Source organism: Microbacterium sp. JB110, assembly GCF_003335195.1.
In the GTDB taxonomy this organism is placed as follows: domain Bacteria; phylum Actinomycetota; class Actinomycetes; order Actinomycetales; family Microbacteriaceae; genus Microbacterium.
This window is the reverse complement of sequence record NZ_QPGM01000001.1, coordinates 1-115,343: the sequence shown is the minus strand read 5'-3', so window position 1 is coordinate 115,343 and position 115,343 is coordinate 1. Positions and strand designations below refer to the sequence as shown.

At 68.3% G+C, this 115,343-nt stretch carries 102 protein-coding genes and 2 tRNA genes (1 of these 104 running past the window's edge); 26 read left to right on the top strand and 78 right to left on the bottom strand.

Translation table 11 applies throughout. The features are described 5' to 3' along the window. The 4 genes from dnaE to CIK77_RS00500 form a co-directional block, all read right to left on the bottom strand. On the bottom strand, positions 1 to 3,308 hold the 5' portion of the coding sequence (dnaE, locus tag CIK77_RS00515; protein WP_087055619.1) for a DNA polymerase III subunit alpha. It extends 205 nt beyond the left edge of the window; the window shows 3,308 of its 3,513 coding nt (coding positions 1–3,308); its start codon is at positions 3,306 to 3,308; its stop codon lies off the left edge, out of view. Positions 3,309 to 3,516: 208 nt separating this feature from the next. Continuing rightward, a complete protein-coding gene (locus CIK77_RS17545) occupies positions 3,517 to 4,176 on the bottom strand; it encodes a hypothetical protein (RefSeq protein ID WP_087055620.1) in 660 nt (219 codons plus the stop codon). A gap of 308 nt (positions 4,177 to 4,484) precedes the next feature. Continuing rightward, positions 4,485 to 4,652 carry a hypothetical protein gene (locus tag CIK77_RS17540; protein ID WP_170934187.1) on the bottom strand — a complete coding sequence of 56 codons (168 nt, stop codon included), beginning with the start codon at positions 4,650 to 4,652 and terminating at the stop codon, positions 4,485 to 4,487. 375 nt (positions 4,653 to 5,027) lie between these two features. Next, positions 5,028 to 5,609 (bottom strand): GNAT family N-acetyltransferase, encoded by a 582-nt coding sequence (locus CIK77_RS00500; RefSeq protein WP_087055622.1) that lies wholly within the window; start codon positions 5,607 to 5,609, stop codon positions 5,028 to 5,030. Positions 5,610 to 5,978: 369 nt separating this feature from the next. Between CIK77_RS00500 and CIK77_RS00495 the strand changes: the two genes are divergently transcribed. Then, positions 5,979 to 6,809 carry an endonuclease domain-containing protein gene (locus CIK77_RS00495; protein WP_087055623.1) on the top strand — a complete coding sequence of 277 codons (831 nt, stop codon included), beginning with the start codon at positions 5,979 to 5,981 and terminating at the stop codon, positions 6,807 to 6,809. A 97-nt stretch (positions 6,810 to 6,906) separates the two neighbouring features. Here CIK77_RS00495 and CIK77_RS00490 read toward each other — a convergent pair whose 3' ends face one another. The 19 genes from CIK77_RS00490 to CIK77_RS00400 form a co-directional block, all read right to left on the bottom strand. Next, on the bottom strand, positions 6,907 to 7,824 hold the full coding sequence (locus CIK77_RS00490) for an RluA family pseudouridine synthase (RefSeq protein WP_087055624.1): 918 nt from the start codon (positions 7,822 to 7,824) through the stop codon (positions 6,907 to 6,909). Beyond that, a complete protein-coding gene (gene lspA, locus CIK77_RS00485; protein ID WP_087055625.1) occupies positions 7,824 to 8,627 on the bottom strand; it encodes a signal peptidase II in 804 nt (267 codons plus the stop codon). The genes CIK77_RS00490 and lspA overlap by 1 nt, the downstream gene beginning before the upstream one ends. 10 nt (positions 8,628 to 8,637) lie before the next feature. Then, entirely contained in the window at positions 8,638 to 9,231 is a 594-nt protein-coding gene (locus CIK77_RS00480; protein WP_087055626.1) for a DivIVA domain-containing protein, read from the bottom strand. A gap of 124 nt (positions 9,232 to 9,355) precedes the next feature. After that, positions 9,356 to 9,652 (bottom strand): YggT family protein, encoded by a 297-nt coding sequence (locus CIK77_RS00475; RefSeq protein ID WP_332841599.1) that lies wholly within the window; start codon positions 9,650 to 9,652, stop codon positions 9,356 to 9,358. Between the two features lie 58 nt (positions 9,653 to 9,710). Next, a complete protein-coding gene (locus CIK77_RS00470; protein WP_087055761.1) occupies positions 9,711 to 10,190 on the bottom strand; it encodes a cell division protein SepF in 480 nt (159 codons plus the stop codon). Positions 10,191 to 10,222: 32 nt separating this feature from the next. Then, positions 10,223 to 10,906 carry a YggS family pyridoxal phosphate-dependent enzyme gene (locus tag CIK77_RS00465; RefSeq protein WP_087055762.1) on the bottom strand — a complete coding sequence of 228 codons (684 nt, stop codon included), beginning with the start codon at positions 10,904 to 10,906 and terminating at the stop codon, positions 10,223 to 10,225. A 127-nt stretch (positions 10,907 to 11,033) separates the two neighbouring features. Next, positions 11,034 to 12,221 (bottom strand): cell division protein FtsZ, encoded by a 1,188-nt coding sequence (ftsZ, locus tag CIK77_RS00460; protein WP_087055627.1) that lies wholly within the window; start codon positions 12,219 to 12,221, stop codon positions 11,034 to 11,036. Between the two features lie 198 nt (positions 12,222 to 12,419). After that, the gene (locus CIK77_RS00455; protein ID WP_249268650.1) at positions 12,420 to 13,481 is read right to left on the bottom strand and encodes an FtsQ-type POTRA domain-containing protein; all 1,062 of its coding nucleotides are present in this window, start codon (positions 13,479 to 13,481) and stop codon (positions 12,420 to 12,422) included. Then, positions 13,482 to 14,885, bottom strand: a complete 1,404-nt coding sequence (gene murC, locus CIK77_RS00450; protein WP_087055628.1) for a UDP-N-acetylmuramate--L-alanine ligase — start codon at positions 14,883 to 14,885, stop codon at positions 13,482 to 13,484. It lies immediately after the preceding gene. 130 nt (positions 14,886 to 15,015) lie between these two features. After that, the gene (locus CIK77_RS00445) at positions 15,016 to 16,113 is read right to left on the bottom strand and encodes a UDP-N-acetylglucosamine--N-acetylmuramyl-(pentapeptide) pyrophosphoryl-undecaprenol N-acetylglucosamine transferase (protein WP_087055629.1); all 1,098 of its coding nucleotides are present in this window, start codon (positions 16,111 to 16,113) and stop codon (positions 15,016 to 15,018) included. A gap of 32 nt (positions 16,114 to 16,145) precedes the next feature. Further along, positions 16,146 to 17,378: a putative lipid II flippase FtsW gene (gene ftsW, locus CIK77_RS00440; protein WP_087055630.1), complete on the bottom strand. Its 1,233-nt coding sequence runs from the start codon at positions 17,376 to 17,378 to the stop codon at positions 16,146 to 16,148. Positions 17,379 to 17,395: 17 nt separating this feature from the next. After that, positions 17,396 to 18,913, bottom strand: a complete 1,518-nt coding sequence (murD, locus tag CIK77_RS00435) for a UDP-N-acetylmuramoyl-L-alanine--D-glutamate ligase (RefSeq protein ID WP_170934189.1) — start codon at positions 18,911 to 18,913, stop codon at positions 17,396 to 17,398. Further along, positions 18,895 to 20,004, bottom strand: coding sequence for a phospho-N-acetylmuramoyl-pentapeptide-transferase (gene mraY, locus CIK77_RS00430; RefSeq protein WP_087055632.1), 1,110 nt, complete (start codon positions 20,002 to 20,004; stop codon positions 18,895 to 18,897). The genes murD and mraY overlap by 19 nt, the downstream gene beginning before the upstream one ends. Continuing rightward, positions 20,001 to 21,413: a UDP-N-acetylmuramoyl-tripeptide--D-alanyl-D-alanine ligase gene (locus CIK77_RS00425; protein WP_087055633.1), complete on the bottom strand. Its 1,413-nt coding sequence runs from the start codon at positions 21,411 to 21,413 to the stop codon at positions 20,001 to 20,003. The genes mraY and CIK77_RS00425 overlap by 4 nt, the downstream gene beginning before the upstream one ends. 22 nt (positions 21,414 to 21,435) lie before the next feature. Further along, positions 21,436 to 23,223: a peptidoglycan D,D-transpeptidase FtsI family protein gene (locus CIK77_RS00420; RefSeq protein ID WP_087055634.1), complete on the bottom strand. Its 1,788-nt coding sequence runs from the start codon at positions 23,221 to 23,223 to the stop codon at positions 21,436 to 21,438. A 9-nt stretch (positions 23,224 to 23,232) separates the two neighbouring features. Beyond that, entirely contained in the window at positions 23,233 to 23,868 is a 636-nt protein-coding gene (locus CIK77_RS00415; protein WP_249268651.1) for a hypothetical protein, read from the bottom strand. Further along, the gene (gene rsmH, locus CIK77_RS00410; protein WP_087055635.1) at positions 23,865 to 24,818 is read right to left on the bottom strand and encodes a 16S rRNA (cytosine(1402)-N(4))-methyltransferase RsmH; all 954 of its coding nucleotides are present in this window, start codon (positions 24,816 to 24,818) and stop codon (positions 23,865 to 23,867) included. Before rsmH ends, CIK77_RS00415 begins: the two co-directional genes overlap by 4 nt. 104 nt (positions 24,819 to 24,922) lie before the next feature. Next, positions 24,923 to 25,354, bottom strand: coding sequence for a division/cell wall cluster transcriptional repressor MraZ (gene mraZ, locus CIK77_RS00405; RefSeq protein ID WP_087055636.1), 432 nt, complete (start codon positions 25,352 to 25,354; stop codon positions 24,923 to 24,925). Positions 25,355 to 25,587: 233 nt separating this feature from the next. Further along, positions 25,588 to 25,971, bottom strand: coding sequence for a DUF3040 domain-containing protein (locus tag CIK77_RS00400; protein WP_087055637.1), 384 nt, complete (start codon positions 25,969 to 25,971; stop codon positions 25,588 to 25,590). Between the two features lie 65 nt (positions 25,972 to 26,036). Between CIK77_RS00400 and CIK77_RS00395 the strand changes: the two genes are divergently transcribed. Beyond that, positions 26,037 to 27,137 (top strand): polyprenyl synthetase family protein, encoded by a 1,101-nt coding sequence (locus CIK77_RS00395; RefSeq protein ID WP_087055638.1) that lies wholly within the window; start codon positions 26,037 to 26,039, stop codon positions 27,135 to 27,137. 79 nt (positions 27,138 to 27,216) lie between these two features. On the opposite strand, the gene CIK77_RS00390 is transcribed toward CIK77_RS00395, so the two are convergent. Continuing rightward, positions 27,217 to 27,564: an Rv2175c family DNA-binding protein gene (locus CIK77_RS00390; protein ID WP_087055639.1), complete on the bottom strand. Its 348-nt coding sequence runs from the start codon at positions 27,562 to 27,564 to the stop codon at positions 27,217 to 27,219. A 176-nt stretch (positions 27,565 to 27,740) separates the two neighbouring features. Here CIK77_RS00390 and CIK77_RS00385 point away from each other — a divergent pair, with 176 nt between their 5' ends. Together CIK77_RS00385 and pknB are read left to right on the top strand one after the other, a co-directional pair. Then, a complete protein-coding gene (locus CIK77_RS00385) occupies positions 27,741 to 29,045 on the top strand; it encodes a LysM peptidoglycan-binding domain-containing protein (RefSeq protein WP_087055640.1) in 1,305 nt (434 codons plus the stop codon). 220 nt (positions 29,046 to 29,265) lie between these two features. Continuing rightward, entirely contained in the window at positions 29,266 to 31,254 is a 1,989-nt protein-coding gene (gene pknB, locus CIK77_RS00380; RefSeq protein WP_087055641.1) for a Stk1 family PASTA domain-containing Ser/Thr kinase, read from the top strand. A 121-nt stretch (positions 31,255 to 31,375) separates the two neighbouring features. Here the strand turns inward: pknB and CIK77_RS00375 are convergent, their stop codons facing one another. Both CIK77_RS00375 and CIK77_RS00370 read right to left on the bottom strand, forming a co-directional pair. Next, on the bottom strand, positions 31,376 to 32,713 hold the full coding sequence (locus CIK77_RS00375) for a class II 3-deoxy-7-phosphoheptulonate synthase (RefSeq protein WP_087055642.1): 1,338 nt from the start codon (positions 32,711 to 32,713) through the stop codon (positions 31,376 to 31,378). Between the two features lie 96 nt (positions 32,714 to 32,809). After that, positions 32,810 to 33,517, bottom strand: a complete 708-nt coding sequence (locus CIK77_RS00370; RefSeq protein ID WP_087055765.1) for a lysophospholipid acyltransferase family protein — start codon at positions 33,515 to 33,517, stop codon at positions 32,810 to 32,812. 114 nt (positions 33,518 to 33,631) lie between these two features. On the opposite strand from CIK77_RS00370, the gene CIK77_RS00365 reads away from it, so the two are divergent. Then, positions 33,632 to 35,461 (top strand): AMP-dependent synthetase/ligase, encoded by a 1,830-nt coding sequence (locus tag CIK77_RS00365; protein ID WP_087055643.1) that lies wholly within the window; start codon positions 33,632 to 33,634, stop codon positions 35,459 to 35,461. Between the two features lie 63 nt (positions 35,462 to 35,524). On the opposite strand, the gene def is transcribed toward CIK77_RS00365, so the two are convergent. The 3 genes from def to CIK77_RS00350 are packed head-to-tail and all read right to left on the bottom strand — an operon-like array spanning position 35,525 to position 41,837. Then, positions 35,525 to 36,016: a peptide deformylase gene (gene def, locus CIK77_RS00360; RefSeq protein WP_087055644.1), complete on the bottom strand. Its 492-nt coding sequence runs from the start codon at positions 36,014 to 36,016 to the stop codon at positions 35,525 to 35,527. After that, the gene (locus tag CIK77_RS17975) at positions 36,013 to 38,418 is read right to left on the bottom strand and encodes a nucleotide-binding protein (protein WP_249268652.1); all 2,406 of its coding nucleotides are present in this window, start codon (positions 38,416 to 38,418) and stop codon (positions 36,013 to 36,015) included. The genes def and CIK77_RS17975 overlap by 4 nt, the downstream gene beginning before the upstream one ends. Positions 38,419 to 38,429: 11 nt before the next feature. Continuing rightward, entirely contained in the window at positions 38,430 to 41,837 is a 3,408-nt protein-coding gene (locus CIK77_RS00350) for a pyruvate carboxylase (protein WP_087055645.1), read from the bottom strand. Positions 41,838 to 41,998: 161 nt separating this feature from the next. On the opposite strand from CIK77_RS00350, the gene CIK77_RS00345 reads away from it, so the two are divergent. Continuing rightward, a complete protein-coding gene (locus tag CIK77_RS00345) occupies positions 41,999 to 42,805 on the top strand; it encodes a ParA family protein (protein WP_087055646.1) in 807 nt (268 codons plus the stop codon). Between the two features lie 376 nt (positions 42,806 to 43,181). Here the strand turns inward: CIK77_RS00345 and CIK77_RS00340 are convergent, their stop codons facing one another. The 3 genes from CIK77_RS00340 to CIK77_RS00330 form a co-directional block, all read right to left on the bottom strand. Beyond that, positions 43,182 to 43,724 carry a MerR family transcriptional regulator gene (locus CIK77_RS00340; RefSeq protein ID WP_087055647.1) on the bottom strand — a complete coding sequence of 181 codons (543 nt, stop codon included), beginning with the start codon at positions 43,722 to 43,724 and terminating at the stop codon, positions 43,182 to 43,184. A gap of 123 nt (positions 43,725 to 43,847) precedes the next feature. Further along, complete coding sequence (gene ftsR / locus CIK77_RS00335; RefSeq protein WP_249268653.1) at positions 43,848 to 44,534, bottom strand: transcriptional regulator FtsR; 687 nt, start codon at positions 44,532 to 44,534, stop codon at positions 43,848 to 43,850. A 2-nt stretch (positions 44,535 to 44,536) separates the two neighbouring features. Then, a complete protein-coding gene (locus CIK77_RS00330) occupies positions 44,537 to 44,941 on the bottom strand; it encodes an FHA domain-containing protein (RefSeq protein WP_087055648.1) in 405 nt (134 codons plus the stop codon). Between the two features lie 237 nt (positions 44,942 to 45,178). Between CIK77_RS00330 and CIK77_RS00325 the strand changes: the two genes are divergently transcribed. Continuing rightward, positions 45,179 to 45,889 (top strand): copper resistance CopC family protein, encoded by a 711-nt coding sequence (locus tag CIK77_RS00325; protein WP_087055649.1) that lies wholly within the window; start codon positions 45,179 to 45,181, stop codon positions 45,887 to 45,889. Positions 45,890 to 45,909: 20 nt separating this feature from the next. Then, on the top strand, positions 45,910 to 47,307 hold the full coding sequence (lpdA, locus tag CIK77_RS00320) for a dihydrolipoyl dehydrogenase (protein ID WP_087055650.1): 1,398 nt from the start codon (positions 45,910 to 45,912) through the stop codon (positions 47,305 to 47,307). A gap of 52 nt (positions 47,308 to 47,359) precedes the next feature. On the opposite strand, the gene CIK77_RS00315 is transcribed toward lpdA, so the two are convergent. The 8 genes from CIK77_RS00315 to CIK77_RS00280 form a co-directional block, all read right to left on the bottom strand. Further along, complete coding sequence (locus CIK77_RS00315; protein ID WP_087055651.1) at positions 47,360 to 47,983, bottom strand: CYTH domain-containing protein; 624 nt, start codon at positions 47,981 to 47,983, stop codon at positions 47,360 to 47,362. A 123-nt stretch (positions 47,984 to 48,106) separates the two neighbouring features. After that, positions 48,107 to 49,150 (bottom strand): YihY/virulence factor BrkB family protein, encoded by a 1,044-nt coding sequence (locus CIK77_RS00310; protein ID WP_140403552.1) that lies wholly within the window; start codon positions 49,148 to 49,150, stop codon positions 48,107 to 48,109. A gap of 117 nt (positions 49,151 to 49,267) precedes the next feature. Further along, positions 49,268 to 49,729 carry a prepilin peptidase gene (locus CIK77_RS00305; protein WP_087055653.1) on the bottom strand — a complete coding sequence of 154 codons (462 nt, stop codon included), beginning with the start codon at positions 49,727 to 49,729 and terminating at the stop codon, positions 49,268 to 49,270. Positions 49,730 to 49,799: 70 nt separating this feature from the next. Next, positions 49,800 to 50,297, bottom strand: coding sequence for an SsrA-binding protein SmpB (gene smpB / locus CIK77_RS00300; protein WP_087055654.1), 498 nt, complete (start codon positions 50,295 to 50,297; stop codon positions 49,800 to 49,802). Positions 50,298 to 50,487: 190 nt separating this feature from the next. Further along, positions 50,488 to 51,111: a hypothetical protein gene (locus CIK77_RS00295; protein WP_087055655.1), complete on the bottom strand. Its 624-nt coding sequence runs from the start codon at positions 51,109 to 51,111 to the stop codon at positions 50,488 to 50,490. Positions 51,112 to 51,340: 229 nt separating this feature from the next. Beyond that, a complete protein-coding gene (gene ftsX / locus CIK77_RS00290) occupies positions 51,341 to 52,258 on the bottom strand; it encodes a permease-like cell division protein FtsX (RefSeq protein ID WP_087055656.1) in 918 nt (305 codons plus the stop codon). Further along, positions 52,255 to 53,274 carry a cell division ATP-binding protein FtsE gene (gene ftsE / locus CIK77_RS00285; RefSeq protein ID WP_087055657.1) on the bottom strand — a complete coding sequence of 340 codons (1,020 nt, stop codon included), beginning with the start codon at positions 53,272 to 53,274 and terminating at the stop codon, positions 52,255 to 52,257. The genes ftsX and ftsE overlap by 4 nt, the downstream gene beginning before the upstream one ends. Before the next feature lie 179 nt (positions 53,275 to 53,453). Further along, on the bottom strand, positions 53,454 to 54,866 hold the full coding sequence (locus tag CIK77_RS00280; RefSeq protein ID WP_087055658.1) for a sugar porter family MFS transporter: 1,413 nt from the start codon (positions 54,864 to 54,866) through the stop codon (positions 53,454 to 53,456). 167 nt (positions 54,867 to 55,033) lie between these two features. Here CIK77_RS00280 and CIK77_RS00275 point away from each other — a divergent pair, with 167 nt between their 5' ends. Both CIK77_RS00275 and CIK77_RS00270 read left to right on the top strand, forming a co-directional pair. Beyond that, positions 55,034 to 56,128, top strand: coding sequence for an LOG family protein (locus tag CIK77_RS00275; protein WP_087055659.1), 1,095 nt, complete (start codon positions 55,034 to 55,036; stop codon positions 56,126 to 56,128). Positions 56,129 to 56,237: 109 nt separating this feature from the next. Beyond that, positions 56,238 to 56,843, top strand: a complete 606-nt coding sequence (locus CIK77_RS00270; RefSeq protein WP_087055660.1) for a GNAT family N-acetyltransferase — start codon at positions 56,238 to 56,240, stop codon at positions 56,841 to 56,843. A 46-nt stretch (positions 56,844 to 56,889) separates the two neighbouring features. Here the strand turns inward: CIK77_RS00270 and CIK77_RS00265 are convergent, their stop codons facing one another. Together CIK77_RS00265 and CIK77_RS00260 are read right to left on the bottom strand one after the other, a co-directional pair. Then, positions 56,890 to 57,543: a response regulator gene (locus CIK77_RS00265; RefSeq protein WP_087055661.1), complete on the bottom strand. Its 654-nt coding sequence runs from the start codon at positions 57,541 to 57,543 to the stop codon at positions 56,890 to 56,892. Beyond that, positions 57,536 to 58,885 carry a sensor histidine kinase gene (locus CIK77_RS00260; protein ID WP_170934190.1) on the bottom strand — a complete coding sequence of 450 codons (1,350 nt, stop codon included), beginning with the start codon at positions 58,883 to 58,885 and terminating at the stop codon, positions 57,536 to 57,538. The genes CIK77_RS00265 and CIK77_RS00260 overlap by 8 nt, the downstream gene beginning before the upstream one ends. Positions 58,886 to 59,014: 129 nt before the next feature. On the opposite strand from CIK77_RS00260, the gene CIK77_RS00255 reads away from it, so the two are divergent. Both CIK77_RS00255 and CIK77_RS00250 read left to right on the top strand, forming a co-directional pair. Then, positions 59,015 to 59,734 (top strand): ABC transporter ATP-binding protein, encoded by a 720-nt coding sequence (locus CIK77_RS00255; RefSeq protein ID WP_087055663.1) that lies wholly within the window; start codon positions 59,015 to 59,017, stop codon positions 59,732 to 59,734. Further along, positions 59,731 to 60,489 (top strand): ABC transporter permease, encoded by a 759-nt coding sequence (locus tag CIK77_RS00250; RefSeq protein ID WP_140403553.1) that lies wholly within the window; start codon positions 59,731 to 59,733, stop codon positions 60,487 to 60,489. The genes CIK77_RS00255 and CIK77_RS00250 overlap by 4 nt, the downstream gene beginning before the upstream one ends. A 353-nt stretch (positions 60,490 to 60,842) precedes the next feature. Here CIK77_RS00250 and CIK77_RS00245 read toward each other — a convergent pair whose 3' ends face one another. The 6 genes from CIK77_RS00245 to CIK77_RS00225 form a co-directional block, all read right to left on the bottom strand. Further along, on the bottom strand, positions 60,843 to 62,447 hold the full coding sequence (locus CIK77_RS00245) for an HNH endonuclease signature motif containing protein (protein WP_087055665.1): 1,605 nt from the start codon (positions 62,445 to 62,447) through the stop codon (positions 60,843 to 60,845). 314 nt (positions 62,448 to 62,761) lie between these two features. Next, a complete protein-coding gene (gene pepN, locus CIK77_RS00240; RefSeq protein ID WP_087055666.1) occupies positions 62,762 to 65,278 on the bottom strand; it encodes an aminopeptidase N in 2,517 nt (838 codons plus the stop codon). A gap of 93 nt (positions 65,279 to 65,371) precedes the next feature. Next, positions 65,372 to 66,016 (bottom strand): NAD(P)-dependent oxidoreductase, encoded by a 645-nt coding sequence (locus CIK77_RS00235; RefSeq protein WP_087055667.1) that lies wholly within the window; start codon positions 66,014 to 66,016, stop codon positions 65,372 to 65,374. Between the two features lie 211 nt (positions 66,017 to 66,227). Further along, positions 66,228 to 66,299 (bottom strand) — tRNA-OTHER (locus CIK77_RS17535). 82 nt (positions 66,300 to 66,381) lie between these two features. After that, positions 66,382 to 66,888, bottom strand: coding sequence for a flavin reductase family protein (locus CIK77_RS00230; RefSeq protein WP_087055668.1), 507 nt, complete (start codon positions 66,886 to 66,888; stop codon positions 66,382 to 66,384). A gap of 69 nt (positions 66,889 to 66,957) precedes the next feature. Next, entirely contained in the window at positions 66,958 to 67,965 is a 1,008-nt protein-coding gene (locus tag CIK77_RS00225) for a CobW family GTP-binding protein (protein ID WP_249268654.1), read from the bottom strand. 137 nt (positions 67,966 to 68,102) lie between these two features. Between CIK77_RS00225 and pgi the strand changes: the two genes are divergently transcribed. Continuing rightward, positions 68,103 to 69,779, top strand: coding sequence for a glucose-6-phosphate isomerase (pgi, locus tag CIK77_RS00220; RefSeq protein ID WP_087055670.1), 1,677 nt, complete (start codon positions 68,103 to 68,105; stop codon positions 69,777 to 69,779). A gap of 87 nt (positions 69,780 to 69,866) precedes the next feature. Here the strand turns inward: pgi and CIK77_RS00215 are convergent, their stop codons facing one another. After that, positions 69,867 to 71,738, bottom strand: a complete 1,872-nt coding sequence (locus CIK77_RS00215) for a gamma-glutamylcyclotransferase (RefSeq protein ID WP_087055671.1) — start codon at positions 71,736 to 71,738, stop codon at positions 69,867 to 69,869. A 237-nt stretch (positions 71,739 to 71,975) separates the two neighbouring features. Here CIK77_RS00215 and CIK77_RS00210 point away from each other — a divergent pair, with 237 nt between their 5' ends. The 6 genes from CIK77_RS00210 to CIK77_RS00185 all read left to right on the top strand — a co-directional run bounded on the left by CIK77_RS00210 (position 71,976) and on the right by CIK77_RS00185 (position 77,615). After that, entirely contained in the window at positions 71,976 to 74,267 is a 2,292-nt protein-coding gene (locus tag CIK77_RS00210) for a vWA domain-containing protein (RefSeq protein ID WP_087055672.1), read from the top strand. Positions 74,268 to 74,338: 71 nt separating this feature from the next. After that, positions 74,339 to 74,959 (top strand): alternate-type signal peptide domain-containing protein, encoded by a 621-nt coding sequence (locus tag CIK77_RS00205; RefSeq protein ID WP_170934191.1) that lies wholly within the window; start codon positions 74,339 to 74,341, stop codon positions 74,957 to 74,959. A gap of 65 nt (positions 74,960 to 75,024) precedes the next feature. Continuing rightward, positions 75,025 to 75,636 (top strand): signal peptidase I, encoded by a 612-nt coding sequence (locus CIK77_RS00200; RefSeq protein WP_087055674.1) that lies wholly within the window; start codon positions 75,025 to 75,027, stop codon positions 75,634 to 75,636. A gap of 1 nt (position 75,637) precedes the next feature. Continuing rightward, a complete protein-coding gene (locus tag CIK77_RS00195; protein WP_087055675.1) occupies positions 75,638 to 76,234 on the top strand; it encodes a hypothetical protein in 597 nt (198 codons plus the stop codon). Beyond that, positions 76,231 to 76,947, top strand: coding sequence for a hypothetical protein (locus tag CIK77_RS00190; RefSeq protein ID WP_087055676.1), 717 nt, complete (start codon positions 76,231 to 76,233; stop codon positions 76,945 to 76,947). Before CIK77_RS00195 ends, CIK77_RS00190 begins: the two co-directional genes overlap by 4 nt. Next, the gene (locus CIK77_RS00185) at positions 76,944 to 77,615 is read left to right on the top strand and encodes a hypothetical protein (protein WP_087055677.1); all 672 of its coding nucleotides are present in this window, start codon (positions 76,944 to 76,946) and stop codon (positions 77,613 to 77,615) included. Before CIK77_RS00190 ends, CIK77_RS00185 begins: the two co-directional genes overlap by 4 nt. A gap of 52 nt (positions 77,616 to 77,667) precedes the next feature. Here CIK77_RS00185 and CIK77_RS18235 read toward each other — a convergent pair whose 3' ends face one another. Both CIK77_RS18235 and CIK77_RS00175 read right to left on the bottom strand, forming a co-directional pair. Beyond that, a complete protein-coding gene (locus tag CIK77_RS18235) occupies positions 77,668 to 80,439 on the bottom strand; it encodes a helix-turn-helix transcriptional regulator (RefSeq protein ID WP_087055678.1) in 2,772 nt (923 codons plus the stop codon). A 307-nt stretch (positions 80,440 to 80,746) separates the two neighbouring features. After that, positions 80,747 to 82,546, bottom strand: coding sequence for a BCCT family transporter (locus CIK77_RS00175; protein ID WP_087055768.1), 1,800 nt, complete (start codon positions 82,544 to 82,546; stop codon positions 80,747 to 80,749). Positions 82,547 to 82,970: 424 nt separating this feature from the next. Between CIK77_RS00175 and ilvD the strand changes: the two genes are divergently transcribed. Further along, positions 82,971 to 84,710: a dihydroxy-acid dehydratase gene (gene ilvD, locus CIK77_RS00170; RefSeq protein WP_087055679.1), complete on the top strand. Its 1,740-nt coding sequence runs from the start codon at positions 82,971 to 82,973 to the stop codon at positions 84,708 to 84,710. 66 nt (positions 84,711 to 84,776) lie between these two features. Here the strand turns inward: ilvD and bla are convergent, their stop codons facing one another. From bla to CIK77_RS00155, 3 genes are all read right to left on the bottom strand, one after another. Further along, a complete protein-coding gene (gene bla / locus CIK77_RS00165) occupies positions 84,777 to 85,709 on the bottom strand; it encodes a class A beta-lactamase (RefSeq protein WP_087055680.1) in 933 nt (310 codons plus the stop codon). A gap of 102 nt (positions 85,710 to 85,811) precedes the next feature. After that, a complete protein-coding gene (locus tag CIK77_RS00160; protein ID WP_087055681.1) occupies positions 85,812 to 86,225 on the bottom strand; it encodes a nitroreductase/quinone reductase family protein in 414 nt (137 codons plus the stop codon). Positions 86,226 to 86,407: 182 nt separating this feature from the next. Beyond that, entirely contained in the window at positions 86,408 to 86,974 is a 567-nt protein-coding gene (locus CIK77_RS00155; RefSeq protein ID WP_170934192.1) for a TetR/AcrR family transcriptional regulator, read from the bottom strand. 93 nt (positions 86,975 to 87,067) lie between these two features. Here CIK77_RS00155 and CIK77_RS00150 point away from each other — a divergent pair, with 93 nt between their 5' ends. Next, the gene (locus CIK77_RS00150; protein WP_087055683.1) at positions 87,068 to 87,970 is read left to right on the top strand and encodes an NAD(P)-dependent alcohol dehydrogenase; all 903 of its coding nucleotides are present in this window, start codon (positions 87,068 to 87,070) and stop codon (positions 87,968 to 87,970) included. A gap of 452 nt (positions 87,971 to 88,422) precedes the next feature. Here CIK77_RS00150 and CIK77_RS00145 read toward each other — a convergent pair whose 3' ends face one another. The 3 genes from CIK77_RS00145 to CIK77_RS00135 all read right to left on the bottom strand — a co-directional run bounded on the left by CIK77_RS00145 (position 88,423) and on the right by CIK77_RS00135 (position 90,604). Further along, positions 88,423 to 89,178 carry a group I intron-associated PD-(D/E)XK endonuclease gene (locus CIK77_RS00145; RefSeq protein WP_087055684.1) on the bottom strand — a complete coding sequence of 252 codons (756 nt, stop codon included), beginning with the start codon at positions 89,176 to 89,178 and terminating at the stop codon, positions 88,423 to 88,425. Positions 89,179 to 89,263: 85 nt separating this feature from the next. Beyond that, positions 89,264 to 89,337, bottom strand: a tRNA-Pro gene (locus CIK77_RS00140). Positions 89,338 to 89,428: 91 nt separating this feature from the next. Continuing rightward, positions 89,429 to 90,604 carry an epoxide hydrolase family protein gene (locus CIK77_RS00135; RefSeq protein WP_087055685.1) on the bottom strand — a complete coding sequence of 392 codons (1,176 nt, stop codon included), beginning with the start codon at positions 90,602 to 90,604 and terminating at the stop codon, positions 89,429 to 89,431. A 101-nt stretch (positions 90,605 to 90,705) separates the two neighbouring features. Between CIK77_RS00135 and CIK77_RS00130 the strand changes: the two genes are divergently transcribed. The 3 genes from CIK77_RS00130 (at position 90,706) to CIK77_RS00120 (ending at position 93,365) form a co-directional block, all read left to right on the top strand. After that, the gene (locus CIK77_RS00130) at positions 90,706 to 91,281 is read left to right on the top strand and encodes a CGNR zinc finger domain-containing protein (protein WP_087055686.1); all 576 of its coding nucleotides are present in this window, start codon (positions 90,706 to 90,708) and stop codon (positions 91,279 to 91,281) included. Between the two features lie 127 nt (positions 91,282 to 91,408). Beyond that, complete coding sequence (locus CIK77_RS00125; RefSeq protein ID WP_087055687.1) at positions 91,409 to 91,777, top strand: RNA-binding S4 domain-containing protein; 369 nt, start codon at positions 91,409 to 91,411, stop codon at positions 91,775 to 91,777. Between the two features lie 130 nt (positions 91,778 to 91,907). After that, positions 91,908 to 93,365 (top strand): benzaldehyde dehydrogenase, encoded by a 1,458-nt coding sequence (locus CIK77_RS00120; RefSeq protein WP_087055688.1) that lies wholly within the window; start codon positions 91,908 to 91,910, stop codon positions 93,363 to 93,365. Between the two features lie 99 nt (positions 93,366 to 93,464). Here the strand turns inward: CIK77_RS00120 and CIK77_RS18265 are convergent, their stop codons facing one another. The 8 genes from CIK77_RS18265 to CIK77_RS00080 form a co-directional block, all read right to left on the bottom strand. Next, positions 93,465 to 94,589, bottom strand: a complete 1,125-nt coding sequence (locus CIK77_RS18265) for an NUDIX domain-containing protein (protein ID WP_087055689.1) — start codon at positions 94,587 to 94,589, stop codon at positions 93,465 to 93,467. A gap of 87 nt (positions 94,590 to 94,676) precedes the next feature. Then, entirely contained in the window at positions 94,677 to 96,203 is a 1,527-nt protein-coding gene (der, locus tag CIK77_RS00110; protein WP_087055690.1) for a ribosome biogenesis GTPase Der, read from the bottom strand. Then, a complete protein-coding gene (gene cmk / locus CIK77_RS00105) occupies positions 96,193 to 96,888 on the bottom strand; it encodes a (d)CMP kinase (protein WP_087055691.1) in 696 nt (231 codons plus the stop codon). Before cmk ends, der begins: the two co-directional genes overlap by 11 nt. Beyond that, entirely contained in the window at positions 96,878 to 98,008 is a 1,131-nt protein-coding gene (locus CIK77_RS00100) for a prephenate dehydrogenase (RefSeq protein WP_249268655.1), read from the bottom strand. The genes cmk and CIK77_RS00100 overlap by 11 nt, the downstream gene beginning before the upstream one ends. Then, entirely contained in the window at positions 98,001 to 98,798 is a 798-nt protein-coding gene (locus CIK77_RS00095; protein ID WP_087055692.1) for a pseudouridine synthase, read from the bottom strand. Before CIK77_RS00095 ends, CIK77_RS00100 begins: the two co-directional genes overlap by 8 nt. A gap of 115 nt (positions 98,799 to 98,913) precedes the next feature. Further along, positions 98,914 to 99,489: an SMC-Scp complex subunit ScpB gene (gene scpB, locus CIK77_RS00090; protein ID WP_087055693.1), complete on the bottom strand. Its 576-nt coding sequence runs from the start codon at positions 99,487 to 99,489 to the stop codon at positions 98,914 to 98,916. Next, positions 99,479 to 100,321, bottom strand: coding sequence for a segregation and condensation protein A (locus CIK77_RS00085; RefSeq protein WP_442923109.1), 843 nt, complete (start codon positions 100,319 to 100,321; stop codon positions 99,479 to 99,481). The genes scpB and CIK77_RS00085 overlap by 11 nt, the downstream gene beginning before the upstream one ends. Continuing rightward, a complete protein-coding gene (locus tag CIK77_RS00080) occupies positions 100,305 to 101,174 on the bottom strand; it encodes a ParA family protein (RefSeq protein ID WP_087055695.1) in 870 nt (289 codons plus the stop codon). Before CIK77_RS00080 ends, CIK77_RS00085 begins: the two co-directional genes overlap by 17 nt. Before the next feature lie 238 nt (positions 101,175 to 101,412). On the opposite strand from CIK77_RS00080, the gene CIK77_RS17490 reads away from it, so the two are divergent. Beyond that, a complete protein-coding gene (locus tag CIK77_RS17490) occupies positions 101,413 to 102,108 on the top strand; it encodes a hypothetical protein (RefSeq protein WP_087055696.1) in 696 nt (231 codons plus the stop codon). 159 nt (positions 102,109 to 102,267) lie between these two features. Here the strand turns inward: CIK77_RS17490 and xerD are convergent, their stop codons facing one another. From xerD to CIK77_RS00010, 13 genes are all read right to left on the bottom strand, one after another. After that, entirely contained in the window at positions 102,268 to 103,170 is a 903-nt protein-coding gene (xerD, locus tag CIK77_RS00065; RefSeq protein ID WP_087055697.1) for a site-specific tyrosine recombinase XerD, read from the bottom strand. Between the two features lie 4 nt (positions 103,171 to 103,174). Beyond that, complete coding sequence (locus CIK77_RS00060) at positions 103,175 to 103,735, bottom strand: NUDIX domain-containing protein (RefSeq protein ID WP_249268656.1); 561 nt, start codon at positions 103,733 to 103,735, stop codon at positions 103,175 to 103,177. Positions 103,736 to 103,804: 69 nt separating this feature from the next. Then, the gene (locus tag CIK77_RS00055; protein WP_087055699.1) at positions 103,805 to 105,490 is read right to left on the bottom strand and encodes a CTP synthase; all 1,686 of its coding nucleotides are present in this window, start codon (positions 105,488 to 105,490) and stop codon (positions 103,805 to 103,807) included. A 168-nt stretch (positions 105,491 to 105,658) separates the two neighbouring features. Then, complete coding sequence (recN, locus tag CIK77_RS00050; RefSeq protein WP_087055700.1) at positions 105,659 to 107,344, bottom strand: DNA repair protein RecN; 1,686 nt, start codon at positions 107,342 to 107,344, stop codon at positions 105,659 to 105,661. After that, the gene (locus CIK77_RS00045; RefSeq protein ID WP_087055701.1) at positions 107,341 to 108,327 is read right to left on the bottom strand and encodes an NAD kinase; all 987 of its coding nucleotides are present in this window, start codon (positions 108,325 to 108,327) and stop codon (positions 107,341 to 107,343) included. Before CIK77_RS00045 ends, recN begins: the two co-directional genes overlap by 4 nt. A gap of 127 nt (positions 108,328 to 108,454) precedes the next feature. Further along, the gene (locus CIK77_RS00040) at positions 108,455 to 109,180 is read right to left on the bottom strand and encodes an amino acid ABC transporter ATP-binding protein (RefSeq protein WP_275543021.1); all 726 of its coding nucleotides are present in this window, start codon (positions 109,178 to 109,180) and stop codon (positions 108,455 to 108,457) included. After that, positions 109,177 to 109,848, bottom strand: coding sequence for an amino acid ABC transporter permease (locus CIK77_RS00035; protein ID WP_087055702.1), 672 nt, complete (start codon positions 109,846 to 109,848; stop codon positions 109,177 to 109,179). The genes CIK77_RS00040 and CIK77_RS00035 overlap by 4 nt, the downstream gene beginning before the upstream one ends. Positions 109,849 to 109,912: 64 nt before the next feature. Further along, positions 109,913 to 110,740, bottom strand: a complete 828-nt coding sequence (locus tag CIK77_RS00030; RefSeq protein ID WP_212647507.1) for a transporter substrate-binding domain-containing protein — start codon at positions 110,738 to 110,740, stop codon at positions 109,913 to 109,915. 123 nt (positions 110,741 to 110,863) lie between these two features. Then, the gene (gene arfB, locus CIK77_RS00025) at positions 110,864 to 111,304 is read right to left on the bottom strand and encodes an alternative ribosome rescue aminoacyl-tRNA hydrolase ArfB (RefSeq protein ID WP_087055703.1); all 441 of its coding nucleotides are present in this window, start codon (positions 111,302 to 111,304) and stop codon (positions 110,864 to 110,866) included. 266 nt (positions 111,305 to 111,570) lie between these two features. Then, positions 111,571 to 112,365 (bottom strand): TlyA family RNA methyltransferase, encoded by a 795-nt coding sequence (locus CIK77_RS00020; RefSeq protein WP_087055704.1) that lies wholly within the window; start codon positions 112,363 to 112,365, stop codon positions 111,571 to 111,573. Then, positions 112,362 to 112,535: a hypothetical protein gene (locus CIK77_RS17530; protein WP_170934193.1), complete on the bottom strand. Its 174-nt coding sequence runs from the start codon at positions 112,533 to 112,535 to the stop codon at positions 112,362 to 112,364. The genes CIK77_RS00020 and CIK77_RS17530 overlap by 4 nt, the downstream gene beginning before the upstream one ends. A 9-nt stretch (positions 112,536 to 112,544) precedes the next feature. Then, the gene (locus CIK77_RS00015; protein WP_087055705.1) at positions 112,545 to 113,582 is read right to left on the bottom strand and encodes an HAD-IIA family hydrolase; all 1,038 of its coding nucleotides are present in this window, start codon (positions 113,580 to 113,582) and stop codon (positions 112,545 to 112,547) included. Further along, entirely contained in the window at positions 113,566 to 114,624 is a 1,059-nt protein-coding gene (locus CIK77_RS00010) for a hypothetical protein (protein ID WP_087055706.1), read from the bottom strand. The genes CIK77_RS00015 and CIK77_RS00010 overlap by 17 nt, the downstream gene beginning before the upstream one ends. A gap of 6 nt (positions 114,625 to 114,630) precedes the next feature. On the opposite strand from CIK77_RS00010, the gene CIK77_RS00005 reads away from it, so the two are divergent. Then, positions 114,631 to 115,343, top strand: a 713-nt coding sequence (locus CIK77_RS00005; RefSeq protein WP_114347169.1) for a hypothetical protein, incomplete at its 3' end; no start/stop codon positions are given.

Genomic DNA, 115,343 nt, shown 5'->3' with positions numbered 1-115,343 from the left:
AGAGTGATGGGACCCGCCGTGTCCATCGCCCCCAGGTCGGGCGAGAACGCCGACTGCGCGTGCAGGTTCAGCCCATCGTCGCGGCGCGACACCCGCCCGCGGACGACGAGAATCGAGTCCTGCTGCAGAATCGGCTGGAACTCCTGATAGGTCTTCCCCATGAACATCACGGTGACCTCGGCTTCGAAGTCCTCGACCGTGACCATGCCGTACGGATTTCCACTCGCCTTCGCCACCCTGTGCTGGGCGCTCGTGACGAGACCGGAGACGGTGACCTGGTCGCCGTCGTCGAGCGATTCCGATCCGAGCAGGTCGGCGATCGTGATGCTGCGGTGCTTGGCGAGCGGCACCTCGAGACCGGCGAGCGGGTGATCCGAGACGTACAGCCCGAGCATGTCGCGCTCGAAAGCGAGCTTGTCCTTCTTCGTGTACTCGGGGCGCTCCGGGACCTTCTGCACTTCCTGAGGCTCGTCCCACAGGCTGTCGAAGTCGAAGCCGACCTCGCCCTGCGCCTCGCGCCGCTTGTCGAGCACCGCCTGTTCGACGGCATCCTCGTGGATCTCCACCAGGGCACGCCGCGTGGCACCCATCGTGTCGAACGCGCCCGCCTTGATCAGCGACTCGACGGTGCGCTTGTTCGCCGCGTGCGCGGGGACGCGTTTCAGGAAGTCGTGGAAGCTCGCGTACGGCCCGTCGGCGCGCGCCGAGACGATCCCGTCGACGACGTTCGAGCCGACGTTGCGCACGGCGCCGAGGCCGAAGCGGATGTCCTCCCCGACGGCGGCGAAGAAGAGGATCGACTCGGAGACGTCCGGCGGCAGCACGTTGATGCCCATGCGCCTGCACTCATTGAGGTACATCGCGAGCTTGTCGCGCGAGTCGCCGACGCTGGTGAGCAGCGCGGCCATGTACTCGGCCGGATAGTGCGCCTTGAGGTAGGCCGTCCAGTACGACACCACGCCGTACGCAGCCGAGTGGGCCTTGTTGAACGCGTAGTCGGAGAACGGGAGCAGGATCTCCCACAGGGCCTTGATCGCCCCCTCCCCGAAGCCGCGACTCTTCATCCCCTCGGCGAAGCCGACGTATTGCTTGTCGAGCTCCGACTTCTTCTTCTTTCCCATCGCGCGACGCAGGATGTCTGCCTGCCCGAGACTGAACCCGGCGACCTTCTGTGCGATCGCCATCACCTGCTCCTGGTAGATGATGAGGCCGTATGACGTGTCGAGGATCTCCCTGAGCGGCTCCTCGAGCTCGGGATGGATCGGGCTGATCTCCTGCTCACCGTTCTTCCGCAGCGCGTAGTTCGTGTGGGAGTTCGCGCCCATCGGGCCTGGTCGGTACAGCGCGATGACGGCTGAGATGTCCTCGAAGTTGTCGGGCTTCATCAGGCGCAGCAGGCTGCGCATCGGGCCGCCGTCGAGCTGGAAGACGCCGAGGGTGTCGCCGCGAGCGAGCAGCTCGTACGCGTCCTTGTCGTCGAGGGTGAGGGTCTCGAGGTCGATGTCGACGCCGCGGTTGGTGCGCACGTTGTCGAGGGCGTCCGAGATGATGGTGAGGTTGCGGAGCCCCAAGAAGTCCATCTTGATCAGGCCGAGCGACTCACAGGCCGGGTAGTCGAACTGGGTGACGATCTGCCCGTCCTGCTCGCGCTTCATGATCGGGATGATGTCGATCAGCGGATCGGAGGACATGATCACACCGGCGGCGTGCACGCCCCACTGGCGTTTCAGCCCTTCGAGCCCGATGGCGCGGTCGAAGACCGTCTTCGCTTCCGGGTCGGTCTCGATGAGCGAGCGGAACTCACTCGCTTCTTTATAGCGACCGTGATCCGGATCGAACATGCCGCTCAGCGGCATGTCCTTGCCCATCACGGGCGGCGGCATCGCCTTCGTGAGCCGCTCCCCCATGCTGAACGGGAAGCCGAGCACTCGGCTGGAGTCCTTCAGCGCCTGCTTCGACTTGATCGTGCCGTAGGTGACGATCTGCGCGACGCGCTCATCGCCGTACTTCTCCGTCACGTAGTCGATGACCTCGCCGCGGCGCCGGTCATCGAAGTCGACGTCGAAGTCGGGCATGGAGACGCGGTCCGGGTTGAGGAACCGCTCGAAGATCAGGCCGTGCTCAAGTGGATCGAGGTCGGTGATGCGCATCGCATACGCGACCATCGAACCCGCGCCGGAGCCTCGCCCGGGGCCGACACGGATGTCGTTGTTCTTCGACCAGTTGATGAAGTCGGCGACCACGAGGAAGTAGCCGGGGAACTTCATCTGGGTGATGATGCCGATCTCGTACTCCGCGCGCTTGCGCACGTCATCCGTGATGCCGTTCGGGTAGCGGTAGTGCAGCCCCTTCTCGACCTCTTTGATGAACCAGCTCTCCTCCGTCTCCCCATCCGGGACGGGGAATCGCGGCATGTAGTTCGCCTCGGTGTCGAACTCGATGTTGCAGCGCTCGGCGATGAGCAGTGTGTTGTCGCAGGCCTCTGGATGCTCGTTGAACAGCTGACGCATCTCCCGCGCCGACTTGATGTAGTAGCCGTCACCGTCGAGTTTGAAGCGGTTCGGGTTGTCCATCGTGGACCCGGACTGCACGCACAGCAGGGCCTCGTGCGCGTCGGCCTCATGCTGATAGGTGTAGTGGGAGTCGTTGGTGGCGAGCAGCGGGATGTTCAGGTCTTTGGAGAGCCTGATCAGGTCTTCGCGAACTCGCCGCTCGATGGAGAGACCGTGCTCCATGATCTCGGTGAAGTAGTTCTCCTTGCCGAAGATGTCCCGGTAGTCGGCCGCCGCCTGTCGCGCCTCGTCGTACTGGCCGAGTCGCAGCCGCGTCTGGATCTCGCCGGACGGGCAACCCGTGGTGGCGATGATGCCCTTGCCGTACGTCTCGAGGAGCTCACGATCGGCGCGCGGCTTGAAGTAGTACCCCTCGATGCTCGACAGCGAGCTGAGGCGGAACAGGTTGTGCATGCCCTCGTTGTTCTCGGCCCACATCGTCATGTGGGTGTAGGCGCCGCCGCCAGAGACGTCGTCGCTCTTCTGATCGGGCGAGCCCCACGACACCCGCGAGCGCTCGCTGCGCTGTGTGCCCGGCGTGATGTAGGCCTCGAGGCCGATGATCGGTTTGACCCCTGCGGCCTTCGCCGCGTTGTAGAACTCGAACGCGGCGAACGTGTTGCCGTGGTCGGTGACGGCGATGGCGCTCTGCCCCAGATCAGCCGCCGCCTGGGTCATGTTCCCGAGTTTCGCCGCCCCGTCGAGCATCGAGTACTCGCTGTGCACGTGCAGGTGGACGAAGTCGTCGGAAGCCATATCCCGAGTCTAAATTCACCCACGGACATTCCGCCCCGCCGTGTCGCGCTCCCGTGGCGGGCCGACGTTGCGGGAGGCCCCGGGAACCGGCGGCGCTCACAGCGGTGCGCGCCTGGGTGTGTACCGCCGCGGACGCCGCTGGGGCGAGTACGGCCGTCCCGAACGAGGACGTTCCACCCGCATCCGGCCGGTTTTCGCGTGACCGCGCTCAACCGGGCGTGTGCTCACCCCCGCGCCGACCCACGACCGAGTCCCGCATCGGCGGCTGGCACGCAGCGCCCATCAGGAGAAACGCACCTGGTGCGGCGGTGACCGCGAGCCCCGGCTGAACGACAGCTCCGAGGCATGCCAGGACGACGGCGACCCAGGCTGCGATACGAGCAGCACGCGCCCCGACGAAGAAAGACGCGATCGCCGATGCGAGAGAGACGGCTTGGCAGAGCACCGCCACTCCCATTGCATCGAACCAGGTCTCGATGCCGGAGATGCCCGCGGCCCGCCCGTGCACGAGGTTCGCCGAGCCGTAGGCGATCAGTATGTTCCCCCACGCCATAGCTGCGCCGGCGAACACGACGAGAAGCACGGCCCGGACGCGGTCGCGACTGACGACGCCGCTGATGATCATCGCAACGACGACGAGCATCATCACGCCGCCTCCCACCGCGATGCCGGGCAGAATGTAGCCGATGCCGTCAGCGCACACCCAGGTGCCGTAGCCTTCCGTTCCCGGTGCACCCGTGCTGCACCTCACGTGCAGCCGGTCCCGCAACAGCCAGATCAGCCCCGGCGCCGTGACCAGGGCGGCCGCGCCGCCGACGGCCGACCACAGCACCGCCGCCGCGCGGGGCGAGACGAGAGAACCTGCCATCGCCTCATCGTCTCAGACTCGCCGGTCCCGCTCCGTTTCCCCCGCCGACTGGGTGATCCGGCTCGTCGGCTGAGTGGACTCCACCGGCAATTGCGCCTGAGCGCGCAGACAGGCGGGTCGCGCCTCTGAAGCCGCGCCCCGCGGGATTTCTGAGCCGAATGACGTTGGTCCGATTCTGCGAGAGCGGTCGCGCGACGAGTGAACGATACCGTCGCGCGGCCCGCACTCAATCAGCGGGTGGAGGAAGCTCGGCTGGCGCTTGCGACGGCGTCTGGAGTGCCATCCCAGAGTCTGTTCCGCCGTTCGCATCATCCGGATGATCGGCCCCGTGCCGGTTCCAGCACATCGACGCTGATCGCAGCCTCGGCGGCAGCGTTCAGAGCCTCGGCGGCTGCCGCATCCGGTGCATCGACGGGCGCCGGAACGGCACCGACCACCAGTGCTGCTGTCGCCGCTCCTGCGACGAGTCCGCCCATGCCGATGCTCTAGCCAAGCGCCCCGCGCTGCGGGCGCACGCCTCCGCTCAGCGCCAACTGCTGCCATCGCCATCTCGCGCAGCAGCGCCTGACGCGCGGCGCCGCTTCATCACGCGTGTCGCGATACCGAGCAGCCACCGCCTGGCCGAGTCGCTCGACTGTCCGAACGAACCACGCCTGCGGAGGGCAACCAGGAATGCCTCGCTGAGCACAGCGTCCACACCGTCGCCGACCAATCACCGACGCACATCTCCGCCGACCGCCCGCGCATGCCGCCCGAAGATCGCCGCGATTCGCGCCGAGGCTTCGAGCGGTGCCGCGATGTCTTCGCTGTCAGTGCTCATATCGGGTATTGCACGCCCGCGCCGATCCGGTTCACGACTTCTGCGAAAGTGTCCGTCGCATCAGCACACGCGGGAATCCGTTCAGCACAGATCCGGTCTCGGCCGCCTGTGTGAAGCCCGCGCCCTCGAACAGCGCCTTCGTGCCGACGTACGCCATCGTCAGGTCGACGTGCTCACCGCGGTTGTCGACGGGGTACCCCTCAACAGCCGGCGCGCCGCGCTCGCGGGCGTACGACACTGCGCCAGAGATGAGGTGGTGCTGAATCCCCTGCTTGCGGTGGCCCGGCCGCACACGGAAGCACCACAGCGACCAGACGTCGAGTTCGTCGACATGCGGGATGAGGCGGTTGCGGGCGAAGCTGGTGTCTCTGCGCGGGTGCAGCGCCGCCCAGCCCACCGGTTCGCCATCGAGATAGGCGATGACGCCAGGCGGCGGATCGTGCTCGCACAGTTCCCGCACTCGGTCGGCGCGCGCCTGTCCGCGCAGCGCCTGGTTCTCCTTGCTGCCGATGCGGTAGCTCAGGCAGAAGCACACGTTGCTCGTCGGCTTCTTGGGCCCGACGAGCGCCGCCACGTCGTCGAACTCGGTCGCTGCCCGCACCTCGATCACCATGCGTTCAGTGTGCCCGGCGCTCCGTCCTGCACCCCGCACCGTGCCCGCGCGTCCGGCAGAGCAAGGCTCCCATGCTCGGTCGCCGAGATGAGTACGATGGCGGCGAGAATCCCACGTTCTCGCCGCCATCGTACTCATATCGCGCGGTCATACTCATGTCGCAGCGGGGACGCGATCGAGCCGCAGCTTCCTCGCTCGCGCTCCGTGACACGTGTCTCGCACACGGCCTCAAGCGAATGTGCGTGGCCTCCTTCCACCCACACCCCCGAGTTCGCGTGGCTTTCCGTCCACAACCCGCAGTTGCCCGTTGTGTGCGCTGCTCTCCAGTACCAAGACTCATGACGTCCCCATCCGGAACGGAGGATCGACATGGAGCTGTGCGCAGAACTCGAAAGGCGCGGTGGCTGGTTGCACCGAGCTGACCTGATCGATGCAGGCTGGAGCGCCGATCGGATACTCGCGGCTCGACGCAAGGAAGGCATAGAGCTGCTGCGCAGGCAGTGGCTGCTCCTGCCGAGCATCGGCGACGACCTGCGGACAGCGGCAGCACTCGGCGGAGTGGTCTCGTGCGTCTCGGCGCTGGCTCGGCTCGACCTCTGGCTCCCGAAGGGACTGCCGACGCAGGTCCATCTGGCGGTGCCGCCGCACACAGGCAGCACATCAGAATCGAGCGTCTGCCACCGTTCGCATCCGGTCACGGCTCGTCGGCCGCGCTCCCTGCTCGACGAAATCGAGAACGTATTGGCAAACGTCGCTTCGTGTCTTCCGAAGCGGGATGCTTTCTGCGTGTGGGAATCGGCTACCAATCGCCGGCGCGTCACACCCCAACAGCTGCGACGGATACCGTGGCGTTCCCGCGCTGCCAAGGATCTCGCGAAAGCGGTCTCTGAGCAATCGGACTCCGGTATGGAGTCGACCTTCGTGTGGAACTGCCGGCGCGCCGGTATTCGGGCCGTACAGCAGGTGAGAATCGCCGGCCATAGGGTCGACTTCCTGATCGGCAGGCATCTCGTCGTGCAACTCGATGGCTGGGCCTATCACAAGGATGCGGCACAGCGTCGGCGGGACATCCGGCACGATCGAGCCCTGACTGCCCTCGGCTGCACCGTACTGCGCTTCGACTACTACGACGTGATGCACGACTGGCCCCGCGTCGAGGCGGAGTTGCGACGCGGGATCGCCGCAGGTGCGGCCGACTAGCCAGCCGCCGAGACGAGTACAACCGCGCCAGGCTCGACCAGAACTGCCCCGAACGTACTCACCTCGACCGAAAGTACTCAGCTCGCGGGTCGCGCGATCAGCGGGCGAGGAGGTCGTAGGCGTGCTGCAGGTCGGGCGGGTAGGGGGACGCGAACTCGACCCGGTCCCCTGTGGCCGGGTGCTCGAACGCGAGGCCGTGCGCGTGCAGCCACTGGCGCGTGAGGCCGAGCCGCTCGGACAGCGTCGGGTCGGAGCCGTACAGCGGATCTCCCACGCAGGGGTGGCGGTGCGCCGCCATGTGCACGCGGATCTGGTGCGTACGCCCCGTCTCGAGGTGGATCTCGAGCAGCGATGCCCCGGGAAACGCCTCGATCGTCTCGTAGTGAGTGACCGAATCCTTGCCGTCCGGCATGACCGCGAACTTCCACGAGTGGCTGCGGTGTCGGCCGATGGGTGCGTCGATGGTGCCGACGAGCGGATCCGGGTGCCCCTGCACGATCGCGTGATAGATCTTGTCCACGGTGCGCTCCTTGAAGGCGCGCTTGAGCTGGGTGTACGCGTACTCCGACTTCGCGACGACCATGAGCCCGGATGTGCCCACGTCGAGCCTGTGCACGATGCCCGCCCGTTCGGCTGCTCCGGATGTCGCAACGGAGACACCCAGCCCCATCAGAGCGCCGACGACGGTCGGTCCCTCCCAGCCGGGAGAAGGGTGAGCGGCGACGCCGACGGGTTTGTCGACGACGACGAGATGCTCGTCCTGGAAGATGATGCCGAGCTCCGGGACCACCTCGGCCACGGCCTTCGGCTCCTCGCGCGGAGTCCACGCCACGTCAAGACGCGCCCCGGCGGTGACACGGTCCGACTTCCGCACACCGCGGGCGTCGACGAACACGCCCCCCGACTCCGCGACGTCCGCGGCGAAGGTTCGGGAGAACCCGAGCAGCTTCGCCAGCGCGGCGTCCACGCGCACACCGTCGAGCTCATCGGGAACCGTCAGGCTCCGAGACTCCATCAGGAGGCGTCCCCGGTCGTCGTGCGACCCGTGCGACCTTCGTCCATGCTGTCGTCCGCACGGGAGACTTCACTCTCGCCGTCGCCGGTTTCGCCGGCGTCCGGCGCATCGTCGACTTCCGGCACGGCGTCGTCTTCGCCGTCCCCCTCGTCGCCGTCGTCCATGGCCGGCTCTTCGGCGTCACCCCGATCGTCGGCATCCGGTGCGTTGTCGTCGTCCTCGTCCTCCGCACCGGAGGCGTCGCCGTCGCTCGCGTCCTCCGCGTCGCCCTTCTTGCGGACGCGGGTGCCGTCGAGTTCGAGGCCGATGATCAGCAGCAGGGCGACAGACGCCATGCCGCCGACGATGAAGATGTCGGCGACGTTGAAGATCGCCGCGTTCGGCGTCCAGAACCACATCCACGGCGTCAGGATGAAGTCGACGACGTGACCGACCGCGAAGCCCGGGTCGCGGAACAGCCGGTCGCCGAGGTTGCCCAGGACTCCGCCGAGGAGCAGTCCGAGGACGACGGCCCAGAGCCTGGACCGCACGCGCCGGATCGCGAGGTAGACGATCACGCCGGCGACGATCGTCATCGCGATCGTGAAGATCCACGTGACGCCCTCGCCGAGCGAGAAGGCGGCCCCCGGGTTGAACACGAGGACGAACTGCAGCGCCTCCCCCGCGATCTGCGTCGTCACGCCCGGTTCGAGGTGAGTGAGGACGAAGTGCTTGCTGAACTGGTCGGCGGCCAGCACGACCAGCGCAAGAAGTGCGATGGTGGTGCTGGCCGCCGCCGGACGAATCGGTGCGCGAGCGCTCAAGACGGCAGTCTTAGAGACCGATCGCCGACACGGGCGTCTCGGAGGACGAGGTGCTCGTCGTGTCGAGGTCCTTCAGCTTGCCCTCGAAGTAGCCGCGCAGCTCCTGACGGTAGTCGCGCTCGAACGTGCGCAGCTCGGTGATCCGCTCTTCGAGCGTCTTCCGCTCGGTCTCGAGCTTGGAGCGAACCTCGTTGCGCTCCTTCTTCGCGCCGCGCACGATGTCATCGGCTTCGGTCTTCGCCTCGCCGACGAGACGCTCCGCCTCGCCCTGGCCCTCCGCGACGTGCTCGTCGTGCAGACGCTGGGCGCGCTCGAGGATGCCGAGTGCGTTGGTGCTCGCTGAGCCGGCCGATGCGTCCTCGGCTGCCGGGGCGGCCTGCGCGGGAACGGGTGCGGGTGCGGGCGCGGCCTGTGCCGGCGCGCCCTCGAGCTGCTGCTCGAGCTCGGCGACGCGGGCCTTCAGCTCATCGCGCTCCGCGATCGTGGTGCGCCACTCCTTGACGATCTCATCGAGGTAGTCGTCGACCTCTTCGGGGTCGAAGCCCTCCTTGAAGCGAACGTTGCTGAACTCCTTGGTGACGACGTCATCCGGGGTCAGTGCCATGGGTAACTCCTCGTGAAATTGAGATGGTCAGTGGCCACGGGCATCGGCCTGGGCGCAACTTGCGAGTGCAAGCATAACCGTTGGTGCCTGAAGTGGGCCGGTGGACAGGGGCTGCGTCGCGCGCTCAGGTACGAGAGAGCACGCTCGTGATCGACATCAGAATGATGCAGGCGAACATCACCAGCATGAAGGAGAAGTCGATGGAGACCTGGCCGAGTCGGAGCGGAGGGATGAATCGACGCAGGAACTTGATCGGCGGATCGGTGACGGTGTACACGATCTCTGCCAGCACGAGGCCGGCTCCCTTCGGGCGCCATCCGCGATTGAACAGCGGGATGTAGCTCAGGATGAGGCGCGCCCACAGCACCAACAGGTACACGACGAGCAGGCCGTAGACGACCGTAAAAATCCAACCGATCACATGTATGAGCCTATCGCGATGCCGAGCTGTGCACGTGCACGCGGCGTGGGCGCCGTGATCAGGACAGTGCCGCCGCTGGCGTCTCGACGTCGGCGGTGATGCTTCCGTCGCCGGAAACCGAGATGTTCTCGGGGCTGAGCAGGAACACCTTGCTCGTGACGCGCTCGATGCGCCCGTACAGCCCGAGCGAAAGACCGCTCGCGAAGTCGATGAGGCGGCGCGCATCGGCGTCGCTCATCTGCGAGAGGTTCATGATCACCGGCACGCCGTCGCGGAAGTGCTCAGCGATCGCCTGCGCATCTCGGTACTGCTTGGGATGCACTGTGACGATCTCGGTGACCGCGCCCTGTGCGGGTTGGCGCACGACGGCCGGTCGGCGCAGCGGAGTGACCGGAGCAGGCTTCTGCTCCTCCTGCTGCTCGTGACGACGCACTCGCTCCTCGCGTGCAGGCTGCTCGGCCTGCGCCGTCGTCTCGTCGTATTCTTCCTCGTCCGCAAGGCCGAGGTAGACCATGGTCTTCTTGAGCGGGTTCCCCATCGCGTCCTCCATCGTGCTGGTTGTCTCCGAGGCTATGCCCGATCGGGCCTCTGGCCCGTGATTGCCGCGCCGATTCGCAGGTGTGTCGCACCATGGGCCACCGCCTCGACGAAGTCTGTCGTCATGCCGGCGGAGATCCACCAGGCTTCCGGAACCACACCGCGCACCCGCGCGGAGTACCCGGCGAGTCGCTCGAAGGCGCGCGCCGGCTCCTCACCGAGCGGGGCGACCGCCATCACGCCCCGCAGAGCGAGCGAGGGCGCGCCGGCGATCCGCTCGGCGAGCGCCTCGAGCCCGTCAGGACTGACGCCCCCGCGCCCCTCATCGTCCGTCAGGTTCACCTGCACGAGAACGTCGAGCACGGATTCGCCCTCTCCCGCTCGCTCCAAGGCGTCGACGAGGCGTTCCCGGTCGACCGAGTGCACAGCACTCGCAACACGACGGATCGCGCCGGCCTTCTTCGTCTGCGCCTGCCCGATGAAATGCCACGCGATGTCGAGATCCGCGCAATCGGCGCTCTTCGCCGTCAGCTCCTGCTGACGATTCTCCCCGACGTCGCGCACGCCTTCGGCGGCGAGCTCCCGGATGAGCGAGGCCGGATGGAACTTCGTCACGACGATCCTGGTGATTTCACCGGGATCCCGCGCCGCTGCCCGCGCCGCATCCGCGATGCGTGCATCGACGTCGGCGAGGCGATCAGACAGGCTGTCTGTCATCATCGCCGTCCGGCGCCCGTTCCGGTGCCGCAGATCGACCTGGACGTCGAGATCTGCATCGATCTCCGACACCGGAGCGGACCTGCCGCCTGCGCACCAGGCGATCGACGACGAGACACGCCCCGGCTCACTTCAAGAATTCGGGGATGTCGAGATCGTCTTCGAACGCGGTGTCGAATCCGCCGGAGTCCGGCACGACGGGCGGTGCCGCCTGCACGGGCACCGGCTGTTCGCGCTTGGGAGCGACGGGCTCCTCGCGGCGCTCGGTGTCGTCGCGCCTGTCCGCGGTGAAGGCGGCATCGACCGCCGGCACCTGCGGCGCCGCGGGACGGGAGACCATCTCAGGCACCTCGAGCTTCGTCTGCGGTCCGCCGCCATCGAAGCCGGCGGCGATCACCGTCACCCGCACCTCGTCGCCGAGCGTGTCGTCGATGACCGTGCCGAAGATGATGTTCGCCTCCGGATGCGCGGCCTCCTTGACCAGCTGAGCTGCGTCGTTGATCTCGAAGATGCCGAGGTTCGAACCGCCCTGGACCGACAGCAGCACACCGTGCGCACCCTCGATCGATGCCTCGAGCAGCGGCGACTCCACGGCCAGCTCCGCCGCTTTGATGGCGCGATCGGCTCCTCTGGCGGAGCCGATGCCCATCAGCGCGGAACCGGCGCCCTGCATCACGCTCTTCACATCGGCGAAGTCGAGGTTGATCAGTCCGGGCGTCGTGATCAGGTCGGTGATGCCCTGCACACCGGCGAGGAGCACCTGGTCGGCGGTTGCGAACGCCTCGACCATCGAGATGCCGCGATCGCTGATCTCGAGCAGGCGGTCGTTCGGCACGACGATGAGCGTGTCGACCTCCTCCTTCAGAGTCGCGACACCGAGCTCGGCCTGCTGCTGACGGCGGCGGCCCTCGAACGAGAACGGCTTGGTGACGACACCGATGGTCAGCGCGCCGATCGACTTCGCGATGCGCGCGACGACGGGCGCAGCGCCCGTGCCGGTGCCGCCGCCCTCGCCTGCGGTGACGAACACCATGTCTGCGCCGGCGAGAGCCTGCTCGATCTCCTCCTGGTGGTCCTCCGCAGCGCGCCGCCCGACTTCGGGGTCCGCGCCTGCGCCGAGGCCGCGCGTGAGCTCGCGGCCCACGTCGAGCTTGACGTCGGCGTCGCTCATCAACAGCGCCTGAGCGTCAGTGTTGACGGCGATGAACTCGACCCCGCGAAGGCCGAGCTCGATCATCCGGTTGACGGCGTTCACGCCGCCGCCGCCCACGCCGACGACCTTGATCACGGCGAGGTAGTTCTGGTTCTGGCTCATGCCGGCCTCCGTTAGTTGCGAACCATGGCGTGACCGGGATGAACTTTCACCCTCTACCTCAAGGTTAAAGTATTGCCCGGCAACTATTTGTTCTCCCTTGACGCTAAGCGCACAGCTCCGAGGCGCCGGGCTCGCGCTAGGCGTGTCGCCGCATCGGAGCCGATTCCGCACGGAAAGAGCGGGCGGAGCGCCCCGCGATCAGCGGACGACGACGGCATTCGGCGACGACACGTCGTATTCCTGAACACCGTCCGCCGGTCGATCCGCCATGACGTCCTCGAGCACAACCGCTTTGAGCGCGGAGTCGGATGCGTTGCCCCATACGACGCTCGCGTTCGATGCGCCGAGTGTGATGGTGACGTCGTGCGGCGAGCTCGCCGTGACCTCGGTGACCTGTTTGCGCAGCGAGGAGGGCAGCGAACGCAGCACCTGGCCGACGGCCGCGAACGCCTCGGACGACGTGCCGCCTCCGACGTCGATGACGGGCTGACCCTCCGGCTTCCCCTCTCGGGTCGACAGCGCGACCCCTGCGGCGTCGACCACCGTGTACCCGGCGTCAGTGGCGATCGCACCGACGGGCGTGCGCTCGACGAGACGCACGACCAGCTCGTGCGGCGGGTGCGACTCGACCTGATACGTCTCGATCAGCGGGAACTCGAGCATTGCCGCGCGGATCGCCGAGTGGTCCACGAGCGGCATCGGCGTGCCGATCTGATCGTCGAGCGCGGAGACGATGGCATCGGCGTCGACCGTGTCAGCGCCGACGACCGTGACCTCACGCACTGAGAAGAGCGGGCTGTAGGCGGCAGCGAGCGTGCCGACGATGAGCAGCACGACCGCACCGAGCGAGCCGATCCAGTACCAGCGCCGCCTGCGCGTGCGTACGGTGAACCGGCGCGCCTCGGCGCGGAGGGCCCGCCGCCTGGCGCGGGATGCCCGCCAGAGGTCGCGCCAGCCGATCGGCTCGTCCTCCGGAGCGTCCTCGGTTCGGTCATGACTCCCGCGGCCCTGCGCGTACCGGCCGGTGTCGTCCTCGTCGTCGGCCGCGGCACCTCGCGCTTGCTGGGCTTCCCTGCTCGGGAGTGCGCCTCGGGAGATGCGCGTCAGTCCGCTCACTCCCCCGCCGACGACCCCGTCATCGTGACCGTCGTCCGCCGCGACCGACACCGGCCCCGTCTGCTCGAGATCGGGGGCGGACGGTGCTTCTCGACGACCCGGTCGTGCCGGGCGCGCCGAGGGAAGGGGGCCTGGCCGCTTCACTCAGCGTCCTTCGACCCGGCTCTTCAACGCGTCGAGCACCTGGGGGATGATCTGGTAGACGCTGCCGCAGCCGAGCGTGATCACGAAGTCGCCGTCGCGCGCGACCGACGCGGTGTACTCGGCGGCTCGCTGCCAGTCCGCCTCGAAATGCACGTTCTCGGCGTCGGCGAAGTCCGCGCTGACGAGTTCGCCCGTCACCCCGGGAATCGGGTCCTCGCGCGCTCCGTACACGTCGAGCACGACCGTGTGGTCGGCGAGCCGCTCGAGCGTCTCGGCGAACTCGGCGTGCATGAGCTGAGTGCGCGAGTAGGTGTGCGGCTGGTGCAGCGCGATGATGCGACCGGAGCCCACGACCGTGCGGGCGGCCTCCAGACAGGCGGCGACCTCGGTCGGGTGGTGTGCGTAGTCGTCGTACACGCTCACGCCGCGCTGGGTGCCGTGCAGCTCGAACCGCCGTACGGTGCCGCCGAAGCCCTGCACTGCGCGGGCGGCGTCTGCCATCGGGTAGCCGAGCTGCATCAGCACGGCGACGGCGCCTGCCGCGTTGATCGCGTTGTGGTGGCCTGGAACGTTCAGACGCACCTCGACGTGCTCGCCCGCGTGTCTGAGCACGAACGACACCGGTCCGGACGTCACGATGTCCGTGACCCGGATGTCGGCCGACGGCGACTCGCCGAAAGTCACGACCCTGCGATGGCGGAGTCTCGAACCCACCCGCACCGCGCCGGCGTCGTCGGCGGAGATCACGACCGCCTCGCCTGCGGAGTCGGCGAACCGGACGAACGCATCGTCGAAGGCCTCATGGCTGCCGTAGGCCTCGAGATGATCGGCGTCGACGTTGGTGATCAGGGCGATGGAGGTGTCGTAGAGCAGGAAGGTCTTGTCCGATTCGTCGGCCTCGATGACGAACAGGTCGTCCTCGCCCGCGCGGCTCGAGGTGCCGTACTGCTGGATGACGCCGCCGTTGACGTAGCTCGGGTCGGCGCCGACGCCGGCCAGCGCGGTGACGATCATGCCGGTCGATGTCGTCTTGCCGTGGGCGCCCGCGACCGACACGAGGCGTCGGCCTGCGATCAGATAGTGCAGCGCCTGCGAGCGGTGCAGCACCGGGATTCCCCGCTCCTTCGCCGCGAGGAACTCTGGGTTCTCCGGCCAGATCGCCCCGGTGTACACGACGGCGTCGACGTCGCCGAGGTTGGCTGCGTCGTGACCGATCGCGACAGTCGCCCCGCGCCCTGAGAGGTCGCGCGTGTTCTGGCTCTCGGCTCGGTCTGAGCCGGAGACGGGGATGCCTGCTGCGAGGAACAGGCGCGCCAGTCCGGAGATGCCGGATCCGCCGATGCCGATGAAGTGCACGGCGCGGATGCGCTCCGGAACGGGGACGCTGAGATCTGGAGTAATCATGGCGCTTCGAGTCTAGGCAGAGCGGCCGAAAGCGAAGGCGATGGCGCGCGGTCTCTCAGCGGGCACGCAGGCAGATTCCGCTCGCGAACCGCCCCTGGATGGTTCAGAACGGTGAGAATTACGGGGCATCTCAACGAGGCCCAGGCATCTCGCGGGGTGTCGGGAGCGCTGCGTCCAGCATCCGGATGACGTTCGCCACGCCTTCGCGAGTGCCGGAGTCCTCAGCGGCTCGCGCCATCGCGGTGATGCGGTCGGCGTCACGCAGCAGCGGAACGACGCGGTCGCGGATCGCCTCGCCCGTCAGCTCGGCGTCGTCGACGATGATCGCGGCTCCGGCATCGACGGCGCTGGACGCATTCAGTCGCTGCTCGCCGTTGCCTACGGCGTACGGCACGTAGATCGCAGGGACGCCGAGCGCACTGATCTCGCTCACGGTCGAGGCTCCCGCCCGAGCGAGCACGACATCCGAGAGCGCGAAGGCGAGGTCCATGCGGTCGACGTAGCGCCGCATCGCGTAGCCAGGGGCGCCGGGATCGGCGTGCTCCGACCGATCCCCCGTGACGTGCAGCACCTGCCAGCCCGCGTCGAGCACGTCGCGCCACGCCGCGGCCATCGCGTCGTTGATCCGCAGCGCGCCCAGCGAGCCGCCGAACACCAGCAGCACAGGTTTCGCGGCGTCTAGGCCGAACTCCTCCGCGGCCTCGACGCGCTTCGCCGCCCGATCGAGGCCGGCGATCTCCGGTCGCAGCGGCATCCCGACGACCTCGCTGCGTTTCAGCGGCGTGCCGGGGAACGCCACGCCGACCCCGTGCGCCGATCGCGCGCCGAGGATGTTGGCAAGCCCCGGGCGTGCGTTCGCCTCGTGCACGACGAACGGCACCTTCTCGCGCTTGGCTGCCACGTATGCGGGCGTCGACGCGTATCCGCCGACGCCGAGTACGACGTCGACGCCGCGGTCGCGAATGTAGGCTCTCACGCGTTTCACGGCCCGCAGGAACCGGAGGGGGAACCGGAGCGCCGCACCGTTCGGACGGCGAGGAAACGGCACCTTGTCGACGATCAGCAGCTCGTAGCCGCGGGCGGGGACGAGCCGCGATTCGAGCCCCTCAGCGGTTCCGAGCACCAGGACCTCGTCGCCCGGCGCGCGTTCGCTCAACCCGTCGGCGACGGCGAGCAGGGGGTTGACGTGGCCGGCTGTTCCGCCGCCCGCGAGGAGATAGGTGGTCACCGATCGATCTTCGCAGATGCCGGAGGCGACACTTACCGCGCCGCGCTCCGTGTCCGCTGGGACTCTCCGCTGCCGATGCCGCGCTCGATCGGCGGCAGGCTCCGCGCGAGCGACATCAGCACGCCCGTGCCCAGCAGCACCGCGAGCAGCGACGTGCCGCCCGAGGAGAGGAAGGGCAGCGGAACGCCCAGCACGGGGAACACGCCGATGACGACGCCGATGTTGATGAGCGCCTGGCCGACGATCCAGATCGTCATCGTCGCCGCGACCACCCTGACGAACTGGTCGGACGTGCGGCGAACGATCCGGAATGCGGCGAAGGCGTACAGGCCGAACATCACCAGCACCACAGCGCACCCGATCAGCCCCAGCTCCTCGCCGACGATCGCGAAGATGTAGTCGTCGGCCGCGGCCGGCAGCCAGCCGTACTTCTGCTTCGAGTTGCCGAGACCGAGGCCGAAGATCCCGCCCTCGGCAAGCGCCCAGATCCCGTGCGTCGATTGATAGCACTCGTCGTAGTAATTGCAGTCCTCATTGAGGAAGCTCATGATGCGGCCCATCCGGTTCGGGCTCGCAACCGCCAGGCCGACCACCGCGACGATCGACATCAGCATCGGGATGACGAACAGCCTGAGCTTCACACCGGAGAAGAACAGCGCCGCCAGCATGATCAGGAACAGGACCATGCCCGTGCCGAGGTCCTTGCCAGCCAGCACCGAGCCGATCACGAGCGCCGACACCGGCACGATCGGCACGAACACGTGCTTCCAGTTCGTGAGCAGTCCCCGTTTGCGGTACAGGATCACGCCGAGCCAGACCACGAACGCCAGCTTGAGGAATTCCGCAGGCTGCATCGTGTACCCGGCGACGCGGATCCAGTTGCGGTTGCCGCCCGTCTCGTAGCCGAGCGGCGTGAACACGAGCATCTGCAGCGCGAGACCGAGGATGAGCGCCAGCCAGGCGACCTTCCGGAAGAACCCGACGGGGAACCGGCTCAGCACGAACATCAGCGGCACGCCGATGACGATGAACACACCGTGCTTGACGGCCCCGTCGTAGGGGCCGCCACCGGCGCCGATCGACTCGACGCTCGTGGCCGAGAGCACCATGACCGCGCCGAACGCGGTGAGGATCAGCGCGGTGGAGGCCAGCAGGACGAACTCGAGCGGGATCGCCTGGAATCTCGATCCCAGCGACACGCGGGCGAGCAGACCGCCCTTGCGGCGTGGCCCACTGCTCTCACGGGGGCGCGTCGTGTGGCTCATCGCTCCCCCTCCGCTCGTCACCCGTCGGCTTCTGTGATGTGCGCCCGCACCGCGGCTGCGAACCTGTCGCCGCGTTCGCCGTAGCTGCGGAACTGGTCGAACGATGCGGCTGCGGGGGCCAACAGCACCACATCGCCCTCGCGCGCCGCGTCTGCCGCCAGAGCGACCGCGCGCGCCATCACGTCATCAGTCTCCGCGTGGTCGACCTCGTAGACCGGCACCTGGGGCGCGTGTCGCGCGAACGCCTCGACGACCGGGCGGCGTTCGGTGCCGATCACGATCGCCGCTCGGCTCTCCGCGCCGCGATCCGCGACGAGCGCCGAGATGTCGACGCCTTTGAGCAGCCCGCCGACGACCCAGATCGCGCCGGGGTGGGCGGCCAGAGACGACCCGGCGGCGTGGGGGTTCGTCGCCTTCGAGTCATCGATCCAGGTGACGCCGTTCGACGTCGCCACGATCTGGATGCGGTGCGGGTCGAGTTCGAATCCTGCCGCTGCGCTCCGGATCGCCGGAGGCGGCACGTCGAGCGAGCGCGCAAGAGCAGCCGCAGCGAGGATGTTCTGCACGATGTGGCCTGCCGCGAGCCCGTGCTCTGCGAGCTCGGCGACCGTGCTCAGCTCGAGCGCCGATGTGCGCCGATCGTCGAGGAACGCCCTGTCGGCGAGGATCCCGTCGACCACGCCGAGATCACTGGGGCCAGGCGTGCCGAGATCGAAGCCGATGGCGCGAGCGCCGTCGACGACATCGGCGTCCTCGACCATGCGCATCGTCGCCTCGTCGGACTTGTTGTACACGCACGCGACCTTCGTGTGCCGGTACACGACGGCTTTGGCGTCACGATACGCCTCGGCGGAGCCGTGCCATTCGAGGTGGTCGTCAGCGACGTTGAGGCACACGGACGCATGAGGCGAGGGCGAACCGGCATCGTCGTTCAGCCCGAGGTACCAGAGCTGGTGGCTCGAAAGCTCGACGACGAGCACGTCGAAGCCCGCCGGGTCGCGCACCGCGTCGAGCACCGGAACACCGATGTTGCCGCACGGCGCGGCTCTCAGCCCGCCTTCGACCATCATCGTGGCGGCCAGTCGCGTAGTCGTCGTCTTCCCGTTCGTGCCGGTGACGAGCACCCATTCGGCTGGAGCGCCGTCGGCACGGGTGACCTTGTCGCGCACGCGCCATGCCAGCTCGATGTCGCCCCACAGGGCGATGCCGCTCTCGCGCACCCAGCGCACCACGGGGTGCGACGGAGGGAATCCGGGCGAGGCGACCACGACGTCCGGGGCGAAGGCGACCAGCTCATCCGGAACGTCGCGAAGCGGCCCGAGGTGCAGCTTCGCGCCGATGACCGGCACCAGGCGCTCATACTCCTGAGTCGCCGTCTCACTGACCACGAGCACGTCTGCGCCCAGCTCGGTGAGCGTGTCGGCAACGGAGAATCCCGTCGCCGCGAGCCCGAGCACGCCGACGCGCAGGCCCTTCCAATCGGCGTTCCAGCTGGTGAGCTCGTCCAGCGGCGCGCTCACCGGACCGCCAGCCATTCGACGTACACGATGCCGACGCCGGTGACGGCCAGGATGCCCGAGACGATCCACAGCCGGACGACGATCTGCGTCTCCTGCCAGCCGCGCATCTCGAGGTGGTGGTGCAGCGGACTCATCAGGAACAGCCGCTTGCCGCGGGTCGCCTTGAAGTACACGCGCTGGAGCAGGACGGAGCCGGACGAGATGACGTAACCGCCGGCGATCAGGATGCCGAGCAGTTCGGTGTGCGTGAGCACGGCCATCGCCATCACCACACCGCCGATCGACATCGAGCCGACATCGCCCATGAACACCTTCGCCTTGGGTGCGTTCCACCACAGATAGCCCACCAGGCCCCCCACGAACGCCGCCGCGATGATCGCGAGATCGAGCGGATCTCGCACCATGTAGCACGCCTCGGCCGAGGCATCGGCGAGTGCGGCGCCAGAGCACGCCTGATTGAACTGCCAGTAGGCGATGAGGCTGTATGCGCCGATCACGAAGATTCCGACGCCCGCCGCCAGGCCGTCGAGGCCGTCCGTGAGGTTGGCGCTGTTCGAGAAGCCGACGCCGAGCAGCGACAGCCAGACGAGGTACAGCAGCCACGCCAGCACCGGCGTGAAGAAGAAGAACGACAGCATCGGCAGATCGCGCACGAGCGAGATCGCGCCGCTGCCGGGGGTCTGGCCGGAGTCGTCGGGGAAATTCAGCGCGAGGATCGCGAACGGCACGATCACGATGACCTGGCCGATGATCTTCTGCCAGCTCTTCAGCCCGCCGAAGTGCTGGGTGCGCACCTTGAGGAAGTCGTCGATGAACCCGACCGCGCCGAAGCCGACCATCAGCCAGATCACGAGCCAGCCGGACAGCGTCGGCGGGATGTTCGCGGTGTAGCACCCGATCAGATAGCCCGCGATGGTGCCGACGATGAAGATCGCCCCGCCCATCGTCGGTGTGCCGCGCTTGGCACCGTGGCTCGGGTTCTCGATCGCCTCAGGGGTGCGAATGACCTGACCCCAGCCCCACGCGCGGAAGGCCCGCAGGAAGACCGGAGTGAGGAAGATCGCGAAGGCGAAGGAGATCGCGGCCGCAGTCAGTAGTGCTCTCACGAGAACAATCCTCCCAGACGGTCGCCGAGAAGCCTGAGACCTGCCGCGTTCGAAGACTTCACCAGCACCCTGTCGCCGTCGCGCAGCTCCGCTGCGAGGTAGTCGTAGGCCGCCTCAGCCGTCTCGAAGAACACGGCCTCATCGTTCCATGAGCCCTCAGCGATCGCCGAGAGGTACAGCGGCCTGGCTTCGCGCCCCACGACGACGATGCGCGGGATGCGCAGACGCACGGCGAGCAGCCCGATCTTCTGGTGCTCCTCGACGGCGCGCTCGCCCAGTTCGCTCATCGAGCCGAGCACGGCCACCATCCGCTCGTCCTCGCCCGTGATCTGAGCGAGCGTGCGCAGTGCGGCCTGCATGGCCTCGGGGCTGGCGTTGTAGGCGTCGTTGATGATGCGCACTCGATCGTTGCCCATCACCTGCATGCGCCAGCGCTCTGCCAGCTCCACCCGCTCGAGCCGCTCGGTCGCGACGGCCGGGTCGATGCCGAGCGCGACGGCGGCTGTGAGAGCCGCCTGCGCGTTCTTCACGTGGTGGGCTCCGAGCACGCGCAGGCGCAGCTCGTACCGCTCGCCGTCGACATACAGCCGGGTCTCGGTGCCGGATGCGGTGACCCGGATGTCCTCGGCGCGCACGTCGGCCGTGTCGCCGTCGCCGAACCAGCGCACGCTGAGTCCGCGCTCCGCAGCGGTGCCGGCCATCGCGGCGACGCGGGCGTCGTCGGCGTTGAGCACGGCGACGCCGCCTGGGCGCACTGCCTCGATCAGCTCGCGCTTGGCGATCGCCGTCTGCTCCATGTCGCCGAAGCCGCCTGCGTGGGACAGCCCGACCATCAGCACGATCCCGACATCCGGGGTGACGAGGCCGGCGAGCCGCGCGATCTGCCCTGACGCATCCGCACCGAATTCGCAGATCAGGAACCGCGTCGTCTCAGTGACCCGCAGCATCGTCAGCGGCGCGCCCACTGCATTGTTGAAGCTGGCGACGGGCCAGATCGTCTCGCCCGACTCGCGCAGGATCTCCGCGAGCATGTTCTTGGTGGTGGTCTTGCCGTTCGAACCCGTCACACCGACCACCCGCAGGTCACCGCCGGAGCGCACACGGGCGACGACCTCGCGGGCGAGGTCGGCCAGCGCGACGACGACATCCGGCACCACGATCTGTGAGACCGGTTCGTCCACCTCGCGCTCGACGATGGCCAGCGCCGCGCCGCCCTGCACGGCGGCGCCGACGAAGAGGTGACCGTCGGTTGCATCGCCTGGTTTGGCGACGAAGACTCCTCCCGCCGCCATGTTGCGGGAATCGGTGTCGACACCGCCGGAGACGATGGTCTCCGGTGTGTCGTCGCCGTGGGTGCGCAGAGCACCGCCGATGGTCTCGGCGATCTCCGCCAGCGTCAGCGCGATCAAGCGGTCCTCCTGCGGCCACGCATCATTTTGTCTTGGGGTAGAGAGTCGGCTCTCCGCTCGATGGCGTCACCCGGTAGGTCTTCAGCACCTGGTTGAGCGATTTCTCGAGGGCCGACACAGTGGCCGCAGACGACCTTATCGTTTTCGGCTCGTCAAGGGTGACAATGACCACGTACTGCGGGTCGTCGATCGGAGCGACGCCGACGATGCTGGTCGCGTACACCCCGGGCTTGTACCCGCCGTTGCCGTCAGATTTCTGCGCCGTACCTGTCTTGATGCCGACGCGGTAGCCTGGCACGTCGACAGTGTTGCCGCCCTGCACCGCGACGTTCTCGATCAGCGACATCACCTGATCTGCCGTCTTCTCGCTGACGATCTGCTCCGCCTCGGGCAGGTCGGGTTCGACCACCGTGCCGTCGGCGAGCGTGCAGGATTCGACCAGATGCACCGGCAGCTTCACACCGTCGTTCGCGAGCGCCTGGTAGGCACCTGCGACCTGCGGAGCCGTGACCGTGAAGGCCTGCCCGAAACTGGTGGCGTAGCGGGTCTGGTTGTCCCAGTCGTCCGCCGACCTCAGCAGGCCGGACTCCTCTCCGCCGAAGCCGACGGAGGTGCGGCTGCCGACGCCGAACGCCTCGAGGTAGTCGTGGCGCTCCGGCATGGAGAGCCGGTCGCCGAACTTCGAGATGCCGACGTTCGACGAGTCGATCAGCACGCCGGCGAGCGTGTAGTGGTAATCAGGGTGCGGTGCGGCGTCGTTCACCACCGCACCGTTGTCGAAGTACTCCCTGGTCGGCACGTACTCCGTCGACGACGGCGTCGCCTTCCCCGCGTCGAGCAGCATGGCCGCGGTGATCGCTTTGAAGGTCGACCCCGGCTCGTAGGTGGTGCGGAAGATGCGCGAGCCCCTGTCCGCAGGGTCGCTCGCGTTCACGTCGTTGGGGTCGATCGACGGCGCCTCAGCGGCGGCCCTGATCGCGCCCGTCTCGGCGTCCACGACGGTCACCGAGCCCCATTCGGCTTTCTTCGACTGCACTTCCTCGGCGATCATCTCCTGCAGATACCACTGCAGATCGGAGTCGATCGTGAGCTGCAGCGTGCCGCCGTCGGCCGCAGAATCCACGTTCTCCGTGCCTGGTATGCGCACTCCGCTGGGACTCTGCTGGAAGGTCTCCTTGCCGTTCGTCGAGGCGAGGCACTCGTTCTCGATCCGCTCGTAGCCGGCCTGCGGCCCGTCGGAGCCGACGAAACCCAGAAGGTTCCCGGCGACGGAGCCTGCGGGATACGAACGCGCCGGCTTCGGCTCGTAGGTGATGAAGGGCAGACCGAGTTCGACCAGATCGACGTACTGGGTCGTCGTGATGTTCCGCGCGAGCCGTTCCCACCGGTCGTCGGGATCGATCGCGATCGCCTCGTCGACGATCTTCTCGATGTCTTCCGCATCGCGTCCGAGGACCTCGGCGATGTCCGGCGCATACGTCGAGAACGGCACGTCGATCTCGTTGCCCTCGTCGTCGCGCGTCGTCATGTCGACAGCCAGCTTCGGATCGATGTTCGCGTCGTACAGCTGGGTGCTGCTGGCGAGCGTCTGACCGTTCGCGTCGACGATCGAGCCGCGGACGCCGTAGAGGGTCCTGCTGCCGTTGAGACCCTTGTCCGATGCCTCATCGAGGTGCTCGCTGGCGCTGACGACCTGGATATCGACCAAGCGCACGACGAAAGCCAGGATGATCACCACGACGCACGCCAGTGCGACGACGGTGCGACGCCTCGGTGAGCGGGCTGCGCTCGTTCCCTGAGTGGAGCTCATCATTCCTCGTCAGTGCGTCTCGGGGCTCGGCAGCCCCTTGTCGATGGAGGGCGGTCCCTCCGGCTCCGCCTGCGCGCCGCCCGATCCGCTTTCGCCTCCCGCATCCTCGGACTTCTCGGTCTCGATGCTCCCCGCGACCGAACGGTTGGGGTCGGTGGCGAGCGGCGTGTCGGCGATGAGCGCGTTGCCGACCTGCGACGGCGACACGTCCACACTCGAGTTCCACGTCGAGGATGCGCCCGTTCCCGTCACCTTGCCGTCGCTGAGGCGCAGGAACTTCGGCGCCCCGTCGATCACCATGCCGAGATCGGCGGCGTTCGCGGCCAAGTACTGCGGCGAGCTGAGGCCGGCGACCGCGTCCTCGAGCCCCTGCTGCTGCAGGGTGAGATCGCGGCGCTCCTGCATCAGCTCGGCGACCGCGTAGCTGTCCTGCGTGGTCAGCATGGACAGCACGATCTGGGCACCGGCGATGAGGATGACTCCGAACATCGCCACAACGGCGTACACGGTGCGTGGGCGCCGTCTGCCCTCGGGGCGTTCGAGCGCGCGAAGGCGCCGACGAGGCTCCGGAGTCTCCCCCGGCGCGTCGTCCTGGCGCCTGCGCGGCGTCGGCTGAAGCAGGAGATCGGATTCTGCGAGACTCACGTCGACTCCCTCAGCTTCTCGACGGCCCTAAGCCGCACTGGCCTGGCCCGCGGATTCCTCTCCGCCTCCGCCGCGCTCGCCTGCTCAGCGCCGCGCACGAGAGCGCGGAAGCGCGGTGAGTGCCCCGGCAGCTCGACCGGCAGCCCAGCGGGGCTCGTCGATGCTGTGGCCTCGGCGAAGAGTCGCTTGACGAAGCGATCCTCGAGCGACTGGTAGCTCATCACGACGATGCGTCCGCCGACGCTCAGCGCCTCGAGGGCCGCGGGGATCGCGCTCTCGAGCGCCGCGAGCTCCCCGTTCACCTCGATCCGCAGCGCCTGGAAGACCCGCTTGGCCGGGTGGCCTGCGTTGCGCACCGCAGCAGGCGTGGCGTCCTGCAGCACGTCGACCAGCTCACCGGAGCGAACGATCGGCGACTCCTGGCGCGTCCGGACGATGGCCCTCGCGTAGCGCGCCGAGAGCTTCTCCTCTCCGTAGCGCTCGAAGATGCGCCGCAGCTGACCCTCGGAGTAGGTGGCGATCACGTCCGCCGCCGTCGGTCCCGTCGTCGGGTCCATGCGCATGTCGAGCGGAGCGTCCTGCGCATAGGCGAAGCCGCGGTCGGCTTCATCGAGCTGCAGCGACGAGACTCCGAGGTCGAACAGGACCGCGTCCGCCGAGGCGAGACCGGCCTCGTCGAGGGCGTATCGGATGCCGTCGTAGACGGTGTGCACGAGCGTCACGCGATCGGCGAAGGGTTCGAGCCGCTCCCCCGCGATCCGCAGCGCCTGCGGGTCTCGGTCCATGCCGACCAGACGTGCGCCGGGGAATCGCGTGAGCACGGCTTCCGAGTGCCCGCCCATTCCGAGCGTGCCGTCGACGTATACGGCGCCGTCGCGCTCGAGCGCGGGTGCGAGGAGTTCGACGCAGCGGTCCAACAGGACCGGTGTGTGGATGTCGCGAAAGTTCATGATGCTCCGGTTCCTCCCCCTGGCTCTGATTCCCATCCGCTCGACCTGCCACCGGGGAAGTGATGTCAGGGCTGCGGCTGGGGATCACAGCCAGGGGTCGGTCTTCAGAAGAGGCCCGGGATCACCTCCTGCTCCATCTCCGAGTAGTCGTCCTCGTTGGCGGCGAGGTAGTCGTTCCAGCCGTTCGCGTCCCAGATCTCGGCGTGGGCGCCGACGCCCGTGACGACGAGCTCCTTCTCGAGACCCGCGTACGTGCGCAGGTGCTGCGGAACGGTGATGCGGTTCTGTCCGTCAGGCGTCTCCGCGCTCGCACCTGAGAGGAACATGCGAAGGAAGTCGCGGGCCTGCTTGTTGCTGAGCGGCGCCTGCCGGATCCGCTCGTGCACCTGTTCGAACTCCGAGGTGGAGAACACGTACAGGCACCTCTCCTGGCCGCGGGTGATGACGATGCCGCCGGCGAGCTCCTCCCGGAACTTGGCGGGGAGGATGACGCGCCCTTTGTCGTCGAGCTTCGGGGTATGCGTGCCCAACAGCATCGGCCCTCACCCCCTCTTCATCCGGCCAATCCAAGGTGAGCTCCACTTTACTCCACTTTCCCCCACTGTCTAGGACCAAGACGATATTCCCACAACGAAACCACCGCCGCATCCCCTGAAGTTTCAAGGGAGTACGGCGGTGGAGGACGGTGGAGGGCCAGCACGGCGGCGATCGGGACGGCACACGAAAAAAGCGCCGACCTTTCGGTCGACGCTTTTGCGCTGGCAGCGGGCTACTCGCCGTTCTGGCGGCGATCCCACCTTTCGCCGAGGCGATCCATGAAGGAGCCGGATCGATCGACCCGTTCAGGCTTGCTCTGCTCCTTGCCCGGTTTGTCCGGCGCGTTCTTCATCGGTGTGGAGGCGAGAATCACGCCACCGAGCATCGCGGCGAAGCCGATCACGCCCAGCACGATGCCCAGCACCATGTTCGACTGCCACACGGTGACACCCGCGATGATGGCGCCGAGGCCGACGATCGCGACGATGACTCCTGCGACGAGATTGCGGTAGCTGAGCGACCGCCCGCCCGACGCGTGCACGACGTCGGCGTCGTGCTGCATGAGATGACGCTCCATCTCGTCCAGCAGACGCTGTTCCTGTTCGGAGAGTGGCATCGGGTTCCCTCCCGTGTGTTGACTTGTCTCAGTCTACCGCCCGTGACGATAACTAGGCTAGGCCCGTGACGCCTACTCAAACGCTGATCGAGGCCATCTCTCAGCGTCTCGAAAGCTTCGTGACGGAAAAACGGATCGAAGCGGCCGGTTCCGGCACCGAAGCGGCGCTGTTCGTCGAGCACGCCGCGACTGCTCTGACGGGCGGAAAACGCCTGCGGGGGCGCTTCTGCGCCACCGGTTGGCATGCTGTCGCCGACCGTCCGGCTGCGGCCGCCGACCTGACGCACGGCTCCGACGCGATCGGCGTCGCCGCGGCCCTCGAGGTGTTCCAGGCCGCAGCACTGGTGCACGACGACATCATCGACAACGCCGACACTCGGCGCGGGCGCCCATCCGCCCATCGTGCGCTGGAAGCAGCGCACAGTGCGGCCGGCTGGTCGGGCGACGCGGCGTCGTTCGGCCGCTCCGGCGCACTCCTGCTCGGCGATCTGCTGGTCGCGTGGAGCGACGATCTGCTGGAGCAGTCGCTGGCCGATGCGCCACGGCTCGCCGGCGCGGCGGCGCGTGCGGAATACGGTCTGATGCGTCGAGAGGTGACGCTCGGGCAGTTCCTCGACGTCGCCGAGGAGTCGGCGTGGTCGGTCGCACCGGAAGCTGAGCTTCCGGATCGCGCGCTGCGGATCGCGTCGTACAAGTCAGCGCGCTACAGCGTGCAGCAGCCGCTCGTGATCGGCGCCGCCCTGGCTGGCGCCGACGGACACCAACTCGACGCGCTGCGAGGCTTCGGCCTCCCGATCGGCCTGGCCTTCCAGCTGCGCGACGACGTCCTGGGCGTCTTCGGCGACGAAGCACGCACCGGCAAGCCCGCGGGAGACGACCTGCGCGAGGGCAAGCGAACGCTGCTCGTCGCGCTCGCGCGCGCGGAACTGGCCGGCACCGCTCTGCGTTCGTTCGACGAGCTGTTCGGCGAGCCCGACCTCGACGCGACCCAGGTCGCCGTGCTGGCGCACACGATCAGGGACACGGGCGCACTGCAGAGAGTGGAGGAGCGCATCGCGCGCTTCTCGGACGACGCGGACCGCGCGCTCACCGGCGCCCCTCTCGGAGACAAGGCCGTCAACTCGCTCCGCGACCTCGCGCGAGACGCGACTCAGCGCACCGCCTGAGCGGTTGCGCCCTCGTTCTCAGCTTCGCCGTTCACGACGACTGCGCACGACGCGCCCCATCGGCGAGATCCCTGGGCAGTCAGAGCACCTGGGCGACGCGGCGCACCTCGGCCTTCCGGCCGGCCAGGAGCGACTCGATCGGGGCGTTGCCGAGCGCGTCCTCGACGTTCAGCAACCAGTCGATCATCTCGTCGACCTCGAAACCGACGTCGTGCAGCACGACCACGGTTCCGCGCAGCGACGACAGCGGTTCGCCGTTCACGATGAATACGGACGGCACCTTCAGCACGCCGTCCCTGCGCGAGGCGATGAGCACGCCGTCCTCGAGCAGGCGACGCACCTGCCCCGCGGTCACGCCGAGGTGCTCGGCCGCGTCGGGAATCGGCAACCAGTCGGTCGGGTACGCAGGGGGAGTCGTCTCAGGCACACCCCCATTGTCGCATCCGCACGGGCAGCCGCGACGCGAGCACCGCACGCACTGCGCGAACCACAATCGACTTTCGTCACATCAGTAACATCTACAACTTCTGCCTCAACCGTTACCAACTATTGACATGAATTAACTTCTTTGACAGCGTGAGCCGAGACCATCAGGGGGTTCCGATGCCGATCTCACGCACCACACTCAGCGCCGCGCCCGTTGCCGTCGTCGGGTCACTGGCACTCACACTCGGCGTCGGCGATGCCGCGGCCGCGGCCGACGCGCACGAGGTCCGCCCTGGCGAGACGCTCACCCGCATCGCGATCACACACGGACTGCAGGTCGCCGACCTGCTCAGCTGGAACGGCCTCAGCTACGACGACGCGCGCGCCGTCCTGCCGGGAGCGACGCTTCGCCTGAGTGCGCCGCCCGAGACCGGGTCATCCTCCTCGAGCGGGGCATCGTCATCCGGATCGGACTCCCCCGCCGCGAGCACTCACACGGTCTCATCCGGCGAGACGCTCTGGTCGATCGCCAGCACGCACGGTCTCACACTCAGCGAGCTCGTGCGCGCCAACGGCCTCAAGGCCTCATCGATCATCCACCCCGGTCAGAAGCTGAAGCTGAACGGTTCCACCTCATCATCTGGCGGCTCGACCTCGGCGTCATCGCAGAAGTCGTCCTCGTCCGGCACGAACAGCACGACACACGTCGTCGCGTCCGGTGAGACCGTGTGGAGCATCGCGCGCGAGTACGGCACCAGTGTGCAGGACATCCTCGCCGAGAACGACCTCGGCTCATCCGCCACCATCATGCCGGGGCAGAAACTCACCGTCGGCGGCTCCGGATCCACCGGGCCGGCGTCACCCGCGCCGGCGAGCAGCTCCTCGAACGCAGCTCCCACGCACACGGTGACCTCCGGCGACACGCTGTGGGCGATTGCCAGCAGGCACGAGGTGAGCGTCGCGTCGATCCTGGCGGCGAACGACCTCGAGCAGGGCGCGATCATCTACCCTGGCCAATCCCTGTCGCTGCAGTCACCCGACCCCGTGCCCGCCGACAACGGGCAGCGCTTCTCCTACCTCGATGCCGCTCAGGCCGAGAACGCCGCCCTCATCATCCGGGTCGGGCGCAAGATCGATGCCGGCGACCGCGCCATCACCGAGGCGCTCGCAACCGCGATGGTCGAGTCATCGCTTCGCAACGTCGACTACGGCGACCGCGACTCCCTCGGTCTGTTCCAGCAGCGCACGTCCAAGGGATGGGGCACGCACGAGCAGATCCTCGATCGGGAGCGGGCGACGAAGGCCTTCTTCGGCGGCGCACACGACCCGAACGGGCATTCCACGCGCGGGCTGTACGACATTCCAGGGTGGGAGAGCATGCCATTCGGAGACGCGTCTCAGGCCGTGCAGGTCTCCGCCCACCCCGACCGCTACGCCCAGTGGAAGACGCAGGCCGGCCGCTGGCTCGACGAGCTCGGCTGACCGTGTTCTGCCGCTGACCGCCGACTGCGCAGCATCGCGACGGTGTGGGTCGCGCACCTCGTGTTCGTCAGCTGACGAGGGAGGACATCTGTTCCGTCCCTGCGGCGTGCCGAGCGCGCGCCTGCGGCACGTTCACGACTGCATAACGACCCGCCACCCGCGTGATTGCGCGGGTGTTGCGCTCCCGCCGATGTCCGCACCGCAACCGTAGAATGACGCCGTGAGCACCAGCCAGCAAGTCGACCCGTTGATCGGGCAGCTTGTCGACGACCGCTACAGGGTGCGATCGCGCATCGCCCGCGGCGGCATGGCAACCGTGTACGTCGCCACGGATCTCCGGTTGGAGCGCCGCATCGCCCTGAAGGTGATGCACGCGCACCTGAGCGACGACAGCGTCTTCCAGAGCAGATTCATCCAGGAGGCGCGCTCAGCTGCACGCCTGGCCGACCCGCACGTGGTGAACGTGTTCGACCAGGGTCAGGACGGCGAGCTGGCGTACCTGGTGATGGAGTACCTGCCAGGCATCACGCTGCGCGATCTGCTCAAGGAGCAGAAGCGCCTCACCATCACTCAGACGATCACCGTGATGGACGCTGTGCTCTCCGGGCTCGCCGCCGCACACACCGGGGGCCTGATCCACCGCGACGTCAAGCCGGAGAACGTGCTGCTCGCGGAGGACGGGCGCATCAAGATCGGCGACTTCGGGCTCGCCCGCGCCACAAGCGCCAACACCGCAACGGGCGCGCAGCTGCTGGGAACGATCGCGTACCTCGCGCCCGAGCTGGTCACGCGCGGCATGGCCGACGCCCGCAGCGACATCTACGCGCTCGGCATCATGCTCTACGAGATGCTCACGGGTGTGCAGCCGTTCCGCGGCGAGCAGCCCATGCAGATCGCCTACCAGCACGCCACGGATTCCGTGCCGCGCCCGAGCGTGCGCAATCCAGGCGTGCCGGAGCAGATCGACGAGCTGGTGCTCTGGGCGACGGAGAAGGACCCGGACGAGCGCCCGGGAGACGCGGGCGAGATGCTCGACAGGCTGCGCGAGATCGAGCGGGAGCTGGGCATCGCACCGATGGCCTCGCGCGGGCCGTCCATCGTCGTCCCCCACGCGCCCAGCGAGGACCCCGAGCCCAGCGATCCGACCAAGGTGATGCCGTTCTCGCGCACCGAGCAGGTCACCGCCGCGATCACGGGCGGTCAGATGCTGTCGACGGGTCCGCAGCCCGTCGACAACTCCGTCAGACTGCGCCGCGTCACGGAGCGGCGCTCCCGGCGCGGCTTCTGGTTGGTCGCCCTCCTGCTGGTGCTGTCCATCGTCGCCGGGGGCAGCGGATGGTACTGGGGCTCTGGGCCCGGTTCCCGCGTCACGCTCCCCGATGTGTCGGACGGCACGTTCGCCCAAGCCGAGGCGACGCTGTCGGAACTCGATCTGGTCGCCGAGGAGCACGGGGTGCACAGCCTCTCCGAGGAACCGGGCACCGTCATCGGAACCGACCCCGAGCCCGGCGCATCCGTTGACCGGGAGACGGTCGTCGCAGTGAACGTGTCATTGGGCGCAGCGGAAGTCGACATTCCTGCGCTGCCAGGCACAGCGCTCGGCGAGGCGACGGACCAGTTGGATGAGCTCGGAATCGAGGTCGAGAGCGTGCGCAAGTACTACCTCGATGCGACCCCCGGCAACGTCACGAACGTCCGCATCCGACCGAGAGGGGCGGGCGACGACGACGAACTGGTCAAGTGCATCGACGGCTGCACCGTCCACGACGGCGACGCCGCGGTGCTGTCCGTGTCGCTCGGAGCGGTGCCTGATGTCGCAGGGCGCTCCGTGCAGGACGCCGAGAACACACTCGAGGACGTCGGACTGACGGTCGCTGACGATGTCAAGGAGCAGTACAGCGACACGATCTCGGCCGATCAGGTGATCGGCACCGTGGAGAAGGACGGCGTCTTCGCCGAGGGCGACACGATCCAGCTGATCACGTCTCTCGGCCCCGAACCCGTCCCCGTCCCGGATGTCGAGGGCATGCATCGCGACCAGGCGATCCAGGCCCTCGAGGACGCAGGATTCGAGGTCGAGTACAACGTGCTGTGGAACGGTTTCCGCAACGATTGGATCGTCGCCACAGGCACCGATCCAGACGAGGGAGAACGCCTCCTGCCCGGCACCACGGTCAAGCTCCTCCTCGACAACGACGGCCCGATCTGACCCGCGCCCCACTGCAGCGCTGCGCCCGCGAGTGCCTACGTTCTCCGCGAATGCCTATGTAACTGCGTAGGCATTCGCGAGATTCGTAGGCACTCGCGGAGCTTCGCTTCGGCGCGCCGCGCTAGAGCTTCTCGAGCTCTTCCGCGACCAGGAAGGACAGCTCCAGCGACTGCTTGTGGTTCAGGCGGGGGTCGCACAGCGACTCGTAGCGCGACTCGAGCGCTGCCTCGTCGATGCGCTCCGAACCGCCGAGGCACTCCGTGACGTCGTCACCGGTGAGCTCGACGTGCAGGCCGCCGGGGAATGTCCCCACCTGCCGGTGCGCCTCGAAGAACCCGCGCACCTCGTCGACCACGTCGTCGAAGCGCCGGCTCTTGTAGCCGTTCGCCGTGGTGATGCCGTTGCCGTGCATCGGGTCGGTGACCCACAGCGGCTGTGCGCCCGACGCCTTCACTGCCTCGAGCAGCGGCGGCAGCGCCTCGCGGATCTTGCCTGCGCCCATCCTGGTGATGAATGTGAGCCTGCCCGGCTCGCGATCCGGATCCAGGATGTCGATGAGCTTGAGCGCCGTCTCCGGATCGGTCGTCGGGCCGATCTTCACACCGATCGGATTCTTGATGTGGCGGAAGTACTCCACGTGCGCGCCGTCGAGATCGCGCGTGCGCTCACCGATCCACAGGAAATGGCCTGAGGTGTTGTATACGTCGCCCGTGCGCGAGTCGACGCGCGTGAGCGGGTGCTCGTAGTCCATCAGCAGGCCCTCGTGGCCGGTGAAGAACTCCACGCGCTGGAGCTCGTCGAAGTCGGCGCCGGCCGACTCCATGAACTTGATCGCGCGGTCGATCTCAGCGGCGAGCCCCTCGTAGCGGCGGTTGGCCGGGTTCTCTGCGAAGCCCTTGTTCCACGAGTGCACCTCGCGCAGGTCGGCGAAGCCTCCCTGCGTGAACGCCCGGATCAGGTTCAGCGTCGATGCCGAGGTGTGGTAGGCCCGCAGCAGACGGCCGGGATCGGCCGTTCGCGAAGCCTGTGTGAAGTCGAACCCGTTCACGATCTCGCCGCGGAACGCCGGAAGCGTCACATCACCGCGCGTCTCGGAGTCCTTCGAACGGGGCTTGGCGAACTGCCCGGCCATGCGGCCCATCTTCACGACGGGCATGGAGGCGCCGTACTGCAGCACGACGGCCATCTGGAGCACGGTCTTGACCCGGTTGCGGATCTTGTCGCCGGTGGCACCGGAGAACGTCTCGGCGCAGTCGCCGCCCTGCAGCAGGAACGCCTCACCGGCGGCCGCTCGCGCCAGGCGAGCCTTCAGAGTGTCGGCCTCGCCGGCGAAGATCAGGGGCGGGAGGGAGGCGAGCTCTGCCGTGACGTCGGCGACTGCTGCGGCATCCGGATACGCGGGCTGCTGCTTGATCGGAAGCGAACGCCAGGCATCGAGATCACGGAGATTTTCAGTCACCCCACGATCCTAACGGCCCGCGACACAGCTCGGGCACGCCGTGGCCCCCGCGGTCATCGGTCGCTCTCACCCGTCAGCGGCACGTCAGCGAGGCGATCAGCTCGCGTCTGCGAGCTGTTCGGCCTCACGTGTTGCACGGCTCTTGGCCACGCTGGCGTACTCGTCGCGGTAGCGCTGCTGTCCCAGCCGCTGCAGCGCGACCATGATCTCGTCGGTGACGGATCGCAGGATGTACCGGTCGTTCTCCATGCCCGCGTAGCGCGAGAAGTCGAGCGGCTCACCGATCACGACTCCGACGCGCACCGTGCGCGGCACCTTCGCGCCGATCGGGAGCATCTTCTCGGTGTCGATCATCACGACGGGGATGACGGGCACCTTCGCCTCGAGCGCCATCCGAGCCAGGCCCGTGCGCCCGCGGTACAGCGTGCCGTCGTGGCTGCGCGTGCCCTCGGGATAGATGCCGAGCAGGTCGCCGCGTCCGATCACCCGCAGCGCCGTGTTCAGCGCTGCCTCCGATGCCTGCCCGCCCGAGCGGTCGATCGGAATCTGGCCCGTGCCCTTCATGAACCACTTCATCGCCCACCCTTTGGGGCCACGACCGGTGAAGTACTCGTTCTTGGCCAGGAACGACATCGGGCGATCGAGCTGCACGGGCAGGAAGATCGAGTCCATCACGGAGAGATGGTTGCTCGCGAGGATCGCGGCACCGTTGGTCGGCACGTGCTCCTTGCCGGTGACCCATGGCCGGTAGATCGCTTTCAGCAGCGGGCCGAGCACGACGTACTTCATCAGCCAATAGAACATCGATTCTTCCCCCTCTGCCGGTTCGCCGAACACGCACGACCGGATCAGCTTACAGCGGCGCCGGATTACCCATAGAGTGGTGGGCAACCCGCCGACGGTACCGAAGGAGCTGCCGTGAAAGAAACGTCAGTACCCGCACTCGTCCCAGCAGACCCCGATGCGAACATCGCGGACCTGCTGGTGGAACGAGCCCGAGCAACACCCGACCGCGCGATCTTCAGCGTTCCGGAGGATTCCGGCTGGCGCGACATCACCGCCCGCGAGTTCGAGGATCAGACGATTGCGCTCGCGAAGGGCTTCGTCGCTTCCGGCGTGCGCCCGGGCGACAAGGTCGGATTCATCGCGCGCACCACGTACGAATGGACCCTCGTCGATTTCGCCCTGCACTACGCCGGCGCGATCCTGGTGCCCGTGTACGAGACGAGCTCGCCGGCACAGGTGCAGTGGATCCTCTCCGACTCCGGCGCGACGTGGCTGATCACCGAGACCGAGGAGCACCTGTCGCGCTACGAGGAGGTCGCAGGCGACCTCCCTCTGATCGGCAGGACATGGGTGCTCGACAGCGGCATGATCGACGAGCTCACGAAGGAAGGCGCTGAGACTCCGGATGAGGAGATCGCGCGCCGCCGCCGGCTCGCGAAGGGCGACGACGTCGCCACCATCATCTACACGTCGGGCTCGACGGGCCGGCCGCGCGGGTGCGTGCTGACGCACAGCAACTTCGTCGAGACGGCGCGCAACGCGGCCGTCTCTCTGAGCGAGGTGATCGCCCAGCCAGGCGCGTCGACGATCCTGTTCATCACGACCGCTCACGTGTTCGCCCGCTTCATGTCGGTGCTGTACATCCACTCCGGCGTGCGCACAGGCCACGAGCCGGACACTAAGAACCTCGTCGACGCCCTCGGATCCTTCAAGCCGACCCTTCTGCTCGCGGTGCCGCGGGTGTTCGAGAAGGTCTACAACGCGGCCGAGGCAAAAGTCGAGGCGGAGGGCAAGGGGCGCATCTTCCGCATCGCTGCGAAGACGGCGATCGAGCACGCCAGCCGCGAGCAGGAGGGGAAGCGGATCGGTCCGCTGCTGCGGGCGAAGTTCGCGCTGTTCGACAAGCTGGTGTACTCCAAGCTGCGCGAGCGGATGGGCGGCAACGTGCGCTACGCCGTGTCGGGCTCCGCTCCCCTGGGCCCGCGGCTCGGCTACTTCTTCCGCGGCCTCGGCATCAAGATCCTCGAGGGCTACGGCCTCACCGAGACCACGGCGCCGGCGTCCGTGAACGTACCTGACCGGATCAAGGTCGGCACGGTCGGCCCCCCGCTGCCAGGGGTGGACATCCGGATCGCCGACGACGGCGAGATCGAGACCCGCGGCGTGAACGTGTTCCGCGAGTACTGGAAGAACCCGCAGGCGACCGACAGCGCGTTCCACGACGGCTGGTTCCGCACGGGTGACATCGGCTCGATCGACGACGACGGCTATCTCACCATCACCGGCAGGAAGAAGGAGATCATCGTCACCGCCGGCGGCAAGAACGTCGCCCCGACCATGCTGGAGGACCCGATCAGGGCGAACTCCATCATCGGTCAGGTCGTGGTGGTCGGCGACCAGAAGCCGTTCATCTCCGCACTGATCACACTCGACCCCGAGATGCTGCCGGCATGGCTGCGCACGCACGGCGAGTCGCCGGATCTCACGCTCGAGCAGGCTGCCCACAGTCCTGCCGTGCGCGCTGAGGTGCAGCGTCAGATCGACGAGGCGAACGCGCTCGTGTCGAGGGCGGAGTCGATCCGCAAGTTCCAGATCCTCGGCACAGAGTGGACGGAAGCCACCGGACACCTCACGCCGAAGCTGTCGATCAAGCGCGCCCAGATCCTCGACGACTTCTCCGACGAGATCGAACGCCTCTACGGCGACCCGAACGAGACCACCAACGTCTCCGTCGCCGGCTGAACTGCGGTGAGTCGGCACCCCGGTGTGCCGACTCACCGCAGTTCGTCTGCGTCCGCGCCCCCGTCAGAACCAGGAGGACTCGCGGACCGCGCGCATCGCGATCCGGCGCTCGTCCTTGGTGAGGCGCTGCAGGTACACGGTGCCGTCGAGGTGATCGGTCTCGTGCTGCAGCATCTGAGCGAACAGGCCGGTTCCTTCGAGAACGAGCTTCTCGCCGTCCAGGTCGATGCCCTCGGCGCGCGCGTACGGGTGGCGCATGGCGTCGTGCCAGAGATCGGGCACGGACAGGCATCCCTCCCCCGTCGGCTCGAGCTCCCCGCGCAGCTCGACGATGCGCGGATTCAGGATGTACCCGATGGCGTCGTCGACGTTGTAGCTGAACGCGCGCAGTCCGACGCCGATCTGCGGCGCGGCGACGCCCGCTCGGCCAGGCAGCTTCACGGTGTCGAGCAGATCGGTCACGAGCGAGCGGATGCCGTCGTCGATGTCGGTGATCTCCTCGCACGCCATGCGCAGAACCGGATCGCCGTACAACCGGATCTCACGAACCGTCACGCCTCATCCCCCACGGAATGCAGTGCGGCCGAGCGCATACCCTCGATGACGTGGGCGGCGGCCTCCCGCGCCGCACGGCGCGTCTCCGGTCGCAGGTCATCGAAGGCGACTGCGCCGCCCGTGGCAAGGTTCTCGTCATACGGCAGGCGGACGACGGCGCGCACCCGCGAGGCGAAGTGCGTCTCCAGCTCATCGAGCCGGACGAGGGATCGGCCGGGCGCCGACTGGTTCAGCACCACGACAGCGCCGCGCACGAGGTCTTCGCGCCCATGCGCCTCGAGCCACGTGAGCGTCTCGGATGCCAGCCGGGATTCGTCGACGCTCGGACCGGCGACCACGACCAGCTGATCGGCCATGTCGAGGGTCGCACCCATCACGGAATGGATGATGCCGGTGCCGGTGTCGGTGAGCACCAGCGAGTAGTACTGTGAGGCGACCTCGGCCACGGTGCGGTAGTCGGCGTCGTCGAACGCGTCGGCGATGTGCGGGTCGGTCTCGGATGCGACGATGTCGAGACGCGTCGAGTCGCGAGCGACGAGGTCGCTGATGTCGGCGTAGCCGCGGATCTGGTCGTGCCGACGCACGACATCGCGCACGGTGCGGTTGGTACGGGTCGCGACGCGCTCGGCCAGTGTGCCCCTGTCGGGGTTCGCGTCCACAGCGACCACACGGTCGTCTCGCCCGTCGGCCAGTGCCATGCCCAGCAGCGTCGTCACGGTCGTCTTGCCGACACCGCCCTTCCGACTGAGGACCGGCACGAACCGGGCACGGCCAGGCAGCGGTGCGGCTATGCGCGCCGTGACCTCCTTGCGCTGGCGCACCTTCTTGCTGTCGCCGAGGTTGATCAGGCCGCCCGTCGCGCGGTAGAAGAACCCGCGCCACGCTCCTTCCGGCTGAACCTTCCGCCGCGAGGACTCGATCAGGCGGTCGCTGGTGAGCTGATTGGCGCTCTCGCCGCTCGACCCGCCCCGCGGCCCCGCCGCCGGCTGAGAGACGAACCGCGTCGAGCTGCCGTTCGATGCCGACGATGCGTCGGTGCTTGCCATAGGTTCCGCCTCCGTGGCGTCGTCGTCGGTCGCCGCAGGCGCGATCACCGATTCGTTCGTCGTGCCCGCGATCTCGTCTGGCTCAGTGCGATCGACGGCGTCTTCACGCGGCTCCGGTGCGAGCGCGGCGTCCGCGTCATAGAGCGGAGCCGCCTCGGCGTCGTCCGCGTCTTCGCCCTCGGAGACGTCCGGGGCCTGCCCCGCGTACGCGTCGAGTGCTTCGTCAGCTGCCTCGGCGTCGTCAGTCTCCTCGGCGCCGCCTGTGGGCTGCTCGTCCGCGGACTCCTCGGCGCGATCGACATCCGGATGCTCCGCCGCGACACCTGCGTTCAGGTCACCGTCGTCAGCGGCAGCAGTCGACAGGTCGTCCTGCTCGCCGTCCGCGGTTGTCGAGTCGGTGTCTGCGACGTCATCCGCCGGGGCGGATTCCGTCTCCGCGTCCTCGTCGGACGTCAACTCGGTCGTCTCGGCGTTCTCCGACTCCTCGGCCCCGTCGACACCCGCCTGCGCCTCGTCACGGTCGTCTGCGGCACCGTCAAAGTGCTCGTCGGTCGCGGCACCCGCGCCGTCGCCTGTGTCGTGGTGCTCCGCGTCGAGCACGCCGTCATCCGCATCGGCGATCGGATCCGCCTCGTCGGCATCCGCCGCCGCAGAGTCCAAGTGCTCTGCGTCGGGCGCATCAAGCTCGTCCGTCGCCCCGGCCGACCCCGCGGCGTCGGCCGCCGCATCAGGCGCAGATCCCGTCTCGTCCGGCTCCGCAGCGGGCCGCACCTCCGAGTCACCGGTGTCCGACTCCTGAACGGCCGGCTCGGTGTCGAGATCGAGCGGTTCTCCGCCGTCCGCCTGTCCGTCGCCCGACGTGTCGTGTTCGGCGGGCTCGCCCGGCTCATCCGGAGCAGCGTCTGTCTCCACCCGCTCATCCGGAGCGGACTCCGTCTCAACCGACTCATCCGGAACCGCGGCTGCTTCAGCCGACTCATCCGGTGCAGCCTCCGTCTCACCCGGCTCGTCCGAATCCGCATGCTCCGACTCACCCAGAGCGGCATCCGTCTCTTCCGGCGCGTTGTCGACGGGCTCCTCCCGCTCATCGTCGGCGGCCGGACGGGTCACGTGCCCCACGGGATGTTCGGCCCCGTAGTCGGGAAGCTCGAGCACGATCGAACCGCCGGACAGCGGCTCCGGGCCGTCGTCGACCACGCCCTCATCGTCAAGATCCTCGTACCCGCGCGGCAGGTTGATCCTCACCTGCTCGGTCGGAAGACCCAGGACGTTGAGCGCGGTCGTGTCCGCGGCCGGAGTGTCGAGGACACCATGATCCTCGAACTCCTCTTCGGAATGCTTATCGTGACGTGCCACAAACAGCCAATCTACTTGGCAGGAGCGACCACGACCAAAAGGTCACCCGCGTCGACCTGCTGCGTGGCGGCGATTGCGAGTCGTTCGATCGTTCCATCGGCTGGCGCGGCGATGGCCGCCTCCATCTTCATGGCTTCGATCGAGGCGACCGGCTGCCCCGCCTTCACCGTGTCGCCGACCGCGGCCTTCAGCGTCACGACGCCGGCGAACGGTGCAGCGACGTGGCCGGGCTGCGACGAATCGGCCTTCTCTGCCTGCACCACGTCGACGTCGATGCTGCGGTCGCGCACGGACACCGGCCGGAGCTGACCGTTCAGCGTCGTCATCACCGAACGGATGCCCTTGTCATCGGCCTCGCCGATCGACTCGAGACCGGTGTAGAGCTCGACGCCCTTCTCCAGCTCGACGACATGTTCCTTGCCCTGCTCGAGGCCGTAGAGGTAGTCAGCGGTGTCGAGGAGTGAGACATCGCCGTAGGCGGCGATGGTCTGCTCGAACGCACGAGTGGGAGCCGGGAACAGCAGCTGGTTCAGCGTGCGGCGACGCGTTGCCGAGTCGCCGTTCAGTCCCTCGTGGTCCTCGTCGGTGAGCGGTTCGACTCCGGGCTTGACGCTGCGACCAGCCAGCACCTTGCTGCGGAACGGTTCGGGCCAGCCGCCGGGCAGATCGCCGAGCTCACCCGCCATGAAGCCGACGACCGAATCCGGGATGTCGTACTTCTCCGGGTGGTTCTCGAAATCGGCGGGGTCCGCTTTGACTGCGGCGAGCTGCAGTGCGAGGTCACCGACGACCTTCGACGACGGCGTCACCTTGGGCACACGGCCCAGGATCCGGTCGGCGGCCGCGTACATGTCCTCGATCAGCTCGAAGTCGTCCGCGAGCCCGAGCGCGATCGCCTGCTGGCGCAGGTTCGACAGCTGGCCTCCGGGGATCTCATGACGGTACACGCGACCGGTCGGTCCGTCGAGGCCGGACTCGAACGGGCCGTAGAGGTGGCGGACCGCCTGCCAGTAGGGCTCGAGGTCGCTGACCGCGTCGAGCGAGAGACCGGTGTCGCGCTCCGTGTGCGCAAGCGAGGCCACCAGCGCCGACAGCGACGGCTGGCTCGTGGTTCCCGCCATCGGCGCGCTGGCGGCATCAACCGCGTCGGCGCCCGCGGCCGAGGCGGCGAGCAGTGTGGCGAGCTGTCCGCCAGGAGTGTCGTGCGTGTGCACGTGCACCGGCAGGTCGAAGCGCTCGCGGAACGCCGCGACCAGCTTCGCGGCCGCCGCGGGGCGGAGCAGCCCCGCCATGTCCTTGATCGCGAGCACGTGCGCGCCCGCTTCGACGATCTGCTCCGCGAGTTTCAGGTAGTAGTCGAGCGTGTACAGCTTCTCGTTCGGGTTGAGAAGGTCACCGGTGTAGCAGACGGCCACCTCGGCGACGGTCGTGCCGGTGGCGAGCACCGCGTCGATCGCCGGGCGCATCTGCGAGACGTCGTTGAGCGCGTCGAAGATGCGGAAGATGTCGATGCCGGTGTCTGCCGCCTCACGGACGAACGCGTCGGTGACCTCGGTCGGGTACGGGGTGTAGCCGACTGTGTTCCTGCCGCGCAGCAGCATCTGAATCGCGACATTCGGCAGTGCCTCGCGCAGGCGAGCCAGTCGCTGCCACGGATCCTCGCCGAGGAAGCGCAGCGCGACATCGTAGGTCGCGCCTCCCCAGGCTTCGACCGACAGCAGCTCCGGCTCCATCCGCGCGACGTGCGGCGCCACGGCCACGAGGTCGCGGGTGCGCACGCGCGTCGCGAGCAGCGACTGGTGCGCATCGCGGAAGGTGGTCTCGGTGACGGCGAGCGGTGTCTGCTCGCGCAGCGCCGCCGCGAAGCCCGCGGGGCCGAGTTCGAGCAGTCGCTGCCTCGATCCGGCAGGTGCCGCCTCGCTCAGGTCGATGGCCGGCAGCTTCGAAGCGGGAGAATAGCCGAGCGGGTTGTCGCCGTTGGGCTTGTTCACGGTCGTGTCGACCAACCAGGTGAGCAGCTTCGTGCCGCGGTCCTTCGACTCGCGCCCGCGCAGCAGACCCGGCCGCTCGTCGATGAACGCGGTCGACACATCGCCTGCGATGAAATCAGCGTCCTCGAGCACGGCCTGCAGGAACGGGATGTTGGTGGCGACGCCGCGGATGCGGAACTCCGCCAGTGCGCGGCGCGCGCGCGAGACCGCGGTGGCGAAGTCCCGGCCGCGGCAGGTGAGCTTCGCGAGCATCGAGTCGAAGTGCGGACTGATCTCGCTGCCGGCGGCCGTCGTGCCGCCGTCGATCCGGATGCCGCTTCCGCCCGGCGAACGATAGGTCGTGATCTTGCCCGTGTCCGGCCGGAAGCCCTGGGTGGGGTCCTCGGTCGTGATGCGCGTCTGCATGGCCGCGCCGTGCAGGTGGATCCTGTCCTGCGTCAGGCCGAGGTCCTCGAGCGACGCGCCGGCCGCGATGCGCATCTGCGAACCGACGAGGTCGACGTCGGTGACCTCCTCGGTCACGGTGTGCTCGACCTGGATGCGCGGGTTCATCTCGATGAAGACGACCTCTCCCGCGCGCTCCCCCGCCGTCTCCAGCAGGAACTCAACGGTTCCGGCGTTCTGATAATCGATCGACTCGGCGAACGCGACGGCGTGCGTGTACAGGTCTTCGCGCACCGACTGCTCGAGGTTCGGGGCCGGCGCGATCTCGACGACCTTCTGATGCCGCCGCTGCACCGAGCAGTCGCGCTCGAAAAGGTGCACCGTTGAGCCCTGCTTGTCGGCGAGGATCTGCACCTCGATGTGTCGAGGACGCACGACCGCCTGCTCCAGGAACATCCGGGGGTCGCCGAATGCGCTGTCAGCCTCGCGCATCGCGGCCTCGAGAGCCGGCGCCAGCTCCTCGAGCGAATCGACCCGGCGCATACCGCGCCCGCCGCCACCGGCGACAGCCTTGGCGAACACCGGGAACCCGATGTCCTCGGCCTGCGCGACGAGTGCGTCGATGTCGTCGGTCGCCTCGGTCGATCGCAGCACGGGAACACCTGCGGCGATCGCGTGCTCCTTCGCCGTGACCTTGTTCCCCGCCATCTCGAGAGCGCGCGAATTCGGCCCGATGAAGGTGATGCCGTTCGCCGCGGCCTTCGCCGCGAGGTCGGGGTTCTCCGAGAGGAAGCCGTAGCCGGGGTAGATCGCGTCCGCACCCGATTCGACGGCGACGCGAATGATCTCGTCGACGTCGAGGTAGGCCCGCACGGGGTGACCCTCTTCGCCGATCCGGTAGGCCTCGTCGGCCTTCAGCCGGTGCAGCGAGTTCCGGTCCTCGTACGGGAACACCGCGACGGTTCGTGCGCCGAGCTCGTAGGCGGCACGGAACGCGCGGATCGCGATCTCTCCGCGATTGGCTACCAGGATCTTCTCGAACATGTGCCTCCTCAGGCAGCTCGGTAAGGTCAACGTCCCCCAGACTAGAGCACCCTGCCGACGCCGACGGTTCGGGGCGGGTGACGACAGCCGACCCTGCGCCGCATTCGGCACCGGGCCGCGCTTTACGACGACGAACAGGTAACGGAATGTAACGTGTAGGTGTGCACGTACTCAGCGTTAGTTCCCTGAAGGGCGGTGTCGGCAAGACGACCGTCACCCTCGGCCTCGCTTCGGCCGCATTCTCGCGCGGCCTGCGGACGCTGGTCTGCGATCTCGACCCGCAATCGGATGTCTCCACCGGCATGGATGTGAACACCGCCGGCAAGCTCAACATCGCCGACGTGCTCACGTCGCCGAAGGAGAAGACGGTGCGCCAGGCGATCGCGCCGAGCGGCTGGTCGAAGGTCCACCCCGGCACGATCGACGTGCTGCTCGGCAGCCCGTCCGCCATCAACTTCGACGGGCCTCACCCGAGCGTTCGAGACGTGTGGAAGCTCGAAGAGGCTCTGGCCATGCTCGAGAGCGAGTACGACCTCGTGCTGATCGACTGCGCTCCGTCGTTGAATGCGCTCACTCGCACCTCGTGGGCAGCCAGCGACCGCGTCGCCGTCGTCACCGAGCCCGGTCTGTTCTCCGTGGCAGCCGCTGACCGTGCCCTGCGCGCCATCGAAGAGATCCGTCGCGGTCTCTCCCCTCGCCTGCAGCCGCTCGGAATCGTCGTCAACCGCGTGCGTCCCCAGTCGATCGAGCACCAGTTCCGCATCAAGGAGCTGCGCGACATGTTCGGGCCGCTGGTGCTGGAGCCGCAGCTTCCCGAGCGCACCTCGCTGCAGCAGGCCCAGGGCGCCGCCAAGCCGCTGCACGTGTGGCCGGGCGAGTCCGCCCAGGAGCTCGCAGGCGAGTTCGACATGCTGCTCGACCGCGTCATGCGCTCCGGCCGGATCCCCGACCCCAGCGACACGAAGTAGAGCTCTTCGCGTCTCCTGCAGTTCCTCAGCCAGCAGCTGAAGAGAACCCGGAGACGTGACGAGATGCTTGCTCACCGAGCCTCGGCGGCCGGCACCGCGATGGCGAGGCGGAGGAGGGAAGGGCACCGACAGTGCCCTGACCGACGACGCCGCCACCAGCGCACGTGCACCCTCCTCAGGTGTCCTGGGGCGCAGGCACCGCGATGGCAAGGCGGAGGAAGGAAGGGCACCGACAGTGCCCCGACCGACGACGACGCCGCCAGCACAGAACTCGCGGAGCGGACCGCGAGTGCGTACGGCGCAAGGCCGAGGAGGGAGTCGGGCCGAGAGCCCGGCGACCGACGAGAACGCCGCGACGTGCGTGCTCGCGGCCCGCTCAGGCGGTGCGGCGGGCGCGGCGGGCGGCGAGCTCGTCCACTGGATCAGGCACACTCGGGTCGAACTCGACGAGCGTCGACTCGACCTCGCGCAGCACCTTGCCGACGGCGATGCCGAATACGCCCTGCCCGCGGCTGACGAGGTCGATGACCTCGTCGTTCGACGTGCACAGATACACCGACGCACCGTCGCTCATCAGCGTGATGCCCGCCAGGTCGTGGATGCCGGCCGCGCGCAGCTGTTCGACCGCCGTGCGGATCTGCTGAAGCGAGATGCCCGTGTCGAGCAGTCGCTTGACGAGCTTGAGCACCAGGATGTCGCGGAAGCCGTAGAGGCGCTGCGAGCCTGAGCCCGCCGCGTTGCGGATCGTGGGGACGACGAGCTCCGTGCGCGCCCAGTAGTCGAGCTGCCGGTAGGTGATGCCCGCCGCCTTGGCGGCCACGGCGCCCCGGTAGCCCGCATCGGGATCGAGGTCGGGAAGTCCGTCGGTGAAGAGGAGGTCGACGGCGAAACCGCGCTCGGAGGGAGTGCGTTCGGTCATTGTGTCCCCTTCATCCTTAAACATCAGCTCTAAGGTACGCCGTCCGCTGGGGGCGATCAACGACATCCGGATCGTGTCGGGCAGGTGTTTCGCTGCCGTTACCGAAGTGAGATGTCGTCGCCGCTAATCGGTCAGCCGTCCGAGTGCGTCCTTCACGAAGATCGTCCGGATGTCGTCGAGGCGGGTAGCCAGCTCCGGCGCGAGTTCGCTCGCCTTCGCCCGCGACGTCGCGTCTGTGCGGCGCAGCAGTGCCGACATGGCGCGCTCGACGAGAGCGACCTCGCGCTCGGCCGTCTGGCGCAGACCGCGCACGTGACGCGGTTCGATGCCGTGCCGATCGAGTGCCACGAGCGTCGACAGCAATCTGGCATCGCGCTCGGTGTACTTCTTGCCCGCCTCGATGACGCCCGTGCTGATCGCGTCGTTGAGCAGCTGAGGAGCCGCACCGGATGCGGCGAGCAGCTCCTTGCGGTCGTAGCGCACCTCGGTCGGGTGGATCGACGGCGGGGCGATCGGCGTCTGCGGCTCCTCGCCCGCGTCGAGCTGCTCGAGGTGCTCCCGGATGACGTTCAGCGGCATGTAGTGATCGCGCTGGAGCGTGAGCGCGAATCGGAGCCGCTCGAGGTCGTCGTCAGAGAACTTGCGATAGCCGCTCGCGGTGCGCTGGGGCGCGACGATTCCCTGCACTTCCAGGAAGCGCAGTTTGCTCGACGTCAGCTGCGGGAAGTCGGGCTGGAGCCGCGAGAGCACCTGACCGATGCTCAGCAGGCCGGCCGTCGCCGCCGTCGCGCGCCGTGCGGGCGACGCCACTGTTAAGCCCCCGCGGACGACAGGTCGTGCGGGGAGCTGAAGAAGTTCACACGGAACTTGCCGATGCGCACCTCTGCACCGTTGTGCAGTGCGCCGCGATCGACGCGTTCGCCGTCGACGTACGTGCCGTTGAGGGAGCGCTGGTCGACGATCTCGAAGCGGGCACCATCGCGCAGCACCTGCGTGTGCCGACGGGAGACCGTCACATCGTCGAGGAAGATGTCGGCGTCGGGGTGGCGCCCCACCGTCGTGACGTCGCGGTCGAGGAGGTAGCGAGCACCGGCGGTCGGGCCGGAGCGCACGAGAAGCAGGGCGGCTCCGCTCGGAAGCGCCTGAATGGCTTCGAGCTCCGTCTGCGACAGCTCGCCCGCGAACGGAACGTACGACAGATCGGAGTCGCTGCGCATGCTCTGCGTAGTGTCGCCCGGGATGTCACTGCCCCCAGCCGTGTGGCCAAGGTCGGACGCCGTGGTGGGCGGGAATTCAGAATCTGACACGCGTTCCTCCTTTCGAACAAGCGTATCGGATCAGGTAGGTGAACGACGACGAATTTTCGATGCCACGCCGGGCGGAGCGGCCACGAGCCGAGCGACCCCCACGACCCTCAGGAAACCGGTCAGGTCGGCCCGCGTATCGTCTCGGGTATGACTGCCACGCTCCACCGCGGTGCCGCGCGAGCCGCCACGCTCGCCGCGGCCGCCGCCGCCATCGTTCTCGGATCCCTCGCCCTCGCCGCCCCTGCCTCCGCGCACGACCAGCTGGTCGCCTCGGACCCCGCGGCCGACTCTGCGATCGATACCCTCCCAGAGCAGCTGACGCTCGTCTACAGCGGCGAGCTGATCGACGCAGAGGATGGAACGGTGGTGCAGGTCCTCTCCCCCTCGGGTGAGGACGTCGCAGGTGAGGCGACGATCGACGGCACGGATGTCGATGTGTCCCTCACGGACGGCGGCGCTGGCGACTACGAGGTGACGTGGCGGGTCGTGTCCAACGACGGCCATCCCATCGACGGAAGCTTCGGCTTCTCCGTTTCGGGAGGTGCTGGGGCCGATGATGCCGATCGTACAGACGCCGCGGACAGCACTGACCCGACGGAAGAGGGCTCCGACGCGCAGACCGAGGACGCCGTGGACGATGCGACGGCGACGGAGGACGAGAGCGGTGCGGCCGACACGGACGCATCGTCCTCGCCCGAGGACGACCAAGGGGGCCTGGGCGCCGGCGTGTGGGTCGCTCTGGCCGGCGGTCTCGTCGCCGTCATCGGCGGCGTCGTCGCCGTTGCCGTCGTGACGTCCAGGCGGAACGGCTCCGGATCATCCGGAAGTGAGCAGGACACCGGCGACAACCGCCCCTGAGTGCGGGATAGGCTAGGACCATGGCTCATTACGACGTCGTCATCCTCGGAGCGGGCCCCGGCGGGTATGTCGCCGCGGTGCGCAGTGCACAGCTCGGACTGAACACCGCGATCATCGAAGAGAAGTACTGGGGCGGTGTGTGCCTCAACGTCGGCTGCATCCCGTCGAAGTCACTTCTGAAGAACGCTGAGATCGCTCACACCTTCAACCACAAGGCCGACTTCTTCGGCATCTCCGGCGAAGTCTCCTTCGACTTCGGCGCGGCGTTCGACCGCAGCCGCAAGGTCGCGGAGACGCACGTCAAGGGAATCCACTTCCTGATGAAGAAGAACAAGGTCACCGAATACGACGGCCGCGGCACCTTCACGGGGCCGAAGTCGATCTCGGTGGCGAAGTCCGACGGCACGAGCGAAGAGGTCACGTTCGACAACGTGATCGTGTCGACCGGCTCGACTGTGAAGTCGCTGCCTGGCATCGAACTCAGCGAGAACGTCGTCTCCTACGAAGAGCAGATCCTCAGCCGCGAGCTGCCGGGTTCGATCGTCATCGTCGGCGCCGGAGCGATCGGCATGGAGTTCGCCTATGTGCTCAGCAACTACGGCGTGAAGGTGACCATCGTCGAGTTCCTCGACCGTGCACTGCCGAACGAGGATCCGGATGTCTCCAAGGAGATCGCCAAGCAGTACAAGAAGCTCGGCATCGACATCCTCACCTCCACCGGTGTGAAGTCGGTCGACGACAACGGCTCCTCCGTCCACGTCACCTACGAGACCCGCGACGGCCAGGCCGGCGAGATCGACGCAGACAAGGTGCTGATGTCGGTCGGCTTCGCCCCGCGCGTCGACGGCTACGGTCTCGACACCACCGGCGTGAAGCTCACCGACCGCGGCGCGATCGACATCGACGACCACATGCGCACGAACGTCGACGGCATCTACGCGATCGGCGACGTCACCGCGAAGCTGCAGCTCGCGCACGTCGCAGAAGCGCAGGCCGTGGTCGCCGCCGAGACGATCGGAGGCGCCGAGACGCAGACGCTGGGCGACTACCGGATGATGCCGCGCGCCACGTTCTGCCAGCCGCAGGTGGCCAGCTTCGGCCTCACCGAGGAGCAGGCGGAGGCCGACGGTCACGAGATCAAGGTCGTGAAGTTCCCGTTCAGTGCGAACGGCAAGGCGAACGGCCTCGGCGAGCCGGTCGGCTTCGTCAAGATCATCGCCGACGCCGAGCACCTCGAGCTGCTCGGCGCCCACATGATCGGCCCTGATGTCTCGGAGCTGCTGCCAGAACTGACGCTGGCGCAGAAGTGGGATCTCACGGCTCTCGAGGCCGCGCGGAACGTGCACACGCACCCGACGCTGTCCGAGGCGCTGCAGGAGGGCTTCCACGGCCTGGCCGGTCACATGATCAACATGTGACGCTCACGATCTGAGAGAAGCCCGGTTCCGCAAGGAGTCGGGCTTCTCTGCGTCAGCGGCCCAGTGCCCTGGCGAGCTTCGACGCCGAGCTGGCGTTGCGGGCGCCGGATGCCAGAGCAATGCGGGTGATCTCGGCGAAGAACGCGTCGTGGTCGGCAGGAGCGGCGGGGCCGAGTTCGATCTCCCACTCGCACCACGCCCGCTCGACATCGGCACGCAGGTCGGTCGCGCGAACGCGGTCGTCGACGAACTCTGCGACCACTCCCCCTGCGGCGTCCCGCAGTGCGTACGCGGTGCGGTCGTTCACGATCCGCGCGAGCGGCTCGAGCGGTGCGTCCGTCCAGCGCGCGAGCTCGGCGCGCACCTGGTCCGGTACCGCCTGCCCGTCGCCGAGCGGCCACCCCAGCTCGGTCCTGCCGCCGTCCACCAGCGGCCCCTTGATGTGCCACCCGGCATCCGGCCCTCCGGTGCGGCGGCGCACCGCAACTCCGGCGGCCGCCAGGTCGACATCGGCCGTGTCGAAGTACGTTGCATCGAGGTGCCGCTCTTCCCCCGCAGAGACGTCCGCGACTCCGGGCACGCTGGCCCAGTCAGGCATCGGCGTTCCCTCGTCGACGTCGAACTTCTTCTCGATCTCGATCGATCGTTCCGGCGAGGTTCCTGCTGCGGTTGCCATGCTTCCAGCCTACGGCGTGCGCACGCGAGGATCGCGCTGCCGAGATGCGCACTCTTTCGGCATCCGGGCGTTGAAATCTGCGCATCTCAGCGAGATGTGCGCATCTCGGCAGCGGGGCGCGGGTCAGGGGCGGGCGCGGTTGCGGCGTTGGGTCTGCTGCTCGCGTTCGGCGAGCTCCTCTTCGCGGGCGACGGTGAGAGCGTCGGTGGCGACGCGCACGTCGCGCTCGGCGGCGCGGACGGCGCGCTGTTTGAGCGTCTCCGCACCGAAGGTCGCGCCGATGCGGTTCTCGCCGTCTTCGACGGTGAGCACGATGTAGGCGCTGGCGATCAGAATGACCTGTGCGGACAGGTTGAACCACAGCAGCAGCGCGATGAGCGAGGCGAACGACGCCAGAAGCGGATTGCTGTCCGCCCCGCCGACGAACAGGCTCGACAGCTGCTGCAGCACCACGAGACCGGCAGCGCCGAAGAGCGAACCGAGCACGAGCTGCCGCACTCTCACCTTCATCCCGGACTGCAGCCAGAACATCCAGCCGATGATCACGGCATCGAGCGCGAACACGACCAGGATCGTGCCGGCCTTGGTGAGGAAGGCTCCGGCCCCGCTGCCGGAGACGCCCAACCAATCGAGCACCTGGTCGGTGAATGCGGTGCCGAGGAAGGTCACGGCGGCGGATGCGACCAGCAGCACACCGATCGACACCGCGAACAGCAGGTCGTACACACGCATCAGCCATGCGGCATCGTTGGCGTGCCTGGTTCCGGCGATCGAACGCACCGACATCCGGAGATTGCCGACGGCGCTGACCAGCGCCCAGATCAGCGCGATCACCGAGACGACACCGGCGACGATGTTGCCAGCCGGCAGCGTGGGCGCCGTGGAGACGTCGATCATCGCGTCGTCACCCGTGCCGACCAGCCCCGGAACGAGCTGATCGACCATGGCGACAAGCGCGTCCCACAGGTCACTTCTGGTCGACAGCCAGATCGACGCGGCGGAGAACCCCAGCAGTACGGCCGCGAACACCGCGAACAGCGTGCGGAACGTGATCGCCGCAGCGAGCAGTCCGCCGCGGTGGTCGCTGAACATCAGTGCGGCGCGCACGAGCCTCAGCCGCAGCACCCGAGCGATCGCCTTCCCCAGCGCGTCCCAGACTCCATTCACGCTCCCCACGCTATCGCGCTCCACGCCGGGCCGCCGAGATGCGCGCGTATCGTCGAGATGCGCCGAGCTGGTGCCCCGGATGAGCAGTGCGTGCCCAGTTCGACAGGTGTACTTCGGTCACGCAACGAGCGGCCCGAGGCAGGCGCCGAGCAGCATGAACGGCCCGAACGCGATGCGAGTCCGGCGCGTGGCACGCCGGAACGCGACCAGGACGAGCGCCGTCGCGCCGCCGAGGACGAACGCCGCAGCTGCGCCGAGCCCGAATGCGCCCCAACCGTGCCACGCGAGGAAGAAGCCCACGAGCACGGCGAGCTTGACGTCGCCGCCGCCCATGCCGCCTCCCGCACCCCAGAGCACGAGATAGAACGCACAGAGCACGCACGCCCCGAGCACAGCACGAGCGAGCGCGTCGAACCCGCCGCCAGCAACGGACGCCCCCGCGAGCAGGAAGACGATCACGGCTGTGCCCGGCAGCACGACGCGGTTCGGCAGGCGATGCTCCGCCATGTCGCTCCGGATCAGCAGGAGCGCCACGCACGCGAAGCTCGCGTACGCGAGGGCGACGAGCATCCGGTCCATGACCGGAACACTAGGCCGGGGCGCGGGGGTAGCGTTCAGGCCTGTGGAGAACTGCTGCGCGGCGGGTGCGCTACTCACCCATCCGGTTGCGAGTGCGCATCGCGCGCTCCGCGTCGCGCTTGTCCTGTCGCTCGCGCAGCGTCTGGCGCTTGTCGTACAGCGTCTTGCCCTTGGCGATGCCGATCTCGACCTTCGCCCGCCCATCGACGAAGTACAGCTTCAACGGCACCAACGTGTAACCACCGGCAGCGGCCTTCTGACCGATCTTGGTGATCTCATCCTTGTGCAGCAGCAGCTTGCGGTTGCGCTTGGCGGCGTGGTTGGTCCAGGTGCCGTTCGAGTACTGCGGGATGTTGACCTGATCGAGCCAGGCCTCGCCCTTGTCGACGTACGCGTAGCCGTCGGTGAGGTTCGCGTGCCCCTCGCGGAGCGACTTCACCTCTGTGCCCTGCAGCATGATGCCGGCCTCGTAGGTCTTCTCGATCGTGTACTCGTGGCGAGCACGACGATTCACCGCGATGACCCGCTGGTTCGGGTCCTGCGCGCTCTTCTTCTGCTTCTTGGCCATGCTCACCTCCCGGTGATCTCGAAGGGACAGCCTCTCATCCTACATCCGCCAACGCGCCTTCCAGCACGCGCACGATACGAAGCGCGCCCGACGCTTCGCACCCGTGGCATCTCGCCTGACCGGGAGGCAGGCGCAGCAGATGAAGCTGCCGAAGCAATGCGCCGCTGCCTTCGCAGAGCACGAATCCGCGCTAGAGCTCTGCGGTCTGCATCTCCTCGCCGACGGCGACCGAGGCGATATCGATCCCTGCCATCCGAGCCGCCGACTCGGCGATCGATTCGGGAGAACCAGAACCCGAGTACTCGATCCAGATTCCGCTGCCGTCGGACGCGGGTCCCGCAGCGAGGATCATCAGGTCGGAAGAGCCCCCGGGCACAGGCATGCCGACGACGCGATCCAACGCATCGAGCATCTCGGAGTAGGTGTACTTCGCTTGGTGCACCCGCACCGTCACTCCAGCGGGCGCATCGTCCAGGATGCGCTGTGCTTCGGCATCGACGGTGCCGACCCAGTACGCGTCGACCGCACGTTCCAGAGGATCCACGGTGACGCCGGCATATCCGTGCTCAGCTTCGTCAGCCGCGACTCCCTCGCCAGCCGTGTTCGGATCGACGAGGTCCATCAGCGGGTCGACAACGTCCAGCACCGCCTCGTTCCCAGCGACCAGCTCCTCGGTCGGCATCCCGTCCTCGTCGAAGCTCTCGCCGTCACCGGCTCCCGACGCTGCACCGTTTCCGAACCCCGGTCCGAGCGCGACAACGGCGACCAGAGCTGCCCCCAGCGGTACGGCCGTCCACCAGCGCGTGGATCTCATGGTTCTCCTCCTCGGCCGCGATCTCCCGAAAGTCTAGACCGGAGGGGGATCCTGTTGACAGAGGACGTATCGCGCATCACCCGAGCGCCCGCACCGACGGCGACGCCGCACGGCGCTCACGATTCGCCGCCACAACGGGGCTCCGGTGCGTGCATGGCAAGGCGGACGAAGGAAGCGGCTTCGCACGTCGACCGACGACAACGCAGTCAGGCGCGTGCTCCCGCGCGCGTCAGGCTCGGAGCCAGCGGCGGATGGCGAAGCCGGCGGACACCGCCGACAGCAGGACACCGAGCGCCACGATGACGATCACGACCACGAGCGCCTCCGGCATGCCGACCCACGGGATCGGGCCCATGCGCTGCGCGAGGTACCCGGTCACGCCGAAGTGCACCATCGCGACGATCGCACCGCTGGCGAGCACGGAGCCGACGAACGCCGCGATGACGCCCTCGAGCACGAAGGGCGTCTGAATCGCGCGGTTCGACGCGCCGACGAGGCGCATGATGCCGACTTCGCGGCGACGGGCGTACGCCGACAGCCGGATGGTCGTGCCGATCAGGAGCACCGCCGAGATCAGCATGAGTGCAGCGATTCCGACCGCCACGTACGTCGCGATGGTCAGAGCCGTGAACAGCGGCTGCAGATAGGCCATCTGATTGCTGACCTCTTCGACGCCATCCGTATCGCTGAACGACTCGACGACGGCTTCGGCGTTGCGCGGATCGTCTGGGGCGACGAGCGTGATGTGGAACACCGCGTTCGTCCATTCCTCGCGCAGGCTCTCCGCCGTCTCCGGGAAGTTCTCGACGTTGAGCTTGTACGCCTCCGCCTGCGACTCGAAGCGGTAGTCCTGGATGAGCGGACTGAGCGTGTCCGAGTTCAGTTGGTCCTCGAGCTCGGCGATCTTCTCGTCATCCGCGGTGCCGTCGAGGCAGGTGTCTGCGGAGGAGATGTCGGAGCAGAGGTACACGTCGACCTGAGCGCGGTCCTGGAAGTAGTCGCGCATCGTCGAGATCTGCGACTGCATCAGGATCGCGGCACCGACGAAGGTGAGCGAGACGAAGGTGACCAGGATGATGGAGACGACCATCGAGAGGTTGCGGCGCAGCCCGCTGAAGGCCTCGCCCACGATGAGACCGAAGTTCACGAGGTGGGTCCCACTTCCTCATCGTCGCCCTGCAGGCCGAGGCGATCGGCGACGCCGACGTCCGTCACATCGGCACCGGTCCTCGCCTCCCGCTTCCGGCGAGCGGGCCGTTCGTCCGATGCCTGCTCGGCCGCCTCATCCGGTGTCTGAGGATCCGGCACCTCAGCGCTCTGGGCGCTCGTGACGTCTGAAGCCGCGTCGGTCGCCAGCGGCGTGACCGTGCCCGTCTCCAGGTGCCCCGACACCTCGCGCTGGGCCTCGAGCACCTCGGTGAGCGCGGCGGTGGAGGATGCACCCTTCTCCGTCTTCGCACGGATGCGCTGCACGGCAGAGCTGTCGCCGTAGCCGCCCGATACTTCGTCGCGCAGCAGTCGACCGTCCGCCAGCTCGATCACGCGGCGACGCATCCGGTCGACGATCGCGGCCTCGTGCGTCGCCATGATGACGGTCGTTCCGCCGTCGTTGATCTGCGCGAGCAGGTCCATGATGTCGGCCGACGTCTTCGGGTCGAGGTTGCCGGTCGGCTCGTCCGCCAGCAGGACCTGCGGACGGTTCACCAGTGCGCGGGCGATCGCGATGCGCTGCTGCTCACCGCCCGACAGCTCATGCGGCATGCGCTTGGCCATGTCCTTCAGCCCGACGCGATCCAGCGCCTCAGGCACTGCCTGCTTAATCATGGCCCGAGATGCACCGATCACCTGCAGCGCGAAGGCGACGTTCTGGAACACGTTCTTCGACGGCAGCAGCCGGAAGTCCTGGAACACGGACCCGATGTGACGCCGGAAGAACGGCGTGCGTCGGTTCGACAGTGTCTTGGTGTCGCGGCCCAGGGCGAGGACCTTGCCCTGGGAGGGCACGTCCTCTCGAAGGATGAGCCGCAGGCACGACGACTTGCCGGACCCGGAGGGACCGACCAGGAAGACGAACTCGCCGCGATCGACGTCGAAGGTGACATCGTCGAGTGCGGGCGCCGCCGTTCCGCGATAGCGCTTGGTGACGTTTTCGAACCGGATCATGGCGTACCCAGGCTAAGCGGCAGGGATCCGCCGCCCGCCTGCGACACACCAGCCCGACCTGCGATATCGCTGGCAATCACATCCACCGCACAGGAGCACGAACGCACCGAGCGCGCCCTGACCGACGAGAACTCCGCCAGACGCGGGCTCGGCACTTCTCGCCTCCGGCGCTCCGTTCGCTACCCCTCCATCGACTCCAGTTCTCTGCCCTTCGTCTCGCGCACCTTGAACACGACGAACACCAGCGAGAGAGCGCTGAATGCGGCGTACACCCCGTACGCAAGAGTGAGGGAGATGCCGCTGAGCCACGGGAACGTGGTCGAGATGGCGAAGTTCGCGAGCCATTGGGCGGCCGCTGCGACGGCGAGGGCGCTGGCGCGGAAGCGGTTCGGGAACATCTCACCGAGCAGCACCCACACGATCGGACCCCATGTGGCCCCGAATCCGACGACGAACAGGTTCGCGGCGACGAGCGCGATGATGGACCACGGCGCCTCGAGGCTGGCGGAGACGGAGCCGTCGTCCGCTGTGACGAGCTGCGCGAAGGAGAACGCGACGGCCATCGTGCCCAGTGCGATCGTCATCAGGATCGAACCGGCCACGAGCAGCGCCTTGCGGCCGACCTTGTCGACGAGCAGGATCGCGACGATCGTGACGACGATGTTCGTGACCGACGAGATCACGCTGGTGAGCAGGGCGCTGTCCTCGCTGAAGCCGACCGAGCGCCACAGCGTCGTGGAGTAGTAGAAGATCACGTTGATTCCGACGAACTGCTGGAACACGCTCAGCAGGATGCCGACCCAGACGATCGGCTTCAGGCCGAAAGCGCGCCCGGCGAGATCGCGCAGCGATTCCTTCGTCTCGTCGTGCAGCGAGTCGCGGATCTGCTGGATCTTGAGGTTCACATCCGGCTCGCCGCTGAAGTCGTAGAGCACCTGCGATGCGCGATCGACGTCGCCCTTGCGCACGAGGTAACGCGGCGACTCCGGCAGGCGCAGCGACATCGCGCCGTACACGACGGCGGGGATCGCTTCGACCATGAACATCCAGCGCCAGGTCTCGATGCCGAACCAGAACGTCTCGGCCGCGCCGCCGGAGGTGGCTACGAGGATCGCGTTGGTCAGCAGCGCGGCGAAGATGCCGCTCACGATGGCGAGCTGCTGAAGCGAGCCGAGCCGGCCGCGCACTCGAGCAGGCGACACCTCCGCGATGTAGGCGGGGGCGATGACCGAGGCCGCCCCGACCCCGAGCCCGCCGACGGCGCGCCAGGCCATGAGATCGCCGACGCCGAAGGCGAAGCCGGAACCGATCGCCGAGATGAAGAACAGGATGGCGGCCACGAGCATGACGGGGACGCGCCCGAATCGGTTGGCGAGGCTGCCTGCGAACCATGCGCCAAGCGCGCAGCCGAGCAGCGCGATCGACACGGCGAATCCCTGCAGGCCTGCGCCGAGGGCGAAGTCGGCGGAGAGGGCATCCACGGCGCCGTTGATCACCGAGGTGTCGTAGCCGAAGAGGAAGCCGCCGAGGGCCGCCGCGATGGAGATGCCGATGACGCGGCCGCTGATGCGCGGCACCTGTGCGCTTGTCATGATTCGTCCGATCTTGTGGATCGCCCGCCGCCCGGATGGTGTGGGGACTGAAGGGGTCGCGACGCGCTCCGCGCCCGGCCGCCCAATACCCTACTCCTTACCAGCTCCCCGGCTTCCGAGACCAGGGCGACCGGTCTGAGACGCCGTTCCGATGCGAAGATGAGGTCGTGAAGCACACACGCGGACGCGTCGTGACGGTCACCTCCGTCGAGGAGCTCGACGCACGTCTCGCCGACACATCGACCAGGCTCACCGGATGGCGCATCGTCGGCGTCGACCTGCGGGAGCGCTCCGGTCGACTGCGTGAGCGCGACACGTCGCGCACGACTTTCGCCGGGTGCGTCTTCGCGCCGGACGACGCAGCCCTGCACGCCGCGCGCGGCGCGCTCGTGCTGCCAGATGTGTCGACGACACCCGTCGACATCCGGCGGCAGAGCCTCTACACCGCAGCGGAGCTGTTCGACGCTCACCACTACGAGGATTCGGTCGATGCTCGCGCCTATTCGTGGCAGAACCGGCGCAGGGAACCGGATGATCTGCTCGCCAGGGCGCTGCACGACGAGGCGATCGACAGCGCGCTGTCCGACTGGACTGCCGAACGCCGGATCGCCGGTGTGATGGGCGGGCATTCGCTCGCCAGAGGAGACGCCGGCTACGCGGAAGCGGCCGGCCTCGGGCGTCTGCTCGCAACAGGTCAGAGGGACGGCGGGATCACCGTCGCCACGGGCGGCGGGCCCGGCGCGATGGAGGCGGCCAACCTCGGCGCGCGCCTTGCGCGCCATCCGGAATCCGCGCTGGACGACGCACTTCGCGAGCTCGCGCGGGTGCCTTCCTTCCACCCGTCGGTCGATGCGTGGCTCGAACCGGCCCTTGAGATCGTGGCGACGCTCCCGGATCCGGTCGATTCGCTCGGAATCCCGACCTGGCACTACGGGCACGAACCGCCCAGCCCCTTCCCCACCGCGATCGCCAAGTACTTCCGCAATGCCCTGCGCGAGTCGATCCTGCTGGAGATCGCAGACGCCGGCATCGTGTTCCTTCCCGGTGCAGCTGGCACCGTGCAGGAGATCTTCCAGGATGCCTGCGAGAACTACTACGCCACGGACGACGCCATCGCCCCGATGGTGCTCGTCGGTCGGGAGTACTGGACGCAGACTCTGCCCGCGTGGCCGTTGCTGCGCGCGCTCGCCCGCGGCCGGGCGATGGAGCCGCACGTGCACCTGGTCGACACCGTGGGTGAGGCGGCGGCGCTGCTCACGTAGGCGGGAGCCGTGCTCCGGGCGACACCGGACGAGCCGCACTGATGGTCACGGCGCAGGTCGTGCGATCGCGGCGACGTGCCCGAGCTGAGCACACGCGTAGCCTGGGCGCATGGGACGCATCCGCCGCGCGAGCGCGCACGACGCGCCGGGGGTGTACCGAGTCTGCTTGCAGACCGGCGCAGCCGGCGGTGACGCCACCGACGACCACGCGAACCCCGATCTGCTGGGCCATGCCTACGCTGGGGCGTACCTGGCGGGAGAGCCGGAGTTCGCCTTGGTCGCCGTGGACGAGCACGGCGTCGGCGGATACGCGGTCGGCGCACCGGACACGCGCGCCTTCGAAACGTGGATGGAGCAGCACTGGTGGCCGGTGCTGCGCGAGCAGTATCCGCTGACACCCGAGATGGAGAGCGCGGACACCCCGGATACCCGGCTGATCCGGCGCTTTCATCGACCTCCGGCGGCAGCGGATGAGCTCCTCGCGCGGTTCCCTGCGCACCTGCACATCAACCTGCTGGAGCGCAGCCGCGGCGGCGGCATGGGTCGCGCGCTCATCGAGGCGCTGACCGGCGCCCTGCGACGACACGGCTGCGCGGGCGTGCACCTCGGCGTCGCTCCCGAGAACGAGAACGCGATCGGCTTCTACCGGCGGCTGGGCTTCGAGACGCTCGCGTCGCGGCCGGACGAGCTGGTGCTGGGCATGCGGTTCGAGTGAGCCGGCGCGGACTCAGCTCCCGCCCGTTGGCGAGAATCGATGCTTGCTACCGCACCCCGGCGTCGTGGACGCGACGGGCGAGCTGCACCCGGTTCTCGGCGGCGAACTTCGTGAACAGATGGCCGATGTGGGTCTTGACTGTGGCGACGCCGATGAAGAGTTCTGCAGCGATCTCAGCATTCGACAGGCCACGTGCGACGGCTGCCGCCACCTCGTGTTCGCGTTCGGTCAGCGACGCCACGACCTCACGGGAGCCCGCGGACGGCGCATGAGTGCTCGTCGCGGCAGCGATGAGCCGATTCGTCACGCTCGGGGAGAGCATCGGCTCGCCGCGCGCGACGCGTCGCACGGCATCGATGAGATCGGCGGGCGGAGTGTCTTTGAGCAGGAACCCGGCAGCGCCGTCGCGCAGCGCGGTCAGCACCATGTCGTCCGTGTCGAATGTCGTCAGCACGATCACGCGCGTCGCGGACCCACTCGCCGCGATCTCCCGCACCGCGGCGAGGCCGTCCATCACCGGCATCCGGATATCCATCAGCGCGACGTGCGGTCGCTCGCGTGCGATGAGGTCAGCGCCCTCGCGCCCGTTCGCAGCCTCCGCGACGACGTCGATGCCTGAGCCGCCGCCGAGAATCATCGTCAGTCCTGCCCGCACCAGCGGGTCGTCATCGACGAGCACGATTCTGATCGTCTCACTCATCCGGGTTGTCCTCCCAAGGCAACCATGCGCGCACAGCGAATCCGTTCTTTCCGTTCGGACCGTAGTCGATCGTCCCTCCTGCAAGGTCGACCCGCTCGCGGAGGCCCGCGAGCCCCATGCCCGTGCCCTCCCCGACCACAGCGTGCGCGGCGGGGCCCGGGGAACCGTTCGTCACCTCGATCGCGAGCAGTCCACCCGGATGCCCGTCGAGGCGCACTCGGATCGATGCACCGGGCGCGTGCTTGCGTGCGTTCGTCATCGCCTCCTGCACGACGCGGAACGCGGTGCGTGAGACGAGCTCCGGCGGCTGCGCTGGGTCATGCGGAGCGGAGCGAACAGGTGACGCGTCACCCGATCCGGATGCGCTCGCCGTGAGGCTCGCACTGTCGGCATCGCCGCGAGCCGCAACCGCTCGTCCGACCGCAACCGGCACGTCCGTCAGAAGCGACCCTTCGACATCGATCACCGCTCCGGCCGCACGCGCGTCCACGAACAGCGCTGGCAGTGCGGCGAGCGTCGGCTGCGGCGGCTCGATCCTCCCGTCCGACGCTTTCAGCACCCCGAGCACCTGCCGCAGTTCTGCCATGGCTCGCCGAGCGTTGTCCTGCACGAGCGCTGCCGTGCGGTGCGTCTCCTCGCGTGTGAGGTCCTCGCGGTATGTCAGCGCCCCGGCGTGCATCGCGACCAGCGAGATCCGATGCGCAAGCAGGTCGTGCATCTCGCGGGCGATGCGCGTGCGCTCACCCGCCTGGGCCGCCTGCACCTGCAGTTCTCCCTCACGTTCAGCCTCGATCGCACGGTCGTGCAGGGACGACAGCAGCGCACGGCGGGCACCGATGTAGAGACCGAAGCTCGCCGGAACGAGGAAGGAGACGGCGAGCACCGGGATCAGGATCCACCACTCGAGCCGTCCGATGAGTTCGCCAGGAATCAGCTGCTCATAAGCCCACACGCCGCTTGTCATCGCAACGCCGTTCGCGACGATCGGCAGCCAGCGCCGGTGTGTTGCATTGGAGACGGCCGCGAGCTGCGCCGGCCCCGCCTGAGTCATCGTCGACACCGCTCCCATGAGCGACGTCACGATCGCGATCGTCGCGGGCGCGCGACGGCGCAGAGGGAGGAGGCACGTAGCGATCACGAACACCGCCGCGTCGACCATCGCCAGGCCGAAGAACGCGGATCCGGAAGCCCGCCCCGCCTCGACTTCCAGAGCGACGTAGCCGTAGAACAGGATCCACGCGAGGATCCCTGATGTGATGACCACCAGGTACCGCCACACGCGCGACCATGCGCGCAGGCGCGCGCCGGTCGCGTACTCGATCCGCGGGTGTGCTGTCGTCACCATTCGACCCTACTGATGCCAGAGCCCCGTGCCCTCCCCCGCGCGGCTCGACGGGATCCGCCGAAGGGTGGAGTCGAAACAGCCGCCGGTGCGATGTGCGGCCCTGCCCCTGCGCGGGAGTGTGGAGGCATGATCGAAGCGAAGGAACTGACCAAGAAGTACGGATCGACCATCGCCGTGGACAGCGTGTCGTTCACGGCGAAGCCCTACCGCGTCACGGGCTTCCTCGGACCGAACGGTGCCGGAAAGTCGACGACGATGCGGATGCTCGTCGGGTTCGCGCGCCCTGACTCGGGCGAGGCGCGAATTCTGGGCGTACCGTTCACCGACGTGCCGAACCCTGGCCGCCACGTGGGCGTACTGCTCGATGCGTCCGCCGTTCACAAGGGGCGCACGGGACGTGAGACGCTCACTCTCGCGGCGATGACGATGGGGCTCGGGCCGGAGGCGGTCGACCGTGCGCTCTCGCGCGTCGGGCTGACGAAGAAGGAAGCCGGCCGCCGCACCGGCGGTTACTCGCTCGGCATGCGGCAGCGGCTCGGAATCGCACAGGCGCTGCTCGCTGATCCGTCGGTGCTGATCCTCGACGAGCCCGCGAACGGTCTGGATCCGTCGGGGATCCGCTGGATGCGCGATCTGCTGCGCGAGTTCGCGAACGAGGGCGGCACCGTTCTGCTCTCGTCGCACCAGCTCGCCGAGATCGACCAGATCGCAGATGACATCGTCATCATGGGCGGCGGTCGCGTGCTCGCCGAGGGGACGAAGACTTCCCTCACCGCCGACGGTTCCCTGGAGGATCTGTTCTTCGGCGCCACCGCACACCAGGATCGAGAGGGAGCAGCAGCATGACTCCGGTATTGGAAGGCAGCAGGGTTCCGTTCGTCCGCCACGTGCGCGTCGAACTGCGCAAGCAGCTCGACACACGCGCGGGCCTGTGGATCCTGATCGCCATCGCCGTGATCACGATCGGCGCCGCCGTCCTGCCGCTGTGGATATTCGAATCCGAAGGGCTCACGTGGCGGGCGTTCCTCGACTTCTCATCGGGCGGATGGGGTCTGCTCCTGCCGTTCATCGGCGTGCTCGCCGCCACGAGTGAGTGGACGCAGCGCACAGGACTGTCGACGTTCGCGCTCGAGCCTCGGCGAACGCTTGTGAACGCCGCGAAGCTCGTCTCGTCTCTGCTGCTCGGCTTCGTGGTCGTGGCGGCGACCTTCGGGGCGGCCGCGATCGCAAACCTCATCGGGATCACAGCGTTCGACGGCAACGGATCCTGGACCGTGGATGCCGGCTTCGTTCTCGGCCAGGCAGCCGCGATGGTGATCTATGTGGCGATGGGCGTGGGCTTCGGACTCCTGCTGCTCAGCACTCCGCTCGCCATCGTCGCGTTCATCGTGCTGCCGCTGGCTGTGGGCGTGCTCGCATTGATCCCCGCGCTCGCGGACGTGGTTCCGTGGGTGGACCTCTCGAGCGCGACCCTGCCGCTGCTCACCGGTTCCCTCAGCAGCAATGCGGAATGGGGACAGCTGGCGACGGTCGTCACCGTCTGGTGCCTCGTCCCGCTCGGGTTCGGGCTCGTGCGCACCGCGCGCCGCGAAGTCGCGTAGCCCATGAGACGCGGGCCGTCGTCTGCGGCGACGGCCCGCGTCTCATCTGATCTCCTTCGAGCCGATCCCTCCAACTGCGACAAGAGGACGTATCCGTGGTTCCTCACGCGCAATGAGCTCAACCACCACAGACCCGGCCGCTGATGTGCGCAGAGTCCATCGCGGTGCCAGTGCGATGCGGTCGAGATGCACAGTCCCGTAGCGATCGAGGGCGACGTCAGATGCCTCGGCGTCGGCAGGACCGCGGCGACACGCTGGCGCCGGACACGTCCGTGTTGGCTCGCCGGTGCATCGTCGCCGACAGCAGTCAGTTCCATCGGTTGCGAATCGTCTCGCGCAGCGTCCCGCCTGGGTCACGCAGCGGGCCGGAATCTCTTCGGCGGCGGGTCTATGCCGTGGAAGGCATACTCCAGCGCCAGCCGCGGAGGGAGGTCTTTTGTCTCTCCGCCGGGATCGTGCAGGACGAAGTCGCGCTTGCCGGTGCGGGTGATGCGATAACCGCCGGTGTGCAGCCGCATGTGATGGAAGCGGCACAGCAGGATGCCTCGGTCGACGTCCGTGCGGCCGCCCTCGGCGAAGTGGTCGATGTGGTGCGCTTCGCAGTAGGACGCGGGCCGGTCGCAGCCGCGCCAGCGGCAGCCGCCGTCGCGGACGGCGAGGGCGATGCGCTGCGCGGGTGTGAACAGCCGGTGCTCTCGGCCCACGTTGAGCGGGTCGCCCGCTCGTGTCGCTGACACCGGCACCGTGCCGGTGTCGCAGGCATGCTGGTCGGCGACCGGTGCGGGCACGCGCGTCAGCCGATCCTCAGTGTGCGCAGCGCCGTCGGTATCACCCGACGAATCGACGACCCGCACCAGTCGCACGCCCGCCTGCTTCGTGCCGTGCACGGCCTTCGCATCGGCCAGCGTTCCCGACCGGATCACGTCGAACAGAAGATCGTAGGAGAGCTGCTCGAAGGTGCGCGGATCGTCGACGAGCCGCTGCGCCGCTTCCTTCTCGGCGGCATCGACGAAGCGGGGCCCGCCCAGTCGTGGGCGCAGGGCACTGTCGAGCACGCTCCGCACGAACGCGGCGCCCTCGTCATCGAAGACGAATGATCCGTGCGAACGGCCATCGGCGTCGACCCACATCCGGTAGGAGCGCGCCTCATACCGCTCGAAGTATCGCCTGTCGGCGCCGTCGGGGTCGAGGCGATCGCGGATCGTGCGCGCGGCGGTGCGCAGCTCTTCCACGGAACGGTGCGCAGCCTCGTCGACGAGCTGCTCCGCCGCGAGACGCCACGCCTCGCGGAACTCCCCCTCGATGCGTGCGCCAACGGCCGGGTCGAGCGGCATGCCATCCGACATCGTGCCCGCGGCGGGCCCCGCCGGAGGCTCCCCGAGCCCTCGGAAGATCGCGTCGTACTGCGCCTGCGAGAGCCCACCGCGCACGAGCGCGTAATCGAGCGGCGTATGCCACGACGGCGGCGTCGTCGGTGCACGCGACGCGTCGCTGCCATCCGGGCTGCCGTCGTCCCCCATCTGATCACCGAAGTCTGGCTGCACCTCACCGCTCGCAGCGCCGCCCGACTCCTCGTCACCGGCCCCGCTCTGGCGCCCCGACGCCGACAGAAACCCGCCGAGAATCGACGTGCCGACGCGAATGCGCTGATAGGCGTCGCCCTTCGACCCGCCGGTGACGCCCTGGATGAAGTCCGTCGCCTTGCGGTGCCCACGCTTCTGCGCGAACCCGTCATGCCCCGCCTCGCGCGTCGACCGCTCGGCCACAACACCCGCGCCGACCACGCCGATGCGGTCGACGGAGCGCGAGAGCTTCGCGGCCGTCTCCATGACCTCCGCGAGACCCTTATCGTCGAGCGCCCGCATCACCGACACGACATCGTCTGCTCCTTCAGCACCGCCGCCGAGCAGGCCGCGCAGCCGCGCCACCTGCTCGTCGATGTCGGTGAAAAGTTCCATGCTTCATTCTAAAATCGGCCTCCGACATTCGACCTCAGCGCCGATCAGCAGTCACCGGTTCCAGCGCCTCCCGCTGATAGCGCCCCTGGCCGTCGAGGCGGGGACGCCGCACAGCTCAGCCGCATGGACCAGCGAGAACCCGTCCCGGTGCACGAGCCTGATCCGTTCGGCCAGATCGGCGTCCACCCGCGAGATCGCTTCCCTGGTCACAGCCTCGGAGCCAGCGGGCAGCGCCGCGCGTGCGGCCAGCCCAGGGCGCGAACGGTCGTGCGCACCGCTGCGGCGCTTCGTCAGCGCTCTGCGACGTTCGCTGATTACGCGTTCGCCGCGCGCACATCCAGATCGCGGCGCAGGTGGTCGCGCTGCTCGATCACGAGCCGGCGCAGCGAACCGGGGGCGTCCGCGTTCTCCTCGAGCCACGCATCGGCGAGCGCGAGGTCGTCGCGCTGCGGGAACAGGTCGCGCACGAGGCGCCTGGCGATCTCGATGCTGCGCGTCGCCCACACGTCGCGCAGCCTGGCGAAGTAGTCGGTGTCGAAGCGTTCGATGAGGTCGCGCCTTCCCCCGGCGCGCACGCCCGAGATCGTCGCGGAGAGGTGGTCGTTCGTCAGCGTCTCGTCCTCCCACGCCGCACGCCAGGCGCGCTCGCGCACACCCGCGTCCGGTGTCGAAGCGCGCACGCGCACCCACGCCGTGCGGCCCGACATCGTGTCATCGCGGGCGAGTTCCGCATCGGCGTCCTCGTCAGTCGCGCGGCCGGCTGCGGCGAGCGCGGCCAGCAGGCTCCAGCGCAGGTCGGGGTCGAGCGGGAGCCCCTCCGGCACACCGTGCCCTTCGAGCAGGCCCCGGATGTCGTCCGCCAGGTGGTCGTCGTGCGCCGCGGCACCTGCGACGGCGCGCGCCCACGCCAGCTGCGCGTCGCTTCCCGCGTCCGCCGCGTGCATGCCGTGCCACGTCGCCTCCAGCCATGCGCGCTTCTCATTTCCGCTGGAGACATCCGGCACGTAGTGGCCCACGGCGAACGCCGCATTGTCGAGCGTCTGGGAGAGCAGCCCCACGTGCGCCTCTCCCCCGGCGTGGCGGCGGACGATGTCGAGGTAGCGGGCGACGGCGAGTTCGCCGTCTCGCACGGCGTTCCACAGCGACGACCAGACGAGCCCTCGCGCCAGGTCGTCTCGGAGCGTGGACAGCACCTCGGATGCCGCCTCGATCGAGCGCGCATCAAGGCGGGCCTTGGCGTAGGTGAGGTCTCCCTCGTTCACGAGCACGAGATCGGCCCGCCTCACCGCCTCAGCAGCGGGACCTGCCAGCGACGTGCGCTCATCAGCGATGTCCAGATCGATGCGCGACGTGCGGTGCAGCCTGCCGTCGGTGATCCGGTACACGCCGACGGCGATCCGGTGCGGGCGCGGATCCGTCTGCGTGATGGCGACGTCGTCGCCGTCACGGTCGATTGCGACGGTGGACATCCCGCTCGTGGACAGCCACGAGGCCGCCCAGGCCCGCACATCGCGGCCAGACGCATCCGCCAGCGGTGCCAGCAGATCCTCCAGCGTCGTGCTGCCGAAGGCGTGCGAGGCGAAGTAGCGACGCGACGCCTCGAAGAACGCCTCCTCGCCGACGAACGCGACGAGCTGCTTGAGCACGGAAGCGCCCTTGGCGTAGGTGATGCCGTCGAAGTTGAGCTTGGCCGCCTCGAGGTCGGGGATGTCGGCGACGACCGGATGCGTCGTGGGCAGCTGATCCGCCTGGTACGCCCACGCCTTGCGGCGGTTGGCGAACGACACCCACGCGTCGGTGTACTGCGTGGCTGCCGCCGACGCGTGCGAGCCCATGTAGTCGGCGAAGGATTCCTTCAGCCACAGGTCGTCCCACCAGCGCATGGTGGCGAGGTCCCCGAACCACATGTGCGCCATCTCGTGCAGGATCGTGTTCGCACGTCCCTCGTGCTGCGCTCTGGTCGCCGCACCCCGGAACACGTAATCCTCGGTGAAGGTGACCAGCCCCGGATTCTCCATCGCGCCGAGGTTGTACTCCGGAACGAAGATCTGGTCGTACTTGCCCCACGGATACGGGTACGCGAACGCGTCGTCGTAGAAGTCGAGCCCCTGCCTGGTCACCTCGAGGATGTTCTCCGCGTCGAGATGCTCCGACAGCGACGCCCGGCACAGCACACCGAGCTGCACACGCTGATCGCCGCGCGTCCACTCCCCCGTCTCGCGATGGTACGGTCCGGCGGCGACCGCCGTGATGTAGCTGGGAATCGGCAGCGTCTCGGCGAAGCGCACGGTCTGCGCATTCTCGCGCTCCGCGACACCGACGACCGGGGCGTTGTTCAGCACGATCCATCCGGTCGGCGCGCTCACCTCGAAGCTCCAGCGCGCCTTCATGTCCGGCTGCTCGAAGCACGGCGTCACGCGCCGCGCATCCGCCGGCTCGTACTGCGTGTACAGGTATGTCTCGCCGTCGGCGGGGTCGACGAAGCGGTGAAGGCCCTCGCCCGAGCGGCTGTACGCGCCCGTGGCGGAGATCCGGATGAGGTTGCGTCCATCTTCGAGGCCGGTCACGCGGATGCGTGCGCCGTCCCACTCCACATCGCGGGCCGCACCGTTCACCGACACCGAGTCGACGCTCTCGCCGATGAAATCGACCCAGGTCTCCGGTGCCGTCGCCTCGATCTCGAGCACTGCGACCACGCCGAAGCCCGCTGTGCCCCCGTCCCGCGCTCTGGTCACGTCGAGCGCGACATGCTCTGCGGAGACGGTGAAGGCTGCGGCGCGCGCCGCAGTCTCGTCACGGGTGAGATTGGCTGAAGCGTTCGCTGTCGTCACTCCCCCATGCTCGCACTTCCCGCGCCCAGGTGCGCTGCGAAGCCCGGTGCCGCTGCGAGCGCAACGGTTTCACGAGCATCGCAGCGCCCGAGATCAGTACGCGACGGTGAAGCGGGTGCCGCGGTGCGCGGGGGTCGCCACCTCGTCGGCGATGGCGAGGCCGAAGTCCGCACCGGAGATGAAGGACTCACCCGCCTCGTCGGTGACGAGCACATCGCCGCCCGTGCGATACGTGCCGCGTGCCTCGCCTGGAGCGAACGAACCGAAGCCGGCGGCCGGGCTGATGTAGCACCAGTCGAGGTCGTCACCGCGCTCTCGCAGTGCGTCGAGCATGCGGGCGGCCTCGCGCGCCTCGGGCTGCACCGGCTCGGGGAAGCCTTCGGTGTCGAACACCAGCGGCCCGCCCTCGTAGGCCCGCAGCGATCCCGCTCCTCCGACGACGAAGAGGCGAGTGCCCGACGCCGCGGCCAGGTCGGCCAGCTGCGCGGTGCCCGTCTCGACACGGCCGAGCATGTCGCCGCGCGGAGCGGCCGTGACGACCACCACATCGGCATCCGCCACGATCTCCGACGCCACCTTCTCGTCTGTGAAGTCACCCGTGCGGTACTCGACGCCGTCGATGGGCGTCTCCGGCCGCGTGCGCGAGTACGAGACGACGTCGATGCCCTTCGCCTTCGCCTGCTCGATGATGTGCCCACCGGCGTACCCGGTGCCTCCGATAACGGCCAGTCGCGTCATGTTTCCTCCGAATCGCGGCCCTCTGTCGTGGCCGTCTGGGTCATGCAACCACGCGCGCCCGCGCTGTGTTCCCACTTCTTCCATCCGGTCGAAGGACACCGATTCCACCCGGATGAAGGATACGGGCGACACGCTCACGGACCCGGCGTGGGCCACTCCGGATGCCCGGAGCGGCCCACCTCCGACTCGCCGGGCGACCGCGGCGAAACAGACGCGGCGACGGGAGTCGAACCCGCTGCTCAGTCGGTATGAACCGCTGACCGAGACCACTCGGATCGCCGCGCGACGCTTCCACGTTATCGAGGCCCGCGCACCCTGTCACCCGGTGTTGCGGATCTTTTCGCTATGACGTTCCTGAACACGCCTCAGAGCGCCGCACCGTTCGGGTCGAAGCGGAAGAAGGTGCGGTTCTCGTACAGGAGCGGTGCGCCGATCTCCGCGGGGCACACCTCGACGATGTCGGCGATCACCAGCGACGAGTCCGACACCCTGATGCTGTCGCGGATCCGTCCGCGCAGCGTTGCGCGGGCGCCCGCGAGCGTCGCATTGCCGTGTTCGTCGAAGGTCCAGCCCTGCTCGGCTGTGAAGCGCTCCCTGCCCGAGACGGCGAATGCCAGCGCGGTGTCGACGTGCTCGTCGGTGAGGAAGTGGATCGAGAGGTTGTCCGCTTCCAGGATCGCGCCGGCCGTTCCGGTGGCCCGGGTGACGGAGAACGACACGGCAGGGGGCACGGCGGCCACCGAGCTCACGCTCGACGCCGTGAGCCCCACGGGGCCGGATGGGGTGCTCGCCGTGACGATCGTGACGGCCGCCGGGTGCGTGCGGAACACGGTCTTGAACGCATCGCCCAGTTCTGCTTCATTCGACTGCATACTTCGACGGTACGCGCTCCGGATGGGACGGGCGCCGGATCCGCACGCGGGTTCGCTGACAGTCCTCGCCTACCTGCTCAGTCGCTGATAGCGCTCGAGACGACGCATCCCCTCCGACGACGGCGCCGCGGCAGGCCGAAGCGCCTCGACGATCCGGACGTGCGCTGCGGCGTCGAGATGCAGGCCGATCGCCACGAGGCCGTCGGCCGCTCGTCCGGCCGGCGCCTTCTCGACGTGCACGGAACGTCCGACGCGGTGCACCGTGTAGATCCGCTGGCCGCGGCCGGTGCGCACCGGCACGGTGCCTTTGATCCGGTATGCCCCTGCCGGCGGGTTCTCGAGCAGATCGATCAGCGCACCGGGGTCGACGGGTCCGTCCGCGACGCCGCCGGCCGAGTCGGCGTGCGTGTGCGCGGGCTCGGTCGCGAGCTCCTCCCGCAGCAGCTGCGAGATCGGCAGCTGGTCCAGCGGGTCGTCCTCACCTGCGACGTCGAACACGAGCGCTGGGTCGATCGCTCCGCGCTCGGCCGGCACCACCTCGACCGCGGGATTGTGCTCGCGGATCATCGCGCCGAGCGCGACTTCTCGCGCCGCACGCTCGGCATCCGGCACCAGGTCGAGCTTGTTCACGACAGCGAGGGTGGCTGCGGCGTAGCGCGCTGGCGCGACGAGCCCCGCCTGGACCGATCGCTCGTGTTCGACGGCATCGATGACCTCGACCGCTCCCCCGAGACGAGCGCGATCCGCGCCGCTGAACCGGATGAGCCTGGCGAGCGCCACGGGTTCCGCCACACCGCTGGCCTCCACGATGACCGCATCGAGACGCAGCCTCGGATCGGTGAGAGTGTCGAGCGCTTCGTCGAGGCCGCCGGCATCCGGCATGCAGCACACGCAGCCGCCCGCAATCGACGCGGCCTCGTCGACCTGGCCGACCACAAGCCCGGCATCGACGTTGATCGCGCCGAAGTCGTTGATGACGACACCGACGCGAGCACCGGGAGCGGCGAGCAGATGGTTCAGAACCGTCGTCTTGCCCGCTCCCAGCGGCCCCGTCAGGGCGATGACCGGCACGCTCATCCGGACCCCCATTCGTGATAACCGATCTCACCAGCGTAGGCGACCCCGGCCTCACGACACGCATCGCTGCGCCGTGAGAGAAGCGGCACGCGACGAAATCGGCGGCCGCGGGGCACTGTGCTCGGTAGGTTTGAGTCATGACTGCTCCCGTCGATCCCACGACCACCACCGCTTGGGCGGAGCTCTCCGCTCACCGCGACGCCCTCACCCCCGATCTGCGCGGCTGGTTCGCGCAGGACGCCGAGCGCGCCGATCGGCTCAGCCTCGACCTCGCCGACCTGCACGTCGACCTGTCGAAGAACCTCGTCACCGACGAGATCCTCGCGTCGCTCGTGAAGCTGGCAGACGAGGCGGGCGTCGCCGAGCGCTACTCGGCGATGCTCGCGGGCGAGCACATCAACACCACCGAGGACCGTGCGGTGCTGCATACCGCGCTGCGCCGCCCCGCTGGCGGCTCCCTCGTCGTCGACGGCCAGAACATCGACGCCGACGTGCAGGAGGTCCTCGCGAAGGTCTCCGCCTTCGCCGACCGCGTGCGCAGCGGCGAGTGGGTCGGCGTGACAGGCAAGCGCGTCACGCACGTCGTCAACATCGGCATCGGCGGCAGCGACCTCGGCCCCGTGATGGTCTACGAGGCGCTGCGTCCCTACGCGGACGCGGGCATCGAGGCGCGCTTCGTGTCGAACATCGACCCCACAGACCTCGCACAGAAGATCTCCGACCTCGACCCCGAGACGACGCTGTTCATCGTCGCGTCGAAGACCTTCACAACGCTCGAGACACTGACCAACGCCCGGCTCGCGCGCGACTGGCTGTGGACGCAGCTCGCAGAACGAGGCGTGATCGACGGTGACGACGAGGCGAAGGACGAGGCCGTCGCGCGCCACTTCATCGCCGTGTCGACCGCCCTCGACAAGGTCGCCGAGTTCGGCATCGACACGGACAACGCGTTCGGGTTCTGGGACTGGGTCGGCGGACGGTACTCGGTCGATTCATCGATCGGCACGTCGCTGGCGATCGTGTTCGGGCCCCCGGCCTTCCGCGAGCTGCTCGCCGGGTTCCACGCCGTCGACGAGCACGTGCGCACCACGCCGCTGGAGAAGAACGTTCCCGTTCTGATGGGCCTGCTCAACGTCTGGTACACGAACTTCCTCGGTTCGCAGTCGCACGCCGTCCTGCCCTACGCCCAGCAGCTGAGCCGCTTCGCCGCCTATCTGCAGCAGCTCACGATGGAGTCGAACGGCAAGTCGGTGCGCTGGGACGGCACCCCCGTCACCACAGACACCGGCGAGGTGTTCTGGGGCGAGCCCGGCACGAACGGGCAGCACGCCTTCTACCAGCTCATCCACCAGGGCACCCGCCTGATCCCCGCCGATTTCATCGCGTTCGTGAATCCCGCGCACGCGTTGAAGGACGGCGAGCGCGACGTGCACGGCTTGTTCCTGGCGAACTTCCTCGCACAGACCAAGGCACTCGCGTTCGGCAAGACGTCCGCCGAGGTCGAGGCGGAAGGCACGACAGGCCCGCTGGTCGCCGCCCGCACCTTCGAGGGCAACCGACCGACGACGTCGATCTTCGCACCGGCACTCACCCCGTCCGTGCTCGGCCAGCTCATCGCGCTGTACGAGCACATCACCTTCACGCAGGGCGTGATCTGGGGCATCAACTCCTTCGACCAGTGGGGCGTCGAACTGGGCAAGCAGCTCGCCCTGCAGATCGCTCCGGCAATCGAGGGCGACCGCACCGCTCTGGAGGCACAGGACGCCTCGACACAGGCCCTGCTCGCCTACTACCAGCAGCACCGCACGGCATAGGCGAATCGCCGACGAGGGAGGCCTGCGGTATGGGATGTTGCAGGCCTCCCTCGTCACACCTGGTGGGGATCGTGCATCAGAGCCCGCCTATCCCCTGGCTCTCGGATGCGAGAGCCTTCGGCGCAGTTTGAGCAGTGTGAGCCCGAAGGTCCCGACGACGAGCGCGCCGAAGAAGACGAAGGCGATCACAGCGCTCGGCACGACGGTGAGCAGTCCGACCAGCGCGACCGCAAGCAGGATGAGCGTCTCGCGGAGTTCGGCGCCGAACTGCTGCAGGCGCGCGGGACGGGCGCGCAGAGTGCCGAGCTCCTGCCGTCCGATGCCGAGCCGTGCCCTGGTCGATGCGTCCGCGAACACGAGCGGGATGTCCGGAGCGATGCCGAGCGTCTCCCTCACGCCGGGAAACCGGGCGCCCCATGTTCCGCTCGACACACGCTGTCGTTCGAGCCGGATGTCATCCGGGACTTCGAAGGCCTTCACCGCGACGGTCGGCACGCGGCCCGAGGAGCTCACCGCGCCCTCCAGCACGACGTAGTCTCCGCTCGAGATGCCGAGGAGCTGCAGCGACAGTGCGCTCATCAGACAGACGTCGCGCTCGGTCGTGGCCGGATCCGCCAGAGTGACACGCATCGTCAGAGAATTGGGCGGCCCGAGGATCGCATCCGGCCAACGCGCTCTGCGGACGCCGGCCGCGCGCACCAGAACGCGCTCTCCGGTCTCGGCTCCGATGCCCATGCGCAGCACGTTGTCGACCTCGATCGCGTGAGCATCAGGCGACTGGTGTCCGGAGTCTCGGCCTCGGAGCACCGTCGCGACCACCCGCGGGGCGCTCTCGCCGACGCGGCCCACGAGTTCGGCGGAGACGAGCTCCACGTTCTGGGGACGGTCGAGCAGGCGGTCGACCTCGGCTCCCAGACGCACGACTGACCGTCCCCGACGTTCCAGGTAGTCGATCGAGGGCCCGGCCGTCGCGATGACGCCGTCTTCCGTTGGTTCAGCGACACCGGACGAGAAAAGAGCTCCGTAGCGGCGAGGGCGAGCGCCGATCTCATCCGGCAGTTCGAACAGCGGGTTGTCCTCTCGGACGAGGCCCGCCGACCGGAGCGCGTCGAAAGAGGTCTCCATGTCGACGCCGCTCGCGATGATCTCGTGCGGCGTCGCGCCGAGCGCCTCGGCGAGAGTCGGCTCTGCGCACAACCGCGAGAGCAGACTCTCCTGGTCGGGGAACCACCGGGATTCGCTCACCTCAGACGGCAGAGCATCTCCCGGCACGCCCATGATCCATGCCCCGGTGCCGTCACCGAGAGAGCCGTGCCGCGCGACGTATGCGTAGGCGCCGGGAAGCAGTTCGCCCGTCTCGAGCAGGATCGGTGTCTCCACCCAGACACGTTTGTAGGCTGTGCTCTCGCTGGCATCGATCTGCCTGAGCTGCGCTTCGTCGAGCAGCTGCAACGCCATCTCCGTCTCGGCGCGCTCATCCTGAACCATCGTCGCCGGAACGTAGCCCAACGGCGAGACGAACGAACAGAACGCGGCCCGCATTCCCGACACTCGCGCTCGGATCGATGGCACGAACAGCGGCGTGTTCGACAGGGAGGTGCGGAACTTGTGCCGCAGCTGCGCCGGCGCGGCGTTCGAGCCGATCGCCAGCACGGGAACTCGTCCGTTCGGGCTCACGCCCTGTGACTCTTCGAGCACAGAGGACAGGTACGGATGGACTGTTCGCGCGAGCCCGAGACTCACCGCTTCCTCTCCTTCGAGCGCCACCCGGCACATCGGCAGTCGTTGCACGTGGTCGCACGACCATGCCAGGTCCTGCCCGTTCCGGTCGAGGATGGGCCACAGCGCGTCAGACGTGATCACCGTCGAGTGCTTCGGACGATGCCCCGGGTACGACAGCGGGATCTCTCTCGGCGAGCACTCGGCCGCGAACGGGTCAGTCAGCACGTTGTCGTTCATGCGTCGAGCCTATCCAGCATCACCGAGCGACATCCGAGCCGCCGGAATCCCGGCACCTGGTCGCCTTCCCAACGCCTCACCTGGCCGACATCCTGGCCTACCGGCCAGTTCACCGGCGGAACGGGCGTTCATATGTTGATCAGGTGCCCGCATTCGCTGCGGGCTGGCCGCCAGCGCCACGAGGAACCCCGCTCGACGACGCACCGCACGGCCCATCACGACAGAGGAGAAGTACGCGTGACGAAAGCCCACCGACGCGCTCACGAGCGAGACGTTCGACGCGCCGGATGGCGCCCCACTGCGCTGCTGACCGTGCTCACCCTGCTCGTGGGAACCACGATGACGACTGCCGCGGCGATCGCCGACGACCCCGCGGTCGCCGAGGACCAGGTCGTCGCCGCCCAGGCGCAGAACGCGCCGGATGACGCCGACGCCGGAGATCAGGCGGCCAAGGGCGACGCGGTCGGCCAGAACGACGAAAGCGCGCAGAACGACACCGACGGTGCCGACGGCGACAGCGCGCCGAACGGCACCGATGGAGCAGGTGACGAGAGCGCGACGGATGACGGCGGCGCTTCGAAGCCTGACGGCGCCGTCGACGACGCGCAGAACCCGTCCCCCGACACAGATGCTGACGCACCGTCGGATGAAGCCTCCGCAGACGAAGAGGCCGACGACGCCCCTGCGCCGTCGCCTGAGGCGACGGACAGCACCGATGGAAGCGCGGATGAGGCTGTCGCCCCGTTCGCCGTGCCCTCCCCCTCGAGTGAGTCCGCCGTGATCACCGTCTCGGTCGGCGGCGAGCGCACCGCAGGCTCGACGGTGTCGGATCTGGCGGGTGTCACCCTCGAGCTCTTCGACGGCGGCAACGGCGGCGCGGGATCGCCCATAAGCGAGTCATGGTCGCAGTGCGTCTCCGACTCCGACGGCGACTGCTCCTTCGTCGTGCCCGACGTTCAGGACGAGATCGTCGAGCGCGAGTGCGTGAGCTGGTTCATCGTCTGCCTCGAGTGGGAGGAGACCGTCGTGCAGGAGGGCGGGGAGAACCACGACCGCCGCTTCTGGGTCGCGGCCGTCGATGCCCCCAACGGCTGGTACCTCAACGACGCGCTCTCGACGGACTCCGGCGAGCTCGACTACGCGTTCCGCACCCCCGGCGTCGAGGCGGGCGAGACGTACCGGTCGGGCGACGACTTCATGTCGTGGGACGGCGACCGCTCCTCCAGCGGGATCTGGCAGGTCGCACACACGAATCCGCAGCTTCCGCAGACCTGCCAGGCAGGCGTCAGCGCGGCTCTGATCCTCGATCTGTCGGGATCCGTCGGCGATGCCGGCGCGCTCGGCGACCTGCGGCAGGCGGGGAAAGACATGGTCGACGCTCTCGTCGGCACCGGTTCGTCCATGGCGCTCTACACGTTCGCCGACAACGCACCGCGCAACAACGGCAGCAGCGGTCGCAACTACGCTTCCATGTCGATCGATGGCACAGGCAACGCCGACACCATCAAGGACCGGATCGACGACTACACGGCAGGCGGCGGAACGAACTGGGACGAGGGGATCTGGCAGGCGGCCGCCGATCAGGCGGACTACGACCTCGCCATCGTCGTCACCGACGGCGTCGCCACGGCGTACCGCGACGGCGGCAACGGCATGGACTCCCGCTTCATCGAGACTGAGAACGCGGTCTACTCCGCCAACGCGCTCAAGGCACAGGGCACCAGGGTGCTCGCTGTGGGCGTCGGAGACGGCACGAGCGGATCCGCGGCGAATCTGCGCGCCGTCGCCGGTGAGACTCCGTACGGATCGGGCACCGCCGCACAGGATGCCGACTACTTCCAGTCGTCGTGGAGCGAGCTCGCCGGTCTGCTCGAAGACGTCGCCCGTGGGGCCACCTGCCAGGCCACGATCGAGGTCACCAAGAACACCCGCGCCTACGGCGAAGACACCCCAGACAACGGCGGCGCCGGATGGACGTTCTCCGCCGAGACGACGAACGGCGTGCTCTCTCCCGACTCCGAGCAGACGACCGACGGCTCGGGAACGGTGACATGGGCGCTGCAGTTCGCAACCCCCTCGCCCGCAGAGGCCGCCGATGTGTCGCTCGACGAAGTCCTCTCCGCCGGGCAGCTGCAGGACGGTTGGTCGCTCGACAGCGCGACGTGCACCGTGAACGACGGCGCCGCGGACGACCCCGACCAGTTATCCGTGATGCCGGGCGACCGCGTCGCGTGCACCTTCCTCAACGTGCAGAGCCTCGTACCCGGCATCTCGATCGTGAAGTCCGCGTGGGACACCCCGACGGCCGAGGGTCTCGATGACGCAACCGAGATCCCCGCCGGGGACGCTGTCACCAGCGGCACCACGGTCACCTGGACGTACACGGTGACCAACACCGGCGAGACCACGCTGCACGACATCGAGGTGGTCGACGACCGCGTCGGAACGGCCGCATGCGAAGACATCGACCTGGAGCCGAACGAGTCGACGGTGTGCACCGCATCCGGTCCTGTCACCGCGCTCCCCTGACCTCTCACTCCCGAACCCCCGTTGAAATCCGATACCCCTCGCCCCTTCACACGCATCACAAGGAGACAGACATGAACAAGAAGCTCACCGGAATCGTCGCCGGTGCCGCAGGTGCCGCCCTGCTGCTCAGCGGCGCCACCTACGCACTGTGGAGCGACAGCGCCACCGTCGACGGCGGCACGATCGCCTCCGGAAACCTCGACGTCGCCGTGCTCGAGTCGGCATGGGTCGACGCGTCGGACGACCGCACCGACAACCCGCACGACATCGATCTGACCTCGTTCAAGATCATCCCCGGTGACACCATCGTCGGCAGCTTCGGCTTCGACGTGGGGCTCGAGGGCGACAACATGCTCGCCGCTCTTTCGCTCGCCGGCGGCGGTCTCGCAGGCGATCTCGCCGACGGCCTGACCGTCGAGTACGCCGTCGTCGACGGCGCCGACAACGAGGTCGCGACCAGCTCGGGAACGGCCGACGGGCTCGAAGTCGAGCTCGTCTCTGCCGACAACTCCAACCCCGGCACGGTTTCGTCCGTTCCCGCAACGACCGACGGCACCGCCGACTTCGTCCTCACCGTGACCGTCACGTTCGACGAGAACGTCAGCGACCAGGACCTCGTGCAGACCCAGGCCGCTCTCGCAGAAGCCGGAGTCCAGCTCGAGCAGGTCCGCTCGGGCAACGGATTCAACTGATCCGCGCTGTGGGGCGGGGCGCAGGCGCCCCGCCCCACACACGGCCGACACCTTCCGGAGGACGTATGAGCGCTGAAGCCGTGGCTGTGCGCGACGCACCGAGCGCCGTTGTACGGCCCCGCCGTGCGCCGTCGTTCTGGCGCTCAGCGACGAACAGCGCCCTCACCGTGGCTCTGCTCGCAGTGCTCGCGCTGGCGATCGCCCTCGCGGTCGTCCCGCGTCTGATGGGCGGTGCGGCGCTGACGGTGCTGACCGGTTCGATGGAACCGACCTACTCGCCAGGCGACATGGTCGTCTCCGTCCCCCAAGACCGCTACGAGATCGGCGATGTCGTCACCTACCAGCCGGTGTCGGACGACCCCACCCTGATCACACACCGAGTCGTGGCCGTCCGCGAGCTGCCAGGCGGCGTCGAGTACATCACCAGGGGCGACGCGAACGGCGCAGACGACGACCCGATCGTGGACGGCCAGGTGATGGGCGAAGTCATCTACGACGTCCCCTACATCGGACACCTCGCCGCTGCCGTCGGCGAGAACCGTTCGGGGCTGCTCGCCTTCGCCGGCATCGCCCTGCTCGGCTGCGGAATCTATGCGACCGGATCAGCGGTCATCACGAGGCGACGAACGCGGCAGTCCTCGCACACCGCGAGCACGCCGCCCATACAAGGAGAATGACGTGCGCACACTGAGCAGATGGCGACTGCCCGTCCTCGCCGCGGCCGGGCTGGCGATCGGTGCCGCCGCGGGCGGAGGCACCCTCGCGCTCTGGAACGGATCATCCGGTCTCGATGGCGCGACGATCACCGCAGGCGACCTCGACGCAGAGCAGGAGGGAGCTGCATGGACCGAGACCTCTGTGGACGTCCCCGCGACGCCGCACGTGATCGATCCCGGCGAGTTCCTTGTGCGCCAGGGCGACACCGTCACCGCCGAGTACGACGTGGTGGTGACGCTGGAAGGCGACAACATGCGTGCGGCGATCGACGTGGCGTGGACCGAGCAGCCGGATCTGCCAGCGGGCGTCACCGGCGTGTACACCCTGCTCGACGACGCCGGAGCACCGGTTTCCGCTGACGTGCCTCTCGGACAGGACACAGACGAGCTCGATGCGATCGAGCTCGCATCGGGTGACGAAGCGTACACGCTCTTGATCGAACTCGACTTCACCGGCCTCGAGGACCGCTTCGGGCCAGACAGCGCCGTGCAGACCGCTGACCTCGGCGAGTTCGCCGTCGCACTCAGACAGATCCGCACCGGAGGGGGATTCGAATGACCGCTCGACCTGACTCATCCGGACACGTCCGTGCGGTCCGGCACACCGCTGTGATCGGTACGGCCGTTCTCACGGGCGTCGCCCTCGGCGCCGGCGGCGCGTCCCTCGCGCTGTGGAACGACGCCGTCACCATCACAGGAGAGATCTCCAGCGGCTACGAGTACTTCGCCGCCGGTCCCGCAGATTCGACGCAGCCCGCAGTGGGCGGAGCCGCCGTCGTCACGGTCGGCGCGGACGAAGCGCAGACGCTGGTCGACGATGAGGAGATCGCACTCGCGCTGCAGACCGATTCGATCAGCCAGGGCAACAAGGGCCTGCGCTACGAGCTCGTCCTCCCTGACTGGGACAGCGGCGTCTTCGGCGCGGCCGACGTCTCCGTCTTCCCCGTCGAGTCCGAAGCCGCGTGCACCGTCGCGTCGGCCGTGCCGACACCGGCCGATCTCTCGTCGACTCCGGTGAGCGCTGACTACTCCGACACCGAAACGCCCGTGACGGAGTTCTGGTGCGTCGTCGCGACGCTGGACGGGCTTCCAGGCGAAGGAGCGTACGACAACACGGCAACCGTGACCGCCAGAGACGACTCTCAGACCGAGGTGACCGATTCCGACAGCTGGAACGCCGATGTGACCTCCGCGATCGACGCCGCCGACGAGGACGACCACGAGATCGAGTTCCGCTATCAGACCTTCCGTCCCGGAGAGGTGACGCCATGAATGCACGAGTCACGAAGCGCCGCGCCGCAGGGGTGATGGTGTGCACCGCCTTCACTGTCGGGCTCGCCGCGCTGACAGCCTCGCCCGCTGCGGCAGCGCCGGATGAGGCGATCGATCTGTCGTGGGACGGCGAGAGCTTCGCCGCACAGACCACCGAGAGCTTCCTCGGAATGCCGGTCACGGTTCCCGGGGACCGCGCGGAGCGCACTCTCACCGTGCGCAACGACGGGCCGAGCGCGGGAACCTTCACAGCGACCATCACCGACGTGGAGCTGCTCGAGACAGCCGGCGGCACTCCTGACACGTTCTACGACGACGTCACGATCGAATGGCCGGACGGCAGCGCCTCATTGGCCGATCTCGCCGCCGACGACGAGACGACGATCGAGGAGCTGGAACTGGCGCGCGGCGAGATCGCAACGATCACGATCGGCTACGACTTCCCCGCGGAGGCGACCTCGGGGAACTCCTCGGAGGTCGGAGCCCGGTCCGCGGCATTCGATGTGACGCTCGCTCTCGCGGGCGAGACGCCCGCCGCCGACGACGGCGACGGGCTCGCCGTCACGGGCGGCGCACCCGCACTGTGGCTCGCGATCGTGGGAGCCGCGCTCATCCCCCTCGGCCTCGCGCTCAGCAGATTCCGCCGCGACGCACGACAGCGCCGCTGACGCGCATCACGAGGTCGGCGCCGTCCCCCAGCGGTGCCGGCCTCGTGATGAATCAGAGCCCGTCGGAGAGGACGCTCGCGACCTCGGCCCGCCTGGCGAGCCCGAGTTTGCGCAGCACGTTGGACACGTGGAAGCGTGCCGTCGCCTGCGAGATGAACAGCGTCTCGGCGATCTGAGCGTTCGAGCTGCCCTCGATGAGATGACGTGCCACCTCGCGCTCCCGTGCCGTGAGCGCCTCGATGAGCCGTTCTCGCTCTCTGCGGTCGCGATCCGTCACGCGCATCAGCCGATCCGAGGCCGACGGCAGGTACGCGTGCGCCTCGATGGCTTCCAGCAGGCCGACGGCACGACGGAGGGCGTCCTCCGCTGCGGCGTGATCGCCCTGCGCGTGCCGAAACTCTCCCAGGTCCGCCAGCGTGAGGGCGAGCACCAACGGGGAGAGCTCCTCGCTCTGCTCGGCGGCCTCCCGATACAGCCTGTCGGCCACATCCGCGTCGCTCCGGGCCTCGGCCAGACGCGCTTGCAGCCAAGCCAGCGTTCCCGTTGTCTCCTGCCACGTCGTGCCCCGCTGTTCTGCGAGGCGGTCGACCAGTTCTGCGGCCTCATCAGTGCGACCGAGGTCGATCAGCGCGTGCGCGCGGTAGGTGAGGAATCCTCGCTGCGTATTGCGGTACCGGCTCACGCGGTCCTCCGACGTCGCCGCGAGCACCCCGTGGCCGTCCCCCGCCGCGCGCGCCGCCTCGCACTCCACGACCGTGACGATGTCGCTGGCGTACACTTCCCAGCCCAGTTCGCCGAGTCGCCTCGCCTCTTCGAGCGGAGCGGCACCGCCATCGCGGCCCATCACCACCTGGATCCACGCGTGCAGCGCCGCGAACGTCATCCGGGTCTCGACATCGATGAAGTCGTAGGAGAGCTCACGCGCGAGATCCGTGATCGTCGCGGCCTCCGGAACTCGACCGAGCAGCATGAGTGTGTGTGCCCGCATGAACCGGATGCTGCCGGATGCCCACGGCGGCGTCGTCACCTTCTCGAGAATGCCGACCCCCGTCTCGGCGATCGTGTGCGCGAGACGTACGTCGCCGATCGCGACGGCCGCGCCCGCGAGCGGCACGAGGGCGTCGATCTTCAGATCGGTGTCCGGCAGTGCGAACGCGCGCTCGACCAGCGTCGGGAGCACCTGCTCGACTTCCGAGTTCCGATAGTCGAGGTGGAGCGCGACGATGCCGTAGCCGTCCATCACGGCCTCGTAGGCACGCGGCCCGACCATCCATGCCAAGCGCTGATCGGACAGCGCTGACGGATCCTCCGGGGCGTTCGCCCACAGACCTCGACAGAGAGCGGCGAGTTCAGTCGGAATGGCAGGATCGGGGCTGCGCATCACCATGATCATCGCGATAAAGCCGAGGAAGGCCTGGACTGTGGCGGTCTCAGGGTCTTCGGCTGGACGCATCAGCAGCTCCTGCAGCTTCGCCTGCGCGGCCTCCTGCTCGAAGCGGTACATCAGCAGCACGATCACGAGGCAGTCCCGCACGGCGCTCGGCGGCAGCGCCGCGATGTCGTCGAACAGGTCGAGCACGGCGAACCCTGTCTTGTGCCGCAGATTCAGCAGCCCGAGATCGGTGATCAGCCGTTCACGCGCGGCGCCGGTCGCAATTGCGATGCTCGCTCTGAGGATCTCGTAGGTCGCGTCGAGATGGCCCTGCGCGAGCGTGCTGCGCACGTACTCGTCGACCCTGCGCTCCAGGTCCGGACTCCACTCGTTCGAACCGCGCAGTGCGTGCGTGATCGACGCGTACCCGTCCGTGACCTCCGCGAGAGCCCTGTTCACGCGCCTGGCACGCTCCGCGCTCATCACATCGCGTACGGCGCTGGCGACCAGCGCGTGCGCCGTGGCGACGGTTGTGCCGAAGCCTGATTCGGTGAGCGCGCCCGCTGCGATGGCCTCGTCGGCGTCGATCGGCTCGCCGAGTTCCTCGCCGACGAGTGTGAGCACGCGCGGCGAGATTTCGTGCGAGGCGACGCTCGCCACTTCGACGGCGAGTCGGCCGGCTGGCGACAGCGTCGCGAAACCCGCGAGGAAGGGGCTCTCCGGGAGGGACGCCCGTCGGATCGGCAGGTTCCAGGTGAGGTGCAGGTCACGGATCTCCGACTGCGTCACCCCCGTGAACAGCGCCTCGATCCCGAGGAAGGAGCCTCCAGAGGCTTCGCGCAGCATTCGGGCGGTGCGCTGGGAGATGCCTGCGCCGAATCGTTCCAGCGCAAGTGCCCGGATGTCGTCAGCAGTGAGCGGCTCGAGCCGCACATGCTGGTGCACAGTGCTCGCCCCGGCGTACTCCTGCAGATATCCGCCGAGAGTCTCCCGCTCACCGATGCTCCGTGTGGCGACCGTGAGGAAGACTCCGCGCCGCGCCACTCGGGGAATCACGAAGCGAAGCACCTTGGCCGAGTCGTGGTCGATCCACTGTGCGTCGTCGATGAGCAGTGTGCGCACCTCCCCGCGCGGCGCGCCCACCAGCCCGTCGATCAGCCTTCTCGCAACCTCGAGCGTCTGGGCGCTGGCTGCGATCGTCGAGTCCTCGGTGATTCCGCTGCTGAGGAGTCGCTCCGCGAACGCATATGGGATGGTCTGCTCGAACTCGTCGGCGGCGACGTAGTGGACGCGCTTGCTCTCGGACAGGCGAGCACCGAGATCGCGCAGGAGATGCGTCTTCCCCATGCCCGGCGCACCGCTGACGAGCAGGAGCATCCCACTGTGTTCTACCGCGCGTGCGGCCATCTCCGCGGCGCGCTCGCGCCGAATGCGTGCAGGGCTGTCGGTCACGGCTCACGTCCTTCGTCGGGAAGGGAGCGTCCGCCTCGACACCGTGGACCTCGTCGGCACTCACCGCTGGTGAACCGCGCTGCGCTCCGGGATCGGGGACGACTCCGAGTCCCCACGTTACTCACACCGGAACCCGTATACCAGGCCTTTCGGAGAATTTGTCCACTTCTCCCCGGGCACCTCAAAAGATCGCGAAGCGACATCGACGGTCTGCGAGTTGCACATCCCATGGCTGACCGTCAGCCTCGACGAGAACGGCCCGCGGACCCCTGAGGGATCCGCGGGCCGTTCTCGCGTGCTGTGACGCCTACCGTTCGCCGCGGGGGCGCGGCTGCGCCGGCTTCTCCCCCGTGCCCGGCCGCCGGAGGCCTCGAGTGCGGGACAACCGGTAGTCGATCCGGTCATCGACGTACTCGCGCACGGCGGGATCGTCGGTCAGCGACTGTCCGATCTCCTCGGTGAGGTGCTCGGAGATGCGCTCGAGACGCTCGACGCTCTCGATGTGCTGCTGCTGCACGTACTCGTAGCGGAACGCTCTGACGGTGGCGATGCACATCAGGATCAGGATGATACTGAACGGCACCGCGGTGATCAGCGACCCGGTCTGCAGGGTCGAGAGCCCGCCGGCGATCATCAGCGCGATCGCGAGCGCACCCTCCAGGAACGCCCACAGCACACGCGACCACACCGGCGGGTTCGGGTGCCCGCCGGAAGCGAGCATGTCGACCACGAGCGATCCGGAGTCCGACGAGGTGATGAAGAACAGCGCCACGATGATGATCGTCATGACCGAGAGGATCTGACCGAGTGGCAGATCGCCGAGCACGGCGAACAGCGAGCCTTCCGGCTCCACCTCGCCGGATTCCGCGTCGACCAGGCTGTCACCCTCGGCACCGAAGAATTCGCGGAACAGGCCGGAGCCGCCCATCACAGCGAACCAGATGAATCCGACGACGGTCGGCACGAGCAGAACACCCGCGATGAACTGGCGCACGGTGCGTCCGCGCGAGATGCGCGCGATGAAGACGCCGACGAAGGGCGCCCAGGCGATCCACCAACCCCAGTAGAAGATCGTGTTGCCGGCGAGCCAGTCGATCGCCTCGTCACCCTGGAAGGCTCCGACGTCGACGGTCATCTGCATGATGTTCGCGAAGTACGCGCCGAGCGACTGCACGAAGGTATCGAAGATGAACAGCGTCGGGCCGAGCACCAGCATCGTCACGAGAAGGATGCCCGCGAGCGAGATGTTGATGTTCGACAGCCATTTGATGCCCGCGCCGACACCGCTGACCACGGAGAACGTCGCGAGGAAGGTGATCACGACGATGAGGATGACCAGCAGTGTGGTGTCGAAGCCGCCGATGATGCCGACTTCCCGCATGCCCGTCGCGATCTGCTGCACGCCGAGTCCGAGCGAGGTGGCGACTCCGAAGACCGTGCCGAAGATGGCCAGCACGTCGATGACGTCGCCGACCCAGCCCTTCACCCGCTCGCCGAAGAGCGGCTCGAGCGCCCACCGGATGGAGACGGGCCGGCCGCGGCGGTGGATCGCGAACGCGAGCGCGAGACCGATCACGGCGTAGATCGCCCACGGGTGCAGCCCCCAGTGCATGAAGGTCTGCGCCATCGCCAGGGGCGCCCCCTCGGGGCCGGTCATATCGACACCGGGCTTCGGGTCGACCGTGGCGAACTTGACCGGCTCGCCGACGCCGTAGAAGATCAGCCCGATCCCCATTCCGGCGGAGAACAGCATCGTGAACCACGACATCACGCTGAACTCCGGTTTGTCCTGCTCACGGCCGAGCTTGATGCTGCCGTACTTCGAGAGGGCGATGACGACGGCGAACACGATGAACGCGCCGACCACGAGCATGTAGAACCAGCTCAGGTCTGCGACGATCCAGCCCTGGACCGCGCTGAACACGTCGGCTGATCCCTGTGGCCAGACGATGGCGACGACCGTGACGGCGACGATCACGATGATCGACGGCCAGAACACGCGCGGCGCGATGAGCCCCTTGCCGATCTTCACGCCCTGCCGTCTGAGCTTCTCGGTGATCTCGTCGTCGGTGTCCTCTTCGGCGATGTAGTGCTCTTTCGGCACCATATCGATGGCCGGGTTCTCTTCGAACTCCGCACCGCTGATCGGATTGACGTGCGTGGCGAGTTCGTCGCCGTACTCGTCCGTACTGTCGTTCTCCCCCGTTGCGGAACTCACACTGCTTCCTCTCGTCGTTGGGCGACCGGGCGCAGTACCACGCCCCGGTACGGGCGCGGCAAGTGCGACCGGGCGTTCAGCCGCAACATAACATGCGGCTGCCGGCGCGTCTCGCGTCGACGCTTGAGCCTGTTCGAATCCGCTGCGCGAGCGCACGATCCCGAAAAGGCACTCGCGTCAGTGTAGTAGAGGGGGCGGCGGCGTGCCGGGTCAGCGCGTCTCCGGCCCCGTGATCCGCTGCGGGGAAGCGCGCTCTCTGACCGAAACAATCACCGTTCCGCGCTGCTCCCCATGCCGCCCTAGACTCGTGGACATGAGTGAGAGTAAAGGTGCTCCGGCAGACTCGACGACCAGCACCAGCGGCGTGCCCGACATCAAACCGCGCTCGCGCGACGTCACGGACGGGATCGAGCGGACCGCGGCGCGCGGGATGCTCCGAGCCGTCGGCATGGGCGACGACGACTGGGACAAGCCGCAGATCGGCGTCGGCTCGTCGTGGAACGAGATCACGCCGTGCAACCTGTCGCTGGACCGTCTTGCCCAGGGCGTCAAGGAGGGCGTGCATGAGGCGAGCGGCTACCCGTTGCAGTTCGGCACGATCTCTGTGTCCGACGGCATCTCGATGGGGCACGAGGGCATGCACTTCTCACTGGTCTCACGCGAGGTGATCACCGACTCCGTGGAGACCGTGATGAGCGCCGAGCGCATGGACGGTTCCGTGCTGCTGGCCGGCTGTGACAAGTCGATCCCCGGCATGCTGATGGCGGCCGCCAGGCTCGACCTGGCGAACGTGTTCCTGTACAACGGCTCGATCATGCCCGGATACGCCAAGATGTCCGACGGCACCGAGCGCGAAGTCACCATCATCGACGCCTTCGAGGCCGTCGGCGCCTGCCGCGCCGGCCGCATGTCGATGGAGGACCTGACCAGCATCGAGAAGGCCATCTGCCCTGGCGAAGGCGCCTGCGGCGGCATGTACACGGCCAACACCATGGCCTCCGCCGCCGAGGCCATGGGCATGTCGCTGCCGGGCTCAGCCGCCCCGCCGGCGATCCACAAGGCCCGCGACGAGTTCGCCGTCGAATCGGGCAAGGCGGTTGTCGGAATGCTCCGCCGCGGTCACACGGCCCGCGACATCATGACGAAGGAAGCCTTCGAGAACGCCATCGCCGTTGTGATGGCGTTCGGCGGCTCCACCAACGCTGTCCTGCACCTGATGGCGATCGCCCACGAAGCCGAGGTCGACCTGCAGCTGGCCGACTTCGACCGAATCGGCAACAAGGTGCCGCATCTGGGCGACCTCAAGCCGTTCGGCCGGTATGTGATGAACGACGTGTTCAAGATCGGCGGGGTGCCGGTCGTGATGAAGGCGCTGCTGGATGCCGGACTGCTGCACGGCGACTGCCTCACCGTCACCGGGAAGACCGTCGCCGAGAACCTGGCGGACGTCCGCCCGCCGGATCCCGACGGCAAGATCCTGCACGCTGTGAACAACCCGATCCACCCCACCGGTGGAATCACGATCCTGCACGGTTCGCTCGCTCCAGGCGGCGCCGTCGTCAAGACCGCCGGCTTCGACTCGGCGGTCTTCGAGGGCACCGCCCGCGTGTTCGATCAGGAGCAGCCGGCCATGGCCGCCGTGCTGGACGGCGAGATCAACGCCGGCGACGTCATCGTCATCCGGTACGAAGGTCCCAAGGGCGGGCCGGGCATGCGCGAGATGCTGGCCATCACGGGCGCCATCAAGGGCGCAGGCCTCGGTGCCGACGTGCTGCTGCTCACCGATGGACGCTTCTCCGGCGGCACGACGGGCCTGTGCATCGGGCACGTGGCGCCGGAAGCCGTCGACGGCGGGCCCATCGCCTTCGTCCGCGACGGAGACATCATCCGTGTCGACGTGGAGAATCGGACCCTCGACCTGCAGGTCGACGAAGCCGAACTCGTCGCTCGCGCCGAGGGCTGGGAGCCGCTGCCACCGCGCTACACCAGGGGCGTGCTGGCGAAGTACCGCAAGCTCGTGCAGTCGGCGTCCGTCGGCGCCGTCTGCGGCTGACGCCGCACCGCCCGGGCGGGCACGAGCCCGTCGCACGTGCCCTTCCTGAGCTCGTCCGACGTCATCTCACGAACGGTCACCGTTCGAGGCGGCAAGCACCACTTCGGCGACGCGTGCGACGATCTCGTCCTCGTAGGCGGCATCCGGGTCGTTCTTCTCCGTCAGGATCGTCACGATGATCGGATCACGTCCAGGGGCAGTGACGACGGCGATGTCGTTTCGCATCGCGCCTGCGCCGCCGGACTTGTCCGCCACGGCCCAGTCCGCCGGCGCCCCGGCACGGATGAGTGCGTCTCCTGTGGCGTTCCCGCTCATCCACTCGAGCAGCGTGGCGCGATCGGCCGGTTCGAGATGCTCCGGCCGCAGCAGTGCGGACAGATCCGCGGTGAAGGCAGCGGGAGTGGTCGTGTTGCCCGTGTCCCCGGGAACAACCTCGTTGAGCTCGGGTTCGACGTCCGACACATCGGTGGTGCTGTCGCCGAGGCGCTTTAACCCTGCCTGCATTCCCTCGACACCCCCGATGCGGTCGAGGATGAGGTTCGTCGCCGCGTTGTCGCTGTCGCGCAGGGCGGCCTCGGCGAGCTGCGCCAGCGTGAGCCCGTCCGCCACGTGCTCAGCCGTGATCGGCGAGTATCCGGCGTCTGCCACGGTCTCCTCGGTCCAGGTGACGAGTTCGTCGCGCTGTTCAGGCGCCACCTGGCGGAGCATCTCGGCGACGGCGAAGACCTTGAGAGTGGAGGCGAAGCCGAAGCGCTCCTCCGACCGGTAGTCGATCGTCGCACCGGTTCCGGTGTCGAGCACGCTCACACCCACACGGGCGTGGAACTCCTCCTCGATCGGCGCGAGCTCCTCATCGACCACGATCACCTGTGGCGGCGCGCTCTCCTGAGACGGACTCGACGTCGGTGCCGGAGCGTCAGGGACGGATGCGCCGCAGCCTGCGAGAAACGGAAGTGCGACGGCCGACACGAGCAGGAGAAGGCGAGTTCGAGAGCGCATGAGTTCGTGCCTTTCCTTCGAGACCAGCTCAGTTCGGCGATGAACGGTGCGCCCGCCGCGACGTCCGAGGGATCTTCGGCACGCGCTGCGCACGACCGCGGTTCAGCTCGCGCGGCGCAGTGCGACCACGGGGATGACGCGGCTCGTCTTGCGCTGGTACGCGGCGAAGCCGTCGCTGAACGCTTCGAACCGGCGCCACGCGCTGTCGCGCTCCTCGCCGGTGAGCACCTCGGCGGTGACGCGCACCGTGCCCTCATCCGGGTCCTCGATCTCGACCTCGGGATGGGCGATGAGGTTGTGGAACCAGGCCGGGTGCTCCGGAGCGCCGCCCTTGGAAGCGGCGATCAGCCACACCCCCTTCTCGGGGCGCATGGCCGCGAGAGGACTCACGCGCTTCGTTGCGCTCTTCGCTCCGAGGTGGTGCAGCAGCACGAGGCCGCGCCCGAATCCCATGGTCTGCACCGTGCCTTCGTTCGCACGGAACTCGTCGATGATGCTCTGGTTCCAGTCCGCCACGGGTTCATCCTGCCACCGGTGCCGGTGGTGGTGGGCCGCCGGGCTCTCCTGCAGGGGTCGCGGCCGTGTGAGGTCTGATCACGCTCACGTCATGACGATGGAGGTGTCCGTGCAGGGCGGCGCACGAGCCGCCCTGCACTCGACGAACTGACCGAGACGCGGCACAGAAAGCGTCGCCGACGTCAGCGGATTCTCACGCCGTCGGTCAGGTGGGAGATGAGACGCCGCGCCTGCGGGAGAGCGGTGCCTTCTCGTGCGGCGATGCTCACGGCGCCGAGTGCGACCAGGATGAGCACGATGTCGTCAGGACCGAAGTCCGGTCGAACGGTCCCATCCTCCCGGAGCCGTCGGGCGAGGGTGCCGAGATCCGCCATCGCGCGGGTGCGGAACTGTTCGTAGATCGGAATCGAGCTTCGGCGATCCGCTATCGCCTGCGCGAGGCCCGGACTCTCGATCTCGAGCATCACGACCGCTTCGAGTGAGCGGATGAACCCGCGCCACGGATCGGCGTCCGATACCGTGTCGTCGAGGATGGCGATGCGGTGCCGGATCTGCTCGCCGAACGTCGCCGCCAGCAGATCCTCCCGGGTCGGGAAGTGGCGGTAGAGCGTCGCGGTTCCCAGACCGGCGATCCGCGCGATCGTCGAGACCGGCACGTCCGCACCGTGCTCGGCGATGGCCTGACGAGCGGCGTCCAGAATCCCCGTCCGGTTGCGCGTGGCATCCTTGCGGTTCGACCGTCCGGTCATCGTCTTCCCAATCCGAGAGATCGTCGAACCGGTCTGTCTCGCTTCGACCCGATGCGGCCAGCGGCGCCCGTTCTGCTCCATAGCCTAAGCACCATGGGCAAGATGACGCTGGCGGCGATGTTCGACGGATACGGCGCACCCGAAGTGCTGCGCGTGGCGCGCGTCGACCGTCCGGAGCCCGGACCGACCGACGTGCTGGTTCGGGTCGAGGCTTCCTCTGTCAACGGCGGCGAAGTCATCGCGCGCCAGGGGAAGCTGCGGCTGCTCACCGGCAGGAAGTTCCCGCAGCGCGTCGGCATCGACTTGGTCGGCGAGATCACCGAGGTCGGAGCGGGCGTCACCGATCTCGCGATCGGCGACCGCGTCTGGGGTGCCGTGGACGAACGCGGCAGTCGTGGCGCCGCCGCCGAGTACGTGCTCGCACCCGCAGCGAACGTCTCGATCGCGCCGCCATCGCTCACCTCCGTCGAGGCTGCGTCGCTCCTCTCCGGCGGCAACACGTCTCTCGTGGCCCTGCGGGAGACTGTTCGACTGCAGCCAGGGGAGCGCCTGCTCGTGCGCGGAGCCGCCGGCGGCGTGGGCGCGGTGGGCGTGCAGATCGGCAGAATGCTCGGCGTGCACGTCACTGCGCTCGCAAGTCCGGCCACCTTCGACTTCGTACGAGGACTGGGCGCGGACGAGGTCATCGATTACCACACGCCCGCGGACGAACTGGGCAGGTTCGACGTCATCTTCGACACTCGGGGCACAGACCTCCGAGCGTTCCGGCGACGGCTGGCGCCTGGTGGACGCATGGTCACGATCGCCTTCGACATCGACCGGATCGCGCGCAGCCTCGGCTACATCCTCCTCTCGGGCGTCCACGGCTCGCGTCGCGTCCGATTGTTCTTCGGCCATCCCCGACGGGAGCTGTTCGCCGAGCTCGCCGACACCGCCGAGCGAGGGGATCTGCGTCCGATCGTCGACGAGGTGTACCCTCTGAGCCGGATCGGCTAGGCGCACGCCCGGCTCGAACGCGGCGGCGTCAGAGGGAAGGTCGTCCTCGACCTCCACGCTAAAAGCCGCGAAGCAGGTTGAGCCAGCGCCTGGCGGAAGCACTGTGCCCATCGAACCGAGCTGCCGCGTCGAGATCGGCGCCAGAGGACGTACGGTGCACTCGTGCCTGGACGCTACGTGGGAGCACGGACATACGAACGGAACGAATGAAGCCTCGAGACCCACAGTCTCGAGGCTTCATTTCCTCAGTCGGGCTGACAGGATTTGAACCTGCGACCCCTTGGAGGATCCGGTCGATTTCCGGCCTCCGCCGATCGTCTCGGGAACTCGCGGGTTCGGTACTGACCTGACCTCCGGTGCACTGTGATTTTCAAGGGCCAGCCCGTCTAGAGCTCCTGTCATTCCCTCCTCCTGTGAAGTGCGAGAAGTCTGTGCCGAGACACAGAGGCCGGTCATGATGCGAAGGCACCAAGCTCCCCGAGTCCATGCCCGACCCGAACTCGGTACTTCGTATATGCACTGAGTCGAATCGTGTGCAGGGCCCGCATGGCTTCGATCGGAACGATGTAGAAGTTGAGATCGCCGTCGATCAGAAAGAAGTCGTCGATCTCATCTGGTGAGTACACACGCGTGTCATAGCGTCCGTTCCCGGCGACGTGCACCTGCCACGCGCCGCTGTCGGTCTTCGACGTGGTTGTCTTCACCTGAACTCGCCGCGTTCCCGTCACATCGGACACAAGCAGATCGAACCTGCCGGGTTCCAGCGGCCACGACACCCGCAGACCGCACAGGGAGTACCAGGAGGCCGCGATCATCGAGCCCGTGGCAGCCAGGTTCGCCATATCGGGGGCGAGTTCACGCTGGCTGACAAGCTTTGTCTCGAAGTGCGACGTATCGAGCTCGAGACGCATGGCATGACGCTGGATGCTCGGCACGGCAGACCCGCCGAGGATCGCAAGCCGGTCGGCAACCGCAGCCCACGAATTCTCCTCGCGCACGGCCGCGGCGAGTTGCCCGTCCGTCCATGTTCGACCGCGCGTGACATGTGAAGAGTCGAGCTGCAGCCGATCCGCATGAGACCGAATGGACCGGATCGCCGCGGAGGAAGTCGCTCTGAGCCCCAGCACGCGCAACACTCCCCGCCACGAGGACGACATCCGAACCGCGGCGGCGAGATCGGCGTCGGAGTAGGTGCGGTGCATGCCCATACCGGGACGCTACGCGCAACCTCGGACATTCGACCGGAACGCATGAAGCCCCGAGACGAGTCGTCCCGAGGCTTCACATCCTGTGTCGGGATGACAGGATTTGAACCTGCGACCCCCTGACCCCCAGTCAGGTGCTCTACCAAGCTGAGCCACATCCCGATGTCGCCCGCGTGCGGACAACTCGACAAGTCTAGCCCGTCGCCGAACATCCCGCGAATTCCACGACCCTCGCGTGGCGCGCCTGCCGCCCTCATCCGGAGGCAGCCAGCACAGTGGCAAGGCCCTGCTGCAGATCCCTGACGAAATACTCGGGTACTTCCAGTGACGGGAAATGACCCCCGGTTTCGGGCTGTTTCCAGCGGACGATCCGGCGATACCTCTCCTGGGCCCACGCTCGCGGGGTGCGCGACTCGGTGTCGCCGGGATACATGGTGATGGCTGAGGGAACGTCCACCCGAAGGTCCGGATCGAGCGAGTGAGGGCTCTCGCTGTAGATGCGTCCCGCCGAGGCACCGGTTCGCGTCAGCCAGTAGAGCGTCACGTCGTCGAGGATCCTGTCTCTGGAGATCGTCTCGAACGGGCCGTCCTCTGTGTCCGACCATTCCGCGAACTTGTCGAGCAGCCAGGCCAGAAGCGCAACCGGTGAGTCGACGAGCGCGTAGCCGATGGTCTGCGGCCTGGTCGCATGCTGCTTCGCGTATGCCCTGTTGTTCTGCCAGAAGTCGCGGGTCTCCTCCACCCGCGCGCGTTCGGTCGCCGTCAGTGAGTCGGTGGTCATCCCCGGCGGCGGCAGCGCGAGTGTCGTGTGGATGCCGAGAACGTGATCCGGGAAGCTGCCGCCGAGGATCGCGGTGATGTTGCCTCCCCAGTCGCCGCCGTGCGCGACGAACCTGTTGTATCCCAGTCGGCCCATCAGTTGCACCCAAGCCGATGCGATCCTCTCGACTCCCCAACCGGTCTCGGTCGGTTTATCGCTGTAGCCGAAACCCGGCAGCGACGGGACCACGACGTGAAGCGCAGGCATCCCTTGTTCCTTCGGATCCGCCAGTTCGTCGATCACGTCGACGAACTCGGCAATGCTTCCCGGCCAGCCGTGCGTCAGGATCAGCGGAGTGGCATCCGCGCGCTCGGACCTGCGGTGCAGGAAATGCATGCCCAGACCGTCGATGATCGTGCGGTACTGGCCGATCTCGTTGAGGCGGGCTTCGAAGGACCGCCAGTCATATCCGGTGCGCCAGTAGTCCACGAGGTCTTCGAGAACGGCAAGCGGAACGCCCTGATCCCAGCGTCGAGGATCGGGCGCGGAGCGAACAATCGTCTCGCGCTCGGGCAGCCGCGCCGCCGCCAGTCGCGCACGCAGATCGTCGAGATCCGCATCGGACGCGTGAGCTTCGAAGACGTGCACATCTCCGGCTGATCGGGACATGAGACCTCCTGGTGTCGCAGAATCGGCCAGCATCGCGGAGAACCGGCTAAGCCGGTTCTATCAGTCGATGTTCCTCTGACACAACCACCTAAGGTGGTTCCATGGCTTCCGGGTACCCTGACTTCCGCCTCGGCAACGTGCTGGCCACCAGCTTCACGGCGACACTGACCGAACGCCGAGGCGACCGTGTGGAGCGGATCCCCACGCCGGATCGCCTCGTCGATTGGCTGGCGGCGAGCGGGCTCGCTGTGGACTCCTGCACCGCCGCTGAGTTGGAACTCGCTCGGGAGCTTCGGGAATCGATTCACACCGCCGCTACCGCTGCCGCGGGCACGTCGCCTCTGCCTGCGTCCGCGGTCCGGGTCATCAACAACAGCAGCGCACGCGGTCGCGCCGTCGCCGTCCTGACGCCGGAGGGCGAGCGGCGATGGCAGCTCAGCTCGGCATCCGGCGTCGAAGACGCGCTCGGCGTGATCGCCGCCGACGCGATCAGCATCATCGCCGGAGAACGGGATGGGAGACTGGCCCTGTGCGCCTCGCCGACCTGCCGAGCAGCATTCTTCGACACCAGCCGGAGTCGCTCCCGCAGATGGTGCGATATGAACACATGCGGCAACCGTCAGAAGAAGGCGCGCTTCCTCGCCAACCGCAGCGCGAACCCCGCCACGTCAGGGTGACGTCGCCCCACTGACCTCGCGAGCGTATCCCTTCGCATCGAGTGGCCCATTTGGATCCGGATCTATCTGGTCCGCTCGATCACAAGGGGTACGCTCGGCGCGGGGGCGCGGTCGTAGGATGGGCCGGATGGCTGAATCGGTGCGACTCGATGTGTGGCTGTGGGCGGTGCGCGCGTACAAGACCCGCTCGCTGGCCACGACGGCGGTGCGCGGCGGGCACGTGCGCGTCAACGACGCTCCAGTCAAGGCCTCGCACCCTGTGCGGGTCGGCGATGAGGTGCGGGTGCGCATCGCGCACATCACGCGCGTCTTCGGCGTGAAGCAGCTGCTGGTCAAGCGCGTCGGCGCTCCGATCGCCGCGGCCGCGTACGAGGACCGCACTCCTCCCCCGCCTCCGCGCGAGTTCGTCGAGCCGATCGGCAGGCGCGACCGCGGTGCGGGGCGCCCCACCAAGCGCGAACGCCGCGAGATCGACCGGCTACGCGGCCGCGACTGACCCTCATCAGGACTCGCGAGATGCACACGTTCAGCCGGGATGCGCGACTCTTGCCGAAGACGGCCCGTGCTGATCGATGCGCGCATCGTGCCGTAGCCTCCCCCACAGACCACCCCTCGAAGGAGAGAACATGACACTCATCGATCCCGCCATCTGGGAAGGCAAGATCAACAGCGGATCCTGGCAGCCGGGCTCCGCCGGTGTGCAGGACGTCATCGAACCCGCGACCGGCGCCGTGCTCGGCACCGTGGGCGTCGCCGATGCCGCTGACGTGTACGCGGCAGCGACTCGCGCCGCACAGGCCCAGCGCGAATGGGCCGCGAAGCGACCGGAGGAGCGCGCCGCTGTGCTGCGCCGCGCCGGGGAGCTGTTCGAGCAGCACGGCGAGGAGATCCAGCGCTGGATCGTCAGGGAGGACGGGTCGATCCCGCCCAAGGCGGGGCTGGAGACGCACATCGCCGCCAATGAGTGCTTCGACGCCTCCGCACTGCCGCACCTCCCGCACGGCGACGTGCTGCCGAGTAACGAGGCGCGCTGGTCGCTGTCGCGCCGCAAGCCGATCGGCGTCGTCTCCGTGATCGCACCGTTCAACTTCCCGCTCATCCTGTCGATTCGCGCCGTCGCTCCGGCCCTCGCACTCGGGAACGCCGTGCTGCTCAAGCCGGACCCCCGCACCGCCGTGTGCGGCGGCGTCTCACTGATGCGCGTCTTCGAGGAAGCGGGCCTGCCTGCCGGCGTACTGCAGCTGCTGCCCGGCGGCGCCGACGTCGGGGCCGCCGTGGTCGACGCACCGGAGGTCGGCGCCGTAGCCTTCACCGGATCGACCGGTGCCGGCCGGAAGATCGGCGAGACCTGCGGGCGGCTGCTCAAGCGCGCGCACCTCGAGCTCGGCGGCAACAACGCCCTGATCGTGCTGCCAGGCGTCGACGTCGACAAGGCGGCATCGGCCGCGGCTTTCGGCTCGTGGATGAACTCGGGCCAGATCTGCATGACCACCGGCCGCCACATCGTGCACGAATCGGTGTACGACGAGTACGTCGCGGCCCTCGTCGCCAAGGCGAACGCCCTTCCCGTGGGCGACCCGAACACCGAGCAGGTCGCCCTCGGTCCGCTGATCGACGATCGTCAGACCGCGCACTGCGCCGAGATCGTCGCCGATGCGGCCGATGCTGGCGCGACGATCGCGGCGGGCGGCACCCACGATGGCAGGTTCTTCCGGCCGACCGTGATCACGGACCTCGACCGCTCCAACCGCGCGTGGAGCGAGGAGGTCTTCGGCCCCGTCGCGCCGGTGATGTCCTTCTCCAGCATCGACGAGGCCGTCGAGATCGCCAACGACTGCGAGTTCGGCCTGTCGATCGGCGTGCTCGGCAATGTCAGTGACGCGATGGCGGTTGCAGATCGCCTCGACAGCGGCAAGATCCACATCAACGAGCAGACCGTGTCAGACGAGTCGCAGGCGCCGTTCGGAGGCACCAAGTCGTCGGGCAACGGCACCCGCATCGGCAGCGCCGAGACCAACATCGAGGCCTTCACCGAGGTGCAGTGGGTCACCCTGCGCCCGCAGATCGCCGACTACCCGTTCTGATCGGCCGCGCCCGTCTGCTCGCGAGATGCGCACGTTTTCGACGAGATCACGTTCACCACGGCGCATCTCGACGAGATGTGCGCATCTCGGCAGCGGGGGTCAGGGCAGGAGAGCGCGGAGCCATGAGGTGGGGCGGACGCGGGCGCCGGACGTCTCGAGGCGAGCGCGCAGGGCGCGGTCGCTCGTGACGTCGGTGACGGTGAGCCCGGATGCGCGCATCGCCTCCGCACGAGCCACCAGTTCGTCGTCGCCGGAGCCCGGCGCGCGCACGACGCGCACCGCGCTCGTCGCCGGGTGAGAGTTCGCCCCGCCGATGAAACGGTGCGACCTCCCGGCCTCCGTCTCAGGGGCCGCGGCAGATCCGACTTCATCGGCGAACGCGGCACATCCGGTCTCATCAGCAACACCGGCGCATCCGGCCCCATCAGCGGCACCGGCGCGTCCGGTCTCGGCATCGTGCCGTCCGGCCACGCCGGATGCTTCGTCGTCCAGCCCCACTGCCGCGCCTGCGACATCCGGCATCGCTCGAGCCGCGCCCTCGATCACCATCTCGATTCCGGGGAACCAGCGCTCGTGCGGCAGGTCGATTTCGTCGGCCGGCAGCCCGGCCCGAGCGAGCGCGTCGAGTCCGTCGCGCAGTCGGGCCGCGGCCCCCGCGCGATCGCGCCACCAGCCGTCGGGCACGGACCCGACCACATTCGCCGCGTCCACCAGCAGCACCGGGCGCACACCGAGCGCGTCGCGCAGGCCGGGCCATGCGGCAGCGAACGACGGATGCAGTTCCCGATCGTCGACCGCATCGACGGGCACCCAGGCCAGCTCCAACGACTCAGGATCGCTGATCGTCGGCTCGAACGGGGCCGTCACGTCGGCGACAACCGTCGTGTACTGCCACACGCCCGCGTCGAACACGTGGGTGAAGCGCGGCCGCACCGCGCCATCCGGAACGCCTGCTTCCTCCTGCGCCTCGCGGACCGCGCCGTCGATGGCGGTCTCACCCTGGTGCAGCGCCCCGCCTGGCAGCGCCCAGGTGCCGCCGAAGTGGCTCCACCCGACCCTGTGCTGCAGCAGCACGCCGCGGGCCGGATCGAACGCCAACAGTCCGGCCGCGCCGAACCGCCCCCAGTATCGCTCTCCCGTCGGCGCGACGACCCATGCGTCCCCCGGATCCCGCGGCCCGTGCGGCCGTCGCGGCTCACCGGCGGCGGGAGGAACGATCGTCATCCGTCCACGCTACCGCCGCCCCGCGCTGAAATGACGATGGGTGCTCCAGAACGCGGATTCTGGAGCACCCATTGTCCTTCGGCGGATCTACTTGCGCTGGCGACGCTCGCGGATGCGCATGTTGACCACGATCGGCGTGCCCTCGAAGTCGTACAGCTCGCGCAGGCGACGCTGAATGAACCGCCGGTAGCCGGGGTCGAGGAAGCCGGTCGTGAACAGCACGAACGTCGGCGGACGCGAGCCCGCCTGCGTGCCGAACAGGATGCGCGGCTGCTTGCCGCCCCGCAGCGGGTGCGGGTGCTCCGCGACGAGCTCCGACAGGAACGCGTTGAACTTGCCCGTCGGGACGCGGCGGTCCCAGCTCTCCAGCGCCTGCTCGAGCGCGGGGACGAGCTTGTCCAGGCGGCGGCCGGTCTTCGCCGAGATGTTCACGCGCGGCGCCCATGCCACGTGCGCGAGGTCGCGCTCGATCTCGCGCTCCAGGAAGCGACGGCGCTCGTTGCGCTCCGCCTCCGGCGTGTCGAGCAGATCCCACTTGTTGAACGCCAGCACCAGCGCGCGCCCCGCCTGCAGCACCAGTTCGATGATCCGGATGTCCTGCTCGCTGATCGGTTCGCTCACGTCGAGCACGACGACGGCGACCTCAGCCTTCTCGAGCGCGGCAGAGGTGCGCAGCGATGCGTAGAAGTCCGCACCCTGGTGCATGTGCACGCGGCGCCGGATGCCGGCGGTGTCGACCAGCCGCCACGGCTTGCCGCCGAGCTCGACGACCTCGTCGACCGGGTCGCGGGTCGTACCGGCGAGGTCGTTGACGACCACGCGCTCCTCGCCGGCCGCCCTGTTCAGCAGCGACGACTTGCCCACGTTCGGCCGGCCGATGATCGCGACGCGGCGCGGGCCGCCGATCTCCTCCTTCGCCACGGCGGAGATCTTCGGCATCTTCGTCAGCACGGCGTCGAGCAGGTCGGCCACGCCGCGTCCGTGGATCGCGGAGATCGGGTGCGGCTCGCCCAGACCGAGGTTCCACAGCGCTGCGGCCTCGGGTTCGTGCGTGGAGTCATCGATCTTGTTCGCCACGAGGAACACGGGCTTGCTCGACTTGCGCAGCAGCCGCACGACGTGCTCATCGGTCGCCGTCGCTCCGGTTATCGCGTCGACGACGAACAGGATCACATCGGCCAGGTCGATCGCGATCTCGCTCTGCGATGCCACTGACTTGTCGATGCCGCGCGCGTCCGGCTCCCAGCCGCCCGTGTCCACGAGGGAGAAGCGTCTGTCGTTCCACTCTGCTTTGTACGTCACGCGGTCGCGCGTGACGCCCGGCACGTCCTGCACCACGGCCTCTCGGCGCCCCAGGATGCGGTTCACCAGCGCCGACTTGCCGACGTTGGGCCGCCCCACGATCGCCACGACCGGCAGCGCGGGCGAGTACTCCATGCCGAGTTCGTCGACGCGCACGCCGGCCAGCAGCGCGGCGTCCTCCTCGTCGAGCTCGTAGTCCTCGAGGCTCTGTCTGAGCGACTCGCTGCGCGCCTCGATCAGGTCATCGTCGAGCTCCGCGATCCGTTCGGCCAGCCGGTCGGGCCCGCCGTCGTATTCCTCGTCATCGGCCATGAAGGCCTCCCGTTCGTTGTTCGATCACGCCTCGCACAACGGCGACCGACTGCTCGAAGTCGAGCTCTGAGGTGTCGACCACGTCGACGCCCCGGTCGCCCTGTGCAAGGGAGAGTGTGTGCGCATCGCTGGCGTCGCGCTGGCTCATGGCCTGCGCGACGTCGCCCGCGTCCGTCTTCAGTTCGAGACCGCGGCGCTGCGCGCGGACCTCTTCGCTTGCCGTGAGCAGGATCCGCACGGGAGCGTCGGGGGCGACGACCGACGTGATGTCGCGCCCTTCGATGACGACTCCCGGCAGTCCCGACTCGCGTGCTTTGCTCCGGAACCCGTCGTTGAGAGCGTCGCGCACCGCCTGCACGCGGGTGAAGCCCGCGATCGCACGGGTGACCTCCGGGGTTCGGATGGCGTCGGTCACGTCGGCGTCCCCGACCATGACAGTGCGGGCATCCGGGTCGAGTCCGAGCCGCAGGTCGAACGTTCTCAGCGCGTCGAGCACAGCGGGCTCATCGCGCGTGTCCGCACCGGAATCGAGCACGTGCCATGACAGTGCGCGGTACGCGGCACCGGTGTCCAGGTAGCCGAAGCCGAGTCGACGGGCGATCTCCTTGGAGACGCTCGATTTTCCGCTGCCTGCCGGACCATCGATCGCGACGACGGTCACACTTCCGAAGGCCTCACTCGTCATCGGTGCTCGCAATCCTCCAGCCGCGGGCTTCGAGCCCTTCGACGGCGCCGGTCAGCACGCCCTTGTCCACTGCGATCTCGGCGAGGCCGAGCGGCGCGCCTGGCGAGTGCTCCAGGCGGAAGTCCTCGACGTTCACGCCGAGTTCGCCCAGGTCGCCGAACAGACCGCCCAGCTGACCCGAGGTGTCATCGACCATCACGACCAGCGAGGCGAACTCTCGGCGCTGGCCGTGCTTGCCAGGCAGACGCTCGACGCCCTCGTTGCCGCGCCGAATGGTCTCGGCGATCGTGCGGCGCGCGCCGGGCTTCGACGTCTCACGCAGTGCGTCAGCGAGGCCGGTGAGGTCCGCGGCGAGCGCGTCGAGCCCTGCGACGACGGAACCGGCGTTCGCCTCGAGGATCTGCACCCACAGCTCGGGGGCGGAGTGCGCGATGCGCGTGGTGTCGCGCACGCCCTGGCCGGCCAGTCCGAGCGCGTGCTCTGGGGCATCGACGAAGCGCGCGGCCAGCAGCGATGCGACCACCTGTGGCAGGTGCGAGACGAGCGCGACGGAGCCGTCGTGCTCGTCTGGGCTCATCTCGATCGGCACAGCGCCGACGTCGAGCGCGAGGCCCTCGACCACGGCGAGGTCTGCCGTGCGAGTTTCGCCGTCGCGACAGATCACCCACGGGCGTCCGGCGAAGATGTCGCTGCGGGCGGAGATCGCTCCGCCGCGCTCGCGACCCGCCATCGGGTGCGATCCGATGTAGCGCGCCAGGTCGACGCCGCGCCTGCGCAGTTCGCGCAGCGGCTGCAGTTTGACGGAGGCGACATCGGTGACCACCGCGTCGGGGAACGCGGACAGCTCCGCCTCGACGACGTCGGCCACGACATCCGGAGGCACGCACACCACGACGAGCGACGGCCGGTCGCCGTCGTTCGCCGCGCGTCCTGCGCCGTAGTCGATTGCGAGGCGCAGCTGCGCCGGAGAGGTGTCGGCGAGCGCCACGTCGACGCCCGCGCGGGTCAGCGCATGCCCGACGCTCGCGCCGAGCAGGCCGGCGCCCACCACGCGCACCGTGCCGGAGGTGCGCACGGCGCGCCCCGGCACGGTCTCATCGCGCACGGCGGAATCAGTCACGGGAGTCCTTCTGATCGGTGGTGCTCGACGCGTTCTGCGGAGCACTCGCTTCGTGGCGCGACAGTGTCAGAAGCGCGCCTCTTTCCACCTTAGTCAATTCGCGCGTACCGCCCGCTGAGAGCGTGCCGAGGTGCAGGGGTCCGAACTGCCGTCTGACCAGCTCGATCACGGGGTGTCCGACGGCTGCCATCATCCGGCGCACGATGCGGTTGCGGCCGGAGTGCAGGGTCAGCTCCACCAGGCTCGTGCCGCGCGACGTGTCCAGCAGACGCGCCTTGTCCGCCTTGATCGGCCCGTCGTCGAGGTCGAACCCGCGCGTGAGCTCGGCGATCGTCTGTGCGGAGACACTGCCGCGGACCTTCGCGATGTACACCTTCGTGACGCCGTACTTCGGATGTGCGAGCACCTGGGCCAGCTCGCCGTCGTTGGTGAGCACGAGCAGGCCGCTGGTCTCGGCGTCGAGTCTGCCGACGTTGAACAGCCGTTCCTCCCAGTCGTCGGTGAAGCCCCGCAGATCCGCTCGGCCCCTGTCGTCCTTCATCGAGCTGACGACGCCGGTCGGCTTGTTCAGCATCACGTACCGCTTCGACGTGTCGAGCTGCACCGCCTGACCGTCGACGTCGACCAGATCGACATCCGGATCGATCCGCGTACCCAGCTCGGTGACGACCTCCCCGTTCACACGCACCCGCCCCCGCGCGATCAGGTCCTCAGAGGCGCGCCGCGAGGCGACCCCGGCATTCGCCATCACCTTCTGCAGGCGCACACCCTCTGCATCGTTCCGCTCCATCCCCCCATCCTCTCAGCCGCCGCGCACACTCCGTGCCCGTATCTCTTCATTTCTGGCACTTCTCCGGGTGGGCACACCACCGGAGATGTGCCAGAAATGAAGAATTGCAGGCGGCTCAGGCGAAGTCGTCGAAGCCGTCTGCGCCGTCGTCGAGGAGGGGGGAGATCGGGGGAAGCTCGTCAAGGGAGTTGATGCCGAGCTGCTGCATGAGCAGACCGGTTGTGCCGTAGTTGATCGCGCCGGTCTCCGGGTCGGCGAACTGCTCGGTGATCAGGCCGCGCGCCAGCAGCGTGCGCACCACGGAGTCGACGTTCACCGCCCGGATGGCGGCCACCTGCGAGCGTGTCACCGGCTGCTTGTAGGCGATCACGGCGAGCGTCTCGAGCGCGGCCTGCGACAGCTTGGCCGGCGCCTGCCCTCCGATGTAGTCGGCGACCAGGTCGTCGAAGTCCGCCCTGACGTACATCCGCCATCCGCCGCCGACCTCGCGCAGCTCGAAGCCGCGCGGGGTGCCGCCGTCAGCGCCGTCGTAGTCCGCGACGAGCGACTCGAGCGCCTGCCGAACCGCGGGGACGGGTGCACCGACGGCCGCGGAGAGCGACACCAGGCCGATCGGCTCGTCTGCGATCATCAGGATCGCCTCGAGCCGCTGCTGCACGGTGCCCCGCTCGAGGGTCGTCTCATCGGTCATACTCTGCCCCCAAGGATGCCAGCGTCTCTTCGTTCCAGTGCTCGGCCGTCCACGTCAGCGTCAGCTCGCCCAGCGGCTCCAGCTGCTCGAACGAGATCGCCGCGTGCCGGTACAGCTCCAGCACGGCGATGAACCGGGCGACGACGACGCCCACTTCCTCCGAGCCCGCAATCAGTTCGCGGAACGACAGCGTCGTCCGCCCGCGCAGAGTGGAGACGACGATCGCCGCCTGCTCCCTGATGCTCACCAGCGGTGCGTGCAGGTGGTCGAGCCCGACGCCCGGCAGCGCCTTCGGTGCGAAAGCGAGCAGTGCGAGTGCGGCGAACTGATCGAGCGTGAGCGTCCACTTCAGCTCCGGTGTGCGCGAACGGTGCTTCTGTTCGATCGGCACCTGCCTGGTGTGGCGACGGTCCTCGCCGTACAGGCGACCGGCGAACCATCCGGCTGCCTCCTTGAACGCACGGTACTGCAGCAGTCGCGCGAACAGCAGGTCGCGCGCCTCGAGGGCGGCGACCGCCTCCGCGTCGACCAGCTCGCCCTGCGGCAGGAGACCAGCGACCTTCATGTCGAGCAGCGTCACCGCGACGACCAGGAACTCGCTGGCGCGGTCGAGCTCCTCCCCCGTCTCCACGTCGCCGAGGTACGAGATGAACTCGTCGGTGACCTTGCTCAGCGCGATCTCGGTGATGTCCATCTCATGCTTCGAGATGAGCTGCAGCAGCAGATCGAAGGGGCCGTCGAAGTTCGCCAGCGACACCCTGAACCCGGATGATCCGGCCGCGGCCGTGTCATCCGGGAGCTCTTCTCCGATGTCCCTAGGCGACCGCGCCACGGTCGACCAGCTCCCTGGCGAGGCGCAGATACGCCTGGGCCGCCGGATGCTCCGGCGCGAAGTCGATGATCGGAACACCGGAGACGCTCGCATCGGGGAACTTCACGGTCCGCCCGATCACGGTCTCGAACACCTTGTCGCCGAAGGTCTCGACGATGCGCTCGAGCACCTCTCTGGAGTGCAGCGTGCGCGAGTCGTACATGGTCGCGAGCAGCCCGTCGAGCTCCAGCGACGGGTTGAGACGGTCCTGCACCTTCTCGATCGTCTCGACCAGCAGTGCGACGCCGCGCAGCGCGAAGAACTCGCACTCGAGCGGCACCAGCACGCCGTGCGCCGCGGTGAGCGCGTTCACGGTGAGCAGGCCGAGCGACGGCTGGCAGTCGATGAGGATCAGATCGTATTCCGGCGCCAGCCTGCGCAGCACGTGCGACAGGATCATCTCGCGGGCGACCTCGTTGACGAGATGCACCTCGGCGGCCGACAGGTCGATGTTCGCCGGAAGGAGGTCGAGCCCCGGTGTCGCGGTCGGTACGACCACCTCGTGCGGGTCGCGCTTCATGTCGACGAGCAGGTCGTAGATGGTCGGAACGTCGTGCGTCGCCACCCCGAGCCCCGCTGAGAGCGCCCCCTGCGGGTCGAAGTCGACCGCCAGCACCTTGCGTCCGTAGCTCGCGAACGAGGCCGCCAGGTTGATCGACGTCGTCGTCTTGCCGACGCCGCCCTTCTGGTTGCACAGCGCGACGATGCGGGCCGGGCCGTGGCTGTGGAGCTCCGGCGGAGTCGCGAAGCCGTGGTACGGCCGGCCGGTGGGGCCGAGAATGACCTCGTCACTCTGCTTGTGGGTTTTCGCCACCGATGATCCTCCTGAATCGCGTTCATGCGAGTCTAAACGCGACCGCTCGCCGACGGCGCAGGATCGCCGAGAGCCGGCGGGTCCGCACACTGCTGTCCGACCTATGGGCACCTCTGCTCGGGGCACCACTCCCCATCGACTCGGGCGGCGGCGGCTGGGAGGCTCGTGTCAACAGCAGGCACCGCATACCGTCGCTCATCCGGAGCGACGGGGTGCCACCCACCAGGAGGCGATCCAGATGCGCAAGCCCATCCTTCTCACGTCCGCCGTCGCTCTCGCCGCGCTCGCGCTGGCCGGATGTTCGAACCCGGTCGACGACATCGCCGACGACATCGCGGAGGAGCAGTCCCAGGAGTCGACGACGGAGGAGACCCCCGCTGAGGAGACCGACGAGGAAGCCGACGAGGCGGAGGAGTCCGAGGCCGACTCCGCCCCGGCCGGCGAGATCGCGGCTCCGGGCACCGAGTTGTCCGTCGGCGACACCGCAACGGTGCTCTGGCCAGACACCGACGACGGCGAGCAGAACGTGAACGTCACCGTCGCCGATGTGTCCAAGGCTGACAAGAGCGACTTCGATGCGATCGACGACGACGACTTCAAGGAATCCCTCGAGGGCTACGACGTCTACTACTTCACCGTCGAGATGGACAAGGCGGAGCCCTTCGCTGTACCGATGGACGGCGAGAGCCCCACCAGCGAGATGTACGCCTTCGACGCGGACGAGAACCGGCTCGGTCCGGTGCGCGTCGTCGGCTCGTTCGACGCCTGCGACTCGAACTACATGTCGAGCGAGGAGGACGAGTCGAACTCCGGCATGTCGACGTGCTTCATCTCCGCGATCCCCGAGGGGCAGGAGCCCGGCTACATCGCCTGGGTGGCCGACGAGACCGGCTACGACTACCTCGACGGCGAACCGCTGAAGTGGATGATCTGATCCGACGACGCTCGAGTGCCCGCGGCCCATCGGCCGCGGGCACTTTTCGTCGCGCCCCGAGTGGCGTCCGACACGGTCGACTCCCAGGCGGAGGTGGGGCGCAAGGCCGAGAGTCCCGTGACCGACGACGACGCAGGAGCCAGTCGTGTCGGGCGCCGCTCAGCGGGCCCTGGGGTGCGCTGTGGTGTACATGTCCCGCAGCGTGTCGGCGGTGACGTGCGTGTAGATCTGGGTCGTCGCGACCGACGAATGGCCGAGCAGCTCCTGCACGACGCGCACATCGGCACCTCCCTGCAGCAGGTGCGTCGCGAACGAGTGCCGGAGCGTGTGCGGTGAGACGTGCTCCGTCAGCTGCGCCTTCTCCGCCGCGGCACGGATCACGAGCCACGCGCTCTGGCGCGACAGCGGCGCCCCGCGCGCACCGAGGAACAGCTTCGAGGTGCCCCTCCCCTTCGCGGCGAACCAGGGTCGCACCCTGGTGAGGTAGGCCGCAACCGCGTCGCGGGCGAACGACCCGACCGGAACGATGCGCTCTTTGTCGCCCTTGCCTCGCAGCCGGATGATGTCGTCGTGCGCCGCATCGTCGACGTCGAGGCTGATCGCCTCCGACACGCGCGCACCCGTCGCGTAGAGCAGCTCGAGCAGGGCACGGTCCCGGATGCCGACCGACTCGTCCTCACTCGGCGCCCGCAGCAGGCGCTCCACCTGCTCGATGGTGAGAGCCTTCGGCAGCTTCATCGGCTGCTTGGGCGGCTTCAGCCTGCCGCTGGGATCGTCAGGCGTGTGCCCCTCTCGCGCCAGGAAGCGGTGCAGTCCCCGCACGGACGACTGCATCCGCGCCAGAGATGACGGCGCAGCAGGCGGCTCGGCGGCCGCGCGGTCGGCGGCGAATTCCGCGACATGTTCTGCCGTGACGGCCGTTGCGTCCGTGACGCCATGACCGACCAGCCACGCGGCATAGCCGCCGAGATCGCGCTCGTAGGCGGCCACGGTGTGGTCGCTCAGCCCGCGTTCGATCGTCACGTGCCGCAGGTAGGCATCGACCGCACGCTCGATGCGCATGGCGCTACTGGCGCAGCCGATCGGCCGCCGTCAGCAGCCCGAGCGCGGTCGTCGCGTTCACGAATCTGCCGTCTCGCACGGCGCGGATCGCGTCGGGCAGCGGGAGCCATGCGACCCGGATGTCCGCCTCCTCCGCGTCGCGCGGATACGGCTCGTCAGTCCCGTCCAGGCCCGTGGCGAGGTAGATCAGGATGCGCTCGTTGCTGCCGCCTGGCGTGAGCGCGAACTCGCCGAGCAGCGACCAGTCGCTCGCGGTGAGGTCGGCTTCCTCCGCCAGCTCTCGTTTGGCCGTCTCGACCGGTTCTTCGCCCGGCACATCGCGCAGGCCGGCCGGAATCTCCCAGTCACGTGCCTGCAGCGGATGCCGGTACTGCTGCAGCAGAAGCACCCGGTCACGCTCGTCGATCGCAACGACGGCGACCGCCCCCGGATGGTCGACGTAGTGCCGCACCAGCTCGTTGCCGCCGTATCGCAGTCGATCCTCGACGACGTCCCACACCCGCCCGGTGTACCCCGTGCGGGTGTCGATGACTTCCACGCCGAACGGTTCGTCCCTCAGTTCCACTGCTCTCCCCTCGATCCGGCCGCGGCTCCCCGCCTCAGTGCCGGATGCCGTTGCTGGCCCTGTCTCCTGTCAGTCCTCGTCCTCGAACAGCTCGCTCGCCCTGTGGCGCTCGAGCGCCGCGCCGACGAGGCCGCTGAACAGCGGGTGCGGGGCTGTCGGGCGCGAGCGCAGTTCGGGGTGCGCCTGGGTGGCGACGTAGTACGGGTGCGTCTCACGCGGCAGTTCGACGAACTCGACCAGGTCGAGGTCGGGATTGATCCCCGAGAACACGAGCCCCGCCTCGGCGAGCTGACCGCGGTAGGTGTTGTTGACCTCGTAGCGGTGGCGATGCCGCTCCGCCACGTCCGTCGCTGCGTAGGTCTCGGCCACGAGCGAGCCCTCCGCGAGCCTGGCCGGGTAGAGCCCGAGGCGCATCGTGCCGCCCAGGTCGCCGCCGTCGAGCACCTCGACCTGCTCAGCCATCGTGGCGATGACCGGCGTGGTCGTCTCCGGGTCGAACTCGCTCGAAGATGCCCCGGTCAGTCCGGCCACGTTGCGCGCGTACTCGATCACCATGCACTGCATGCCGAGGCACAGCCCGAGCGCCGGGATGCCCTGCTCGCGTGCGAAGCGGAGCGCGCCGAGCTTGCCTTCGATGCCCCGGATGCCGAAGCCGCCTGGCACGCAGATGCCGTCGAGGTCGGCGAGGCGCTCACGCGCGCCCTGCGGCGTCTCGCACTCGTCGGACGGGATCCAGCGGATGCTGACCTTCGTCTCGTGTGCGAAGCCGCCTGCTCTGATGGCCTCGGTGACCGACAGGTAGGCGTCCGGAAGGTCGATGTACTTGCCGACCAGACCGATCGTGACCTCGTGCTTCGGATTGTGCACGGCTGCGAGCACCCGCTGCCATCTGGTCCAGTCGACGTCGGTCGCCTTGGCGAGGCCGAGACGGCGCACGATGTGAGAGTCGAGACGCTGGGTGTGCAGCGTCGACGGGATGTCGTAGATGCTCGGCAGGTCGACCGTGTTGACGACGCCGTCGACCTCGACGTCGCACATCAGCGCGATCTTGCGCATGTTCGCCTCGGTGACCGGACGGTCGCTGCGCAGCACCAGCGCGTCCGGCTGGATGCCCACCTGCCGCAGGGCCGCGACGGAGTGCTGGGTCGGCTTGGTCTTCTGCTCCCCGGATGCCCCCATGAACGGCACCAGCGAGACGTGCACGAAGAAGACGCTGTCGCGGCCCAACTCGTGGCGCAGCTGACGGGCCGCCTCGAGGAACGGCTGCGATTCGATGTCGCCGACCGTACCCCCGACCTCGGTGATGATGACATCCGGCTGCGGGTCGTCCTGGCTCTGCAGACGCATCCGACGCTTGATCTCGTCGGTGATGTGCGGAATCACCTGCACGGTGTCGCCGAGGTACTCGCCGCGGCGCTCACGCTCGATCACCTTGGAGTAGATCTGCCCGGTGGTCACATTGGCCGCGGCCGAGAGGTTGATCCCCAGGAAGCGCTCGTAGTGGCCGATGTCGAGGTCGGTCTCCGCACCGTCATCCGTGACGAACACCTCGCCGTGCTGGAACGGGTTCATCGTTCCCGGATCGACGTTCAGATACGGGTCGAGCTTCTGCATCACGACGTGCATGCCGCGCGCCGTCAGAAGATTGCCGAGACTCGCTGCCGTGAGGCCTTTGCCGAGCGAGGAGACCACACCGCCCGTTACGAAAATCTGCTTGGTGGTCTTGCCCGTGGGGCCAGCATCAGAAGTCTGCATCACGGGCTTCAATCCTAACGGTCGAATTCGGCTTGACGATCATCCTGGCACGAAACGCGCCTGAGTTTCTGCTCTGCATCGTGCGCCTCCCGCCGCTCAGGTGCGAGGAGAAGCCACCGTCCCGCAGCCATGGCGGCAGTCCTCCGCACCTGAGCGATCTCGCGCGACTCAGACCGATGCTGTGGCGAGCAGCTCGCGGGCGTGGGTGAGCGCGGCGCCAGAGTCGGACATGCCGGAGAGCAGCCGGGCCATCTCCGACTCGCGTTCCTCGCCCGACAGTGCTCGAACGCTCGAGGTGGTGACGGTGCCGTCCGAGGCCTTCACGACCGAGAGATGGTTGTTCGCGAATGCCGCGACTTGAGCGAGGTGCGTGACGGCGATCACCTGGGAGCGCTCGGCGAGTCGCGCCAGTCTGCGGCCCACCTCGATCGCCGCCGCGCCCCCGATGCCCGCATCGACCTCGTCGAACACGAACGTCGGCACCGGGTCGGTCTCGGCGATGACCACCTCGATCGCGAGCATCACGCGGCTGAGCTCACCGCCCGATGCGCCCTTGGACACCGGTCGCGGTTCCGCCCCCGGATGGGGGGCCAGCAGGAAGGAGACCTCGTCGCGGCCGTGCGTCGATTCCGGCGCCGGTCCGACGCTCACGGTCAGCTCGGCGTCCGGCATGGCGAGCGCGTGCAGCTCCTCGGTCACAGCGGCGGACAGCCGCCCTGCCGCTTCCGCACGCGCCGCGGTCAGCCGCGCCGCACGATCATCGAGGACCTCGCGCGCCTCATCGCGCAACCCGGCCAGGCGTTCGACGCGCTCGCCGTCGTCGTCGAGCTCCGCGAGCCTCGCCGACCCGGTCTCGAGAAGCGCGATCGCCTCGTCGAGCGAACCATGGCTGCGCACCAGCGCATTCACCGCCGCCCTGCGCTCCTCGACCGCCGCGAGCTCCACCGGGCCCTGCTCATCGAGGTCGGCGAGGAAGCTCGACAGCTCGACGGCGAGGTCAGCCGTGCGGTATCCGATCTCTGCGACCTGTTCGGCGATGCCGGTCAGCGCCGGATCCGCCGCGCGCTCGAGCTCTCGGCGGGCCTCTGCGAGCAGTCCGGAGACGTCGGGAGCGTCCTCCTCGCTCGAGAGAGACTCGCGCGCGGTGGCGGCAGCGGCCCGCAGCTGCTCGGCGTTGGCCAGCCGTTCGGCGCGCGCCGCCAGATCCGTGTCCTCCCCCGATTCCGGATCGACCTGCTCGATCTCGGCCAAGGTGTCGCGCAGTCGCTCCGCTTCCTCGGCGCGGGCGTCGCGCTGTTCGATGAGCCTTGCCAGCTCGGCGTCGACGGTGCGCCAGGCCTCGTACGCCTCCGCGTACTCCGCGCGGGGCGTGCGCACGGCATCACCGCCGAAGCGGTCCAGCGCGTCGCGCTGAGCCGCCTGCGACTTCAGCCGCAGCTGCTCCGACTGCCCGTGCACGACCACGAGGTGCTCGGCGAGATCACCCAGTACGCCGGCCGGGGCACCGCGTCCGCCGACGCTGGCCCTGCTGCGGCCCTCGGCGGAGATGGTGCGGCCGAGGAAGAGCTCGCCTCTCCCCTTCCCGATCGGCTCGACCTCGCCGCCTGCCTCCTGCACCCGTTCGACGACGGGACCGTCGTCCGGCACGTTCCACACCCCGTCGACCGAAGCCTGCGTCGCCCCCTTGCGCACAGCACCCGAGTCGGCGCGAGCGCCGAGCAGCAGGCCCAGCCCCGTCACGACCATGGTCTTTCCCGCGCCGGTCTCACCCGTCACCGCGGTGAATCCCGACCCGAACGGCATGGTGGCCTCGGCGATCACGCCGAGGCCGCGCAGTCGCATCTGCTCGATCACTCCGGCTCCTCGTTCCCCTCCGTCGTCGCGTGATCATCCGAGATCGGAATCACGCTCACGGACGTCGTCATCATCGTTCCCGTCGGCCCTCGCCAACCGTGCACAGGCAGCTGGAACTTCCGCACCAGTCGATCCGTGAACGCCGCGGGGTGCAGCCGCGCCAGCCTCACCGGCTTCGGCGAGCGTCTGACCGAAACCCTGGCCCCCTCCGGCAGCGAGTATGTGCGACGACCGTCGCACCACAGCACACCTGAGCCTCCCATCGAGTTCTGCAGCTCGAGCGCGACGGCGTGCTCCGGCCCGACCACGAGGGGACGGGCGAACAGCGCGTGGGCCGACACCGGCACCACGGTGATCGCCTGCACGGTCGGCCACACGACGGGCCCGCCGGCGGAGAAGCCGTACGCGGTCGACCCGGTCGGCGTCGCGATCACCACGCCGTCGGCGCCGAAGCTCGACAGCGGGCGCCTGTCCACCTCGAGGACGACGTCGATCATCCGGCCAGGGCTGTCCTTCTCGATGGAAGCCTCATTCAGTGCGAAGCTCTCGAAGACGATCCGCCCCGCGCCGTCCCGCACCTTGACGGCGAGTGCGAGGCGCTCCTCGACCTCGTAGTCGCCGGCGACGGCGCGCGCGACGGCGGCGTCCATGTTGTCGCGTTCGATCTCGGCGAGGAAGCCGACGTGTCCCATGTTGATGCCGAGGACTGGGGCCGTCCCCTCTCGCACCAGTTCCGCGGCGCGGAGAATCGTGCCGTCGCCGCCGAGCACGATGGCGAGGTCGAGATCGTCGACCCTGATGTCGTCACCCAGCACGGCGATGTCGCCCAGCACGGGGGCCAGCTCGGCGAGCGCTGTGCGGTCGGCGAGCTCCATCACGGGCGTGGCGCCGGCGCGCCGCAGGGTGTCGACCACCCGCACAGCGGCATCGACGGTGTCGTCGCGATGCGCGTGCGCCACAACCAGGATCCTGCGCTCAGCCATCGTCCGCTCCGCTCTCTCCTGCATTCGACACGTCTACCCATTGTGTCGGATCCGCGGCGGCCCGTCGCGTTCTGCACAGGCGGTTCGCTTCCGCAGTGCGACGCGCGCACCGGGAAGCGAAGCGATCTCAGAGCACCTTGTTCAGGAACTCCTGCGTGCGGCTCTCTCGCGGTCGGGAGAAGACCTGTTCCGGGTCTCCCTCCTCCACGATCACGCCGCCGTCCATGAAGATCACGCGATCGCCGACCTCACGGGCGAAGCCCATCTCATGAGTGACGACGACCATCGTCATGCCCTCGAGTGCGAGACCCTTCATCACCGCGAGCACCTCACCGACGAGCTCGGGGTCGAGCGCGGACGTCGGCTCGTCGAACAGCATGATCCGCGGCTCCATCGCCAGCGCCCTCGCGATCGCGACGCGCTGCTGCTGGCCTCCGGACAGGCTTGACGGATAGGCGTTCTCCTTGTCCTCGAGCCCGACCTTGACCAGCAGCGCCCGACCGCGCTCGCGCGCCGCGTCCTTGCCGAGCCTGCGGACCATCGTCGGTGCGAGCATCACATTGTCGATCACCGACATGTGCGGGAACAGATTGAACTGCTGGAAGACCATGCCGATCTCCGAGCGCACGTCGTCGATGCGCACCTTCGGATCGGTGAGGCTGTGCCCGTCGATGACGACCTCACCGCCCGTGATGTCCTCGAGCCGGTTCAGGCATCGCAGCAGCGTGCTCTTTCCTGACCCGGAGGGACCGATCACGCACACGACCTCGCCGTCATCCACGGACAGGTCGATGCCGGTCAGGACGTCGTTCTTGCCGAATGATTTGCGCAGATCCGTGACGTCGATGATCATGACCGCAGCTCCAATCGCTTCTCGGTGTATCGGAGCGCGAGGGAGAGGCTCAGCGTGATCACCAGGTAGAACACCGCCACCGTCGTGTACATCTCCACGGCATTGAAATGGCTGGCGACGATCGTCCTGGCTTGGAAGAGCAGGTCGTGCACGAGAATGACCGACAGCAGCGAGGTGTCCTTGATGCTGACGATGAATTGATTCCCCAGCGGAGGGATCATCCGTTTGAAGGCCTGCGGCCAGATCACCTTGCGCATCGTGATGTGGTGGCTCATGCCGAGCGAACGGCCCGCCTCCATCTGCCCCTTGTCGACCGATTGCACCGCGCCTCGAACGATCTCAGCGATGTATGCGCCCGAGTTCAGTCCGATCACGATGATGCCGGCCACAAGCGACGGCAGCGTGTACTGGATGATCAGCGGCAGCGCGAAGAACAGCCAGATGGCCTGGACCAGCAGCGGCGTACCGCGGAGCACCTCGATATAGACGACGGCGATCCCGCGCACGAATCGGAACCGGCTCAGCCGTGCCAGTCCGAAGATCGCGCCCAGCACGAAACCGATTCCGATCCCGGCTCCGGCGACCAGGAGCGTGTAGAGGAAACCGACGCCGAGCTGCGGCAAGAACTCGACGACACCGAACCAGTCGAAGTCCGTGATGATGTTCATCGCGTCGACAGCCCTCGCCCGTGCGCGGGATCGACGCCGTCACTTCGCACGCTCATCCGCACGCTCAGCCGGCCTGTGCTTCCGCGAGCTCGTCGATCCACTCCGGGTCGCTGCCGAACCACTCGTTGTAGATGTCCGCGTAGGTGCCGTCGTCGATCATCTCGGCAAGCGCCGCGTTCATCGCCTCGAGCAGGTCCTCGTTGCCCTTCGCCAGCGCGATGCCGTAGTCCTGCGCCTCGAGCAGTTCCCCGACCGTCTTCAGGCTGTCCTCCCCCTCGGTGAGGATGTAGTACTCGACGTTCGGCGCGTCGTAGAGCACCGCGTCGGAGCCGCCGCCCTCAACCGACAGGTAGGCCTGGTCGAGCTGCTCGTACGTGTTCGGCGTCGCGCCGTCGATGTTCTCAGTGATGTAGTCGGCGCTGGTCGATCCGAGCCGCGTCGCGATCGTGAGACCTTCCAGATCGTCGACGCCGGTGATGTCCGTGTTGTCGGCCGGCACACCGATGCGCAACCCCGACTTGTAGTACGGGCTGGTGAAGTCGACGGCGCTCTTGCGGTCTTCGGTGATAGTGATGCCAGCGATCGCGATGTCGAAGGCGCCCGTCTGCAGGCCGGGGATGATGCCGTCGAAGTTCGTGGACTCGAGGTCGATCTCGAAGCCGACGCGATCCGCGATCTCATTGACGACGTCGATGTCGAATCCGACGTACTCGCCGTCCTCTTCGAACTCGAAGGGCACGAAGGAGCTGTCAGTGGCGACGACGTAGCTGTCCTCGAGGCCGCTGCCCTCGCCGCCGTCGCCCCCTCCGTCACCGCCGCCGCTGCAGCTGGCCAGGCCGCCTACCAGGAGAAGAGTCGATGCTGCGATTGCTGTGGTCTTGGTGATCTTCACGAAGCGCCTTTCGTCATCGCCGAAACCGCGTTCGCGGTGTCCGGATGTCTGAAACGTATACACGCGGACAATGCATGTCAAACAGTGCACGACGGCTTCGCCCACGACGACGAAGCCCCGCGCTCATTCCGCGCCGGGCCGTCGCCTTGTCCGTTTGGTCTCGCCGCGCAATCGCTTTCCCTCGAGACGACGGCGCTGCGATCCCCGTGTGGGACGCGTCGGGCGCCGAGCGATCTCCGGGGCGACGGCGTCGCGCAGCAGCTCGGCGAGGCGCTGCCGTGCCGCGACCCGATTGCGTCGCTGGGCGCGCTCCTCGGAGGAATCGACGGTGAGCACGGTTCCGCTCAGCCGGCTCGCCAGGCGTTCCAGCACACGCGAGCGCTGAATCTCGTCGAGGGCCGACGTCGAACCCAGATCCAGGCTCAGCTGCACGCGGGAATCGGCGGTGTTCACGCCCTGCCCGCCCGGCCCGGAGGAGCGCGAGAACTGTTCGATCAGCTCCGCCGCTGGGATCACAAGACCGCGCGGCGCACCTGGGCCCGGCTGCACGCGAAGATCGTCCACTCCCCCAGTGTCCCGCGTCCCGGCGATGCTCGTCGACTCGCTCGCGCCTCGGCCAGCAGCGGCCGGCCCTGCTGAGACCGGCAGGACGTCTTCATCGGCAGCCGAGGGGTCGGCTCGCAGACGGGCGAAACGAACATGTGATGCCCTTCACACCCTCCGCGCGTCGTGCCCGCTCGGTCGAAGAACGGTACGAAGACGACACGGCCGATCGCCATGACCGAAGCACGGGACGACGCGAGCACGGCTCCGACGCGGAAACGGAATGCCTAGCGAGCGGCAGCATCGATCTCGTCGGTCCAGTCCTGCGTCGACGCTCCCGGTGCGAGGCGGAGCAGGATCTCGCGGTTGCCGTGGGTGCCGAGCACGGGTGAGGGCAGCAGCCCTCGCGCACCGAGGCCGACCGTCTCCGCTGCGGCGACGACATCCCGCACCGCGGCGACGCGCAGTTCAGGATCGACGACGATGCCTTCGCGGATGCCGGTGCGGCCGACCTCGAACTGCGGCTTCACCAGCAGCACGACGTCGCAGTCCGCGCCCGCGGGCAGCACATCCGCAGCGGCCGGGAGCACGTGTCGCAGCGAGATGAACGACAGGTCGCCGGTGATGAGCGTCGGCCGCTCGCCGATGCCGCTGCTCTCGGCCAGCGACTCCGGCGTCATGTGGCGCACGTTGTATCCCTCGACGGTACGCACGCCGTCGTCCGCCGCCACGACGGCCGCGAGCTGGTCGTGCCCGACGTCGACCGCGATGACCGTGCGGGCGCCGCGCTCGCGGAGCACCTGTGTGAATCCGCCCGTCGACGCCCCCATGTCGAGCGCGATGCGGTCGGCGACGTCGATGCCGAAGCCGTCGAGCGCGGCGATCAGCTTGTGGGCGCCGCGGCTGACGTAGTGGTCTCCCCCGTCGATCCGGATGTCGGATGTCGGATCGACGCGCTGGGCCGGCTTCGCGGCGATCCGTCCGTCGACGCGCACCGATCCGTCCGAGATGAGCGAAGCGGCGTGCGTGCGGGAACGGGCGAGACCGCGTGCGGCGAGCTCGGCGTCGAGCCGTGCGCTCATGCCTCGCCTGGCGCCTGTTCGAGGCGCTGAGCGAGCTCGGTGTGCAGCGCGCGGTACGCCTCGGCGCGCTCGACGAGCGGTTGACCCTCGATCACGCGCACTCGGCTGACGAGCACGCCGTCCTCGCCGGCGGCGCCGTCCGGTGTTGCGCCCTCTTCGCTGCCCTGCATGGGGCCAGGCTACCGCTGTCGGTGGAACGGATCGGCGTACAACCGCTCCGGCACGCGGAATCCGAAGATCTGCCTGCCGGTGGCCCAGATTCCGTGCGCGGCCGCGCGCAGCAGGTCGATCTCGTTGCCGTCGGAGAGGATCCGGATGTCGGGACCGTCGATCTCCACGGACGCGTCGCCGACCCTCGTCACGTTTCCGCTGCGGCGGACGAGCGGGTACGGGTCGAAGAGCTCGCGCAGGTCACCGACGATGTAGGTCGGGCGTGCGTTCGCCGCAGCCGCGAGCACGTGCTTGGGACGGTCGATCCCTGTGAGCACGAGAGCGGACTCGATGCCGGCGGCCTGAGCGCCCTGGATGTCGGTGTCGAGCCGGTCGCCGATCATCAGCGGGCGGCGCGCAGAGAAGCGCTCCACCGCCGCATGGAAGATCGGTGCCTCCGGCTTGCCCGCGACCTCAGCGAGCCGCCCCACTGCGGTGTGCACGGCCGAGACGAGAGTCCCGTTGCCCGGAGCGATTCCGCGCGCACGAGGGATGGTCCAGTCGGTGTTGGTGGCGATCCAGGGAATGCCCCCGGCGTCCTCCGGTTCGGCGAGTGCGAAGGCCGCCTCGGCGAGATCGGTCCATGCCACCTCGGGTGAGAAGCCCTGCACAACGGCCGCCGGTGCGTCCTCCGCACTGCGGGTCACCGTGTATCCCGCCTTCTGCAGCTCGTCGACGAGTCCGTCGCCGCCGACGACCATGATGGTCGCGCCGTCGGCGACCTTCTGCGCCAGCAGCGCGACCGCCGCCTGAGGGCTGGTGACCACGTCATCCGGGCGGGTGCCGAGACCCAGCTCGCGCAGATGCTCAGCGACCGCGGCATCGGTCCTCGAGGCGTTGTTCGTGATGTAGCCGAGCCTGCGGCCCTCCGCAGCGGCGCGGTTCAGGCTCTCCACCGCATGCGGGAGCGCCCCGTCGCCTGCGTAGACGACGCCGTCGAGATCGTTCAGGACTACGTCGACACCGTCGAGGGGCGCCGGCCCCTTCTTCTTAGAAAAGAGCGCCATCTGGTCGCTCGTCCCCCTTCTGCGCGTCGGCGCCCGCTGCGGACTGCTCATCATGCTCCGCCTCGGGTTCCGTCGACTGCTCGTCGGCGCCGGCGGGCTCGTCGATTCCCGCCTCGACCAGGATCTCGCTCATCTCGTCTTCGACGGCGACATCCGGATCGGGGGCAGCGTCCGAGTCCGCACCGGCCGCGCTGCCGTCGGGCGCATTCGCGGAATCATCTTCGCTGACGGAGTGCTCTTCGTCCGAAGAGTCGGGACCGCCGCCGACCGGTGCGATGACGTCGTCGAGCTCCGCGGGATCGGCCGAATCCGTCGCTGCGGTCTCGGCCGCATCGGCGTCGCTGTCCTGCGCGGGGCCGGTTTCGGCGTCGAGGACGGCTTCACCGCCTTCGCTGTCGTCAGCCTCAGCCTCAGCCTCAGCGGGAGATTCGCCGTCTGCGGAGACGTCCGGTGTCTCGTCCGGTCCGGCCTCGTCGAGATCCATCTCGGGGATCTCCTCGACGATGAGCTCGTCGTCGCGCGCCATCTCCTGTGCGATGGCGTCAGCGGCGACGTCGGCGCGGCGTGCCCATTCCTCCGCCTCGTCGGTGAGCCCGAGGTCCTCCAGCACTGCCGCGCGTGCGGCGAACAGGCCGGGACTCCAGGAGTACGCCAGGTCCGGATCGAGCTCGTTGATGTCGAGTTCGGCCAGTGCCAGCTCTGTCTGGCCGAGGTCGAGGCGCGCGCCCGACATCGCGATGGCCAGCTGCACGCGCTGAGCGGTATCGAGCTCGTCACGCACGGCGCCGGTGCCCTCCTCGAGTGCCTTCTCCGGGCGTCCTACTCCGCGCTCAGAGTCCACGATCATCGCGATGTGCTCGTTGCGCCCGGTGATGCGGCGCAGGGTACGCAGTTCGCGGAGCGTCAACGAGAAGTCACCGGTCCGGTACGCCGTGATCGCCAGCGTCTCTCGAGCAACGGCGACGCGTCCCGCGTGGCGGACCGCTGCCTGCGCATGCTCGTGCGCCAGCGCGGGGTTCTCATCGATCTCGCGTGCCGCCATCGCGAGATGGCGTGCGACGCGCTCGGCATTCTCCTTGCTCAGCGTCTTGAGTTCGTTGCGCGCTCCCGCGGGCAGCTCCCTGGGCTCGACGTCATCCGGGAGGAACGGGTCGCGCCCGCTGCTCAGCCGATCGTCATCACGGGAATCGCCGCGGCCGGACGCCCGTCCGTCGCGATCATCGAACCTGCGGTCACCGGCACCTCGCCGATCACGATCATCCGAGCGGCCGCCGAAGCGGCGGTCCCGGCCATCTCGGTCACCGGCACCGCGTCCACCGCGGTCGTCGCGACCGCCGAAGGAGCGCTCGCCTCGACTGTCCGTGCGACCTCCGGCACCCTGCCCGCTGCGCGCGCCGCGATCATCGACACGGCGATCCCCGCGGCGATCGTTCCGGTCTCCCCCACGATCGTTCGGACGGTCGGGCGCCCGTCCGCCTCGGTTGTCGTCGCGACCGCCGGCGTCGCGTGCTCCGCGGTCGCCGGATCGCCGATCGCCGCCGCGCTCATCGCGACCGCTGGAACGCTGCCACGCACCGCGCTGTTCACCGGCACCGTAGCCGCGGCCTGCGCCACGTCCGTCGCGGCCGCCGGCGCCCTGGCCATCGCCACGACCGTCGCGGTCGCCGTATCGACGCTCGCCGGCGCGCTCGTCACGCCCACCAGACCGCCGATCGCCGCCGCGCTCATCGCGACCGCTGGAACGCTGCCACGCACCGCGCT

Excerpts from the sequence above, each read along its gene's own strand:
- CIK77_RS17545 (WP_087055620.1), bottom strand. The coding sequence starts at position 4,176 with ATGGCAGGTTCTCTCGTCTCGCCCCGCGCGGCGGCGGTGCTGTGGTCG.
- CIK77_RS17540 (WP_170934187.1), bottom strand. The coding sequence starts at position 4,652 with ATGGGCGGACTCGTCGCAGGAGCGGCGACAGCAGCACTGGTGGTCGGT.
- CIK77_RS00500 (WP_087055622.1), bottom strand. The coding sequence starts at position 5,609 with ATGGTGATCGAGGTGCGGGCAGCGACCGAGTTCGACGACGTGGCGGCG.
- CIK77_RS00495 (WP_087055623.1), top strand. The coding sequence starts at position 5,979 with ATGGAGCTGTGCGCAGAACTCGAAAGGCGCGGTGGCTGGTTGCACCGA.
- CIK77_RS00490 (WP_087055624.1), bottom strand. The coding sequence starts at position 7,824 with ATGGAGTCTCGGAGCCTGACGGTTCCCGATGAGCTCGACGGTGTGCGC.
- CIK77_RS00480 (WP_087055626.1), bottom strand. The coding sequence starts at position 9,231 with ATGGCACTGACCCCGGATGACGTCGTCACCAAGGAGTTCAGCAACGTT.
- CIK77_RS00470 (WP_087055761.1), bottom strand. The coding sequence starts at position 10,190 with ATGGGGAACCCGCTCAAGAAGACCATGGTCTACCTCGGCCTTGCGGAC.
- CIK77_RS00465 (WP_087055762.1), bottom strand. The coding sequence starts at position 10,906 with ATGACAGACAGCCTGTCTGATCGCCTCGCCGACGTCGATGCACGCATC.
- ftsZ (WP_087055627.1), bottom strand. The coding sequence starts at position 12,221 with ATGAGCCAGAACCAGAACTACCTCGCCGTGATCAAGGTCGTCGGCGTG.
- murC (WP_087055628.1), bottom strand. The coding sequence starts at position 14,885 with ATGATTACTCCAGATCTCAGCGTCCCCGTTCCGGAGCGCATCCGCGCC.
- ftsW (WP_087055630.1), bottom strand. The coding sequence starts at position 17,378 with ATGAGCCACACGACGCGCCCCCGTGAGAGCAGTGGGCCACGCCGCAAG.
- murD (WP_170934189.1), bottom strand. The coding sequence starts at position 18,913 with ATGGCTGGCGGTCCGGTGAGCGCGCCGCTGGACGAGCTCACCAGCTGG.
- CIK77_RS00420 (WP_087055634.1), bottom strand. The coding sequence starts at position 23,223 with ATGAGCTCCACTCAGGGAACGAGCGCAGCCCGCTCACCGAGGCGTCGC.
- rsmH (WP_087055635.1), bottom strand. The coding sequence starts at position 24,818 with ATGAACTTTCGCGACATCCACACACCGGTCCTGTTGGACCGCTGCGTC.
- mraZ (WP_087055636.1), bottom strand. The coding sequence starts at position 25,354 with ATGCTGTTGGGCACGCATACCCCGAAGCTCGACGACAAAGGGCGCGTC.
- CIK77_RS00400 (WP_087055637.1), bottom strand. The coding sequence starts at position 25,971 with ATGCCACTCTCCGAACAGGAACAGCGTCTGCTGGACGAGATGGAGCGT.
- CIK77_RS00385 (WP_087055640.1), top strand. The coding sequence starts at position 27,741 with ATGCCGATCTCACGCACCACACTCAGCGCCGCGCCCGTTGCCGTCGTC.
- CIK77_RS00370 (WP_087055765.1), bottom strand. The coding sequence starts at position 33,517 with ATGTTCTATTGGCTGATGAAGTACGTCGTGCTCGGCCCGCTGCTGAAA.
- CIK77_RS00350 (WP_087055645.1), bottom strand. The coding sequence starts at position 41,837 with ATGTTCGAGAAGATCCTGGTAGCCAATCGCGGAGAGATCGCGATCCGC.
- CIK77_RS00340 (WP_087055647.1), bottom strand. The coding sequence starts at position 43,724 with ATGACCGAACGCACTCCCTCCGAGCGCGGTTTCGCCGTCGACCTCCTC.
- CIK77_RS00330 (WP_087055648.1), bottom strand. The coding sequence starts at position 44,941 with ATGCGCAGCGACTCCGATCTGTCGTACGTTCCGTTCGCGGGCGAGCTG.
- CIK77_RS00325 (WP_087055649.1), top strand. The coding sequence starts at position 45,179 with ATGACTGCCACGCTCCACCGCGGTGCCGCGCGAGCCGCCACGCTCGCC.
- lpdA (WP_087055650.1), top strand. The coding sequence starts at position 45,910 with ATGGCTCATTACGACGTCGTCATCCTCGGAGCGGGCCCCGGCGGGTAT.
- CIK77_RS00315 (WP_087055651.1), bottom strand. The coding sequence starts at position 47,983 with ATGGCAACCGCAGCAGGAACCTCGCCGGAACGATCGATCGAGATCGAG.
- CIK77_RS00305 (WP_087055653.1), bottom strand. The coding sequence starts at position 49,729 with ATGGACCGGATGCTCGTCGCCCTCGCGTACGCGAGCTTCGCGTGCGTG.
- smpB (WP_087055654.1), bottom strand. The coding sequence starts at position 50,297 with ATGGCCAAGAAGCAGAAGAAGAGCGCGCAGGACCCGAACCAGCGGGTC.
- CIK77_RS00295 (WP_087055655.1), bottom strand. The coding sequence starts at position 51,111 with ATGAGATCCACGCGCTGGTGGACGGCCGTACCGCTGGGGGCAGCTCTG.
- ftsE (WP_087055657.1), bottom strand. The coding sequence starts at position 53,274 with ATGATCCGGTTCGAAAACGTCACCAAGCGCTATCGCGGAACGGCGGCG.
- CIK77_RS00280 (WP_087055658.1), bottom strand. The coding sequence starts at position 54,866 with ATGACAAGCGCACAGGTGCCGCGCATCAGCGGCCGCGTCATCGGCATC.
- CIK77_RS00270 (WP_087055660.1), top strand. The coding sequence starts at position 56,238 with ATGGGACGCATCCGCCGCGCGAGCGCGCACGACGCGCCGGGGGTGTAC.
- CIK77_RS00265 (WP_087055661.1), bottom strand. The coding sequence starts at position 57,543 with ATGAGTGAGACGATCAGAATCGTGCTCGTCGATGACGACCCGCTGGTG.
- CIK77_RS00255 (WP_087055663.1), top strand. The coding sequence starts at position 59,015 with ATGATCGAAGCGAAGGAACTGACCAAGAAGTACGGATCGACCATCGCC.
- CIK77_RS00250 (WP_140403553.1), top strand. The coding sequence starts at position 59,731 with ATGACTCCGGTATTGGAAGGCAGCAGGGTTCCGTTCGTCCGCCACGTG.
- CIK77_RS00245 (WP_087055665.1), bottom strand. The coding sequence starts at position 62,447 with ATGGAACTTTTCACCGACATCGACGAGCAGGTGGCGCGGCTGCGCGGC.
- CIK77_RS00235 (WP_087055667.1), bottom strand. The coding sequence starts at position 66,016 with ATGACGCGACTGGCCGTTATCGGAGGCACCGGGTACGCCGGTGGGCAC.
- CIK77_RS00230 (WP_087055668.1), bottom strand. The coding sequence starts at position 66,888 with ATGCAGTCGAATGAAGCAGAACTGGGCGATGCGTTCAAGACCGTGTTC.
- CIK77_RS00225 (WP_249268654.1), bottom strand. The coding sequence starts at position 67,965 with ATGAGCGTGCCGGTCATCGCCCTGACGGGGCCGCTGGGAGCGGGCAAG.
- pgi (WP_087055670.1), top strand. The coding sequence starts at position 68,103 with ATGACTGCTCCCGTCGATCCCACGACCACCACCGCTTGGGCGGAGCTC.
- CIK77_RS00215 (WP_087055671.1), bottom strand. The coding sequence starts at position 71,738 with ATGAACGACAACGTGCTGACTGACCCGTTCGCGGCCGAGTGCTCGCCG.
- CIK77_RS00205 (WP_170934191.1), top strand. The coding sequence starts at position 74,339 with ATGAACAAGAAGCTCACCGGAATCGTCGCCGGTGCCGCAGGTGCCGCC.
- CIK77_RS00200 (WP_087055674.1), top strand. The coding sequence starts at position 75,025 with ATGAGCGCTGAAGCCGTGGCTGTGCGCGACGCACCGAGCGCCGTTGTA.
- CIK77_RS00190 (WP_087055676.1), top strand. The coding sequence starts at position 76,231 with ATGACCGCTCGACCTGACTCATCCGGACACGTCCGTGCGGTCCGGCAC.
- CIK77_RS00185 (WP_087055677.1), top strand. The coding sequence starts at position 76,944 with ATGAATGCACGAGTCACGAAGCGCCGCGCCGCAGGGGTGATGGTGTGC.
- CIK77_RS00175 (WP_087055768.1), bottom strand. The coding sequence starts at position 82,546 with ATGGTGCCGAAAGAGCACTACATCGCCGAAGAGGACACCGACGACGAG.
- ilvD (WP_087055679.1), top strand. The coding sequence starts at position 82,971 with ATGAGTGAGAGTAAAGGTGCTCCGGCAGACTCGACGACCAGCACCAGC.
- bla (WP_087055680.1), bottom strand. The coding sequence starts at position 85,709 with ATGCGCTCTCGAACTCGCCTTCTCCTGCTCGTGTCGGCCGTCGCACTT.
- CIK77_RS00155 (WP_170934192.1), bottom strand. The coding sequence starts at position 86,974 with ATGACCGGACGGTCGAACCGCAAGGATGCCACGCGCAACCGGACGGGG.
- CIK77_RS00150 (WP_087055683.1), top strand. The coding sequence starts at position 87,068 with ATGGGCAAGATGACGCTGGCGGCGATGTTCGACGGATACGGCGCACCC.
- CIK77_RS00145 (WP_087055684.1), bottom strand. The coding sequence starts at position 89,178 with ATGGGCATGCACCGCACCTACTCCGACGCCGATCTCGCCGCCGCGGTT.
- CIK77_RS00135 (WP_087055685.1), bottom strand. The coding sequence starts at position 90,604 with ATGTCCCGATCAGCCGGAGATGTGCACGTCTTCGAAGCTCACGCGTCC.
- CIK77_RS00130 (WP_087055686.1), top strand. The coding sequence starts at position 90,706 with ATGGCTTCCGGGTACCCTGACTTCCGCCTCGGCAACGTGCTGGCCACC.
- CIK77_RS00125 (WP_087055687.1), top strand. The coding sequence starts at position 91,409 with ATGGCTGAATCGGTGCGACTCGATGTGTGGCTGTGGGCGGTGCGCGCG.
- CIK77_RS00120 (WP_087055688.1), top strand. The coding sequence starts at position 91,908 with ATGACACTCATCGATCCCGCCATCTGGGAAGGCAAGATCAACAGCGGA.
- CIK77_RS18265 (WP_087055689.1), bottom strand. The coding sequence starts at position 94,589 with ATGACGATCGTTCCTCCCGCCGCCGGTGAGCCGCGACGGCCGCACGGG.
- der (WP_087055690.1), bottom strand. The coding sequence starts at position 96,203 with ATGGCCGATGACGAGGAATACGACGGCGGGCCCGACCGGCTGGCCGAA.
- cmk (WP_087055691.1), bottom strand. The coding sequence starts at position 96,888 with ATGACGAGTGAGGCCTTCGGAAGTGTGACCGTCGTCGCGATCGATGGT.
- CIK77_RS00095 (WP_087055692.1), bottom strand. The coding sequence starts at position 98,798 with ATGGAGCGGAACGATGCAGAGGGTGTGCGCCTGCAGAAGGTGATGGCG.
- scpB (WP_087055693.1), bottom strand. The coding sequence starts at position 99,489 with ATGACCGATGAGACGACCCTCGAGCGGGGCACCGTGCAGCAGCGGCTC.
- CIK77_RS17490 (WP_087055696.1), top strand. The coding sequence starts at position 101,413 with ATGCGCAAGCCCATCCTTCTCACGTCCGCCGTCGCTCTCGCCGCGCTC.
- xerD (WP_087055697.1), bottom strand. The coding sequence starts at position 103,170 with ATGCGCATCGAGCGTGCGGTCGATGCCTACCTGCGGCACGTGACGATC.
- CIK77_RS00055 (WP_087055699.1), bottom strand. The coding sequence starts at position 105,490 with ATGCAGACTTCTGATGCTGGCCCCACGGGCAAGACCACCAAGCAGATT.
- CIK77_RS00045 (WP_087055701.1), bottom strand. The coding sequence starts at position 108,327 with ATGGCTGAGCGCAGGATCCTGGTTGTGGCGCACGCGCATCGCGACGAC.
- CIK77_RS00040 (WP_275543021.1), bottom strand. The coding sequence starts at position 109,180 with ATGATCATCGACGTCACGGATCTGCGCAAATCATTCGGCAAGAACGAC.
- CIK77_RS00035 (WP_087055702.1), bottom strand. The coding sequence starts at position 109,848 with ATGAACATCATCACGGACTTCGACTGGTTCGGTGTCGTCGAGTTCTTG.
- CIK77_RS00020 (WP_087055704.1), bottom strand. The coding sequence starts at position 112,365 with ATGAGCGCACGGCTCGACGCCGAGCTCGCCGCACGCGGTCTCGCCCGT.
- CIK77_RS17530 (WP_170934193.1), bottom strand. The coding sequence starts at position 112,535 with ATGCAGGGCAGCGAAGAGGGCGCAACACCGGACGGCGCCGCCGGCGAG.
- CIK77_RS00015 (WP_087055705.1), bottom strand. The coding sequence starts at position 113,582 with ATGGCGCTCTTTTCTAAGAAGAAGGGGCCGGCGCCCCTCGACGGTGTC.
- CIK77_RS00010 (WP_087055706.1), bottom strand. The coding sequence starts at position 114,624 with ATGGCGGCACGCGAGATCGATGAGAACCCCGCGCTGGCGCACGAGCAT.